The sequence below is a fragment of the Enterobacter sp. Ap-1006 genome (genome assembly GCF_011752835.1).
Classification (GTDB): domain Bacteria; phylum Pseudomonadota; class Gammaproteobacteria; order Enterobacterales; family Enterobacteriaceae; genus Cedecea.
On sequence record NZ_VWWU01000003.1, the window covers coordinates 793,151 to 908,493 of the forward strand.

At 55.7% G+C, this 115,343-nt stretch carries 100 protein-coding genes and 1 pseudogene (1 of these 101 cut by a window edge); 31 read left to right on the forward strand and 70 right to left on the reverse strand.

Features of this window, described 5'->3' with window-relative positions; all coding sequences use genetic code 11:
• Nucleotides 1-26 precede the first annotated feature (26 nt).
• From thiL to nrdR, 5 genes are all read right to left on the reverse strand, one after another.
• The gene (gene thiL, locus F3J28_RS11980; RefSeq protein ID WP_166876125.1) at nt 27-1,001 is read right to left on the reverse strand and encodes a thiamine-phosphate kinase; all 975 of its coding nucleotides are present in this window, start codon (nt 999-1,001) and stop codon (nt 27-29) included.
• Between the two features lie 63 nt (nt 1,002-1,064).
• Nucleotides 1,065-1,484: a transcription antitermination factor NusB gene (nusB, locus tag F3J28_RS11985; protein ID WP_008454563.1), complete on the reverse strand. Its 420-nt coding sequence runs from the start codon at nt 1,482-1,484 to the stop codon at nt 1,065-1,067.
• 19 nt (nt 1,485-1,503) lie between these two features.
• Nucleotides 1,504-1,974, reverse strand: coding sequence for a 6,7-dimethyl-8-ribityllumazine synthase (ribH, locus tag F3J28_RS11990; RefSeq protein ID WP_008454557.1), 471 nt, complete (start codon nt 1,972-1,974; stop codon nt 1,504-1,506).
• Nucleotides 1,975-2,050: 76 nt separating this feature from the next.
• Entirely contained in the window at nt 2,051-3,169 is a 1,119-nt protein-coding gene (gene ribD, locus F3J28_RS11995; protein WP_166876127.1) for a bifunctional diaminohydroxyphosphoribosylaminopyrimidine deaminase/5-amino-6-(5-phosphoribosylamino)uracil reductase RibD, read from the reverse strand.
• 5 nt (nt 3,170-3,174) lie between these two features.
• The gene (nrdR, locus tag F3J28_RS12000; RefSeq protein WP_008454553.1) at nt 3,175-3,624 is read right to left on the reverse strand and encodes a transcriptional regulator NrdR; all 450 of its coding nucleotides are present in this window, start codon (nt 3,622-3,624) and stop codon (nt 3,175-3,177) included.
• A 153-nt stretch (nt 3,625-3,777) separates the two neighbouring features.
• Between nrdR and F3J28_RS12005 the strand changes: the two genes are divergently transcribed.
• The gene (locus F3J28_RS12005; protein WP_166876130.1) at nt 3,778-4,338 is read left to right on the forward strand and encodes a SadB/YajI family lipoprotein; all 561 of its coding nucleotides are present in this window, start codon (nt 3,778-3,780) and stop codon (nt 4,336-4,338) included.
• Between the two features lie 544 nt (nt 4,339-4,882).
• The gene (locus F3J28_RS12010) at nt 4,883-5,761 is read left to right on the forward strand and encodes a nucleoside-specific channel-forming protein Tsx (protein WP_166876134.1); all 879 of its coding nucleotides are present in this window, start codon (nt 4,883-4,885) and stop codon (nt 5,759-5,761) included.
• A 42-nt stretch (nt 5,762-5,803) separates the two neighbouring features.
• Here F3J28_RS12010 and F3J28_RS12015 read toward each other — a convergent pair.
• The 7 genes and pseudogenes from F3J28_RS12015 to queA all read right to left on the reverse strand — a co-directional run bounded on the left by F3J28_RS12015 (nt 5,804) and on the right by queA (nt 12,693).
• Nucleotides 5,804-6,506 (reverse strand): annotated as a pseudogene (locus tag F3J28_RS12015) (helix-turn-helix transcriptional regulator).
• Nucleotides 6,507-6,566: 60 nt separating this feature from the next.
• Nucleotides 6,567-6,932, reverse strand: coding sequence for a VOC family protein (locus tag F3J28_RS12020; RefSeq protein WP_166876136.1), 366 nt, complete (start codon nt 6,930-6,932; stop codon nt 6,567-6,569).
• Between the two features lie 132 nt (nt 6,933-7,064).
• Complete coding sequence (gene secF / locus F3J28_RS12025) at nt 7,065-8,036, reverse strand: protein translocase subunit SecF (protein WP_008454542.1); 972 nt, start codon at nt 8,034-8,036, stop codon at nt 7,065-7,067.
• Between the two features lie 10 nt (nt 8,037-8,046).
• Nucleotides 8,047-9,894 (reverse strand): protein translocase subunit SecD, encoded by a 1,848-nt coding sequence (gene secD, locus F3J28_RS12030; RefSeq protein ID WP_166876139.1) that lies wholly within the window; start codon nt 9,892-9,894, stop codon nt 8,047-8,049.
• A gap of 27 nt (nt 9,895-9,921) precedes the next feature.
• Nucleotides 9,922-10,254 (reverse strand): preprotein translocase subunit YajC, encoded by a 333-nt coding sequence (yajC, locus tag F3J28_RS12035; protein ID WP_008454538.1) that lies wholly within the window; start codon nt 10,252-10,254, stop codon nt 9,922-9,924.
• A 21-nt stretch (nt 10,255-10,275) separates the two neighbouring features.
• Nucleotides 10,276-11,403: a tRNA guanosine(34) transglycosylase Tgt gene (gene tgt / locus F3J28_RS12040; protein WP_166876141.1), complete on the reverse strand. Its 1,128-nt coding sequence runs from the start codon at nt 11,401-11,403 to the stop codon at nt 10,276-10,278.
• 219 nt (nt 11,404-11,622) lie between these two features.
• The gene (queA, locus tag F3J28_RS12045) at nt 11,623-12,693 is read right to left on the reverse strand and encodes a tRNA preQ1(34) S-adenosylmethionine ribosyltransferase-isomerase QueA (RefSeq protein ID WP_166876144.1); all 1,071 of its coding nucleotides are present in this window, start codon (nt 12,691-12,693) and stop codon (nt 11,623-11,625) included.
• A 114-nt stretch (nt 12,694-12,807) separates the two neighbouring features.
• Here queA and acpH point away from each other — a divergent pair, with 114 nt between their 5' ends.
• On the forward strand, nt 12,808-13,389 hold the full coding sequence (gene acpH / locus F3J28_RS12050; protein ID WP_166876146.1) for an ACP phosphodiesterase: 582 nt from the start codon (nt 12,808-12,810) through the stop codon (nt 13,387-13,389).
• 200 nt (nt 13,390-13,589) lie between these two features.
• Nucleotides 13,590-14,192 (forward strand): peroxiredoxin C, encoded by a 603-nt coding sequence (locus F3J28_RS12055; protein ID WP_008454530.1) that lies wholly within the window; start codon nt 13,590-13,592, stop codon nt 14,190-14,192.
• A gap of 52 nt (nt 14,193-14,244) precedes the next feature.
• Here F3J28_RS12055 and F3J28_RS12060 read toward each other — a convergent pair whose 3' ends face one another.
• The 3 genes from F3J28_RS12060 to F3J28_RS12070 form a co-directional block, all read right to left on the reverse strand.
• On the reverse strand, nt 14,245-16,113 hold the full coding sequence (locus F3J28_RS12060) for an amidohydrolase (protein WP_166876149.1): 1,869 nt from the start codon (nt 16,111-16,113) through the stop codon (nt 14,245-14,247).
• Between the two features lie 20 nt (nt 16,114-16,133).
• Nucleotides 16,134-16,679 carry an antibiotic biosynthesis monooxygenase gene (locus tag F3J28_RS12065; RefSeq protein ID WP_166876151.1) on the reverse strand — a complete coding sequence of 182 codons (546 nt, stop codon included), beginning with the start codon at nt 16,677-16,679 and terminating at the stop codon, nt 16,134-16,136.
• 66 nt (nt 16,680-16,745) lie between these two features.
• Nucleotides 16,746-17,387: a hydrolase gene (locus tag F3J28_RS12070; protein ID WP_166876154.1), complete on the reverse strand. Its 642-nt coding sequence runs from the start codon at nt 17,385-17,387 to the stop codon at nt 16,746-16,748.
• Between the two features lie 163 nt (nt 17,388-17,550).
• Between F3J28_RS12070 and F3J28_RS12075 the strand changes: the two genes are divergently transcribed.
• Nucleotides 17,551-18,468: a LysR family transcriptional regulator gene (locus F3J28_RS12075; RefSeq protein WP_166876156.1), complete on the forward strand. Its 918-nt coding sequence runs from the start codon at nt 17,551-17,553 to the stop codon at nt 18,466-18,468.
• A gap of 24 nt (nt 18,469-18,492) precedes the next feature.
• Here the strand turns inward: F3J28_RS12075 and malZ are convergent, their stop codons facing one another.
• From malZ to phoB, 5 genes are all read right to left on the reverse strand, one after another.
• Entirely contained in the window at nt 18,493-20,310 is a 1,818-nt protein-coding gene (gene malZ / locus F3J28_RS12080; RefSeq protein ID WP_166876159.1) for a maltodextrin glucosidase, read from the reverse strand.
• 547 nt (nt 20,311-20,857) lie between these two features.
• Nucleotides 20,858-22,237 (reverse strand): proline-specific permease ProY, encoded by a 1,380-nt coding sequence (gene proY, locus F3J28_RS12085; protein ID WP_166876161.1) that lies wholly within the window; start codon nt 22,235-22,237, stop codon nt 20,858-20,860.
• A 72-nt stretch (nt 22,238-22,309) separates the two neighbouring features.
• Nucleotides 22,310-23,629, reverse strand: a complete 1,320-nt coding sequence (brnQ, locus tag F3J28_RS12090; RefSeq protein ID WP_039290720.1) for a branched-chain amino acid transporter carrier protein BrnQ — start codon at nt 23,627-23,629, stop codon at nt 22,310-22,312.
• 425 nt (nt 23,630-24,054) lie between these two features.
• Nucleotides 24,055-25,362, reverse strand: a complete 1,308-nt coding sequence (phoR, locus tag F3J28_RS12095; protein ID WP_166876164.1) for a phosphate regulon sensor histidine kinase PhoR — start codon at nt 25,360-25,362, stop codon at nt 24,055-24,057.
• A 22-nt stretch (nt 25,363-25,384) separates the two neighbouring features.
• A complete protein-coding gene (gene phoB, locus F3J28_RS12100; protein WP_008454506.1) occupies nt 25,385-26,074 on the reverse strand; it encodes a phosphate response regulator transcription factor PhoB in 690 nt (229 codons plus the stop codon).
• A gap of 199 nt (nt 26,075-26,273) precedes the next feature.
• Here phoB and sbcD point away from each other — a divergent pair, with 199 nt between their 5' ends.
• Together sbcD and sbcC are read left to right on the forward strand one after the other, a co-directional pair.
• Nucleotides 26,274-27,491, forward strand: a complete 1,218-nt coding sequence (gene sbcD / locus F3J28_RS12105) for an exonuclease subunit SbcD (RefSeq protein ID WP_166876167.1) — start codon at nt 26,274-26,276, stop codon at nt 27,489-27,491.
• Nucleotides 27,488-30,643, forward strand: coding sequence for an exonuclease subunit SbcC (gene sbcC / locus F3J28_RS12110; protein ID WP_166876169.1), 3,156 nt, complete (start codon nt 27,488-27,490; stop codon nt 30,641-30,643). The genes sbcD and sbcC overlap by 4 nt, the downstream gene beginning before the upstream one ends.
• A gap of 216 nt (nt 30,644-30,859) precedes the next feature.
• Here sbcC and mak read toward each other — a convergent pair whose 3' ends face one another.
• Nucleotides 30,860-31,771 carry a fructokinase gene (gene mak / locus F3J28_RS12115; RefSeq protein ID WP_166876172.1) on the reverse strand — a complete coding sequence of 304 codons (912 nt, stop codon included), beginning with the start codon at nt 31,769-31,771 and terminating at the stop codon, nt 30,860-30,862.
• Between the two features lie 125 nt (nt 31,772-31,896).
• Here mak and rdgC point away from each other — a divergent pair, with 125 nt between their 5' ends.
• The gene (gene rdgC / locus F3J28_RS12120; protein ID WP_008454497.1) at nt 31,897-32,808 is read left to right on the forward strand and encodes a recombination-associated protein RdgC; all 912 of its coding nucleotides are present in this window, start codon (nt 31,897-31,899) and stop codon (nt 32,806-32,808) included.
• Between the two features lie 60 nt (nt 32,809-32,868).
• Here the strand turns inward: rdgC and ppnP are convergent, their stop codons facing one another.
• The 3 genes from ppnP to aroL all read right to left on the reverse strand — a co-directional run bounded on the left by ppnP (nt 32,869) and on the right by aroL (nt 34,776).
• Nucleotides 32,869-33,162 (reverse strand): pyrimidine/purine nucleoside phosphorylase, encoded by a 294-nt coding sequence (gene ppnP / locus F3J28_RS12125; RefSeq protein WP_008454495.1) that lies wholly within the window; start codon nt 33,160-33,162, stop codon nt 32,869-32,871.
• An 82-nt stretch (nt 33,163-33,244) separates the two neighbouring features.
• Nucleotides 33,245-33,922 (reverse strand): AroM family protein, encoded by a 678-nt coding sequence (locus F3J28_RS12130; protein WP_008454484.1) that lies wholly within the window; start codon nt 33,920-33,922, stop codon nt 33,245-33,247.
• A 329-nt stretch (nt 33,923-34,251) separates the two neighbouring features.
• Nucleotides 34,252-34,776 (reverse strand): shikimate kinase AroL, encoded by a 525-nt coding sequence (gene aroL / locus F3J28_RS12135; RefSeq protein ID WP_166876175.1) that lies wholly within the window; start codon nt 34,774-34,776, stop codon nt 34,252-34,254.
• A gap of 351 nt (nt 34,777-35,127) precedes the next feature.
• Here aroL and F3J28_RS12140 point away from each other — a divergent pair, with 351 nt between their 5' ends.
• Nucleotides 35,128-35,889, forward strand: coding sequence for a DUF2076 domain-containing protein (locus F3J28_RS12140; RefSeq protein ID WP_166876178.1), 762 nt, complete (start codon nt 35,128-35,130; stop codon nt 35,887-35,889).
• Here the strand turns inward: F3J28_RS12140 and F3J28_RS12145 are convergent.
• Nucleotides 35,886-36,347 carry a YaiI/YqxD family protein gene (locus F3J28_RS12145; protein WP_008454481.1) on the reverse strand — a complete coding sequence of 154 codons (462 nt, stop codon included), beginning with the start codon at nt 36,345-36,347 and terminating at the stop codon, nt 35,886-35,888. The genes F3J28_RS12140 and F3J28_RS12145 overlap by 4 nt on opposite strands.
• A gap of 324 nt (nt 36,348-36,671) precedes the next feature.
• On the opposite strand from F3J28_RS12145, the gene proC reads away from it, so the two are divergent.
• Nucleotides 36,672-37,481: a pyrroline-5-carboxylate reductase gene (proC, locus tag F3J28_RS12150; RefSeq protein WP_166876180.1), complete on the forward strand. Its 810-nt coding sequence runs from the start codon at nt 36,672-36,674 to the stop codon at nt 37,479-37,481.
• A gap of 126 nt (nt 37,482-37,607) precedes the next feature.
• Here proC and F3J28_RS12155 read toward each other — a convergent pair whose 3' ends face one another.
• From F3J28_RS12155 to F3J28_RS12170, 4 genes are all read right to left on the reverse strand, one after another.
• Complete coding sequence (locus tag F3J28_RS12155; protein ID WP_008454479.1) at nt 37,608-37,919, reverse strand: PsiF family protein; 312 nt, start codon at nt 37,917-37,919, stop codon at nt 37,608-37,610.
• Nucleotides 37,920-38,021: 102 nt separating this feature from the next.
• Nucleotides 38,022-39,440 (reverse strand): alkaline phosphatase, encoded by a 1,419-nt coding sequence (gene phoA, locus F3J28_RS12160; RefSeq protein WP_039290692.1) that lies wholly within the window; start codon nt 39,438-39,440, stop codon nt 38,022-38,024.
• A gap of 93 nt (nt 39,441-39,533) precedes the next feature.
• Nucleotides 39,534-39,794, reverse strand: a complete 261-nt coding sequence (iraP, locus tag F3J28_RS12165; protein ID WP_166876183.1) for an anti-adapter protein IraP — start codon at nt 39,792-39,794, stop codon at nt 39,534-39,536.
• A 283-nt stretch (nt 39,795-40,077) separates the two neighbouring features.
• A complete protein-coding gene (locus F3J28_RS12170; protein ID WP_166876186.1) occupies nt 40,078-41,286 on the reverse strand; it encodes a multidrug efflux MFS transporter in 1,209 nt (402 codons plus the stop codon).
• Nucleotides 41,287-41,518: 232 nt separating this feature from the next.
• Between F3J28_RS12170 and ddlA the strand changes: the two genes are divergently transcribed.
• A complete protein-coding gene (gene ddlA / locus F3J28_RS12175) occupies nt 41,519-42,619 on the forward strand; it encodes a D-alanine--D-alanine ligase (protein ID WP_166866425.1) in 1,101 nt (366 codons plus the stop codon).
• Nucleotides 42,620-42,622: 3 nt separating this feature from the next.
• Here ddlA and F3J28_RS12180 read toward each other — a convergent pair whose 3' ends face one another.
• Entirely contained in the window at nt 42,623-42,835 is a 213-nt protein-coding gene (locus F3J28_RS12180) for a DUF2754 family protein (protein ID WP_166876189.1), read from the reverse strand.
• Between the two features lie 272 nt (nt 42,836-43,107).
• Between F3J28_RS12180 and F3J28_RS12185 the strand changes: the two genes are divergently transcribed.
• On the forward strand, nt 43,108-43,446 hold the full coding sequence (locus tag F3J28_RS12185; RefSeq protein ID WP_166876192.1) for a DUF2755 family protein: 339 nt from the start codon (nt 43,108-43,110) through the stop codon (nt 43,444-43,446).
• A gap of 39 nt (nt 43,447-43,485) precedes the next feature.
• Here F3J28_RS12185 and F3J28_RS12190 read toward each other — a convergent pair whose 3' ends face one another.
• Nucleotides 43,486-44,598 (reverse strand): DUF1615 domain-containing protein, encoded by a 1,113-nt coding sequence (locus F3J28_RS12190; protein ID WP_166876634.1) that lies wholly within the window; start codon nt 44,596-44,598, stop codon nt 43,486-43,488.
• A gap of 135 nt (nt 44,599-44,733) precedes the next feature.
• Here F3J28_RS12190 and F3J28_RS12195 point away from each other — a divergent pair, with 135 nt between their 5' ends.
• From F3J28_RS12195 to F3J28_RS12205, 3 genes are read left to right on the forward strand one after another with little or no spacing between them, the layout of a single operon-like run.
• The gene (locus F3J28_RS12195) at nt 44,734-45,189 is read left to right on the forward strand and encodes a transcriptional regulator, SarA/Rot family (RefSeq protein ID WP_166876195.1); all 456 of its coding nucleotides are present in this window, start codon (nt 44,734-44,736) and stop codon (nt 45,187-45,189) included.
• Nucleotides 45,190-45,214: 25 nt separating this feature from the next.
• On the forward strand, nt 45,215-46,393 hold the full coding sequence (locus F3J28_RS12200) for an HlyD family secretion protein (RefSeq protein WP_166876198.1): 1,179 nt from the start codon (nt 45,215-45,217) through the stop codon (nt 46,391-46,393).
• 10 nt (nt 46,394-46,403) lie between these two features.
• Nucleotides 46,404-47,939, forward strand: a complete 1,536-nt coding sequence (locus F3J28_RS12205; protein WP_166876201.1) for a DHA2 family efflux MFS transporter permease subunit — start codon at nt 46,404-46,406, stop codon at nt 47,937-47,939.
• 220 nt (nt 47,940-48,159) lie between these two features.
• Here the strand turns inward: F3J28_RS12205 and sbmA are convergent, their stop codons facing one another.
• On the reverse strand, nt 48,160-49,377 hold the full coding sequence (gene sbmA, locus F3J28_RS12210) for a peptide antibiotic transporter SbmA (RefSeq protein ID WP_166876204.1): 1,218 nt from the start codon (nt 49,375-49,377) through the stop codon (nt 48,160-48,162).
• 247 nt (nt 49,378-49,624) lie between these two features.
• Nucleotides 49,625-50,551: a kdo(2)-lipid IV(A) palmitoleoyltransferase gene (gene lpxP, locus F3J28_RS12215; RefSeq protein ID WP_166876206.1), complete on the reverse strand. Its 927-nt coding sequence runs from the start codon at nt 50,549-50,551 to the stop codon at nt 49,625-49,627.
• Between the two features lie 412 nt (nt 50,552-50,963).
• On the opposite strand from lpxP, the gene ampH reads away from it, so the two are divergent.
• Entirely contained in the window at nt 50,964-52,121 is a 1,158-nt protein-coding gene (gene ampH / locus F3J28_RS12220) for a D-alanyl-D-alanine-carboxypeptidase/endopeptidase AmpH (RefSeq protein WP_166876210.1), read from the forward strand.
• A 16-nt stretch (nt 52,122-52,137) separates the two neighbouring features.
• Here ampH and F3J28_RS12225 read toward each other — a convergent pair whose 3' ends face one another.
• The 7 genes from F3J28_RS12225 to pheP all read right to left on the reverse strand — a co-directional run bounded on the left by F3J28_RS12225 (nt 52,138) and on the right by pheP (nt 58,275).
• A complete protein-coding gene (locus F3J28_RS12225; protein WP_166876637.1) occupies nt 52,138-53,160 on the reverse strand; it encodes a sensor domain-containing diguanylate cyclase in 1,023 nt (340 codons plus the stop codon).
• A gap of 133 nt (nt 53,161-53,293) precedes the next feature.
• On the reverse strand, nt 53,294-54,196 hold the full coding sequence (locus tag F3J28_RS12230; RefSeq protein WP_166876213.1) for an EamA family transporter: 903 nt from the start codon (nt 54,194-54,196) through the stop codon (nt 53,294-53,296).
• A 114-nt stretch (nt 54,197-54,310) separates the two neighbouring features.
• On the reverse strand, nt 54,311-54,733 hold the full coding sequence (locus tag F3J28_RS12235) for a hypothetical protein (protein WP_166876216.1): 423 nt from the start codon (nt 54,731-54,733) through the stop codon (nt 54,311-54,313).
• 176 nt (nt 54,734-54,909) lie between these two features.
• Nucleotides 54,910-55,332, reverse strand: coding sequence for a hypothetical protein (locus tag F3J28_RS12240; RefSeq protein ID WP_166876219.1), 423 nt, complete (start codon nt 55,330-55,332; stop codon nt 54,910-54,912).
• A gap of 173 nt (nt 55,333-55,505) precedes the next feature.
• A complete protein-coding gene (locus F3J28_RS12245) occupies nt 55,506-55,931 on the reverse strand; it encodes a hypothetical protein (RefSeq protein ID WP_166876222.1) in 426 nt (141 codons plus the stop codon).
• On the reverse strand, nt 55,924-56,628 hold the full coding sequence (locus F3J28_RS12250; protein ID WP_166876224.1) for a hypothetical protein: 705 nt from the start codon (nt 56,626-56,628) through the stop codon (nt 55,924-55,926). Before F3J28_RS12250 ends, F3J28_RS12245 begins: the two co-directional genes overlap by 8 nt.
• Before the next feature lie 252 nt (nt 56,629-56,880).
• A complete protein-coding gene (gene pheP / locus F3J28_RS12255) occupies nt 56,881-58,275 on the reverse strand; it encodes a phenylalanine transporter (protein WP_166876228.1) in 1,395 nt (464 codons plus the stop codon).
• Nucleotides 58,276-58,416: 141 nt separating this feature from the next.
• Between pheP and F3J28_RS12260 the strand changes: the two genes are divergently transcribed.
• The 6 genes from F3J28_RS12260 (at nt 58,417) to F3J28_RS12285 (ending at nt 64,546) form a co-directional block, all read left to right on the forward strand.
• Entirely contained in the window at nt 58,417-58,812 is a 396-nt protein-coding gene (locus F3J28_RS12260; RefSeq protein WP_008454438.1) for a VOC family protein, read from the forward strand.
• 125 nt (nt 58,813-58,937) lie between these two features.
• Nucleotides 58,938-60,647, forward strand: a complete 1,710-nt coding sequence (locus tag F3J28_RS12265) for an ABC transporter substrate-binding protein (protein WP_502706903.1) — start codon at nt 58,938-58,940, stop codon at nt 60,645-60,647.
• A gap of 53 nt (nt 60,648-60,700) precedes the next feature.
• Entirely contained in the window at nt 60,701-61,660 is a 960-nt protein-coding gene (locus F3J28_RS12270) for an ABC transporter permease (protein WP_166876233.1), read from the forward strand.
• A complete protein-coding gene (gene opp4C, locus F3J28_RS12275; RefSeq protein WP_166876640.1) occupies nt 61,660-62,607 on the forward strand; it encodes an oligopeptide ABC transporter permease in 948 nt (315 codons plus the stop codon). The genes F3J28_RS12270 and opp4C overlap by 1 nt, the downstream gene beginning before the upstream one ends.
• Entirely contained in the window at nt 62,604-63,584 is a 981-nt protein-coding gene (locus F3J28_RS12280; RefSeq protein ID WP_166876236.1) for an ABC transporter ATP-binding protein, read from the forward strand. Before opp4C ends, F3J28_RS12280 begins: the two co-directional genes overlap by 4 nt.
• Entirely contained in the window at nt 63,581-64,546 is a 966-nt protein-coding gene (locus F3J28_RS12285; RefSeq protein WP_166876239.1) for an ABC transporter ATP-binding protein, read from the forward strand. Before F3J28_RS12280 ends, F3J28_RS12285 begins: the two co-directional genes overlap by 4 nt.
• Nucleotides 64,547-64,555: 9 nt before the next feature.
• On the opposite strand, the gene F3J28_RS12290 is transcribed toward F3J28_RS12285, so the two are convergent.
• From F3J28_RS12290 to F3J28_RS12305, 4 genes are read right to left on the reverse strand one after another with little or no spacing between them, the layout of a single operon-like run.
• Nucleotides 64,556-66,175, reverse strand: a complete 1,620-nt coding sequence (locus F3J28_RS12290) for a cyclic peptide export ABC transporter (RefSeq protein WP_166876242.1) — start codon at nt 66,173-66,175, stop codon at nt 64,556-64,558.
• A gap of 33 nt (nt 66,176-66,208) precedes the next feature.
• Nucleotides 66,209-68,206 (reverse strand): Fe(3+)-hydroxamate ABC transporter permease FhuB, encoded by a 1,998-nt coding sequence (gene fhuB / locus F3J28_RS12295; protein ID WP_166876244.1) that lies wholly within the window; start codon nt 68,204-68,206, stop codon nt 66,209-66,211.
• Complete coding sequence (locus tag F3J28_RS12300; protein WP_166876247.1) at nt 68,199-69,059, reverse strand: iron-siderophore ABC transporter substrate-binding protein; 861 nt, start codon at nt 69,057-69,059, stop codon at nt 68,199-68,201. The genes fhuB and F3J28_RS12300 overlap by 8 nt, the downstream gene beginning before the upstream one ends.
• A gap of 4 nt (nt 69,060-69,063) precedes the next feature.
• Nucleotides 69,064-71,196 (reverse strand): TonB-dependent siderophore receptor, encoded by a 2,133-nt coding sequence (locus F3J28_RS12305; RefSeq protein ID WP_166876250.1) that lies wholly within the window; start codon nt 71,194-71,196, stop codon nt 69,064-69,066.
• A gap of 180 nt (nt 71,197-71,376) precedes the next feature.
• On the opposite strand from F3J28_RS12305, the gene F3J28_RS12310 reads away from it, so the two are divergent.
• The 3 genes from F3J28_RS12310 (at nt 71,377) to dcuR (ending at nt 74,544) form a co-directional block, all read left to right on the forward strand.
• The gene (locus tag F3J28_RS12310) at nt 71,377-72,141 is read left to right on the forward strand and encodes an AraC family transcriptional regulator (protein WP_166876253.1); all 765 of its coding nucleotides are present in this window, start codon (nt 71,377-71,379) and stop codon (nt 72,139-72,141) included.
• A gap of 64 nt (nt 72,142-72,205) precedes the next feature.
• The gene (locus F3J28_RS12315) at nt 72,206-73,828 is read left to right on the forward strand and encodes a sensor histidine kinase (protein WP_166876256.1); all 1,623 of its coding nucleotides are present in this window, start codon (nt 72,206-72,208) and stop codon (nt 73,826-73,828) included.
• A complete protein-coding gene (dcuR, locus tag F3J28_RS12320; protein WP_008454417.1) occupies nt 73,825-74,544 on the forward strand; it encodes a two-component system response regulator DcuR in 720 nt (239 codons plus the stop codon). Before F3J28_RS12315 ends, dcuR begins: the two co-directional genes overlap by 4 nt.
• Here the strand turns inward: dcuR and F3J28_RS12325 are convergent.
• Both F3J28_RS12325 and F3J28_RS12330 read right to left on the reverse strand, forming a co-directional pair.
• Complete coding sequence (locus F3J28_RS12325) at nt 74,525-75,493, reverse strand: FAD:protein FMN transferase (RefSeq protein ID WP_166876258.1); 969 nt, start codon at nt 75,491-75,493, stop codon at nt 74,525-74,527. The genes dcuR and F3J28_RS12325 overlap by 20 nt on opposite strands.
• A 58-nt stretch (nt 75,494-75,551) precedes the next feature.
• Nucleotides 75,552-78,332, reverse strand: coding sequence for a flavocytochrome c (locus F3J28_RS12330; RefSeq protein ID WP_166876261.1), 2,781 nt, complete (start codon nt 78,330-78,332; stop codon nt 75,552-75,554).
• A 619-nt stretch (nt 78,333-78,951) separates the two neighbouring features.
• Between F3J28_RS12330 and F3J28_RS12335 the strand changes: the two genes are divergently transcribed.
• The 6 genes from F3J28_RS12335 to F3J28_RS12360 all read left to right on the forward strand — a co-directional run bounded on the left by F3J28_RS12335 (nt 78,952) and on the right by F3J28_RS12360 (nt 85,496).
• Nucleotides 78,952-80,463: an anion permease gene (locus tag F3J28_RS12335; RefSeq protein ID WP_008454410.1), complete on the forward strand. Its 1,512-nt coding sequence runs from the start codon at nt 78,952-78,954 to the stop codon at nt 80,461-80,463.
• Nucleotides 80,464-80,518: 55 nt separating this feature from the next.
• The gene (gene fumA, locus F3J28_RS12340; protein WP_008454408.1) at nt 80,519-82,168 is read left to right on the forward strand and encodes a class I fumarate hydratase FumA; all 1,650 of its coding nucleotides are present in this window, start codon (nt 80,519-80,521) and stop codon (nt 82,166-82,168) included.
• A gap of 111 nt (nt 82,169-82,279) precedes the next feature.
• Nucleotides 82,280-83,587, forward strand: a complete 1,308-nt coding sequence (locus F3J28_RS12345; RefSeq protein WP_166876265.1) for a sensor histidine kinase — start codon at nt 82,280-82,282, stop codon at nt 83,585-83,587.
• A complete protein-coding gene (locus F3J28_RS12350) occupies nt 83,587-84,204 on the forward strand; it encodes a response regulator transcription factor (protein WP_166876268.1) in 618 nt (205 codons plus the stop codon). Before F3J28_RS12345 ends, F3J28_RS12350 begins: the two co-directional genes overlap by 1 nt.
• A 92-nt stretch (nt 84,205-84,296) precedes the next feature.
• Nucleotides 84,297-84,794, forward strand: a complete 498-nt coding sequence (locus tag F3J28_RS12355) for a GlcG/HbpS family heme-binding protein (protein ID WP_008454402.1) — start codon at nt 84,297-84,299, stop codon at nt 84,792-84,794.
• Nucleotides 84,795-84,812: 18 nt separating this feature from the next.
• A complete protein-coding gene (locus tag F3J28_RS12360) occupies nt 84,813-85,496 on the forward strand; it encodes an outer membrane protein (RefSeq protein WP_166876271.1) in 684 nt (227 codons plus the stop codon).
• A gap of 35 nt (nt 85,497-85,531) precedes the next feature.
• Here F3J28_RS12360 and zinT read toward each other — a convergent pair whose 3' ends face one another.
• The 24 genes from zinT to tssH form a co-directional block, all read right to left on the reverse strand.
• The gene (zinT, locus tag F3J28_RS12365; RefSeq protein WP_166866481.1) at nt 85,532-86,176 is read right to left on the reverse strand and encodes a metal-binding protein ZinT; all 645 of its coding nucleotides are present in this window, start codon (nt 86,174-86,176) and stop codon (nt 85,532-85,534) included.
• A gap of 62 nt (nt 86,177-86,238) precedes the next feature.
• A complete protein-coding gene (locus F3J28_RS12370; RefSeq protein WP_166876274.1) occupies nt 86,239-86,433 on the reverse strand; it encodes a hypothetical protein in 195 nt (64 codons plus the stop codon).
• A gap of 253 nt (nt 86,434-86,686) precedes the next feature.
• Nucleotides 86,687-87,193, reverse strand: coding sequence for a GNAT family N-acetyltransferase (locus F3J28_RS12375; protein ID WP_286178150.1), 507 nt, complete (start codon nt 87,191-87,193; stop codon nt 86,687-86,689).
• A 50-nt stretch (nt 87,194-87,243) separates the two neighbouring features.
• Nucleotides 87,244-87,804: a helix-turn-helix domain-containing protein gene (locus tag F3J28_RS12380; RefSeq protein WP_166876280.1), complete on the reverse strand. Its 561-nt coding sequence runs from the start codon at nt 87,802-87,804 to the stop codon at nt 87,244-87,246.
• 65 nt (nt 87,805-87,869) lie between these two features.
• Nucleotides 87,870-90,749, reverse strand: coding sequence for an autotransporter outer membrane beta-barrel domain-containing protein (locus tag F3J28_RS12385; protein ID WP_166876283.1), 2,880 nt, complete (start codon nt 90,747-90,749; stop codon nt 87,870-87,872).
• Between the two features lie 29 nt (nt 90,750-90,778).
• Nucleotides 90,779-91,387 carry a helix-turn-helix transcriptional regulator gene (locus F3J28_RS12390; RefSeq protein ID WP_166866544.1) on the reverse strand — a complete coding sequence of 203 codons (609 nt, stop codon included), beginning with the start codon at nt 91,385-91,387 and terminating at the stop codon, nt 90,779-90,781.
• A gap of 627 nt (nt 91,388-92,014) precedes the next feature.
• Complete coding sequence (locus F3J28_RS12395; RefSeq protein WP_008454385.1) at nt 92,015-92,518, reverse strand: type VI secretion system baseplate subunit TssE; 504 nt, start codon at nt 92,516-92,518, stop codon at nt 92,015-92,017.
• Nucleotides 92,505-93,305 carry a type VI secretion system accessory protein TagJ gene (locus F3J28_RS12400; RefSeq protein ID WP_166876286.1) on the reverse strand — a complete coding sequence of 267 codons (801 nt, stop codon included), beginning with the start codon at nt 93,303-93,305 and terminating at the stop codon, nt 92,505-92,507. Before F3J28_RS12400 ends, F3J28_RS12395 begins: the two co-directional genes overlap by 14 nt.
• A 14-nt stretch (nt 93,306-93,319) precedes the next feature.
• Nucleotides 93,320-94,162 (reverse strand): TagK domain-containing protein, encoded by an 843-nt coding sequence (locus tag F3J28_RS12405; protein WP_166876289.1) that lies wholly within the window; start codon nt 94,160-94,162, stop codon nt 93,320-93,322.
• Between the two features lie 3 nt (nt 94,163-94,165).
• Nucleotides 94,166-94,429 carry a PAAR domain-containing protein gene (locus F3J28_RS12410; RefSeq protein ID WP_008454379.1) on the reverse strand — a complete coding sequence of 88 codons (264 nt, stop codon included), beginning with the start codon at nt 94,427-94,429 and terminating at the stop codon, nt 94,166-94,168.
• 67 nt (nt 94,430-94,496) lie between these two features.
• Entirely contained in the window at nt 94,497-97,097 is a 2,601-nt protein-coding gene (locus F3J28_RS12415) for a type VI secretion system Vgr family protein (protein ID WP_166876292.1), read from the reverse strand.
• 27 nt (nt 97,098-97,124) lie between these two features.
• On the reverse strand, nt 97,125-97,817 hold the full coding sequence (locus tag F3J28_RS12420) for a hypothetical protein (RefSeq protein ID WP_008454376.1): 693 nt from the start codon (nt 97,815-97,817) through the stop codon (nt 97,125-97,127).
• A gap of 28 nt (nt 97,818-97,845) precedes the next feature.
• Entirely contained in the window at nt 97,846-101,679 is a 3,834-nt protein-coding gene (gene tssM, locus F3J28_RS12425; RefSeq protein WP_166876296.1) for a type VI secretion system membrane subunit TssM, read from the reverse strand.
• 11 nt (nt 101,680-101,690) lie between these two features.
• On the reverse strand, nt 101,691-103,058 hold the full coding sequence (tssL, locus tag F3J28_RS12430; RefSeq protein WP_166876300.1) for a type VI secretion system protein TssL, long form: 1,368 nt from the start codon (nt 103,056-103,058) through the stop codon (nt 101,691-101,693).
• Entirely contained in the window at nt 103,058-104,404 is a 1,347-nt protein-coding gene (tssK, locus tag F3J28_RS12435; protein ID WP_166866556.1) for a type VI secretion system baseplate subunit TssK, read from the reverse strand. Before tssK ends, tssL begins: the two co-directional genes overlap by 1 nt.
• Before the next feature lie 3 nt (nt 104,405-104,407).
• Entirely contained in the window at nt 104,408-104,944 is a 537-nt protein-coding gene (gene tssJ / locus F3J28_RS12440; RefSeq protein ID WP_166876303.1) for a type VI secretion system lipoprotein TssJ, read from the reverse strand.
• Nucleotides 104,945-105,084: 140 nt separating this feature from the next.
• Complete coding sequence (locus F3J28_RS12445) at nt 105,085-105,570, reverse strand: Hcp family type VI secretion system effector (RefSeq protein WP_008454370.1); 486 nt, start codon at nt 105,568-105,570, stop codon at nt 105,085-105,087.
• Between the two features lie 209 nt (nt 105,571-105,779).
• The gene (tssC, locus tag F3J28_RS12450; protein WP_008454369.1) at nt 105,780-107,279 is read right to left on the reverse strand and encodes a type VI secretion system contractile sheath large subunit; all 1,500 of its coding nucleotides are present in this window, start codon (nt 107,277-107,279) and stop codon (nt 105,780-105,782) included.
• 15 nt (nt 107,280-107,294) lie between these two features.
• The gene (gene tssB, locus F3J28_RS12455; protein ID WP_008454368.1) at nt 107,295-107,819 is read right to left on the reverse strand and encodes a type VI secretion system contractile sheath small subunit; all 525 of its coding nucleotides are present in this window, start codon (nt 107,817-107,819) and stop codon (nt 107,295-107,297) included.
• 86 nt (nt 107,820-107,905) lie between these two features.
• Entirely contained in the window at nt 107,906-108,493 is a 588-nt protein-coding gene (locus F3J28_RS12460) for a fimbrial protein (RefSeq protein ID WP_166876306.1), read from the reverse strand.
• Nucleotides 108,484-111,120, reverse strand: coding sequence for a fimbria/pilus outer membrane usher protein (locus F3J28_RS12465; protein ID WP_166876309.1), 2,637 nt, complete (start codon nt 111,118-111,120; stop codon nt 108,484-108,486). The genes F3J28_RS12460 and F3J28_RS12465 overlap by 10 nt, the downstream gene beginning before the upstream one ends.
• Nucleotides 111,121-111,203: 83 nt before the next feature.
• Nucleotides 111,204-111,959: a fimbria/pilus periplasmic chaperone gene (locus F3J28_RS12470; RefSeq protein WP_502706906.1), complete on the reverse strand. Its 756-nt coding sequence runs from the start codon at nt 111,957-111,959 to the stop codon at nt 111,204-111,206.
• A 115-nt stretch (nt 111,960-112,074) separates the two neighbouring features.
• Nucleotides 112,075-112,608: a fimbrial protein gene (locus F3J28_RS12475; RefSeq protein WP_166866564.1), complete on the reverse strand. Its 534-nt coding sequence runs from the start codon at nt 112,606-112,608 to the stop codon at nt 112,075-112,077.
• A gap of 77 nt (nt 112,609-112,685) precedes the next feature.
• Nucleotides 112,686-115,343 carry the 3' portion of a type VI secretion system ATPase TssH gene (tssH, locus tag F3J28_RS12480; protein ID WP_166876316.1) on the reverse strand. The gene runs 39 nt beyond the window's last position, so 2,658 of the gene's 2,697 nt are visible here — the last part of the coding sequence; the start codon falls outside the window, past its right edge; it ends in the stop codon at nt 112,686-112,688.

The window sequence follows — 115,343 nt, forward strand, 5'->3', positions numbered from 1 at the left end:
AGGGCTGGGGTGAGGGTTGCGGTCGGCTACCAGGAAAAGTGATCGTAACCCTTCATCTCCAACGTCACCGGCTTCCCTTCACGGGTAAACTGGAGCCCTTCAGAGGCAGAAACAATCTGCCCGATACAGGTATAAGGCACGCCCAGATTGCCGATAGCCACTTCCAGCGCCCCGCGATTTAGCTCCGGCACGGTGAAGCACAGCTCATAATCTTCCCCGCCGGACATCGCCCATTTCAGCGCCTGCTCTGGTTCAACATGCTCGCGCAACGCTTCGGAATACGGCAGCAAATCGAGATCGATACGTGCCCCGCAGTCGCTGGCCTTCAGGATATGACCGAGATCGGAAATCAACCCGTCTGAAAGATCGATGGCACTGTTGGCCAGATCGCGCAGCGCCTGCCCGTGTAAAACACGTGGCGTTGGGCGCAGGTGCCGCTTAAGCAGATAATCCGCATGCTGTGTATTCCCAACATGCAGACGCTTCTGCAGAATTGCCAGACCAGCCGCGCTGTCGCCCGGCGTGCCGGTGACATAGATCCAGTCCCCTGCTTTTGCACCGCTGCGCTTCAGCGCCCGGCCAGCCGGGATCATGCCGTGAATACCCAGCGTCAAAGAGAGCGGGCCACGGGTTGTGTCGCCGCCAATCAACTGCATATCGTAATAATCCAGCTGTTCAAACAGGCTGTCGCTGAATGCCTCCAGCCAGGCTTCATCCACTTCCGGGAGCGTGATCGCCAGCGTCAGCCAGGCCGGATCTGCGCCCATTGCGGCCAGATCGCTTAAATTCACCGCCAGCGCTTTGTAGCCCAAATCGCGCGGGTCGATATCCGGCAGGAAGTGATTACCGCTCACCAGCGTATCGGTGCTGATCGCCAGCAGTTGTTTTTCGGGTACCGACAGCAACGCACAGTCGTCGCCAATACCGGCTTCCACATCACGACGAGAACTTGTAACGCGATCGAAGTAACGGGCAATCAGGGAAAACTCACCGCATGCCATGCGTGATACCTCAGGAATGTCAGTTGCAGGAAAAAAGAAGGCCGGGAAAACCCGGCCAGGAGATTACTTCTTGTGGGGACGAATAGCGGGAGCAGCTTTGTCGAGAACGCCGTTAACGAACTTATGGCTGTCTTCGGCGCCGAAGGTTTTCGCCAGCTCAATCGCTTCGTTGATGGCCACTTTGTATGGCACATCATCACGTTTGGACAGTTCAAACAGCGCAATGCGCAGTACCGCTTTTTCCACCTGGCCCAGCTCTTCAAGCAGACGGGACAGGTAAGGCTTCATCAGCCCATCCAGATACGCGCTGTTGGTAGCCACGCCGCTCAGCAGCTCACGGAAGTAGACAACGTCAACGTCTTTGACGTCCTGTTCCGCCAGGAACTGGTATTCAACATCAGCGATGTCGTTTTTAGACAACTGCCAGGAGTAGAGCGCCTGGACGGCACACTCACGGGCGCGGCGACGAGCAGCAGGTTTCACGGATTTCCCCTTACAAAAATCAGGCCTTGATGGCTTTCAATACATTAATCATTTCAAGCGCGGTCAGTGCAGCTTCTGCACCTTTGTTACCGGCTTTGGTGCCAGCGCGTTCGATGGCTTGTTCAATGCTTTCAGTGGTCAGCACGCCGAAGGCAACGGGAATACCGCTGTCCTGGCCTACGCTTAACAGACCGTTGCTGGCACCGCCGGCAACGTATTCGAAGTGTGCAGTGCCTCCGCGAATCACGGTACCCAGCGCGATAACAGCATCGTATTTACCGGTTTTAGCCAGTGCATCAGCGGCCAGCGGCAGCTCGTAAGCGCCCGGCACCCAAACTACGGTGATGTTTTTGTCTTTCACCTGACCAATGCGTTTCAGGGCGTCGATAGCACCTTCCAGCAGGCTGTCATTGATGAAGTTGTTAAAACGCGCGATGGTGATGGCGACGCGAGCGTCAGGAGTAGCAACAGCAGCTTCAATAATGTTCATAATCTTCCTTTACGGGTTCTGTTTAGCCCCGCAGGGGGGCGGATTTTATCATAATCTTTTCGTGACTGCTTACGTTTTACTGGCGTCCGTAAATGGGCGTCAAATGCAGGCACAAATCGGGGCCAACCTGGCGGACTTCGCTAAAGCTGAACTCCGGCGCATCAGCAAGTTTTTCAAGGCCAGGAAGCTCGCACAAACCGCGGGCATCATTGCCTAATAATTTTGGCGCAACATAGACAATCAGCTCATCCACCAGGCCTGCCTGTAACAGCGCCCCGGCAAGCGTTGCCCCGGCCTCAACCCAGACCGAATTCACCTGGCGTTTGCCAAGCTGCATCATTAACACGACCAAATCAAGATGCCCATTATGTTCAGGCACCAGCAGTTGCTCGACGTCCTCCGGCCAGGATTGTTCATCCGCCTGGCTGCGGGCAAGCCAGGTTTGCCCCGGATTGGCAATAATTTGGTGCTGCGGCGTTACCCGGTTTTGACGATCCAGCACAATGCGAATCGGCTGACGTAAATCCTGTAGGGAATAAATAGCCTGGCTGGCGCTATCCAGCTCATCCCAGCGCACCGTTAATGACGGGTTATCTGCCAATACGGTCGCGTCGCTGGAAAGAATCGCGGCACTTTGCGCGCGCTGGCGCTGCACATCGCGACGCGCCTGGGGAGAGGTAATCCATTTGCTCTCTCCGCTTGCTATCGCGGTACGGCCGTCCAGCGAAGCACCAAGCTTAAGCTGGATAAATGGAAAACCCGTGCGCATACGCTTGAGGAACCCGCGGTTCATCGCTTCAGCTTCGTTCATCATCAGGCCGTGGCTGACTTCAATGCCCGCCTGCTGCAAGCGGTAGAGGCCCCGGCCGGCAACCTGCGGGTTAGGATCCTGCATGGCGGCTACCACGCGAGAAACGCCCGCGGCAATCAAGGCATCACAGCACGGTGGCGTGCGGCCATGGTGGCTGCAAGGTTCGAGAGTAACATAGGCCGTTGCGCCCCGGGCCTGCTCGCCTGCCATGCGCAAAGCGTGAACTTCCGCATGAGGTTCCCCGGCGCGAAAGTGGAACCCTTCCCCCACAATCTTGCCGTCTTTCACTATCACGCAGCCGACATTCGGGTTCGGTGCAGTGGTAAAACGCCCGCGCTTAGCCAGCTCAAGCGCTCGAGCCATAAACTGTTCATCAAGGGACATCGGCATTAATCCTGTAAACGGGCGATTTCTTCACCAAATTCTTTGATATCTTCAAAGCTACGGTAGACCGAAGCAAAGCGAATATAGGCGACTTTATCCAGCTTTTTGAGCTGCTCCATCACCAGGTTACCGATGAGTTTACTCGGGATTTCGCGTTCGCCGGTTGCTCGAAGGTGCGACTTAATATGGCTGATGGCCATTTCCACGTCGTCAGAATTGACCGGACGTTTTTCCAGCGCTTTCAGGATGCCGCTGCGCAGTTTGTCTTCGTTAAACGGCTCGCGCACCTCATTACTCTTCACCACTCTCGGCATCACCAGCTCCGCAACCTCGAAAGTCGTGAAGCGTTCGTGACAGACCAGACACTGGCGCCGACGGCGTACGGAGGAACCTTCACCCACCAGGCGAGAGTCGATAACTTTGGTGTCCACGGCGAAACAGAATGGGCAATGCATAGCGTTTCCTGCTGGGATTATAAAGATGAACAATAGTTTACCGCGAAGTTGCGGGAGTACAAAGACAGCGCCGCCCCTGCAACATCAAATATGACTTTTCAAGCGCGAAGAACTACGCTTAAATCAGCGAACCTTAGCAAGGAAAAACTAACCATGACAAAGACTTACTTAAGAATTATCCTGGTTTCAAGCCTGATAAGCCTGACCGCTTGTGCCCAGCAAACTGAAGTGCGTCAGATGCGCAGTCAAATTGGTTCGTTAAATCAGGAAATGACCAAACTTAGCCAGCAAACGGTGAAGCTGACCCAGCAGAATGCCCTGAACGCGAAGTCGACCAGCGGCGTTTATCTGCTACCGGGTTCAAACACGGCAGCGCGCCTCAACAGCCAGATTGGTAACCTGAAAATGTCGCTGACAAACGTTGCGGCTGAAGCCAACTGCACCCGCGCCACGCTGCTGATTCAGGGAGAATCCAACGATCCGCTGCCGGCTTTCAGCGGCAAAGTGGAATGGGGGCAGATCCAGGGCACCACCGACAGTTTCCAGGAAGTTAACGTTCAAACGCAGTCCATAGACGCCCCGGCCAGCATTCTCGCCCCAAGCGACGTGTCGATTCCGCTTCGCCTGTCCGGCATCACACCCGATCAATTAGGGTTTGTGCGCGTTCATGATATCCAGCCAGTTTCTTCCGCGCAGCCAGCACCCGCGCAATAATTCTTTCACTCCCTTGTCCGGCGCTCGCTTCAACCACAGCTTCGCTTCTTACCCTCCCCCTGGCCCTCTCCCTAAAAGGGAGAGGGTATAAATCATCGGCGGTTTTCCCCCCTCTCTCTGGGAGAGGGCCGGGCTGAGGGTTGAAGTCACCCCACTCTTGCGCAAATGTGAAAGCAAAAGATGACTAAGAGACATTTTCCGGCGAGGCGCGCCTGTCACACTCTTTCACACCCCCCGCACAATATGTGAAGCAAACCTCCTGTTATCATCTCGCCTTTATAGTGATCCATATCACACTTATATGTAACAACCGGGCATACGTTTGCGTAATTTGTCGAAGCAGGTACAATCACGCCGTTTTTAATGTGCGCAAACGTGAACGCAATCGATTACGCATATGAGAAGAATGTGAAATAGAACATATTTTTGTGAGCAGGGATTTCTATAATAGTCGCGCTGCAAAGGTCCTTCCCTGAGACCGGCGGCCAGGGATGACATCTCACATCCGCATCGCACCAAAATTACGTAAACAGTGGCTAAAAATATGAAAAAAATTATTCTGGCAGCCGGCACCGTTCTGGCGCTTTCCAGCTCTTTCTCTGCCAGCGCAGAAGAAGCAAAAAACAGCGAATACCTCTCCGACTGGTGGCACCAGAGCGTTAACGTTGTCGGCAGCTATCACACCCGTTTCGGGCCGCAGCTGCGTAACGATACCTACCTGGAATATGAAGCGTTCGCCAAAAAAGACTGGTTCGATTTCTACGGCTATATGGATGCGCCAGTCTTCTTCGGCGGCAACACCCAGGCGAAAGGGATCTGGAACCACGGCTCCCCACTGTTTATGGAAATCGAACCTCGCTTCTCCATCGACAAGCTGACCGGGACCGATCTGAGCTTTGGTCCGTTCAAAGAGTGGTACTTCGCGAACAACTATATCTACGATATGGGCCGTAACGCGACGGGTCGCCAAAGTACCTGGTACATGGGTCTGGGTACCGACATCGATACCGGCCTGCCGATGAGCCTGTCGATGAACGTGTATGCCAAATACCAGTGGCAGAACTATAAAGCGAGCAACGAAAACGAGTGGGATGGCTACCGCTTCAAGGTGAAATACTTCGTGCCGATTACTTCCCTGTGGGGCGGTAACCTGAGCTACATTGGTTTCACCAACTTTGACTGGGGTTCAGATCTCGGCAAAGACAGCGACTACGGTACTAACGGTCTGAAGCAGCGTACCAGCAACTCCATCGCTTCCAGCCACATCCTGTCGCTGAACTACGATCACCTGCACTACTCCATCGTAGCCCGTTACTTCCATAACGGCGGCCAATGGAACGACGGCACCCAATTGAACTGGATGACTGAAACCGTCCGCGCAACCGGCTGGGGTGGTTACTTCGTGGTAGGTTACAACTTCTAATCGCCACACCGTGTAAAAAAACCGGCCCGCTGGCCGGTTTTTTTATTTCTCAGGCAGGTAACCTTTGGCCTTCTGAAGGGCAATAAAAGCCTGCAGAGAACGATCGTGTCGCTCCTGAAACACATTTCCTGTTAAATGAATATCCCGGCAGCGATCCAGCCTGAAGCTACGATAATCATTCCGAGCTTCGCACCAGGCCACCAGCAGCCAGACCTCTCCCTCAAAATGACAGCCCCAGAGGGTGAATATCCCGCTCCGTCAATTCCCCTTTTTCATCCTCATACAGCAAATGAACAACCTGGCATTTGTCGATGGCGGAATGAAACAGATCGAACCGGGATTTAACCTGCGGAAACTTGTTAAAATTAGGCGAAATTATACGGCTACGTTCGGCAACCCGGCGCTTTTCCGGGGTGAGCACTGCGAGGAGTTTTTCATGCACGGACTCGGCAGATTTCGCCAGCGTTTCTCCGCTCCAGGTTTGCACCATTCTTAACGCCGCAATCACCGCCTCCACCTCTCCGGTCGTCAGCATCAGCGGAGGAAGATCGTACCCGGCCAGCAGGCGATAGCCGCAGCCCGCCTCCCCTTCTATCGGCACGCCGGATAAGGAGAGATCCTGAATGTCGCGGTAGATAGTTCGCTCTGAGACTTCCAGCCGTTCGGCAAGCTGTGCAGCCGTCGTCAGGCGCCTGCCGCGCAGGATTTGCACTATCTGAAATAATCGATCGGCTCTTCGGCTCATGGATGTTCCGGGGGAAATAAGGCCTGCCCGAGCGGCAGGCTTTAGCGTCAGTATTGAGGCTTAAGCAGGCTGATGCAACCCAACGAGATTGCCTTCGCTGTCGATCATTAACGCAATCGTGCCGATATCATAGGGCAGCACCTGAGGACCAAAGTCCAGCCGGCCTCCCGCCATCTCTACCTGCTGTAATGCTTTAACAATATCGGGCGTATAAAGATAAATCACCGCGCCTGTCTCAGAAGGAACATGCCGTTCTCCCTTCACTAAAGAGCCGCCGGTGGCCGGTTGGTTATACGAAAATACAGCATTCTCCACGCCGGCTATCGTTTCGCGACGAAATTCAGCGTTCAGTACTCGTTGGTAAAAAGCGACCGCTCGCGCCATATCGGTAACGGGGATCTCAAACCAGTTGATGAGTGTGCTCATTGTTTTTCTCCTGTGTTGTCAGTAACCACGAGTCTACTGGCCCCCTCCTGACAGCATACTGTCAGGAGAAAAACACCGGACGAAAAAAAACCGCAGCTTGAAGGCTGCGGTTTTATCAAACGCTTAACGCTATTACGGCAGAATGGACGGCTGATCCGCCCCTTCTTTCTCTACCTTTTGCTGCAGCATGTGCTCGCGCTTCATGCCCAGTTTCAACGCCAGCGCAGAGGCGACGTAGATAGAAGACACGGTACCGATGGTGACACCGATAAGCATCGTCAGGGAGAAGCCTTTCAGCAGCGCCCCACCGAACAGATACAGCATCAGGATAACCACTAAGGTGGTACCGGAAGTGATCAAGGTCCTTTGCAGCGTCTGGGTCAGGGAGACGTTAAAGATCTCGTAAGGCGTCCCGCGGCGGATCTTGCGGAAGTTTTCACGAATACGGTCCGAAACCACGATGCTGTCGTTCAGCGAGTAGCCGATAACAGACATCAACGACGCGACGATGGTCAGGTCAATCTCAATGTGGAACAGCGACAGCACGCCCATGGTAATTACCACGTCGTGCGCCAGCTTGATAACCACACCGGCAGCCAGACGCCACTCGAAGCGGAACCCAACGTACACCAGAATCGACAACAGCGCGACGAGCAGCGCCATCGCACCATTTTGAGCCAGATCCGCACCCACGCTTGGGCCGACAAACTCAATACGCTTCACTGCCGCATTCTGACTGGTCGCTTCGTTAATCACGCTCACAACCTTGCTGCCGAGCACCTGGCCGCCGGTTTCGCCTTTAGCAGGCGGCATGCGCACCATGATGTCACGGCTGCTGCCGAAGTTCTGCACCAGCGGCTCTTCAAAGCCTGCCTTCTGCAGCGCAGCGCGCATGGTGTCCAGCTCGGCTGGTTTTTCCAACCCGATTTCGATAACCGTACCGCCGGTAAAGTCCAGGCCCCAGTTGAAGCCTTTCACGCCGATAATCGCGACGGAAAGGATCAGCAGGATGCCGGAGATGCCGAAGGCCCAGTTGTCCCAGCGCATAAAGTCATAGACTTTACGGCCGTGGTTCAATTGTTCAACAGTATATTCCTGTGCCACAACGCACTCCTTAGATAGACAGCTTGTTGATGCGTTTGCCGCCGTACAACAGGTTCACGATGGCACGGGTGCCGACGATTGCGGTAAACATCGAGGTCGCAACGCCAATACCGGTGGTAATAGCAAACCCTTTGATCGCCCCGGTGCCCACGGCATACAGGATGATAACTTTGATAAGCGTGGTGATGTTGGCATCGAAAATGGAGCTGAACGCGCCTTTGTAGCCTTCATCAATTGCCTGCTGTACCGAACGTCCGTTTCGCAGTTCTTCTTTGATACGTTCGTTAATCAGTACGTTGGCGTCCACCGCTACCGCAAGGGTTAGGACGACACCCGCAATACCCGGCATGGTCAGCGTCGCCCCCGGCAGCAGGGACATGATCCCCACAATCAGCACCAGGTTAGCCAGCAGCGCAGAGGTCGCAATCAGGCCAAACTTCCTATAGAAGAAGACCATGAAGATGATGGAGACCACCAGACCCGCCAGACACGCTTCCAGGCCCTGCTTGATGTTTTCCAGACCCAGGGTTGGACCGATGGTACGTTCTTCAACAATCTGAATCGGCGCAATCAGCGCACCCGCGCGCAGCAGCAGAGAGAGCTGGCGAGCTTCGTTCGGATTGCTGATCCCGGTGATACGGAAGCTGTTACCCAGGCGAGACTGAATGTTCGCCACGTTGATAACTTCTTCTTCTTTCATCAGGACGGAACGGCCATTCGCGTCTTTCTTACCGCTGTCCTTGTACTCCACAAAGAGGGTTGCCATCGGCTTGCCGATGTTGTCTTTGGTGAAGTTAGACATGATGGTACCGCCAGCGCTGTCCAGGGAGATATTTACCTGAGGCTGGTTGTATTCATCCATACTGGACGTGGAGTCAGTGATGTGGTCCCCGGTCAGAATCACGCGCTTGTACAGCACAACCGGCTGACCTTCGCGAGTCTGCTTCACTTCGGAGTCACCCGGCACGCGGCCAGAGGCTGCTGCAGAGGCATCCACGTTGGTGTTCACCAGGCGGAATTCCAGCGTAGCGGTTGCACCCAGGATTTCTTTCGCACGTGCGGTGTCCTGAATACCCGGCAGCTCAACCACGATACGGTCAGCCCCCTGACGCTGCACCAGCGGTTCGGCGACGCCAAGCTGGTTGACACGGTTACGCAGGATGTTGATGTTCTGCTGGACCGCGTACTCACGCGCTTCGCTCAGGCGAGCATCGCTCATCACGGCACGCAGCGTATTGCTACCCTGGTTGGAGAACACCAGATCGCGATGGCGGGAGGAGAGGTAATCTCTTGCTGAGTCGCGCGCGCTTGAATCACGGAAGACGATGTCTACGCCGTAATTGTCGGCTTTACGCACGTTGGTGTAAGCAATGCCCTTGTCACGCAGGTCGCTGCGCAGGCCATCGATATTTTGTTCCTGGAGCTTGCCCAGCGCTGTGTCCATATCGACTTCCATCAGGAAGTGGACGCCGCCGCGCAGGTCAAGGCCGAGCTTCATCGGGTTCGCACCGATAGTCGACATCCAGCGAGGGGTAGCAGGAGCAAGGTTAAGCGCCACGACATAGTTGTCACCCATCACGCTCATCAGCGCTTCACGCGCACGAAGCTGGGTATCGGTAGAGTCGAAGCGAGCGAGAATAGCGCCCTCTTCCAGCGCCACAGACTTAGCGGTGATATTTTCTTGTTTTAAGGTGTTTTCGACCTGGATCAGCGTTTGTTCACTGGCGGCGGCACCGCGCACGCCAGTTAACTGAACTGCCGGATCCTCACCATACAGGTTGGGAAGCGCATACAGCAGGCCAATCGCCAGCACGGCGATCAGCATGATGTACTTCCACAAAGGATAACGGTTTAACACGTGTAGTTCCCTTAGGGAAAACGAAAATTACAGCGCCTTCATGGTGCCTTTCGGCAGAACGGCAGCTACGAAATCACGTTTGATAACCACTTCGGTGGTATCGTTCAGCGCGATAGCAATGTAGCCAGTTTCAGCTACTTTGGTTACGCGGCCAACCAGGCCACCGTTGGTCAGCACTTCATCACCCTTGGAGATGGAGTCCATCAGTTTTTTATGCTCTTTGGTACGCTTTTGCTGCGGACGCAGGATCATAAAATAGAAAATCAGGCCAAACACCACCAACATTGGAATCAAAGTCCATTGACTCTGTCCTGGAGCAGCACCCGCAGAAGCGACAGCATCAGAAATGAAAAAGCTCATTAAAATTCCCTCATTATTAAATTAATCAACGTTCAAAGGTGGAACCGGCTTACCTGTCCGCTCGTAAAAATCCGTCACGAAGTGCTCTAATTTACCCTCTTCAATGGCCTGGCGTAAACCAGCCATTAAACGCTGGTAATAGCGCAGGTTATGAATGGTATTGAGACGCGCGCCCAGTATTTCGTTGCAACGGTCAAGATGATGCAAGTAGGCACGTGAATAATTGCGACACGTATAGCAATCACACTCGGCATCGAGCGGGGCGGTGTCATCTTTATGCTTAGCATTGCGGATTTTCACTACGCCGTCCGTCACGAACAGGTGACCGTTACGCGCATTTCGAGTTGGCATGACGCAGTCGAACATGTCGATACCGCGACGAACCCCTTCAACCAGGTCTTCCGGCTTACCTACGCCCATCAGGTAACGTGGTTTATCGGCAGGAATCTGCGGGCAAACGTGCTCCAGAATACGGTGCATGTCTTCCTTAGGCTCACCTACCGCCAGGCCGCCGACAGCGTAGCCATCAAAGCCAATCTCTACCAGACCTTTTACCGAGATATCTCGTAAATCTTCGTAAACGCTGCCCTGAATAATGCCGAACAGCGCATTTTTATTCCCAAGGGAATCAAAGCGATCGCGGCTACGCTGCGCCCAACGCAGGGACATTTCCATGGAGCGTTTCGCGTAATCCCAGTCCGCCGGGTACGGCGTACATTCGTCGAAGATCATGACAATATCGGAACCCAGATCGTACTGAATTTCCATGGATTTTTCAGGATCGAGGAAAATAGGATCGCCGTTGATCGGGTTGCGGAAATGTACGCCCGCTTCGGTGATCTTACGGATATCGCCCAGGCTGAATACCTGGAAACCACCGGAGTCCGTCAGGATTGGGCCTTTCCACTGCATAAAATCATGCAGGTCGCCGTGCAGTTTCATGATTTCCTGGCCAGGACGCAGCCATAAATGGAAGGTATTGCCCAGGATAATCTGCGCGCCCGTGGCTTCAACTTCTTCCGGCGTCATCCCTTTTACGGTGCCGTAAGTACCCACCGGCATAAAGGCCGGGGTTTCGACGGTGCCACGTTCAAAGACCAGGCGACCGCGTCGTGCGCGTCCGTCGGTGGTATCTAATTCAAATTTCACATTTCCTCCAGCACCAGAGAAACAGTCTGGTGAGTCAATTAACGCCGTGGGCGGTGCTCACGGCGGAATAAGCGGGGGTGGGTTACCCTCACCCCGGCCCTCTCTCTGGAAGGGAGAGGGAGAATACTTTCTCTGTTACCCAATACTCTCACGGGGGAGAGAGGATACATCCCTTATTATCCCCTCTCTCCGCGGGGAGAGGGCCAGGGTGAGGGGCAATCACGCCCCCGGGCGTTCGTTTATCGCCTGCGGATTACAGGTAATGAACATCGCATCGCCGTAGCTAAAGAAGCGGTATTCCGCTTTCACCGCCTCGTGGTAAGCGTGCATTGTGTTTTTATAACCGGCAAACGCGGAGACCAGCATAATCAGCGTTGACTCCGGCAGGTGGAAGTTCGTCACCAGCGCGTCGATCACTTTGTACTGATAGCCCGGATAGATAAAGATTTGGGTATCGCCGAAGAACGGCTCGATCAGGTCGTTCTGCGCAGCCTGAGCGGCGCTTTCCAGGGATCGTACCGACGTAGTTCCGACTGCAATAACGCGATTGCCACGCGCTTTACAGGCCAGCACTGCGTCCACAACGTCCTGAGGCACTTCGGCATACTCAGAGTGCATGATGTGATCTTCGATGCTGTCCACGCGCACCGGCTGGAACGTCCCCGCCCCGACGTGCAGCGTGACGAACGCCATATCGACACCTTTATTGCGCAGTTTTTCCAGCAGCGGCTCGTCAAAGTGCAGACCAGCTGTCGGCGCAGCAACCGCCCCCGGCTTCTGGCTATAAACCGTTTGATAAAGCTCGCGGTCGGCTTCTTCATCCGGGCGGTCGATGTACGGTGGCAGCGGCATATGGCCGATATTATTTAAGATATCCAGTACGGCGCGTGCGTCGTTAAACTCGACCTCAAACAGCGCATCGTGGCGCGCAACCATGGTGGCGTGTACGCTTTCATCATCGCCCAACAGCAGCTCGGCCCCAGGTTTTGGCGCTTTAGAGGCGCGAATGTGTGCCAGAATGCGTTTATCATCCAGCATACGCTCGACCAGTACTTCAATTTTCCCGCCGCTGGCTTTACGGCCAAACAGGCGAGCCGGAATTACGCGGGTGTTATTGAACACCAGCAGGTCGCCGGGGTTGAGCTTGTCGAGCAAATCGGTGAAAGTGCCATGCGCCAATGCGCCCGTCGGCCCGTCAAGTGACAGCAAGCGGCAGCTGCTGCGCTCGGCTTGCGGATAATGAGCAATCAGGGATTCAGGCAGTTCAAAGGAAAAATCAGCAACGCGCATGGTATAGCACTCAGACTTAAAAACAGGCGGCTTAGTCTAGTGGCAGGGGGCTTTCCCTGCAACACGTTTACCCTGCTCAGGCCGTTTTAACGCCATAAATGGAATAACTATTCGATGAATTTTCTCGCCCACCTGCATTTGGCACATCTGGCCCAAAGTTCACTGCTGGGAAATTTGCTGGCGGATTTCGTGCGCGGTAGCCCGGACGACAGCTTTTCGCCCGAGGTCGTGGCCGGCATTTATATGCACCGCAGAGTCGATGTCCTGACGGACGGACTGCCGGAAGTGGCTCTAGCTCGCGGCTGGTTCAGCCCAAAGACGCGGCGAGTGTCGCCGATTTCTCTGGATGTCATGTGGGACCACTTCCTGTCGCGCCACTGGCATAAAGTCTGCCCGGATATCGGGCTTGAGGATTTTGTCGCCTATGCTCGCGGGAAAATTGAGCCCAAGCTTAACGACACGCCCCCGCGTTTCATTAATCTTAATCACTATTTATGGCGCGAACGCTGGCTGGAGCGTTATCAGGATATGGACTTTATTGCTGACGTTCTCAATGGGATAGCGAGCCGTAGACCAAAACTTGATACCCTGCGAGATTCCTGGCACGATCTCGACGCCCACTATGACCAGCTGGAGGAATTGTTCTGGCAGTTCTATCCACGCATGATGGCGATGGCGAAACAAAAAAGTTTGTGATCGTTCCGGGTTCACGTTAGAACAACTTGCCCTTTTCGAAAAAAGGGCTATCTTGGTTATCGGCATCAACATAAGCGCCTTTTTGATAGCCAAAACCTATCTGATTGATTGGCAAGATGCCATTGAGCTACATGGAATGGAGCCCCTATACTCCCCCCGTTGCGTTAACCTTCACTTTAACAAAATTAACAGGAGTACATATGGTCCTGGTTACTCGTCCAGCCCCTGACTTTACCGCTGCTGCCGTTCTGGGCAATGGCGAAATCGTTGAAAACTTCAACTTCAAAAAACACACCAACGGTAAAGCCACCGTTGTGTTCTTCTGGCCGATGGACTTCACCTTCGTTTGCCCGTCTGAACTGATCGCGTTCGACAAGCGTTACGAAGAATTCCAGAAACGTGGCGTAGAAGTCGTTGGTGTATCTTTTGACTCCGAGTTCGTTCACAACGCATGGCGTAAAACCCCGGTTGATAAAGGCGGCATCGGCGAAGTGAAATACGCGATGGTTGCTGATATCAAACGTGAAATCCAGCAAGCCTACGGCATCGAACACCCGGAAGCGGGCGTTGCGCTGCGCGGTTCCTTCCTGATCGACAAAGCCGGTATCGTTCGCCACCAGGTTGTGAACGATCTGCCGCTGGGTCGTAACATCGACGAAATGCTGCGTATGGTTGACGCGCTGCAGTTCCACGAAGAGCACGGCGAAGTGTGCCCGGCTCAGTGGGAAAAAGGGAAAGAAGGCATGAACGCGTCTCCGGACGGCGTTGCTAAGTACCTGAGCGAGAACGTTGCTAAGCTGTAATCGCTAAGCAAGTTCGAAGAAAAGGCCGCGATTGCGGCCTTTTTTATTTTTGTCAGAAGGCGAAGCAGGAACAGCCCATCACGCCCCAGAACGCCGTCTCATCGCCGACGGGAATCGAGGAATTACGCGCCACATCATGCTGATGCCCGTGGACGTTACAGCTCCCGCAGCACTGATGCACCGATGCCATCATCCCCACTTTTGCCGCCGCTGGTGGCGCGGAGCGGTAATGCCCCGACACGTTCACCACAGGCGACCAGTCAGGCACAACAGGAATAGCTGGTGGTGCCAGAGGCGTAAAGGCTCCGGTGGCATAAACCACTTTTCCATCCACCACGGTCATCACCGATTCAATACCCTTGATAGCCTCTTCCGGCACGCTGAAGTAGTCCTGAGACAGCACAACCAGGTCAGCCAGTTGCCCCGCCTGAATCCGCCCTTTCTTGCCCTGCTCGTTTGAGAACCAGGCGCTGCCTGCAGTCCATAGCTCAAGGGCGACATCGCGGGACATACGGTTATTCTCGTCGTACATCTGCATACCGCCCACTGTGCGCCCGGACACCAGCCAGTAAAGCGCCGTCCACGGGTTGTAGCTGGCCACGCGCGTGGCGTCGGTGCCTAACCCCACGGGCACACCTGCGGCTAGCATTTTCGCCACCGGCGGCGTTTGTTTCACCGCCTCAATCCCGTAGCGCTCCGCATAGTATTCGCCCTGGAAAGCCATGCGGTGCTGAACCGCAATCCCACCGCCCAGCGCCTTAACCCGGTCGATGTTGCGTTCGGTAATCGTTTCTGCGTGGTCAAACAGCCAGTGCAGACCGTTGAACGGAATATCGCGATTGACCTTTTCGAACACGTCCAGCATGCGGCTAATGGACTCGTTGTAGGTGGCATGCAGCCGGAACGGCCAGCGGTGTTCAACCAGATGGCGCACCACACGCTCCAGCTCCTGTTCCATGCCGTCCGGCAAATCCGGGCGTGGCTGCAGGAAGTCTTCAAAGTCTGCCGCCGAGAACACCAGCATTTCACCGGCCCCGTTGGCGCGGTAGAAGTCGGTGCCCTGCCCCGGCGTCAGCATGTCGGTCCATTTTTCAAAATCTTCCAGCTCATGCTGAGGGCGCTGGGTAAACAGGTTATAGGCAATGCGCACCGTCATCTGCTTTTTACTGTGCAGCTCGTCGATAACCTGGTAATCCTCAGGGTAGTTCTGGAAACCACCGCCCGCGTCAATAGCGCTGGTCACGCCCAGGCGGTTCAGCTCCCGCATAAACTGCCGCGTTGAGTTCACCTGCATCTCCAGCGGCAGTTTCGGCCCTTTTGCCAGCGTGGAATAAAGGATCATCGCGTTAGGCTTCGCCACCAGCATTCCGGTCGGATTCCCGTTGCCGTCACGGACAATCTCGCCACCCGGCGGGTTTGGCGTCTCTTTGGTATAGCCCACCGCTTTCAGCGCGGCGCGGTTGAGCAAAGCTCTGTCGTACAGGTGCAGAACGAATACCGGCGTATCGGGCGCGGCCTCGTTAAGTTCTTCGATGGTAGGCATGCGGCGTTCGGCAAACTGGAACTCTGTCCAGCCCCCCACCACGCGTACCCACTGCGGAGACGGCGTGCGCAGCGCCTGTTCTTTTAGCATGCGCAGGGCATCGGCCAGCGAAGGTACGCCTTCCCAGCGCAGCTCAAGGTTGTAGTTCAGCCCGCCGCGAATCAGGTGCAGGTGCGAATCGTTCAGGCCGGGGATCACCGTGTGGCCTTTCAAATCGACGACCTGGCTACCTTCTCCGGCAAAGCTCATCGCATAGGCGGTGCTGCCCGCCGCCAGAATTTTACCGTCTTTAATCGCTACCGCTTCAGCAAGCGGATTCTCTTTATCCAGCGTGTGAAACTGGCCATGAGTTAAAATCAGTGAGGCATGTTGAGACATAATCAGGGACTCCTGAGAAATCATGCTTTTTTTAGCCAACCGGCAAATAGCTTCGTCACTATCGGCATCCAGAGCCAGACCACCAGCGCTACCACGCAGGCATCGTTAAGCAAGTGCCCGGGAAGCGTGCCGCGTAAACCTGGGAACAACATACCCGTCACCCACGGCACAAGGTTGGTACTGGGGAAGATAACCAGCTGCGTGATCAGGAACTGCTTCCACTGCGGCGGGCGTTTCACCGTCGCGCTTTCCGGGGTAAACCAGAAGGCCGTTTCGGTGTGCACCTGCACTTTGTCGTCATCGGCAAGGGAGGATTTGATCTCTGCCACAAGGCGATGGCGTTCAGGGGAGTCAGTCCAGGCATTGAGATGCTCGAGCGTGTCGAAGCGAATCACCACGTTATAGGTGTCGTTCCCGGCCGTGGGGCGAATCACATGCACCCCAAGGTGACCGGGGAAACGAGCGGCGGTCGGCATGATCTTTTCCAGCCATTGTTCGTAGCGAGCGGCCTCGCCTGGCCGGATTGCGTGGGTGATCACCAGCGTAACGGTATTGTTGTCGGCCATGCCGCAATTCCTGAGTCAGAATGGGGAGGAAAAACGGAGCGGCGAACCCGCCCCGAGTGTGATCCATCAGGCTTTACGTTCCGGGGCGCCGTGAACCATCGTATAAGCGTAGTCGACGCCCATGCCATAAGCCCCGCTGTGCTCACGAACCAGGTTCATCACCGCGTCATAAGTTTCTTTGCGTGACCAGTCGCGCTGGTACTCCAGCAGAACCTGCTGCCAGGTAACCGGCACGGCACCGGCCTGCACCATCCGATCAATGGCGCGTTCGTGGGCATCCACAGAAGTCCCGCCGGAAGTGTCGGTCACCACATACACTTCAAAGCCTTCTTCCAGCGCCATCAGCGCCGGGAAGGTCAGGCACACTTCGGTCCACAGCGCTGAAATAATCAGTTTTTTACGGCCCGTCGCCTTCACCGCCTCAACAAAGGCTTTATCTTCCCAGGAGTTCATGGAAGTACGCTCAATGGGCTTAATTTCAGGATGAACGGCTAATAATTCAGGCCAGATATAGCCGCTGAAGCTTTTGGTTTCGACGGAGGTATAAATCGTCGGCACCTTAAATATCTTGCCCGCCTTTGCCAGCGCCACGGTGTTATTTTTCAGGGTCTGGCGATCGATATTCGCCACGCCGAAAGCCATTTGCGGCTGGTGATCGATAAAAATAAGGGCGGAGTTAGTTGGGTCAATCAGTTCACGAATAGACATTTTATTCCCTCAGCTATCAATGAGTTATTAAGGCATCCATCTCTGGACGACGCCTTTATTTTCTGCATACAGCCGCAGGGTTGATAGCCGGAATTTTCTAACGTCTTATTTAATTTTTTGGTGATAGACTTTTGCAAGGCCAAAGCCCGAACGGATTATCACTATGCGTGTAAATTTAGATGTGCTGCTCATTCTTGATGCCTTAGATAAGCACGGCAGTTTTGCCGCCGCCGCTGAAACGCTGTTTAAAACGCCTGCGGCGCTGAGTTATATGGTGCAGAAGCTAGAAAACGATCTGAATATTAAACTGCTGGATCGCTCAGGCCATCGGGCAAAATTTACCGACACCGGCAGGATTGTGCTGGAAAAAGGGCGGGTGGTGCTCAGCGCCGCGAAGGATCTGGAAAGCCAGGCTTTGCGCTCCACCTCCGGCTGGGAAAAAACGCTGACTATTGCGCTGGACGGTTCATTTCCCTTCCACCTGCTGCTGCCGCTGATGGAGGAGTTCTACGCCCTCGACCAGCAAACCACGCTTAATTTTACCCACCATACGCTGGCAGGAGCCTGGGAAGAGCTGACCCACAACGGCGCGAACATTATTCTCGGCGCCATTAACGAGCCGCCGACGTCATCCGAGTACGCCTACAAGATGCTGGGCACGCTGGACAACGTGTTTGTCGTCTCACCCAGGCACGCGCTGGCAAAAGCGGAACATGTGCTTTCCAGTGACGAAGTTTGCCGCCATCGTGCGGCCATTATCGGCGATACGGCACGTTACTGCCTGCCAATCAACACCAATTACATTGAAGAGCAAGAACGCGTGGTGGTGTACGACTTCCCGAGCAAGGTCGCTATTTTAGTCTCGGGCCTGGCCTGCGGATTTTTACCCCGCCACATCGCCCAGCCGCTCCTGAGCAGCGGCAAATTAATTGAAAAACCGGTTGTATCGTTCCGCCAGACCGACGTGACCTACATCGGCTGGCATAACCGGGGTGAAGGCCTGGCCGCACGCTGGTGGCGAGAAAAGATCATTGAAGGGGATTTGGTCAACGCCCTTTATCAGCCCCCGACGGAGAGCTAAACCTCTCCCCGCCGGGTTGCAGACCTAAAGACTGCGCCAGACCGCAGCGCTGACGGCAGGCAAGCTCAGCTCGCGGTTATTGAGCGCCGCCTCACCTTCGGTCTGCGCCCAGGCCCTGCCGCTCAGCAGGGCATCCCACGGGAGGATGACCTGAACTGCATTGCCGCGGTTGATGGCCACCAGAACACGTTCGTTTTGATAAGCACGCACGAACACTACGACGTCCTGCTCAGCGTAGATGACCCGGCAACCACCGTGACGGAGCGCCCGGCTTTGCTTGCGCAGCTTGCCGAGCCGCTGATAAAGCGCCAGCAGATCTAAATCCTGATCCTGTTTCCGCCACGGGAAAGGCTTGCGGCAGAAAGGATCGTTGTTGCCATCCAGCCCCACCTCATCGCCGTAATAAATACAGGGTACGCCGGGCCAGGCATACAGCCAGATGACGGCCAGCGGCAAGCGGGCAACATCTTTACCAAGAATCGACTTAAAACGGGCGGTATCGTGACTGTCGAGCTGGTTAAACATGCGCAGCTGCTGCTGATGGGAAAGTGCCGAGCGGTACTCTTCCATCCATGCTATACAGGTTTGGGCGTCAATATCCTGCGGCTCGTAAGAGATATCGGTGTTTGCCAAAAATCCCCACAGCGGGAAAGTAAAACCGCGATAGTTCATGGCGGCATCTTCGGCATCGGCCTGCAGCCACTGCCGGGCATCGCCAAAGTGCTCGCCGAGGACGTAAGCATCCTGTTTGGTTTCTTTTGCCGCCTGGGTAATGCCGCTGACGTGCAGAAGATTATTTTTCGCCCCGCCTTCCTCTCCCAGCATATGCACTACGTCCAGCCGCCAGCCGTCAATGCCCCAGGGCTCCCGCAGCCAGTGCCGCACAATGCTTTGCTCGCCGCGATAGATCTCATCCACCAGCGTGGCCGAGCGATAATCCAGCTTAGGCAGGCTGGAATAGCCCAACCAGTCCAGCGCCAACCCTTCGTCAGAAAAGCTGTACCAGTCGCGCCACGGAGACTGTGGGTGATGGCAGGCGCCATTCTCACCCTTCTTATGCCTGTCAAACCAGCCGTGCGTATCGCCGCTGTGGTTGAAAACGCCGTCCAGCATCAGCTTCATCCCCTGCCGGCGCGTATTTTCCCTCAGCCGCAGGAAAGCGGCATTACCGCCAAACTGCTCGTCTACCTGCCGGTAATCCTGAGTGTCGTACTTATGCACGCTGGGTGCGGTAAAAATAGGGTTCAGATAAAGTGCCGTCACGCCGAGTTTTTTCAGGTACGGCAGCTTTTCACTGATCCCGTCCAGATCGCCGCCGTAAAACGTCGATCCTCCGGCTTCCCCGGTTAAAGGCTCATGCCACTCCCGGCGGACGATATCCCGCCCGGCTGCATGATGAAAATAAACGTTATCCTGCTCCGGCTGACGATTCGATCCTCGAGCAAAACGATCCGGGAAGATCTGATAGAACACCTGATCCTGCACCCAATCCGGGCCGTCATCCGGCGTATCAAAAGCGAACTGTTCCAGCCGGGCCGGCGGCGTTTTCTGGAAGCCCTGAGGCATGTACCAGCGCTGCCTGTCCTGCCAGAGTAGCTTAAAGCTGTAGCGACGGCGCGGCTGCCCTTCGGCGGTATCGAGGGTGACTTTCCAGGCGACAACGCCCTCAAGGGGAGCCTGTTTCTGGCGTACCATGACCAGAGAAATCTCTTCGTTATCCTTTTCGCCGCGCAGAATCACTTTTTTCGGCAGATCGTCCCCCTCCAGCCACAGGGTAATGACAAGGCTGCGTTCCCGCTTCTGGATAAACGGCGCCACCGGCAGGTGCCAGGCATTCAACATAGTAACTTTCCCATCGCTTAAAAATGACGCCACCTTGCCACAGCATAAGGCTTTATCACTCATCATTCCGGGTTAATTTGGGGGAGGACAGGAGGGGTGGAGGCGGGAGAAATTATTCCCCTCACCCCGGCCCTCTCCCCAAAGGGGCGAGGGGGAAAAGCGAATGAGGAGAACGCTATTTATCCCCTCTTCCGGCCAGAGAGAGGGCAAAAAAACAGAAGCGACGCAGTGGCTGGGTGAAACGTTGGGCGAATAGCGAGGCACGGTTCCGGCTTAAATCGCCTCCGTTTTCTCTCCGACTGGCCAGGGTCCGGCCGTCGGGAACGGCCGGAGGCTGAGAGTGTCGGGAATACATCTCAGCCGACCCAGGACTGGGAGATAAAACGGAGGTCTGCCGCTTTAGCGGTCGATTTATTTCGCCGGGAGTCCGGGGCCTCGGGGGAATGACGGTGATTCCCCCGAGACGTTCACCAGTGCGATGGCTGCATGTAAAGTAAGGCTGGAAGTGAACGGAATATCAGCCGTCCCACATGAAAGTTATTTGAGGCTAAGGAACGATGCTCTCCGATGCCTGCGCCTTAACCCGGCGCTTAACAACCCAGCCAATAAGCAGCAGCGCAATCCAGCCGCAGCCCACGTACAGCGAAATACGGGTATCCGGGTGGTAACCAATCAGCCCGATAATAAACACCAGGAACACCAGGCCCACTACGGTCGTCGCTACGCCACCGGGGATCGGGAATTTCAGCGCTTTCGCTTCTTCCGGCGACAGGCGGCGGCGGAAGGCAATCTGCGACAGCAGGATCATAATCCAGACCCAAACGGTGGCGAACGTTGCCAGCGACGCAATCACCAGGAAGACGTTTTCCGGCATGATGTAGTTCAGGTAAACCGCCAGCAGCAGCGCGCAGGCCATCACCACAACGGTGACCCACGGAATACCGTTGCGGGAAGTCCTGGCGAAGATTTTAGGCGCGCTACCCTGCTCGGCCATGCCGTGCAGCATGCGGCCCACGCCAAACACATCGCTGTTAATCGCCGAGAGCGAAGCCGTGATAACCACAAAGTTCAGAATGCCGGCTGCAGCGGTAATGCCCATATGCTGGAAGGTCATCACAAACGGACTGCCCTCGGTGCCCACCTGGTTCCAGGGATAAATGGACATGATGACGAACAGCGTCCCCACGTAGAACACCAGAATACGCAGCGGCACGGAGTTTATCGCGCGTGGAATGGATTTTTGCGGATCTTTCGCTTCGCCTGCGGTGATGCCGATAATCTCAATCCCGCCGTAGGCAAACATCACCATCTGCAGAGACATGATCATGCCCAGCCAGCCGTTGCTGAAGAAGCCACCGTTGCTCCACAGGTTGTGGATACCGGTCGCCTGGCCGCCGTTGCCAATCCCCCACACGATAATGCCGATCCCGGCAATAATCATGATGATGATGGTGGCGACTTTAAAGAATGAGAACCAGAACTCCAGCTCGCCGAACACCTTCACGCTCATCAGGTTGATGGCGCAGATAATCAGCACCACGCTCAGCACCCAGACCCAGTGCGGCACCGCCGGGAACCAGATACCCATGTAGATCCCGAACGCGGTCACGTCGGCGATGGCAACAATCAAAATCTCAAAGCAGTAGGTCCAGCCGGTAATATAGCCAGCCAGCGGCCCAAGGTTGTCCTGAGCATAGCGAGAAAACGAGCTGGCAGCGGGATTGTGCACCGACATTTCGCCCAGCGCGCGCATAATAATATAGGCCGCCACGCCGCCGATGATATACGCCAGAAGAACGCTCGGCCCCGCCATTTTGATGGCGTCCGCCGAACCGTAAAACAGCCCTGTGCCAATCGCCGACCCCAGCGCCATAAATCGAATGTGCCGGGTGCTCAAACCGCGCTTGAGCTTGTTGGTGTTTTCCATGAATCCAGGTTCCACGCTTTACAATAAAAAAACCACGGAGGACGACTCCGTGGTTACTTAGCAATCAAAAACTTAATGGGCGGCGGAGGTGACCTGGCGCCCCGCAGCTTTGTCCCAGATAGCGGTGATCACCACCATCGCAACGGTCGGCAGCAGCCAGGCAAGTCCCTGATCCGCCAGCGGCAGTTTCGCCGCCCAGCCAGGCAGCATGTCGCTGATGGCCGATGCCTTAATACCGTCAATAATACCAAACAGCAGGCTTATCAGCATCGCCGGGGCAATAACGCGGGTGGAGTTGTTCCACCACGGACGGGTGAAGCTCAGCACCACCAGGGCAATACAAGGTGGATAGATTGCCGTCAGTACCGGGATCGAAATCTGAATCAGGTGGCTCAGGCCCAGGTTAGATACCACCATCGAGAACAGGCCGAGGATAAACACCAGCGAGCGGTAAGAGAGCGGCAGATACTGGCTAAAGAACTCCGCACAGGCACAGGTCAGGCCTACGGCGGTAACCAGACAAGCCAGGAAGATCAGCGCCGCCAGGAAGAAGCTACCGGCCCCGCCAAAGGTATGTGCCACATAAGCGTGCAGAATAGCCGCACCGTTGGCTTTCTGATCGACCAGGTTCGCACTGTCGGAACCGAGGTGGAACAACGCCAGGTAGATAACCGTCAGGCCGATACCGGCAATCAGGCCAGCCCAAATCGTGTAGCGGGTCAGCAGGCGAGATTCGGTCACACCGCGAGAGCGCGCGGCATTCACGATAACAATCCCGAACACCAGCGAAGCCAGCGTGTCCATCGTAAGGTAGCCGTTCACGAAGCCGTTAGAAAACGCCGCATTCTGGTAGGCTTCAGTCGCCGTGCTCAGGCCACCTGCTGGCCACAGCACCGCCCCGGCCGCCAGGATCAGCAGCGCAATGATTTTCACCGGCGCCAGCACGTGGCCCACGGTATCCAGCAGCTTACCCGGATAAAGAGAAATCCCGATCACCAGCGCAAAGTACACCAGGCTGTAAATAAACAACGGCATATCGCCCATGCCGGTCAGCGGAGCAATCCCCACTTCAAAGGAAACGGTGGTAGTACGAGGCGTGGCAAACAGCGGCCCGACGGCGAGATAACAGACCGTCGCCAGCAAAATACCGGCGCGGCGGCCAATCGGCGAACTAAGGCTATCAATACCGCCGCCCACGCGGGCAATCGCCACGATAGTCAGAACGGGTAAACCTACCGCCGTGACCAGGAAGCCAAGCGCCGCCGTCCAGACGTGCTCGCCAGCCTGTAAGCCAACCATAGGAGGGAAAATGATGTTGCCCGCGCCCACAAACAGCGCAAAGGTCATAAAGCCCAGAGCGATGATGTCACGAGATTTCAAATGATAGGTCATAAAATAAAGCAGCCTGTGGATGTGTTGTGTTGAAAATGCTCAAATTTTTAAACCGACGTTCAGCCCAAATAACGTTCGGTAAAAACGCGGTTATTACCGGTAACGACAGCGGAATATGCTTCTCCGGATCGGTGGCGAAGAATAGTTAGTCGAATTACCACGCAATTTCAGTCGGTCTGGTAATAACAGGGGGGCAATTAAAACGCTTATAGCGTTTGAAGACAAGAAGGGATCGGGAAACCAGAAATATATCCTTTAAAAATACGCATAACCAGTGAATAAAGTTGATTATACGCTTTTGTTATGGCTTATCATGCGGACAAAAAAGCATCAATTCGATCTTCATCGCTTAACGAGTGGTGAAAATACAAACAAAAAGGCCAGAAAACTGGCCTGTGGAAAGTGTACTTGACGGTTGCGGTGAATTAATGTGCAGCCACCGCTGACTCAGGGGCGATTAAGCGCTCGGGCAGGATGAACGAAAACGTCGAGCCCTGCCCCGGTACGCTTTCGATATCCAGCCGCGCATCATGGTGGCTAAGGGCATGCTTCACGATGGCCAGCCCAAGCCCGCTGCCTCCGGTCTGCCGGGAACGCGCTTTATCTACTCGGTAGAAACGCTCCGTCAGGCGCGGAATGTGCTCGGCGGAGATCCCCGGCCCGGTATCCTTCACGCTGAACGCTACGCCGTGAGGCAGCCTGCGCCAGGTGACGGTGATGTGCGTCCCGGCAGGCGTGTGATTCACCGCGTTATACACCAGGTTAGAGATCGCGCTGCGCAGCTGCTCTTCGTTACCGTAAACCTGCAGCCCTGGCTCAACGTTAAAAGTGAGCGTTTGCTTCTGCTGGCTCAACGTCTGCGCCTCTCGTTCCACCACGCGCAGCATCAGCGGCACGTCGATTTTCTCATTCATCGACAGCGTGGGCGCGGCTTCGATGCGCGACAGCGTTAACAATTGCCTCACCAGCCCTTCCATGCGTGAAGTTTGCTCGCGCATGGTATGCAGCGCTTTATCCCGCAACGGCCCTTCCAGAGCCTGATCCTGCATCATCTCCAGGTAACCCTGTAACACGGTCAGCGGCGTGCGCAGCTCATGGCTAACGTTGGCAAAGAAATTGCGGCGAGCGCCTTCAAGCTGGTGCATCTGCGTGACGTCTCGCGCCACCATCAGCCACTGCCCGTCGGCGTAGGGCATCACGCGGAACTCAAGATGACGGCCATTGTTGAGTATCAGCGTCAGCGGGCGACCAAACTGCTGCTTCGCCACGTATTGCGAGAATTCAGGGTAACGCAGCAGGTTGAGGATATTTTGGCCGCTGTCGTCAGGCCAGCGCAGGCCAAGCAGCTGTTGCGCCAGGCCATTACACCAAAAAATGGTGCCTTCTTCGGTGGTCAGCACCACCGCATCGGGCAGCGATTCGGCTCCGCTTCGGAAGCGTTTGATCAGGTTGCCTAACTCTTTGCGGCGCTTTTTATTACGCAGCTGCATCTGGTGCAGCCCGTACAGCAGAGGTTCCCAGCTTCCCCGCCCGGGCGGCGGGGTCATGCTGCGGTCAACCCACAGCCACCAGGAAAGACGAAGTAAATTCCAGAAATGCCAGCTTAACAGGACGGTCACCGCCGCCAGTAAAAACCACGGCAGGTGGCCAAAAATCAATCCGAGAATTGCCGCTGGCATACAACAGAGCACCAGCTCCAGTACCAGCCTTTTCCATGACAGCCGTTCCAGCACGCGTCACGCTCCTGTCAGCATATTAAAAACGGGTTGAAAAACGATAACCCGTGCCGCGAACTGTTTGCACCATTTTGTCATGACCACTTGTTTCCAACGCTTTACGCAGGCGACGAATATGCACGTCTACGGTACGGTCTTCAACGTAAACGTTCGTTCCCCACACGTTATTGAGCAGCTGTTCACGGCTGTAAACGCGCTCCGGGTGGGTCATAAAGAAGTGTAACAGCTTAAATTCAGTTGGCCCCATGTCGAGCGGATCTTCGCCGGTCATCACGCGGTGTGAGGACGGGTCAAGACTCAGCCCCTGCATCTCAATCACTTCTTCCACCGCCATCGGGGAAATACGGCGCATCACTGCCTTAATACGCGCCACCAGCTCTTTAGGCGAGAACGGCTTAGTGATGTAATCATCGGCACCGACTTCAAGGCCACGCACGCGATCTTCTTCTTCGCCACGTGCGGTCAGCATCATCACCGGGATTTCGCGGGTCAGCGCTTCACGCTTCAGGTGCTTGATAAACTGGATCCCGGAACCGCCTGGCAGCATCCAGTCCAGCAGGATCAGGTCGGGGAAAGGTTCAATCAGCAGGTTAACCGCGCTGTCATAATCTTCCGCCTCTACCGACTGGAAGCCATTTTGCTCGAGCACAAAGCTCACCATTTCACGAATCGGAGCTTCATCTTCTACGACTAAAATGCGTCTCGCCATGATTTACCCTGTTGAAAAGAGACCATCTCTTATTAATTGTGCGCCAGTATGCGTCAGATTTGTGACAGATTTATGAAAAAGATGACGGCCAGATATTTCACCTTTCTGAATTATGACAGCCACTGATTTTTACTGACGGTTACGCTGCCAGCTCAATAGCTTATAATCGGTAATTCGCCTCTTTGCCATGGGACAGGTTATGCGCATTCTCCACACATCAGACTGGCACCTCGGCCAAAACTTCTATACCAAAAGCCGGGCTTCTGAACATCAGGCCTTTCTCGACTGGCTGTTAAACGCCGCGGTCGAGCATCAGGTGGATGCGATCCTCGTCGCGGGAGATATCTTTGATACCGGCTCGCCGCCGAGCTACGCCCGTGAAATGTATAACCGTTTTGTCGTGCAGCTGCAGAGCACCGGCTGCCAGCTCGTGGTGCTGGCGGGGAATCACGATTCCGTAGCTACCCTGAATGAATCCCGCGAGCTGCTGGCCTGCCTGAACACCCGCGTCATTGCCAGCGCCCGCCATAACAAAGACGAACAGGCGCTGCTGCTCAATCAAAAAGACGGCACGCCGGGGGCGATTCTCTGCCCTATTCCTTTCCTGCGTCCTCGCGACATTCAAAGCAGCCAGGCGGGGCTGTCCGGCCATGAAAAACAGCGATCTTTAATGGAAGCCATCAGCGAACATTACCAGCAATGCTATGCCGCCGCCGTGGCGCTTCGCGGTGACCAGCCGCTGCCGATAATTGCCACCGGGCACCTGACCACTGTAGGCGTCACGAAATCCGATGCGGTGCGTGACATTTATATTGGCACGCTGGATGCCTTCCCGGCGCAGCACTTCCCGCCCGCCGACTACATTGCGCTCGGGCACATCCATCGCGCGCAAAAAATTGGCGGCACGGAGCATATTCGCTATAGCGGCTCGCCGATTCCGCTGAGCTTCGACGAAACCGGCAAAGCAAAAACCGTTTTTCTGGTGACATTCAGCGGCGGAGCGCTAACCAGCGTCGAGCCTCTGGAAGTCCCCATCAGCCAGCCGCTGGCCATCGTGAAAGGGTCGATGAGTGAAATCGAGCGGCAGCTAGAGCAGTGGCGAAACGCACCTGCTGAACCCAAAGTCTGGCTGGATATCGAAATCGCCACCGACGAATATCTGCACGACATGCAGCGCCAGGTGCAGGCGCTCACAGACGATTTGCCGGTCGAAGTTGTCCTGCTGCGTCGCAGCCGTGAACAACGCGAGCGGGTGATTGCCAGCCAGCATAAAGAGACGCTGAGCGAGTTAAGCGTTGAAGAAGTTTTTGAGCGGCGGCTGAGTCAGGAAGAAACCAGCGAGGAGCGCGCCGCCAGGCTAAGAACGCTGTTTGCCCAAACCCTTTCAGATTTGCACCAGCAGGAGGAACAGGCATGAAGATCCTCAGCCTGCGGTTAAAAAACATTAACTCCCTGAAAGGCGAGTGGAAAATTGATTTTACCCGGGAGCCTTTCGCCAGCAACGGGCTGTTTGCCATCACCGGCCCCACGGGCGCGGGCAAAACCACCCTGCTGGATGCGATTTGCCTGGCGCTGTACCACAAGACACCGCGCCTCAGCACCGTGTCGCAGTCGCAAAATGACTTAATGACCCGCGACACCGCAGAATGCCTGGCCGAAGTCGAGTTTGAGGTAAAGGGTACGGGCTACCGCGCCTTCTGGAGCCAGAACCGCGCCCGCAACGCGGCAAACGGCAATCTTCAGGCGCCGCGCGTGGAGCTGGCTCAAATCAGCGACGGCAAAATCCTGGCGGATAAAATCAAAGACAAGCTGGAGATTATCGCCGCGCTCACCGGGCTGGACTACGACCGTTTCACCCGCTCAATGATGCTCTCCCAGGGGCAGTTCGCCGCCTTTTTAAACGCCGATGCCAACGACCGCGCCTCGCTGCTTGAAGAGCTGACCGGCACGGAGATTTACGGCACAGTTTCCGCCGCGGTGTTTGAAAATCATAAGCAAATCAAAAGCCGCCTTGAAAACCTGCTGGCCCAGGCTTCCGGCGTCGCGCTACTAACCGCTGAGCAGCAACAGCAGCTTACAGAGAGTTTGCAGGCGCTCACTCTGGAAGAGAAAAAGCTTTCCGTTGAACACCAACAGCAGCAGCAACACCAGCAGTGGCTCACTCAGCTAGCCCGGCTTTCTGCCGACAAAGCCCAAAAGCAGCAGGCGCTGGGCACAGCCAGTCAGGCGGTCAAAGACGCAGAGCCCATGCTGGCGAAACTGACCCGAGCTTTGCCCGCCGAAAAACTTCGCCCTGACTGGCAGCGGCTGCAGGAAAAGCAGCAGTCGCTGAAGCACAACAGCGAGGCGGCGGAGAAAGTGAATACCCGCTTACAGCAGCTTTCCATCCGCCGGCAGCAAACCCGAATGCTGGCCGCCGAACAGGCTCAGCGGCTGAAGAGAGAAGCTCAGCAGGTCGAAGACTGGCTCGCGGCGAATGACCGTTATCGACTTTGGTCTGCCGAACTGACGGGCTGGCGCATGGCATTCACGCAGCAGCAGCGCGACGAAAAACAGCTTACTGAGCTAAAGCAGGCGCTCGAGGCCAGTCGGCAAAAGCTGCAGGCGCTGCCGGAGCCAAAGCTTAGCCTTTCTCCAGATGAAGTGAGCGCTCATTTACAGCGGATGCTGGTAACCCGGCCTGCCCGCCAGCTGTTGGCTACTTTGCAGCCGCAGTTTGCCACGCTGGAGAAACGCAAAACCGAGCAACAGCGCGAGCTTGCCGAGCTGGATAAACAGATTGCCGAGCGAGACCTTGACCTGGGGCAAAAGCGCCAGCAGTACAAAGACAAACGCCAGCACGAAGCGGATCTGGAAAAAGTCGTCGAACAGGAAAAGCGCATCCAAAGCCTTGAAGCCGAGCGCGCACGCCTGCAGCCTGACTCGCCGTGTCCGCTTTGCGGCTCAACCCAACACCCGGCCGTAGAGGCGTATAAGGCTCTCGAACCTGGGGAGAACCAACAGCGCCTGACCGCCCTTAAGCAAGAAGTGGCTAAACTCGCAGAGCTTGGCTTTGCCCTTAAAGGTCAGCTTGATACCCAGCGCCAGCAGCGCGAAAAACTGACGCAGGCCAGCGCCGCCATTGAGGCAGAAAAAACAGCACTGTCAGCCCGCTGGCAGCAGCAGTGTGCGGAACTCGCTATCGCTTTAACGCCTCAGGACGATCTCAGCGCCTGGCTTGACGAGCAGGAACAGCGCGAGCTGCAGCTGCGCCAGCTTGGAGAGCGGCAGGCGCTGGAGGCACAATATCAGCGCGACAGCCAGCAGCATGAAAAACTAAACGCAGACTTTGTGGCACAGCGCGCGTCGCTACAAGCGGGGCTGGAGCAGGCCGGCCTCCAGCATCCTGAGTCTGGCGAAGAGCAAACCTGGCTGGAGGCTCGCCACAAGGAATCTCAGCAATGGCAGCAGCAGCAGGACAAGCTGCCGCAGCTTCGCCAGCAGCTCTCCGCTCTCGACATGTTGCTCTCAACCCTTGCGGACGATGGCTCCGCCCCGCTGCCGCTGGATGAACACGAGCATCAGGCGGCGCTGCAAAACTGGCAAGCGCTGCATAACGATTGCAACCTGCTGGAAGGGCAGCGCCAGTCTCTGCAGGAGCAACTGAAGCAAAGCGAAGAAGAAAGCACGGCGGCGCAAACGCAGTTCAGGAATGCGCTTTTGGCCAGCCAGTTCAGCGACGAAGCCGATTTCCGCAGCGCTCTGCTGGAAGAGGCCGAGCGCCTTGAGCTGGAACAGCGTAAACTGCTGCTGGAACGCCAGCATCAACAGCAGGTCACTCTACTGGAACAGGCGGAAAGTGCGTTGACTCAACACTTATCGGCGCGGCCAGAAAATCTGCATGAAGAAACAGATCCTGGCGCACTGGAGGCGAAAATCTCGGCGCTTGCCCTCCTGCTGCGTGAGAATGCTTCACAACAGGGTCAAATTACCCAGCAGCTGCGGCACGACGAGGAAAACCGCGTTCGCCAGCAAACGCTGATGCAGGAGATAAAAGCCTGTGAAGCACAGGCGGAAGACTGGGGCTACCTCAACGCGCTTATCGGTTCCAAAGAAGGGGATAAATTCCGCAAATTTGCGCAAGGCCTGACGCTGGATAACCTCGTCTGGCTGGCAAACAATCAGCTCAATCGCCTGCACGGGCGCTACTTGTTACAGCGTAAAGACAGCGAAGCACTTGAATTACAGGTGGTCGATACCTGGCAGGCCGATGCGGTACGTGACACCCGCACGCTTTCTGGCGGCGAAAGCTTCCTGGTGAGCCTGGCGCTGGCGCTGGCGTTATCCGACCTGGTCAGCCATAAAACCCGTATTGATTCCCTGTTCCTGGATGAAGGTTTTGGCACCCTGGACGCGCAGACGCTGGATACCGCACTCGACGCGCTGGATACGCTGAACGCCAGCGGCAAAACCATCGGCGTGATCAGCCACGTTGAGGCGATGAAGGAGCGGATCCCGGTGCAGATTAAGGTGAAGAAGATTAACGGGTTAGGTGTCAGCCGGCTGGATAAGGCTTTCGCGGTGGAGTGATCCTTGTCCCGGATCGCTTTATCTCCGGCACTAACTTAAACCGCAGTATCGCTTCTGGTTTTTTACCCTCTCCCTAAAAGGGAGAGGGGATGAATAGTTTCCCACAGCTTCTTTATCCCCTTCTTGCCCATGGGGAGAGGGAATAGATTGCCTGCCGTTCTGACCGGTTGTTTTCTCCCTCTCCCCCATGGGGAGAGGGCCGGGGTGAGGGGCGATTTACTTCTCTATCGGCCACAGCCACGCCGCACCGCGAACGCCGCTGGAATCCCCGTGCACCGCTTTGCGAACGGGCGTTTCACACTCGCCGCCAAACACCCACGGTTTGATCAGCTGCGGCACCGTCCGGTATAAACGCTCCACGTTGCTCATCCCGCCGCCCAGCACGATCACATCCGGATCGAGAATGTTGACGATATGCGCCAGCGCCTTCGCCAGACGCGTCTCATAGCGGCTGATAGCCAGCTCTGCCAGCGGATCCTGCTGCTCTGCCAGGCTGATGATTTCGTGCCCTTTCAGCGTTTTTCCGCTCAGGCGCTGGTAGTCCGTGCCAAATCCGGTGCCGGAAATAAAGGTCTCAATGCACCCCTGCTTACCGCAGTAGCAAGGCACTTCTTCCCGAAAACGCAGTTCGTCTTCATCCATCCACGGCAGCGGGTTATGCCCCCACTCGCCCGCGGTGCCGTTGCCGCCGATCAGGCTCCGGCCATTGATCGCCACGCCCGCGCCGCAGCCGGTGCCGATGATCACCGCGAAGACAATCGGCGCCCCTGCGGCAGCGCCGTCAATCGCTTCCGACACCGCCAGGCAGTTAGCATCGTTCGCCAGCCTGACTTCGCGCTTGAGCGCCACGCTAAGATCCTTGTCAAACGGCTGCCCGTTCAGCCAGGTTGAGTTCGCATTTTTCACCACTCGGGTATAAGGGGAGATCGATCCCGGGATCCCAAGCCCTACCGTACCGGTCTCGCCCGTGGCTTCTTCCGCCAGCCGCACCAGCTCAACAATGTTTTTGATGGTGGCGTGGTAGTCGTTTTTTGGCGTGGGCAAACGGTGGCGATAAAGTTGTTTACCGTCGTCTGCCAGCGCGATCACTTCTGTTTTAGTCCCACCGAGATCGATACCTATACGCACAAGAACTTCCTCATTTGGTGATAATTATCAACTACCTAAAATGCAGGCCAAGCAAAGACAATGAAACGAGGCCGTCAATTCGTTATCATGCCCGCTGCGTTTAACTGACAACCTGGGACAGAATCATGCTGTGGTTTAAAAATTTAATGGTTTACCGTTTAAGCCGTGACATCACGCTGACGGCGGATGCAATGGAAAAACAGTTAGCCGCCTTCACCTTCACCCCTTGCGGCAGCCAGGACATGGCCAAAACCGGCTGGGTGTCGCCGATGGGCTCGCACAGCGATGCATTAACCCATGTTGCCAACGGCCAGATTGTGATTTGCGCCCGCAAAGAAGAAAAAATTCTGCCCGCTCCGGTCATCAAACAGGCTCTTGAAGCCAAAATCAATAAGCTCGAAGCGGAACAGGCCCGCAAGCTGAAGAAGACCGAGAAAGATTCCCTCAAAGACGAAGTGCTGCACTCCCTGCTGCCGCGCGCTTTCAGCCGCTTTAGCCAGACTATGATGTGGATAGACACCGTCAACGGCCTGATCATGGTTGACTGCGCCAGCGCCAAAAAAGCGGAAGATACGCTGGCCCTGCTGCGTAAAAGCCTGGGTTCTCTGCCGGTGGTCCCGCTGGCGCTGGAAAACCCTATCGAACTGACGCTGACCGAGTGGGTCCGCTCAGGGGATGTTCCGGCAGGTTTTGCGCTGATGGACGAAGCTGAGCTCAAGGCTATCCTTGAAGGCGGCGGCGTGATCCGCTGCAAGCAGCAAGAGCTGGTGTGCGATGAAATCGCCGCGCACATTGAAACCGGCAAAGTGGTCACCAAGCTGGCGCTGGACTGGCAGGAGCGTATTCAGTTCGTGCTGGCGGACGATGGCTCAGTCAAACGCCTGAAGTTTGCCGATATCCTGCGCGAACAGAACGACGATATCGACCGGGAAGATTTTGGCGGGCGTTTCGACGCCGATTTTATTCTGATGACCGGCGAGCTGTCGGCGCTGATTACCAACCTGGTGGAAGCCCTCGGCGGAGAAGCACAGCGTTAATTGCCGTGGCTAACGCATAAAAAAAGCCCCTCGCGGTGAAACGAGGGGCCTGAAAGTCAGTTATTTATCGGCCAGGTAGCGGCAAAGGTAGGACGTTGGCTCAGCAACCTGCAGATGAAACTCGCTGTGGCCTGGAACGTTAAAGACTTCGCCCGCAGCATAGGTTTTCCACTCTGTTTCCCCCGGCAGCAAAACGTGCAAAGCACCGCTCACTACGGTCATCTCTTCCGGCTGGGCGGTCCCGAAGGTGTATTCCCCCTCCGCCATCACCCCAACGCTCGCACGGCCAGTGCTGCTGCTGGTAAAACCGATGGATTTTACTTTCCCGGAGAAGTACTCGTTACTCTGAAGCATGGACAGGCCCTTTATCGACATTAGTGAAAAAACCACTATAGAGGCGAACTCTCCGGCCTGTCACGCAAATTGTTAATTCCGTTCAGATAAGCAATTCTGCGGCTAATCTGGCCACCAGTACGTTGGATAACAGCACCGGCACATCCAGCTGCTTTTGCAGTAAATCCCGGTGTTTTTGATGGTAGCCAAGGCAGTCGAGGACCAGAACATCCGCCCCTTCAGCCATCAGTTTTTTTCCGGCCTCCAGCAGCTCGGCTTCGCTACCGTGGATCGGGTTCGCAAGCGAGTAAAGCGGTGGATGGGTCAGCTTGCGCCACTTCAGCTCCTGAAACTTAATCATTTCTGCAACCGGCAGAATGATCCCTACCTGATGACCATCCACAATCGACGCCACCAGCGGAGGAATGATGCGCTCAGGCTCCAGCAGGATAGCATTGCGGGCGCTTAACCCCGTCAGCGGCATCGTGCTCATCAGCAGGATAACTTCGTAGCCCTGATTATCCAGCTGTTCGATGATGCCCTGCATCGCAATGGAGATTTTATCCCGCCCGACTGACGTAATGGTGTTATCCGCCAATAGCGTGAGCAGCGTTTCTTCACCGGGGGACGGGGAAAACTGACGGCGAACCTCATCGGGGGAGAGATTGCCCAACAGGCTGACCTGGGAGATTTGTTGTTCAGAGATATGTTCAGTTAAAAAAGGTAAAACCTCACTGACTGACACTTTGCCGACGGTGAGAATGGCTACAGTTGGTTTCATGCTTCGCTCCGCTATTACTCAGTTACCGCCCTCTTCGCTGCATTGCTCCACGTCCGCTATGAAATAACTCCGCCGGGGCGATCGTTTTTCGATCGCCACAATCCGAAGCATACAACCAGAGCGACATCGAAATCCTTAACGAAACATCAACTACTGAGCAACATCTCTAAGGAATATATTTTAGCTAAATGAATGAGATAAAAGTTTCTCTTATGCAGGAGGTCGCACGCGCGGCGTACGCCTGAAGATGCAGGTCAGGCACCCGAAGGAAAGCAGTTGAATGGCCATCACTCGTCCTCAATTTCTTATGGATGAGCGTTAAGTATAGGCTAACTGGCGCGGGCCATTTGTAACGCGCTGAGGATTGCTTCCACTACCGCATCAGGAGAGCGAGTGGCGTCCACAATGTGGCGGGCAACCTGCCGGTAGAGCCCTTCGCGAGCCGCGAGCACGTCAACGATTTCATCGGTAACGCCTTTCCCTGTGAGCGTTGGGCGCTGCCCTTCTTCCGGAGAGACGGTCAGGCGTGAAGCCAGGACCTGCGCCGGGGCATGTAACCAAACGGGGATGCCGTTTTCCTGCATAAACTGCCGGTTGCCCTCTGCCAGCACCATACCGCCACCGGTCGCCACCACGGTCGCCGGGGCCGTCACACGCTGCAGCGCATCAGATTCACGAGCCCGAAACCCTTCCCAGCCCTCTTCGGCCACAATCTCCGCCACGCTCTTGCCGGTGTGGTTCAGCAGAAAACTATCGGTATCGACAAAGGCGTAACCCAGCGTTCTCGCCAATGCCTGACCGACGGTCGTCTTACCACAGCCGCGAGCGCCGACTAAGAATAGGGGTTGAGTCATCAAAGATAATCCTCGGAAATGCGGGCCTGAGGCCACAAGGGGTAAAAGCAGGCAAACAGAATGCGATAATACCACTAAACTAGTACGCGACAAGTGTAAACTTATAGTTACAAAAAATGAAACCTGTCGCTTAAAATCCAGCTATAACGGCATTAACTGATACGTAACAAGTGTAAACTAAATCCACCACCTGCTAACTGCGCCACAATACTTTAAACGCCAGGCCAATGACAACCCTTAATCTGAGATTCGGTAACACATTTATGGTTAGCTTTACGATTAAGGCGTTTCACCTACGCTGAATGTGATCCAGACTCGTTTTAAGATTTCATCATGACAGAGGTATGAACCATGCAAGCTGAAGAGCAGCGTCTTATTGACGGGCTTTTTGACCGTCTGAAACAGGCCGAAAGCCAAAGTGCCACCCGCGATGCGGCCGCCGAACAGCGGATTGCGCAACACCTCAGCCAGCAGCCGGGTGCCGCCTACTACATGACGCAGACGATCCTTATCCAGGAAGCGGCCATGAAGCAGCTGAATGGCAAAATTCAGGCCCTGGAAGCGCAGGTGAGCGAGCTGGAGCAGAAATCTCGCCAGCAGCAAAGCAGCGGCGGTTTCCTTGCCGGGTTGTTCGGCGGCGGCAGCAGCAACAGTAATAATACTGCTCGTGGCTCCGATCCGATTCCGGGTAGCCAGAACTATGGCACCTCTTCTGCGCCAGGCTACGGCGCGCCACAACAGGGCGGATATGGTGCCCCTGCCGGATATGGTGCACCACAGCAACAGGCTGCCCCAGCCAGCGCTCCACGTGCTGGAGGCGGGTTCTTATCTGGTGCGCTGCAAACCGCAGCGGGCGTAGCCGGTGGTGTCGTGGTGGCAGAAATGCTGACCAGCATGTTCCACCGCAGCCAGCCGGAAGAGATCGTCAATATTATCAATGAACCGGCGCCGACCTTCGACAACAGCTCATTCGACTCGGTCAACGACTACAGCCAGGTCGACGACCGTCAGTTCCTGAACCAGGGCGGCTGGCAGTCGCAGGACAATACCGATTACGGTAACGATGATTTTGGCGGCGACGATTACGGCGACGACGACGACAGCTTTATCTAAGACTTTTGCGCCCGCGCGACCTTCAGCAGCCACTTTTCCAGCTCATTGGCAAACTGCTGGCGGTCGCGCTGGCTCAGGCTGTCCGGCCCGCCGGTTTGCACGCCGCTGGCGCGCAGAGTATCCATAAAGTCACGCATCGTCAGGCGTTCACGAATGGTTGCAGGGGTATAAAGCTCGCCCCGGGGATTCAGCGCCACCGCCCCTTTCTCCAGCACATCTGCCGCCAGCGGAATATCGGCAGTGATAACCAAATCGTCTTTCTCGCAGCGACGCACTATTTCGTTATCCGCCACGTCAAATCCAGAGGCAACCTGCAGGCTGCGAATAAACCGCGAAGGCGGCGTTTTCATCCCCTGATTAGCCACCAGCGTGACCATAACCTGAGCGCGATCTGCCGCGCGAAACAGCACCTCTTTGATGACTTTTGGACACGCATCGGCATCCACCCAAATTTGCATTATGGCTCCTGACTTTCGGTGGGAATGGGGGCGATTTTGCCGTGCTTTTATCGAATGACAAAATTTATCTGTTTCCACCCCGGCCGTTCGCCGTTGCGTGCAAACATAGCCTAAGCGGTAAAAAGCGCGTTAAGAGATTGCTGACAAAGAGGGAAAAAGCGTGGTTTTTCCCTCTTTGTGGTGAGCAGCCGAAAATCAATGAATTGATTTTCCAGTTTATTTTTATGGCGACACATTGCAGAATTTTATCCCCATTAGATTTGTCAGAAGTCTGGTTAAGCTATTACCATCAAATAACAAAACACATCACCATGGAGTCATGCTATGGACAAGAAAATAGGGTTTATTGGCTGCGGTAACATGGGCAAAGCCATCCTCGGCGGCCTGATTTCCAGCGGCCTTGTGCCTGCCGGCAATATCTGGATTTACACCCCGTCGCCGGACAAAGTTCAGGCCCTGTGCGAAGAATATGGTATTAACCCGGCGCAAAGTGCGCAGGAAGTTGCGCAGATAGCCGACATCGTCTTTGGTGCCGTGAAGCCAAACATCATGCTTAAGGTGCTGAACGAAGTTAACTCCGACCTGAACAAAGACACCGTGATTATCTCCATTGCCGCGGGTATCACTCTGGAAACCCTGGCCAAAGTGCTGGGCCATGACCGGAAAATTATCCGGGCAATGCCGAATACCCCTGCACTGGTGAACGCGGGCATGACGTCGGTCACGCCAAACGCGCTAGTCACGCCGGAAGACATTGCCGATGCGGTGAGCATTTTCCGCAGCTTTGGCCAGGCCGAAGTCGTAAGCGAAGCGATGATCCACCCGGTCGTGGGCGTCAGCGGCTCTGCCCCGGCTTACGTATTTATGTTTATCGAAGCCATGGCCGATGCCGCCGTGCTGGGCGGTATGCCGCGCAAACAGGCCTATCAGTTTGCCGCTCAGGCGGTGATGGGCTCGGCGAAGATGGTGCTGGAAACCGGTACCCATCCGGGTGAGCTGAAAGACATGGTTTGTTCCCCTGGCGGCACCACCATTGAAGCGGTCAAAGTGCTGGAAGAGAAAGGTTTCCGCGCCGCCGTGATGGAAGCGATGGTGAAGTGTATGGCGAAGTCAGAGCTGCTCGGGAAGTCCTGATTTTGATATAGCCCCTCACCCTAACCCTCTCCCCGCGGGGGAGAGGGGATTAGATCGAGCATAAATCAACCGTTTCCCCCTCTCCCTCTCAGGAAGAGGGCCGGGGTGAGGGTGATTCAAAACAACTTATTTTTTCTTCAGGCAATTACTCATAAAGGTTTTTCTGGCGTCGCCCTTCAGCGATTGCTTCGCCGCGTCCGCATTACAGTCCTTCATTTTTTGTTGCTGAGGCGTCAGGGTTTTCCCCGCCGCGGCAGGCGCTTCCCCTTTGAGACAGCTGCTCATGTAGCTCTTACGCTGGTCCCCTTTCAGAGACTGCGAAGCCGCCTGCTGATTACAGGTCGTCATACGCTGCTGCTGCGGCGTCATCGTTTTATCCGCCGCCGTTGCTGACCCAACCAGCCCTACCAGTAACACCGCTAATAATGAAAATTTCATACCTTATTCCTTTTTTATTGTGACGTTTAAAGTCTGGCCTAAGGCAAAAAAAATGCGACGTTTCCGCCGCATTTTTTTCTTACCTGTTACGCAAGCTCACCTTTACTCCAGCGCCATCGCTGATTTCATGGTGTAGAACAGGTCGGTCTGATCGGTCAGCCCCACCACATTGGCTGCATGTGGGCCATAGGCCGCCACGCGTAGCTGGGTGCCGGTGTGCTCCTGAGATTCACCCTCGGAATTGCCGTAGCTGATGACCATCACCGCGCCATCTTTGGTGTTCAGCGCCTGAGTCAGGCCAGGCGCTTTGGTGTCCGGCGCCACAATCTGGCTGGAATGGGCGTGATCGGCGGTGACAATAACGAGGGTATTGCCGTCTTTACGGGCAAACTCCAGCGCTTTTTGCACGGCTTCATCGAGATCGACCGTCTCGCCAATCTGCCCGCATGGGTTAGCGGCGTGATCCTGTTTATCAATAGAAGCGCCTTCGACCTGAAGGAAGAAGCCTTTCTCGTTTCCTTTCAGCAGGTCGATAGCTTTTTCGGTCATCTGCGCCAGGGTCGGCACGCTGCTGTCGCGCTTCGGATTAGGCGTACAGGTCACGGCTGGCTGATCGATATTCCCGTGGTAAGTGGCCTTCGGTCCTTCCCAACGCACAGGCATATTACCGTCGGCGAACATACCGATCAGCGGTTTCTGCTGGTTAGCTTCAGTTACCGCCGCAAGGCCGGCGGCGTTGTCCACCCACTGATAGCCACGGGCATCGGCCTGCTCGCGCAGCGTTTTCCCGTTCCATTCACCGGCTTTTGCCGTTTCACTAAAGGTTTTTGCCCCACCACCAAGCGTCACGTCGGCGCGGGTATTCAGCAGTTGCTCAGTAATGGAGCCTTTGCCCCCGTTTTCCAGCGCGTTAGTGGCACATTTTTCGCTGGTCGCGCTTGGGCCATAGCATTTACGCCCCGTCACGTGGGAAACCAGCGCCGCTGGCGTGGCATCCTGAATTTCCGCCGTGGATACGTTGCCCGTCGCCTTACCGGCCGCCTTCGCCAGTTCGAGGATGGTGACGTGATCTTTCCCGTCAACGTCCACGCCCAGCGCACCGTTATAGGTTTTCACGCCGGTACTCCACGCCGTGGCGGAAGCAGCAGAATCGGTGACGTAATCCGGCTTTTTCGTTTTCTTGTCTAAAGAATAATGGGTGTATTGCCCGGTCAGCGGTAAGGCATCAATTCCTTTAAAGAAACCACCAGCCCCTTCGGCATAGTTTCTGGCGGCGGTAATTTCCGAATCGCCCATTCCGTCGCCAATCAGCAGAATAATGTTCTTCGCTGTTTTATTGTTGAGCGAGGCACGGATCGCTTCAGTTTGATCGCCTGTAATACGGCGAGCACCACCCGGCTGAGTTAAATCTCCCTGAGCGGCGCGATTTTCCAGAGGGGAAGAGGATGTTTCTTGTGATTTTGATGGGGCGCTGACAAGCAGCAAAGGCAGCAGGCTGGCGATAATTACGCTCTGTTTCACTTTATTTTCTCCATGTAGTAACTACTGAATATAAATAAAAACAGAGCGAGTATAAAAATGACTTATGACACTAATATGACAGTGAAATTTGATTCAACTACGGGGATGGATAAGGAGCTTTTTTAAATATTGTCGGAGTAATTCGGTATCCTGGTCCGGCACTGCCGTCTTTGGGGAGGCATCATCTAACGCCCCTTCAATGCTGGCAACCAGCGCCGAACGTTCTCCCTGTTCAAGGCGTCTCAATAAGGCTGTGACCACTATTTCCAGCGCTTCAACCTGAGCAACCAGCTCTTTCGATTCTTCTTCCTTTTCGGCGAGCTTAACCAATAACTCAGCAATAAGATTTTTCATTTTCTCAGTCCCTGCGGGGTTAAGGCATGACGTTAACACTCAGATCCACCTGAGAGCAATATCCCAGGTTAAATATGTGCATCAAATCAAATAGCGGCAATATTAAAATGATTCTCTCTGATAATAATCCCGGCAACGAATCTTTTGCACCACAAAAAAAGAATAATGGAATATTATTCTCTAAATCTACAGCGGCGGACTAAATGAATAATAAGTCGAAATCAATCTTCATATTTCGCTCATTAATATCCCAGGCAGAGAAGCCGACCGGTGGTTAAGTGCTTTACACGTCCTGCACCTGACGGGCATTCTTGCGCTTAAAAGCCACCGCCAGCTGCCAGACATTGAGCAGCACAACCACGGCGGTTGCCGCAAAAACGTAACGAAAACCGGCCATTGCGGAAACCCCCGCCCCCATTAAAGGCCCGGCGACATTCCCCAAATACATAAACGACTGGTTATAACCGAAGATACGCCCGGTGACCTGGTCGCTGCAGTATTTGAGCAACAGCGTTTGCACCGCCGGTAACATTGCCCCGTCGGCAAAGCCCAGCAAAAAGCGCAAGATGCCAAGCTGCATCGGCGAGGTGACAAAGGACATGGCAAGGAATAACGCTACGGCGCAGCACAGCGTTGCCATCAAAATACGTTCAGTGCCAATCCGGTCACCCAGTTTGCCCAATTTAGGTGCGGCAAAGAGCGCGGATATGCCCGGCAAGGCGGCGATAAATCCGCTCATAAACGCAATATTGTTGCTGTCCGGGGCCAGCTGTTTGATAAACAGCGCCAGAATCGGGCCAATTGAGCCGTTACAGAGCTGGATCACCAGCGTAGTGATAAACAAACTGAGGATCAGCCAGGGGTAAGGCAGCGTGGCGAAAACTTCTTTCCCGGTCAGGCGCTCATCTTTGCTGATTTTCGGGCGAGCGCCCTCTTTAATCAGCAGCAGCGTCACCAGGAAACTGACCATCAGCAGCCCCGCGGTGGCAAAGAATACCGGCCTTAGCCCAAGATGATCCGCCATAAAACCGCCGAGCAGCGGGCCCACAATCACGCCGCTGATTTGCCCGGTTGAGAGCGTACTGATAGCCCAGCCGCTGCGCTCGCGTGGCACCTGAGAGGCAACCAGCGCCATCGCATTAGGAATATAACCCGACGTTAACCCCATTACCGCGCGCAACAGGAACAGCTGCCAAACGTTGGTGGCAAAGGCCTGGAGAAGAATCGCCACAGCCATACCAAACGAGGCACGAAGCAGCATCAGCTTGCGCCCTTTGCGATCGGCCAGGCTGCCCCACATCGGCGAAACGATAGCCGAAACCAAAAACGTGACGCTGAACGTCAGGCCGGACCAGAGGGAAAGGGCTTCGTGGGAAGTGACGCCAAGCTGCTCAACGTAGAGCGGAAGAAAAGGCAAAATTTGGCTGATCGCAAGGCCGGTAAAAAAACAGCCGAACCAGACCGAAATGAGATTGACCTTCCAGGACTCCATAGCGCGCTTTTTCAAATGGGATGCAACCAGAATAGAACGATTTCTGGAAAGCTTATCACACTAATGAATATTGCCGTCAGCGCCCCGGCGCTGTCATTACGATCCAGACATGATTGCTTACTAAAGCACATATCCTGCCCGACCGGACAGGTTGTTGCAGGAACCACATGAATCCCCGGAATGAGCGTGCTATGTTGTCCTCTTTCGTAAAGTTTATGGGTGGATTAAAGGCATGGCAAAACTGCGGGTTGGTATCGTGTTTGGTGGAAAATCGGCAGAACACGAGGTGTCGCTGCAGTCGGCAAAAAATATCGTCGACGCCATTGATAAGTCGAAGTTTGATGTTGTGCTGCTGGGGATTGATAAACAGGGCCAGTGGCATATCAACGATGCGTCCAGCTACCTGCTGAACGCCAACAATCCGGCGCTTATCGCCCTGAACCGGTCAGAGAAAAACGTGGCGCTGGTCCCCGGCCAGACCGAACACCAGCTGATTGAAACCAGCACCGCAGAACAGCTTTCCCAAATTGACGTGATTTTCCCGATTGTGCACGGCACGCTGGGCGAAGACGGTTCCCTGCAGGGCATGCTCCGCGTCGCCAATCTGCCGTTCGTCGGCTCCGGCGTGCTGGGCTCAGCGGTCAGCATGGATAAAGACGTCGCCAAACGCCTGCTGCGCGATGCGGGCCTGAACGTGGCTCCGTTCATCACGCTAACCCGCGCTAACCGCGCCAAAATCAGCTTCGCCGAGGTTGAAAAACAGCTGGGTCTGCCGCTGTTTGTCAAGCCAGCCAACCAGGGTTCCTCCGTCGGCGTCAGCAAAGCCAGCACCGAAGAGCAATATCACGCGGCGGTGGCGTTAGCCTTTGAGTTTGACCATAAAGTGGTGGTTGAAACCGGCATTAAAGGCCGTGAAATCGAGTGCGCCGTGCTGGGGAATGATTACCCGCAGGCCAGCACCTGCGGCGAGATCGTGGTGAACAGCGAGTTCTATTCTTACGACACCAAGTACATTGATGAGCAGGCGGCACAGGTTGTCGTTCCGGCAGCGCTCGACGCCGACGTTAACGACAAAATCCGTAAAATTGCGGTTCGTGCCTATCAGGCGCTGGAATGTAGCGGCATGGCCCGTGTCGACGTGTTCCTGACGGAAAATAACGACGTAATCATCAATGAGATCAACACGCTGCCGGGCTTTACCAACATCAGCATGTATCCCAAGCTGTGGCAGGCCAGCGGTATCAGCTACCAGGAGTTGATAACCCGCCTGATTGAGCTTGCCCTTGAGCGCCACCAGCAGGATTGCGCGCTGAAAAGCTCGATCACTTCGTAATCCTTAAGGCTCCGCCGTGTCCGACTCTTCCCGGGGACGGCGGATAATAAAGCCCGCAATCCAGAAACCGATCGCCCAGCTCACCAGTCCCACCGCATAGCTCTGCCAGCCCTTTGTTTCCAGGCCCAGCAGGCCGACCACGCCATTCAGAATAAAAATCAGCCCAATCGCCACCGCATAGTAGTGCCAGTCCCGACGCATTTTCAGGGTTAACATAGCCGCCTCACGCATTCAAAAATAAGCCTGCTGGCATTGTCGCACATCGGCGGCAGAGAAACGCGCGGTTGCCACGCACTCCGCTAGCATAATGTTAACGAGATTTGCCTTAGGTTACAAAAATGTGAACTTGAGCAAAAAATGCAAATCCAGGAGGATTCTGGCCTCCAAATTACCAGCAATCTGATATTGACAACGCTTATCACCTGCCAAAATTCACGCCATGAGATGTCCCACATTCGGTTCAGATCGCATTTTTACGGGAGGTCGTGATGCCTGATATTTCATTGTCGAAAGCCGTTATTCCGGCTACTCGGGTCATAATGACAGCAAAATCAGAAAGATCGGTGCCGGGCAATATTGCCTATGCGCTGTTCGTTCTCTTTTGCTTCTGGGTGGCCACCCAAATGCTGAATCTTATTGTGCAGGCGCCCGGCCTGCTGGAATACCTGGCGCAAGGCAACGATGCCAGCCGCCCGCGCATTGAGATGGGCCTGGCGGTCAGCACCCTGTTCGGGCTGATTCCCTTCCTGCTTGGCGCTGTCGCCATCGGCATTGTCGCCCTGACAATACGCCTGAGAAAGCGCCGCCACTCCGCCTGGTATTACTAATCAAAAAGGCGGAAGCTTTGCCGCTTCCGCCCGCCATCGTCACCTCTGCATACAGCTTGCCCGCCTGTCGTCCACGCGTTTTGCAAACCAGGCCGTGGTCAAATTACGGGTGATTTTAGGGCTTTCAAGCACGATCCCCGGCAGCACTTCTCTGGCCAGCGGCTGCCCCGCCTTTTTCTCCGCTATCGCGAAGACCTGCCTGTAAAGACTGGTTTTTTCAAACCCAATGCTGTCGCCTTTTTGTAGCGCCCGGCGGATTTCGCTGTCGCTCATATCCAGCTGTTTCGACAGCTTACGTACCGCCATTTCGGTGCTGCTCGGTTTATCGCTGGTGTAAAGGATCAGATCCCCGTCCAGCGCCAGCTTCACGCCCGTCGCCTTACTCACTGCGCTCTGGAAAGCCGCATTGCGGCTGGCGTACCAGCCCGCGTTGTAGTCGGCGAAGCGATAAAGCGGTTTCGTATAGTTAGCCGGGTAATTAAGCAAGTGGTAAGTCCCGAACCAAAGCCCACCGCGGCGGGTGAAAACTTCCTGCCGCACCGTCCCCTCTATTTTCCACGGGTAGCCATCGGTATGTTTCTCGGCAAACGCCACGCTGACCTGCATCGTGCCGCCGGTGCGTACCGGGTTAAAGCTGCCGAACAGCTTCTGCCCCATCGGCACCATCGTCAGGAAATCATCAAAAATAGCGCTGAGCTGCCCTTCGGTTTTGACGTTATCCAGCCGCTCGCTATAGCTTTTGCCGTTGGGGGAGTTAATGCGCAGCGCGGTGTGCACCAGCAGCGGCGGGATGTGCATTTTTTCCGCGCGACGATCGATCTCTTTCCAGGCAATTTTATTCAACCCCGGCACCGCCGGATCGGCCTGCAAATTAGACTCCTGCAGCGCCACCGCCAGCACCGAACAGATATTCTCTTCGCTCTGCTCGAGGTTCTGGCTTTTCAGGGTCGTCAGCAGATCTTTTGCCAGCCCCGCGCGGTCCTTCACCCCGTCAGGGATTTTACGCTGGGCCAGGGTTTCGATATCTACCGGTTTTGCCGCCGTTGTCGTGGTACCCGGCGTTGTGGTTTTAGTTGTACAACCGGCCAGCACAAGCAGTGACAGCAGCCCCGGCACGGCAAGCCGCCGGGCCGGAAAGAAAGAACCCACCATGTTAATTTCACTCCCTTTCATCATCAACCGCACCACCCTGCCTGTTTTTCAGTTTGTGCGCTACTGGAAATCACCGATTGACAACTAGATGCCTGGTCAGTAATTTCATTTGCAACTACTGACCAGGCAAATACCATGAGTAATACTACGGATAATCCCTATTCCAAACTGCACCTTGGCCTGCTGATTCACCTGTCGAACCAGTTCAAAGACCAGCTCATCACCCAGTACTTTTCGCCGATGGGCATCACCGGTGCGCAATTTAAAGTCTTGATAAGCATCTTTAAGGGCTTTAACAGCCCGGTTGAAGTCAGCAAAAACCTGGTGATGGATACCGGCGCCATGAGCCGCATGCTTGAACGAATGGTGAAGCGAGATCTGATCGTGCGAAACGTGAATCCCGAAGATAAACGCCAGGTCATTCTGGCGCTGACCGAGAAAGGGCAAGAGCTGTGCGAAGCTTTCCAGAACGATGCGCTGGCGTCGATCATCGGCACCCTTACCGAGCGCCTGACGCCTGAAGAAGCAAAGCAGCTCAATGAGCTGCTGATCAAAATGCTCCCGGATGAGATCACCGAGCGCCACCTCTAAGCTTTCTGATTAAGGCCACATAAAAATGCAAACCTCTACCGAGCAGGTTGAACGCGCGCCGAGCAAGCGCAAGCGTAACTTCGCCATTTTTCTCATTATCCTGCTGCTGATCGGCGCCGGCTGCGTGGCGTGGTACATGCTTTACGCGCGCTACTACGAAACCACCGACGACGCCTACGTCAACGGCAACCAGGTCACGCTGACGCCACAAATCGGCGGCACGGTGACTCAGGTCAGCGTCGATGAAGGTGACTACGTCGAAAAAGGGCAGCCGCTGGTGCAGCTCGACCCAAGCGACACCGAAATCGCGCTCCAGCAGGCAGAAGCCAACCTGGCAAATACCGTGCGTCAGGTACGTGGGCTTTACAGCACCGCGGATAACTACCGGGCCCAGGTCGCCGCGAAGCAAGTTGCGCTGCAAACCGCACAGAGCGACTACGCTCGTCGCCAGAAGATTTTTGCCACCGGCGCTATCGCCGCTGAAGATTTGGCCCACTATCGCGATGCCGTCACCAGCGCACAAAGCGATCTCACCGCCGCCCAGCAGGCATTACGCACTAATTTAGCGATGGTGGATGACACGGTTATCGACAGCCATCCGGAAATTAAAAGCGCCGTAGCCACGCTGCGCCAGCGCTTCCTCGATAACGCACGCAGTACCATCGTTGCGCCGGTTAGCGGCTTTGTGGCTAAACGCGCCGTTCAGCTGGGAATGCGGGTTGATTCCGGCACCACCCTGCTGGCGATTGTGCCGCTGGACCAGGTCTGGGTTGACGCTAACTTCAAAGAGAGCCAGATGCAGGACATGCGCCTGGGGCAGAAGGTAACGCTCACCGCCGATCTCTACGGGGACGACGTGGAGTATCACGGCACCATTGAAAGCCTTGGCATCGGCACCGGCAGCGCCTTCTCGCTGTTACCGGCCCAGAACGCCAGCGGGAACTGGATCAAAATCGTTCAGCGTCTGCCGGTGCGCATCACGCTTGATCCGCACGACATGCAGAAACACCCGCTGCGGGTAGGCCTGTCGATGTTCGCTCGCGTTGATATTCGCAATGCAGACGGCCACCTGCTGCCGCAAAAAACCGTCGCCGCGCCGCGCTTTACCACCGACGTTTACCAGAACGCGCTGGACGAAGCCGACCAACTGGTCACCAAAATCCTTCATGACAACAGCCAGCCGGTAGCGTCAGCCAACCGCTAAGAGAGACGTTATGCAAGATAAGGCGGCGTTTACGCCTCCCAGCCTGCTGCTGGCGACGATCGCACTGTCGCTGGCGACGTTTATGCAGGTACTGGACTCCACCATCGCTAACGTGGCGCTGCCGACGATCGCCGGTAACCTCGGCGTCAGCGCCGACCAGGGTACATGGGTTATCACCTCGTTCGCGGTGTGTAACGCCATTGCCCTGCCGCTGACCGGCTGGTTTACCCGCCGGTTCGGGCAGCTCAAACTGTTCGTCGGCTCCGTGGCGCTGTTCACCCTCACCTCGTTCCTGTGCGGCTTTGCCCACAGCATGACCGAGCTGATTATCTTCCGCGCGCTGCAGGGCTTTTTCGCCGGGCCAATGTTCCCGATGTGCCAGACGCTGTTGCTGATTATCTTCCCGTCCAGCAAGCGAAGTATGGCGCTGGCGCTGCTGTCGATGGTGACGGTTGTCGCGCCGATTGTCGGGCCAATCACCGGCGGCTGGATCACCGATAACTATTCCTGGCCGTGGATCTTCTACATCAACGTGCCGATCGGGATCTTTGCCGCCATCGTGGTCTGGACGCAGCTGCGCGAGCGTGAAGAAACGACCACTATAGCCCCTATCGACTACATCGGGATTGCGCTGCTGGTGCTGGGCGTGGGGCTGCTGCAGGTGGTGCTGGATAAGGGGAATGATCTCGACTGGTTCGCCTCGCCGGAGATCATCACCATGTCGGTTATCTCCGCGGTTTCGCTGGTGTCGTTTGTCATTTGGGAACTGGGCGAGCGCCACCCGATAGTCAACCTGCGGTTGTTTGCCGACCGCAACTTCGCCATCGGGACGCTGTCGCTGACGCTGGGTTACGCGGCGTTCTTCGCCATCAACATTATTCTGCCGCAGTGGCTGCAAACCCAGATGGGCTACACCGCCATCTGGGCCGGGCTGGCCGCCGCGCCGATGGGTGTGTTGCCGCTGTTGCTGACGCCGATTGTCGGGCGCTACGCCAACAAGGTTGATATGCGCCTGCTGGCCACGCTGTCGTTCCTGACCATGGGCGCTTCGTGCCTGCTGCGCGCGCAGTTTAATACCAACGTGGATTTCCGCACCATCGCCGAAGTGCAGCTGTTTATGGGGATTGGCGTGGCGTTCTTCTTCATGCCGATCACCACCATTGTGCTGTCGAACCTGCACGGCGTTGAGGTCGCGGAAGGCTCCGGGCTGGCAACCTTCTTCCGCGTGCTTGGCGGGTCGTTTGCTTCGTCCCTGACCACCTGGATTTGGTCGCGCCGCGAGGTTTATCACCATGCCAACCTGACAGAGAGCGTCTCAACCTACAATCCGTCGGCGGTGGATTACCTGCACAAGATGGGCGGCGCCACGCAGCAGCACCTGGCCGTGGTGGATAAAACCATTGAGCAGCAGGCCTATATGATGTCGACCATCGACTACTTCTGGCTGCTGGGCTGGGGCTTTATGGCGCTGATTGTCGTGATTTGGTTTGCCCGTCCGCCGTTTATACGGGCTGGAGCGCCGGGCGCTCCTTCCGCAGGGCATTGATCAGAAAGAACCAGTAAAAAGGGATGGCATTGTGCCATCCCTTTACGATTGCTGACGAAGAGGGGAAAAAGCGTGGTTTTTCCCTCTTCGTGGTTATCAGCCGAAAATCAATAAATTGATTTTCCTGATTTTTTAACAAGCTGTCCGGTATTTCTTCTGTCCACAGTGTTTACCACCAGTCTGAAAGGGATGGCATTGCGCCATCCCTTTTCTTTTAGCCTCAGACGGCTTCTTCGGTGCCCGGCACCGGCACATCCTGCAGCGTTCGCTCGAAGCTGCGCAGACGTTTGTAGATAGACATCAATTCAACCAGCGTGCTCCACGAACCAATAAGATACTGGAAAGCCCCGCGAACCTGACCGAATACGTTTGTTATCTGGGTCATCAAACCCAGCGTGATCGCGGCGGAAGCAATCGATGGAAACAGCAGGAACAGGCCAAAAACGTTATCAACCTGTAAGTAGAGAACGCGGGCAATATTGAAATAGGTGTAGTGGAAATAGAGACGGAAGTAATTATAGCGAATATGGCTAAACAGATCTTTTACCGTCGGCGGAGTGGCTCTTGAGGCATCATCTTCGCCATACACCAACTCTTTACGATATGCAGCCTCGACTTTCTGGTTATTAAACTGTAGCCCCGGCAGTTTTATCCCTACCACGGCAAGCAATCCGGTCCCCATTAATGACCAGATAACGGCCGCAATCACCAGACCATAAGGCACCGCGCCAAGAATCGGCAATTCCTTAACGTGCGGAGAAAGCGACACCAGGATGGGCAGGAAGGCAATCAGCGTCATCACCGACTGCAGCAGACTCACCCCCAGACCTTCGAGCGTATCGGCAAAACGCATAGTATCTTCCTGCACACGCTGGGCCGCCCCTTCGATGTGGCGCAGCTTCTGCCAGTGTTCCATATAGTAGTCGTTCATTGCGGTGCGCCAGCGGAAGACATAGTGGCTGACAAAAAAGAGATTCAGCACGGAAACCAACACCGCAATCAGAGCAATGCCAAGAAACACGCCCGTTTCACTATAGAACTGGCTGATGGATACCTTATTCGGTGCGCTAAGCGCCGTCTGGATCAGGTTATAGAATGGGTTATACCAGGCGTTTATCGCCACCCCAACTTCGACTAAAAACCAGGTCACAAATATAATGAGCGAGGAGCCAAGGACTGACCAGCGCTGCCATGGATGCGGGCTTATCAGCGCCCATGCCCCGGCAAAAAGCCCCACACATACGGCATAAAAAGCATAGAAAACAAAGGATTTTAGCGTCCAGAAGCGGGCTGCACTGAGGGGAACCTGCTGACTCGCGCCCGCAAGGTTTTCCAACCACAGGCCGCCGCCGGCCTGCCAAAATATGACTGCGAGTAGTCCCCATATTGCCGCCGAAAGAAAAAACAGCTTCGGCGACGGGAAGAAAGATTTGAACATGACAACACTCCTGGTACGACTTTTTGTTGTTATATCTGCCGGTTATAGCGAACGTTCTACGATAATGCTTGCAGAATGTTGTATCAAGGAGTGAGAGAGGCTTACATAAGCTGGCGCCAGCCTTTGAGAATGGCCTCGGCCGTTTTTATGCGGGGGCCAGGAGACCGTTGTGCCTCTTCCCCGCTACCACAAGGCCGGGTTCAGGCCTGCCAACGCACTTCAAAAACGTGGCACGCCTGCCTGAAGATTAAATCGTGTAAAGCCTGGCGTGGCCAAAAGGTCGGGTTTTAAAACGGCGGTGCAGCCACAGATATTGCTCCGGCGCGCGCATAATTTCGTGCTCAATTTTACGATTCATATAGGCTGCGGCGGCCTGCTCATCTTCGCCGGGATAATCACAGAGCTCCGGCTCGATGACCAGCTGGTAGCCCGTCCCACAAGGCTTGCGGATCAAAACCGTGGTCAGAATGGCGGGTTTTGCCAGGCGGGCAATAGTAAAGGTACCGTTGGTTGTCGCAGCCTGTTGAACCGCGAAGAAAGGCGCAAAAGAACTGCCTTTCGGACCATAGTCCTGATCCGGGGCGAACCACACCGCCTCGCCGGATTTCAGCGCTTTCACCATTCCCTTCAGGTTACGCCTGTCGAGCATCGCTTTGTTGGAGCGCGAGCGCCCACGGGTTTGCACATATTCCATGACTTTGTTGTTGTGCGGCCGGTACATCGCCATCATCGGGCGACACAGCCCCATGACGCGCCCGCCCAGCTCCAGCGACATAAAATGCACGCCGATAACCATCACGCCTTTGCCTTTGTCGCAGGCGGCATTGATGTGCTCCAGGCCACGAACATCAAACCATTTTTGCACTCTCTCATCCGGCCAGAACCAGGCCATACCGGTTTCAATCAGTCCCATGCCGAGGGAGGCAAAGTTTTGCTGCACGGTGGCCTCAACCTGCGCTTCGCTGTAGTGCGGGAAGCAAAGGTGAAGATTCTGGCGGGCAATGGTGACCCGGCGCTTGAGAAAATGCATTGAGAAACGGCCAATCAGGTCGCCCATTTTCATCAATACCGGGTACGGAAGCTGAACCCACAGCCAAAGCACACCCAGCCCAAACCAGGTCAGCCAATAGCGAGGATGCAGGAGGCACTTATAAAACAGCGGGTTAGTAGACATATTCACTTCTTTAATGCGAGGGGATGATGTATCGCATAAAGAATTGAATCAATCGCGGTACGCCTTAAGCCGTTACTAAGATTCCGGGGTTCAGAAATAGTTGCACTCAGACCGTTAATAACGAGCAGGATAATACGCACTTTTTGCTAAAGCAGCGTAGCGAAATCATCGGTCTTTAATCTTATTTAAGATCTTTCTTTATGGTCGCCGGGCAACAGCGCCAGCCGGAGTGTAAAAACAGGCAAAAAATGCTTTATTAAACCGCAACTGACAAACTTTTGTGCGCCATCTGGTGATGTAACGCACGGTTACGCTTTTCAGGCCGTAAAGGCTGAATTGACGCTTTGCATAAGGGCGCGGAGTAGTATAAATACCTGCTATACCGCCTTATTTTTTAAACTGGATTTTTGCGTTGAAAACTCGTCTTCCTCGTCTTCTTTTGCTGGCCGCTGCGCTGCTGCCGGCGCTCAGTTTTGCGCAACCGTCTCCGGCACCTGAATTTGCCGCCGACGTTGTCGATCGCTATGCCAACCATATTTATTACGGCAGCGGAGCCACCGGCATGGCTATCGTGGTGATTGACGGTAACCAGCGGGTGTTTCGCAGCTTCGGCGATACCCGGCCAGGCAATAACGTTCGCCCGCAGCTGGATTCGGTGATCCGCATTGCCTCACTGACAAAGCTGATGACCAGCGAAATGCTGGTAAAAATGCTCGATCAGGGGAAGGTTCAGCTCAACGATCCGCTCAGCAAATATGCGCCTCCCGGCGCCCGGGTGCCGACCTTTAACGGCCAGCCGATTACGCTGATTAACCTGGCCACGCATACCAGCGCCCTGCCGCGCGAACAGCCCGGCGGCGCAGTGCACCGCACGGTGTTCACCTGGCCAACGCGGGATCAGCGCTGGAACTGGCTCTCGCAGGCCACGCTGAAAGCCGCCCCGGGCACCGTGGCCGCCTATTCAAACCTGGCGTTTGACCTGCTGGCTGATGCCCTGTCCCGCGCAACCGGCAGGCCATATGCCGACCTGTTCGATGAGCAAATCGCTCGCCCGCTGGGGATGAAAGACACCACCTTTACCCCGTCACCAGACCAGTGCAAGCGCCTGATGATTGCCGAGAAAGGCGCCAGCCCTTGCGATAACACGCTGGCGGCGGTGGGCAGCGGCGGCGTCTATTCTACCCCCGGCGATATGATGCGCTGGATGCAGCAATTCCTCTCTTCCGACTTCCATCATCGCGGCAGCCAGGCAGACAGAATGCAAACCCTGATTTATCAGCGCAGCCAGCTGCATAAGGTCATTGGCATGGATGTGCCGGGGAAAGCTGACGCGCTGGGCATGGGCTGGGTCTGGATGTCACCGAAAGAGGGCCGCCCGGGCATTATTCAGAAAACCGGCGGCGGCGGCGGCTTCATTACCTATATGGCGATGGTGCCGCAGAATAACGTGGGCGTTTTTGTGGTGGTCACGCGCTCGCCGCTGACTCGCTTCGTTAACATGAGCGACGGTGTGAACGATCTGGTGACTGAACTTAGCGGTAATAAGGCTGTAGTAGCACCAGCATCCTGAGGATTGCGCGCGGCGTTTAGCTTACCGCCGCGCCATTTTTACGGCGCTTCTTATCCACATACATAAGCGTGTCCGCCTCGCGTATCGCATCGTCCGGCGTGATAGTAGCCGGATTCACGGCGATAGCCCCGATGCTGGGCCCCGCATAATCAATCACGCAGGATTTTAGCTGATACTCGCCGCTCAGCAGCTCTGCCAGTCTGGCACGAAAAGCCATGGTCGCTCGCAGAGCTTCGCTGTATTCCGTAGGCCCCGCACCGGCAACGATAAACTCATCGCCGCCCAGGCGACCTAATATTTCGTCCCCCCTCACGCCCTCTTTCAGCCGCTGGCCGATGGCGCAAAGGAAATCGTCCCCGGTTTCATGCCCGTGCAGATCGTTTATCTGTTTAAATCCATCCAGATCGGCAAAGGCCACCAGCACGTAGCGGGCGTCATCTTTGGCGCGCGAGAACAAACGAGGCAGCTGATCGAAGACCGCGCGGCGGTTAGGCAACCCGGTTAATTCATCGGTGTAGCTGGCGGTCGTCAGCGCGACGTTGGCCTGCTGAAGCTTTTTCAATAGCTGCTCATTCTGAATCTGCTGTGCAATCAGCTGAGAAAACAGCTGCAAGACCTGTTCGCTATGATCGGTCAGCTCGCGCTGTTCAGAACTGGCGGCGCAGAGCGTGCCGTAGAGCGAACCATCGGCAAGGGTCACGGGCGTGCTGACGTAGGTCACAATCCCCAGCGCCTTTGCCGCTTCAGAGTCACCCCATACGCTTGCGACATCGCAGGTATAGCGGCGGCCTTCGTCTAAAGCGCGTTTACATAGCGTGTCTTCCCAGGGCACGGAAAGCCCTTCGGGAATATTCATCGCCCTGGTATTGCGGGAGAAAACAATTTGCTGCTGGCTACCCTCCGCATCAATGCGGGTCAGGTAGGTGGATTCCATGTTAGTCACCAGCTCCAGCATTTCCAGCAGCTGTCTGACCAAACCTTCCAGGGTGTATTCGGCGTCTAAAGCGGAAGAGATTCGCTCAATCAGATTATCAATCATCACACTGAAATACCTTTATCGGAGGTGCAGACTTGCGCCGGGAAGCGCACTTTTTACCGTATCACAACGGCAACTTCTACCCCTCAAAATATGATATTTCTGCCGGTAATTAAACCTTGCAAAATGTAGCGACTTAGTGTGAATGCAGCTTGCCCCGGGAATCCAGAGAGATAAGCACCACCGAAGAGATAATCAGCAGCGACCCCAGCCAGTCCGGCAGCGTAAAGCTAATGCCCAGCAGCAGCACCGAGAGCAATGCGCTGCTCAGCGGCTCCGCGCAGCTAAGAATGCTGGCCTTTGGCCCGCCAATCATTTGCGCCCCTGTCAGGTAGAGGCTGAAAGTGATCGCCGTGCCGACTATCACCAGGTAGAAGAAGGCCAGCAGCGTGCCGCCGGTGGCGGTGAAACTGCCGATCTGGCTGGCGTAAAACGGCAGCAGCGCCGCGCCGCCCAGCAGCATACTCCAGCCCACGACGGGCAGTGTACCGTAGCGAGCAATCAGCTTCGAGGGATAAGTCGTGTAAAACGCTGCGGCAAACGCGGAGGCGATACCCCAGAACAACGCGCTGCCGGAAATGGTAATCGACGCTGGGTTGCCGTGAGTCACCAGCACAAACGTCCCGATTAACGAGGTGCCAATCGCGGCATAAACCAGTTTGCCGGAACGCTTTTTCCGCACAAAGGCAAACCAGGCCACGATAATGGTCGGCGAAAGGAATTGCAGCACCGTCGCTGTCGCGGCGTTGGACTGTTCGATGGTCAAAAGGAAGGTCAGCTGCACCGTCAACGCGCCGCAGAGGGTAAAAATCAGCAGGGAAATCAGGTCGTTTCGTTGCTTAAACACGGCGAAGATTTTGTCCCCGTGCATAAACGACAGCATCAGCAGAATCAGGCCGGAGAACAGCAGTCGGAGCATGGTCAGCGACGCCGAGGAAATATGGCTTTGCTCCATGATGTACTGCGCACAAACCCCGGAGCTTCCCCACAGCACCGCCGCAAACAACACATACAGCATCCCTTTCCGACTAACGCTCATTCCCCTGCCCTTTTAACACCCGTTTCTTTAGGGCAGCATGATAGCGTAAATCAGGGAGGATTAGTTGCCGGACGTTGCTATCGGCAACGTCCGGCACAGCAAAAGCAGAGGCTATCAGTAGTTATAAATAACGGCGACCTGGATAATCTTTTCTTCTTTCAGATTGCTTACCGTAATCGTCTCCTCGGGATCGCTCCCCCGCCAACATATCGCTTTAATATGACACTCCTTTTGTTTTATATATCCCTTTCCTTCCAGATAGGCATCAACCCGACCGGAGTCATCAATATCATAGAAACTGATTGCGTGGATAAATGCGGCAGGCCCGGTAATATTCGCATAGTCAAAGTCGTACCGGGGGGAAATACGCGGCATTTCTCGCAGGATATCGGGGGTATAATATTCATATTCCCGCTTGTCCTGCTCGGTGTAATGGGCACTGCCTGCAAAATCCATCTTTATATAGGGCCAGACCCATATCAATCCAGCGGTAATAATCCCCACAGCTACGATAAGCACTTTTAAAGCGTTACGCATAAGGCAACGTCCCTCCCTTGGCTTTATCGATACATAAGCCATCGGCGCTGACAACCCTGACAATGCCTGAGCGGAAATCGCTCCACGGCCTGACGGTTTGCATAAAGTTATCCTAAATACCGAAAGGAGCCGAACGTTGCTATCGGCAACGTCCGCCGCAGCAAAAGCAGCGGCAATCAGAAATTATAAATAACGGCGACCTGGATAATCTTTTCTTCTTTCAGATTGCTTACCGTAATCGTCTCCTCGGGATCGCTCCCCCGCCAACATATCGCTTTAATATGACACTCCTTTTGTTTTATATATCCCTTTCCTTCCAGATAGGCATCAACCCGACCGGAGTCATCAATATCATAGAAACTGATTGCGTGGATAAATGCGGCAGGCCCGGTAATATTCACATAATTAAAGTCGTAGCGGGGGGAAATACGCGGCATTTCTCGCAGGATATCGGGGGTGTAAAATTTATATTCCCGCTTGTCCTGTTCGGTGTAATGGGCGCTACCCTCAAAGCTCATCTCTATATAGGGCCAGGCCCAGACCAGCCCGGCGGTAATCACCACAGCGACCGCGATAAGCACTTTTAAAGCGTTACGCATAAGGTAGTACCCCGTTTCTTCCATTATCGATATATGAGCCCTCGGCGCTGACAACCCTGACAATGCCTGAGCGGAAATCGCTCCACGGCCTGACGGTTTGCATAAAATTATCCTAAATCCGGGAAGGAGACGGACGTTGCGATAGGCAATGTCTGGCACAGCATAATCAGCGGCTATCGTAGATTGTAAATGACACTTACCTGAATGAATTTTTTTTTCTCGTGGTGTGCAACCGTAATCGTCTCCTCGGGATCGCTTCCTTTCCAGCACGTTCCATCGATAAAACAATCATCCTGTTTTGTATATCCCTTTCCCTCCAGATAAAGATCAACTTTGCTGGAGTCATCAATATCATAAAAGCTGACTACATGGATAAATGCGGCAGGCCCGGTAATATTCACATAGTTAAAGTCGTAGCGGGGGGAAATACGCGGCATTTCTCGCAGGATATCGGGGGTGTAAAATTTATATTCCCGCTTGTCCTGTTCGGTGTAATGGGCGCTACCCTCAAAGCTCATCTCTATATAGGGCCAGGCCCAAACCAGCCCGGCGGTAATCACCACAGCGACCGCGATAAGCACTTTTAAAGCGTTACGCATAAGGTAACGTCCCTCCCTTTGCTTTATCGATATATGAGCCATCGGCGCTGGCAATCCTGACAATGCCTGAGCGGAAATCGCTCCACGGCCTGACGGTTTGCATAAAATTTGGCAAGTTGCCTTTATAGGGCCTTCCGTTGGGGAAGATATCGGGGTCGGGAAACAGCAGCGGCCGGAATGACTCGTTTTTCCAGCCGCCTATTTTGCCGTAATGATCCCAGCGTTTAAGCGCCTTTTCTCGGCTGACTACACCTAACATGCCAAAAGGTTTTGGGATAGAAACAACCCGATAGAACCCCAGCAAATTTGACACCAGATCCTCGCCGCTGAATCCACTGTCCGTCACCAGGCTAACGGGAAATGACGCCTGCAGCCCTTCGAACTTGCGCGTCAATGACACCATCATTGCCAGCGCAATACTTCTGCGCTCAAGCAGGGTACGGCCACGTTTAATCCGCCATTTAATAAACTTGCCCGTTTTTATGTTACTTACCCATTCAGACATAGACTGTGAGTAGCTCACATCGTAATATTCTTTCCCCTGCCTTTCCCCTGAGTCAATGTCCCGCAACAAATTTCGTATATCGGTCCCTTGAGCATGACCTAAATCGATCCATCCCAGCACTTCGGTATAAATCAGTCCATAGGTAGCTATATGTGCTGAATCACTGCCCTTTATATCACTCCGCTTGCTCATCGCTTTACACTCCTTGTTTGATGGATGAGATTTAACTTATGCAGCCACCTATTTTATTCATCAGGATTATATTACCCAGACATCACATCATTAAATATAATAACTCATAAAACAAACCCCTCTCGATTATATATAATCTCTCAAATCAGGAGGTAAATTGCCACTGGAGAATATAAAATAAAAACTTAATTAATATTTAATTATAAATAACGCCAACCCGATTAAAAGCAGCTGGCGTTATTTGGGGGGACTTTAGTGGGTTTTACGGCGCAGCAGCTTAAAGGCAATAAAGAGGAACACTATCCAGGCCGGCAGCAGCATGGCAGACACGCGCATCCCGTCAATGGTACACATCAGCCCCAGCACCATCATCATAAAGGCGATGCACAGGTAGTTACCGAACGGGTAAAGCAGCGCCTTGAAGCGGGTTTCATGCCCCTGACGGCGCATCGCGCGACGGAACTTGATGTGCGCCAGCGAAATCATGATCCAGTTCAGCAGCAGCGTCGCCACCACCAGCGCCATCAGCAGGCCAAAGGCGTCATGCGGCAGCACATAGTTGAGGACGACAACCAGCGAAGTGATCGCGCCAGACAGCAGCAGTGAATTCACCGGCACGCCACCGCGGCTGACTTTCGCCAGGAATTTTGGCGCATTGCGCTGCACGGAGAGGCCGAACAGCATGCGGCTGTTGGAATACACGCCGCTGTTATAAACCGACAGCGAAGCCACCAGAATCACGAAGTTGAGCGCCGAGGCAACCACATTACTGTTCAGCTCGTGGAAAATCATCACAAACGGACTGCTGTTGGACTTGATCTCCAGCCACGGGTAGAGCGAAAGCAGCACCACCAGCGAGCCGATATAAAACAGCAGAATGCGATACACCACCTGGTTTACCGCCTTCGGAATAGTAGTTTGTGGCGAACGCGCCTCGGCCGCCGTAATACCGATAAGCTCCAGCCCGCCGAACGAGAACATAATCACCGCGAGGGACAAAATCAGCCCGTGCCAGCCCGTAGCGAGGAAGCCGCCGTGCTGCCAGAGGTTGCTCACGCCCGCGCGCTCGCCGCCGTGGCCGGAAGCCAGCAGCCAGATGCCGAAGCCAATCATGCCGACAATCGCCAGCACCTTAATCAGCGCAAACCAGAACTCCATCTCGCCATAAAGGCGCACGTTCACGAGGTTCGCGGCGTTAATCACCACGAAGAACAGCGCCACCCAGGTCCAGGTCGGCACGTCCGGGAACCAGTACTGCATATAAATGCCGCCGGCGGTCAGCTCTGCCATGCCGACCAGCACGAACATCACCCAGTAGTTCCAGCCGGACAGGAAGCCGGCAAACGGCCCCCAATATTTATAGGCAAAATGCGAAAACGAACCAGAAACCGGCTCTTCAACCACCATCTCACCGAGCTGGCGCATGATCAGAAATGCAATGATCCCCGCCACGCCGTAGCCCAGCAGGACGGCAGGCCCCGCCATTTGGATCGCCGGGCCAATGCCGAGAAAGAGTCCGGTGCCGATCGCGCCGCCCAGCGCAATCAGCTGAATATGGCGATTCTGCAAGCCGCGCTGTAATTGATGGCCATCCTCCGGCCCCGCACCCTGGCCCTGTGGCTCAGAGGCGACTGACGTGTTTTTCACGCCCTGCTCCTTTGTGATTTGTCAAAGGGGCACCTTTTAACACCTGAAGCTAAGAGTGGCAAGGAATGGTTACACTTCGGAAATAATCCTTGGTGAATGTTATGCTCGCCCCCATTTATCACCAGAGGAAAGGAGCAGGCATTGAAAACGCAAAAACGGGCGCTGGGCTGCGTGGCTATCGTTGTGGATGATTACGACAAAGCGATTGAATACTACACACAAAAACTGGGCTTCACGCTTGTGGAGGACACGCCTCAGGAAGGGAAACGTTGGGTCGTCGTCACGCCAAACCCGGAAAGTGATTGTCACCTGCTGCTGGCCAAAGCCACCAACGAACGCCAGCAGGCTTCTATTGGCGATCAGTGCGGCGGCAGGGTTTTCCTTTTCCTTCACACCGATGATTTTTGGCGCGATCACGCCATGATGACGGCCAACGGCGTGCATTTCTGCGAAGTTCCACGAGAAGAAGAATACGGCACGGTTGCCGTCTTTGAAGATCTCTACGGCAACCGCTGGGATTTGCTCCAGCACAACTAATACGCTTTGTGGGAGCAAAGGAACAAATCGCTATAAGGCATAGCGTTTCGTTGTTAGACAGGCAAGATCTGGGCTTTTATCTTTCGTCATGATTTGTAAATTTTACAGCAAAAAATCTTGAGGGAATGCTATTGGCCAGGTTACTTGACGCATTACAAACAAAACCCACGCGCTTTCGCCTGGCCTTACAGGCAGCCCTGATTAGCAGCGTGGTGGTTTTCTCCGGCGCGGCGGCGGCCGATGACATCTTAAAAGAGGGCACCACGCCCGCCACCGACGCCAGCCAAATCCCGGCCACGGCTAAACTACGCAAAGACACCGTGGTCGCCGGGATTTCCGAACCTCAGGGCATCTTCAACCCTTACTTCTTCGTTAACGGCTGGGATGAAAACGTCACCAACGTCATTTTCTCGCGCCTGATTGACTGGGACAGCCACGGAAATCTGGTCCCTGGCCTTGCCGAAAGCTGGACGGTCAGCCCGGATGGCAAAGTCTATACCATCAAGTTACGCCCTGGCCTGACCTTTAGCGACGGCTCCCCGCTGACCGCCGAAGACGTCGCGTTCACGCTCACCGTGCTGTATGACCCGAAATATGACGGCGATACCGACATCACGCTTGCCAACATCGCGGGCGGGGCCGAATACAAAGCCGGGAAAGCCGACAGCGTCAGCGGCCTGAAGGTGATTGATCCGCTCACGCTGCAGGTCACCACCACCCAACCTGGGGCGACCACGCTGGGCAAAATTGGCGGCCCGGTGCTGTCGAAGGCCTACTATGGCAAAGGCTACCAGCGCGGCAATCTGGATTACCTGCGTACCCTGCACGGCAAACCGCTGGGCAACGGCCCGTATGTGTATGAGAAATACATCCCAGGGCAGGAAATTCGCTTCCACGCCAACACCCATTTCTATCGAGGTACGCCGCCAACGCCACGCTTTATTTACCGCGTGACTAACCCGTCCACCAACTTCCAGCTGTTCCAGACCGGCGAGACGGATTACGACGCCTTTACTTCCCGCCCGGACGATGTTGAGCAGCTGAAACTGTTGGGCTTCGCCAATATCAACCTTTACGGCTCCAGCGACTACAGCAAGGTCGAATTCAACGTTCGCCGCCCGGCGCTGCAGGACGTAAAAGTTCGCCAGGCGCTGATCTACGGTCTGGATCGCCAGAAATTGATCGACGTGGTCTACCAGGGCTACGGCACGGTCGCCAACGAGCCGATCTCGCCGATCTCCTGGGCTTATAACCCGGAGGGCGTGAACCCGTATAAATTCGATCAGGCGCAGGCGAAAAAACTGCTGGATGAAGCAGGCTGGAAGCCTGGCCCGGACGGCATCCGCGTGAAGGACGGCAAGCGCCTGGAGCTGACGCTACTGGCCAGCAAAAAAGTGCTGAACGACGCGCTGATCCCTATCGCCAAAGAGAACTGGCAGCAGATCGGCGTGCTGCTGAAACCGCAGGTTGTCGACTTCAATGCCCTGATGGCGCAGCGTAAAGCGGGCAACTACGATCTGGCCTCCTTTAGCACCAGCACGCTGAACGATCCGCACGACGGCGTGTGGGATTACTACAGCACCGAAGCCAAAGAGTCCGGCTATAACAACCCGCAGGTGGACAAGCTGATTAACGAAGGCAACGCCACGCTCGACGAGGAAAAGCGTAAAGCTATCTACCACGAGCTGTACAAAGTGCTGGCGGCAGATCCCCCGGTGATTCTGCTTGGCAACCGCAAAATCCTGTCCGCCAGCAGCGCCCGCGTCACCGGCTTTAAGCCAGATATCTACAACGGCCTGACCGGCAGCCTGCCTGATGTGAAAATCGTTAAGTAACGCAGTAACCCTTGCCGCCGCCCTTTCACCGGGGCGGCGGCAGTGAGAACGTGATGAAAAATTTTATTCTGCGCCGCCTGCTGCAAACCCTGCCGATGCTGCTGCTCGCCTCGTTTATCATCTTTATGCTGTTCGCGAAAACGCCAGGTGATTTTATCGACGGCAATATTACGCTGACCGCCGCCCGCGCTGCCGAGCTCAAAGCAATTTACGGCCTCGACCAGCCGCTGTTCACCCGCTACCTTCACTGGCTTGGGCAACTGCTGACGGGAGACCTGGGCTTCTCTCTGCAATATCAAATCCCCGTTAGCCAATTGCTGAACCAGTACATCTGGAACTCTTTCCTGCTGGCCTCCATTGCGCTGGTGTTTTACTGGGGGATTGGTCTGGCGGTGGGGATTGTTTCGGCCATGAGACCCAATTCGCTGTTTGATCATCTGGTCAGCGTGCTGGTGTTCGCCGCCATGTCTTTCCCGACCTTTTTCCTCTGCCTGCTGCTGATCAAGTGGTTCGCGGTAGATCTGCACTGGCTGCCAGTCGGCGGCATGACCAACACCGGCAGCGACGCCACCGGCTGGGCCTGGGTCGTGCAGGTTGCCGCCCACCTTGTGCTGCCCGTACTCGCGCTGGTGATGCTGCAGGCGGGCAGCCTGACGCGCTACTTCCGCGCCAGTATGCTGGACGTAGTGAAGATGGATTTTATTCGCACCGCTCGCGCCAAAGGGCTGCGCGAACGCACCGTTATTCTTAAACATGCCCTGCGCAATGCGCTGCTGCCGATCATCACCCTGCTGGGCTTTGAGCTGCCGGGGCTGTTCTCCGGGGCAATCATTACCGAAAAGGTCTTTAACTGGCCGGGCGCCGGCCACATTCATATTGATTCCCTCGCCGCCCGTGACTACCCGGTTCTGATGGGCTTCACGCTGTTTCTGGCGGTACTAACCATCCTCGGCAACCTGATTGCCGACGTGCTTTACGCGTGGGCCGACCCGCGCATTCGGGTGAGGTCGTGATGCTCAGTTCTCTGTTTTCTACCAACCGCCGCCTGCGCAAAGCCGAAATTCCGGCGCTGGCACAGGTGACGCCTTCCCCGTGGCATCAGGCCTGGCAGGCGCTGAGGCGCAACCGCCTGGCGATGTTCTGCCTGATTCTTCTGATAGTGATGGCAATCTGGTGCGCCCTGGGGCCGCTCTGGTCGCCGTGGAAGGACGACGCCACCGACGCCCTGATGATCAACAAGCCGCCGGGCGAAATCCACTGGCTGGGCACCGACTTCCTCGGGCGCGATGTCTACACCCGCCTGCTGCTGGCCGGGCGCATTTCATTAATTATCGGCCTGCTGACCATGCTGCTCTCGGTCACCCTCGGCTACCTGCTCGGCGCGGTTTCCGGCTATCTCGGCGGCTGGACCGACAAACTGATTATGCGCCTGGCGGATCTGGTGATGACCATTCCCAGCCTGCCGCTGCTGATCGTCGCGGGCGCGATGCTGTCGGAGCTCGACTTCTCGCCGGAATCGCGCATTTACATGGTGGTTATCATGCTGAGCCTGCTGGAGTGGCCAAAGCTTGCGCGCCTGGTCCGCGGGCAAATCCTCTCCCTGCGCGAACGCGACTTTATGCTGGCGACCCGCGTATTAGGCCTTTCCGCCCGCCGCCGCCTGTTCGGGCACTTGCTGCCGAACACCATTCCAATTCTGGTGGTGATGGCGACGATGGCGGTGGCCAACGCCATTCTGATGGAGTCCGCGCTGAGCTACCTCGGCCTCGGCGTCGTGCCGCCCACGCCTTCGTGGGGCAACATGATGGACAGCGCCAACAGCCTGATCGACTTCCAGCGCCGCCCGTGGCTGTGGATGCCGCCGGGTATCGCCATTTTTATCACCGTGATCGCCATTAACGTGCTGGGCGACGGCCTGCGCGATGCGTTGGATCCGAAAATGAAGCGAGGCGCGAAATGAACGAAGCGCTGATTGAGTTTAATAACCTTTCCCTCTCCTTCGCCGGAGAGCAGGGGCGCGTGCGTGCCGTGCAGGACGTGTCGTTTTCCGTTCGCGCCGGGCAAACCGTCGGCGTCGTCGGCGAGTCAGGCTGCGGCAAAAGCGTGACCGCCATGTCGCTGATGGGGCTGCTGCCTCCGCAGGCGGCGCGTATCGACGGCGGCGAAATCCTGTTTCAGAGGAAAAATCTGCTGGGCCTGAAGCCCGCGCAGATGGCAGATTTGCGCGGCAACGAACTGGCGATGATTTTCCAGGAGCCGATGACCGCCCTGAACCCGGTGCTGACTATCGGCGACCAGCTTTGCGAGCCGCTGATCCGCCACCGGGGCGAAACGCCCAAGGCCGCCTGGCAGCTGGCGACACAAATGCTGGCCGACGTCGGGCTGGCGCGAGCGGAAAGCCTGATGGCCAGCTACCCGCACCAGCTTTCCGGCGGGATGTTACAGCGCGTGATGATCGCCATGGCGCTGAGCTGCAGGCCAAAGCTGCTGATCGCCGATGAGCCGACGACGGCGCTGGACGTCACCGTTCAGGCGCAGATCCTGCGTCTGCTGCGGGATCAGGCGCGCCAGCACCGTATGGCGCTGATGCTGATCACCCACGATCTCGGCGTTATCGCCCAGATGGCCGAACACGTCGTGGTGATGTATGCCGGGCGCATCGTTGAGCAGGGGCCAACGGCGGAGGTGCTCCGCAATCCGCTGCACCCTTATACCAAAGGGCTGATCTCTTCCCGGCCAATCCCGGGCGAGCGCCGCCGCAGGCTCTATTCGATCCCCGGCCAGGTGCCCGATTTAGCCGCCCTGCCGCCCTACTGCGCCTTTACCGATCGCTGTGAACGTGCCACCGAGCGCTGCCGCCAGGGCATTCCAGCGCTGCTCGGCCAGCAGCGCCAGGCCGCCTGTTTTTACAGTGAGTTAGCGGAGTCCGCATCGTGAACACTCAGTACGTGATTGAAGTCGAAGGACTCAAAAAACATTTCCCTCTGCGCGACGGGCTTTTTGGCCAACAAACTGGCGAGCTGCGCGCGGTCGACGGCGTCAGCTTCAACATTCGCCAGGGCACCATTTTCGGCCTCGTGGGCGAGTCCGGCAGCGGAAAAACCACCGTTGGCCGCACCCTGCTTGGCCTGTATGACAAAACCGCCGGTAGCGTGAAGTATCGCGGCAAAGAATTGAGTGAGTTGAGCGCCAAAGAATCGCGGGCGCTGCGCCCCAAAATCCAGCTGGTATTTCAGGATCCTTACAGCTCTTTAAACCCGCGCATCCGCGTGGGCGATGCCATCGGGGAAGCGATGCTGGAGCACAAGCTTTGCACCCGCGCCGAACTGCGGGACAAGGTGCTGGAAGTGATGAAGATTTGCGGGCTGGCACCGCAGCATTACTCCCGTTTCCCGCATGAGTTTTCCGGCGGCCAGCGCCAGCGCATTGGTATTGCTCGCGCGCTGATCCTTAACCCCGATTTTATTATTGCGGACGAACCGATCTCAGCGCTGGACGTTTCCATTCAGGCGCAGATCATCAACCTGTTTTCCGATCTGCGCGACGAACGCGGCGTGACGTTTCTGTTTATCTCGCACGATCTCGGCGTGGTGGAGCACCTCTGCGACGACGTCGCGGTGATGTATCTCGGCCAACTGGTGGAAACCGCCAGCCGCGACACGCTGTTCAGCCGACCACTGCACCCGTATACGCAGGCGCTGTTAGCCGCGGTTCCGACGCTGGATCCGGACAGCGAGCCGGTGGCCGCCATTCAGGGCGAAATCCCCGATCCTTCTCGCCCGCCTTCCGGCTGCCGCTTCTCCTCGCGCTGCCCGCTGGTCACCGACCGATGCCGCCAGGAAGTCCCGGCGCTGCGGGAAGTGGGCGATGCTCATCGCGTCGCGTGTCATTTGGTTTAGCTCTGTGATTCAGGCAGACAGCGGCCTGAGTACGCTGTCTGCCACCACCTGCCCTGACTCCAGCTTGATCAATCTGTCCGCCAGCGGGAAATAGCGGTCATCGTGGGTAATGGCGAGCACCGTTTTGCCTTCCGCTTTCAGCATCGGCAGCAGCACTTTGTAGAACACCTCTTTGAAACCGGGATCCTGATCTGCCGCCCATTCGTCAAACAGATAAAAAGGCCGGTTCTCCAGCCATACCTGCAGCAACGCGAGACGTTTACGCTGCCCCTGAGAAAGCGCGGTGGTCGAGAAACGCCCGTCCCGGAAGGCCACTTTGTGGTCGAGCTTCAGCAGGTGCAGCAGCTTGTTCACCTGGTCCGCCGTGCGCTCGTGGACGTTATCCACGTCATCGAACAGGAAGAAATCATTGAATACCACGGCAAAATGCTGGCGGTAGATCTCACGCTGCTCGGGCGTTATCAGCCTGCCGTTTAGTCGGAGGTCGCCGCTGTCCGGCGGGTAAAGGCCCACCAGCAGATTGGCCAGCGTGGTTTTCCCGCTGCCGTTGCCGCCCACCAGAAAGACCAGCTCGCCCTGAGTGAAACGAAGATTAAGCGGCCCGAGAGTAAAACGTTCCCCCTCTTCGCCCTGATATTCGTAACGAATATCGGCCAGCTCAAGGCCGTCAAAACGCGGCGGGCTTTTCAGCGGCAGCAGCTTTTCCTGCGGCAGATCGGTTTTAAGCTGGGCGATTCGCTGGAGCGCGATGCGGGCGCTGGTCACCGTCGGCAGCGCCGACAAAACGCCTTCCACCGGCACAATCATGTACAGAAAAATCATCGTGTAGCCGGTCATCACCGCCGAACTCAGCGCCAGCGACTCCCGCAGCCAGTAAAGCACCACGCCGATAAACGCGAAGAACAGCACGCTACCCCAGCTCTTCGCCAGGCCGTAAAACACATACCCGCGGGTGCGTTCGATGCGCACCGCCTCGATATTCTCGCTCAGCGGTCCGTCGACAAAATGCCGCCTGCGCGACGGGTTCAGGCGAAACTCGCGCCCGCCATCGAACAGTTTTTTACACTGGGCAATCAGCGTATCTTCCCGCTGCCGCGAGCTACGCAACAGCCCCAACGCTTTACCGTGGGCGGCGCGGTAGCCCATCGCCCCCAGGCCAAGCACCAGCAGCGCCAGCAGCAAGACCTGCCACGACAGCGTGCCGAGGTAAATCAGGCAGCCGACAATCGCCGCCCCGTAGATAAGCAGCCCCGGCAGGCTGACGAAAAAGACCACCAGCGTGTCGAGATCCTGGGTCAGAATGGACACCGCCTTTGCCATACCGGTTTTCTCCAGCTGCGCCCAGGCGGTTTCGCTGACGTGATCCACCACGTCTTTGCGCAGCGTGGCCTTCACTTTTTGCCCGAGCCACATAAACAGCGTTTCGGCCAGCACGCGGGTGCCCAGCATTAACGCGGCCAGCAGCACAAACTTCAGCGCCACGTCGGCCAGCCCGCCGGGCGGCAGCGTCAGGCTATGGTTGATCACCGCCAGCAGCGAGGCGTTGCTTAGCCCGCTGACCACGCTGGCAAACGCCGCCAGCACCAGCCAGCCGCCCACCAGGCGGAACAGCATCATTAACAGAGACATTGTTACTTCCTTTTCGACATTACTCTGCCGGCGCTATTGTTGATGTATATGCGCCCGGCTACGGATCAGCGGCCATACCAGCAGCGGTACGCCGACCAGCGACGCCACCAGCCCCACGGGCAGCTGACGCGGATAGAGAAAATTGCGGCCCATCCAGTCCGCCAGCACCATAATCAGCGCGGACAGCAGCGCGGCGGTGAACAGCTGCGCCATCGGGCGTTTCGCGCCGGCTTTTCTCGCCAGATGCGGCCCCAGCAGCCCGACAAACGACACCGGCCCGACGATCAGCGTGGCCAGCCCGGTCATCAGTGCGGCCAGCGCCAGCACGCTAATCCTCGCCCTGGCGACATTCACGCCCAGCGAGCCGCTCACCTGCCCGAGCGGCAGCAGCAGTAGCCAGCGTTTGCACAGCGGAGAAACCGCCAACAGCAGCAACATGGCGAAGAACACGCCGATGGCGATGCCGTTATTGACGTAGTAGGTGCTGCCGGTCATCAGCTGCAGCAGCATCGAACTGGCCTGGCGGTTATTCAGCATCACAATGCTGGCGATGGCCTGGAACAGCGCGTTCAGCGCCAGACCGTTCAGCAGCACCCGCTGCGGGTTAAAGGCGCTCTGGCGGCTGCTCCACAGCGTTACCAGCAGGCTGGTCAGCGCCCCGGCGGCGCTGCTGAGGATCATCAGCCCCGTCCCACCCGTCGGAAATAGCAACAGAAATGCCGTCACGCCCATCGCCGCTCCCCCGCCGATGCCGAGGATCTCCGGGCTTGCCAGCGGATTACCGCTCACGCGCTGCATCAATACGCCCGCCGCCGCCAGCAAAGCTCCGGCGCTCAATGCCGCCAGCAGGCGCGGCAGGCGCATCGGCAACAAAGCGGGCTGTTCCGCAAGGGTCGTCCAGTGCCAACCGTGCAGCCCCTGGCCGACAAACAGCGACAGCACAACAGCCACCAGCAGCAGCGCAGAAGCCATGCCCGCCGGGAAGCGCACGCCGCCGGCTTCGCCTTCATAAGCCGAAGGCGTGGTATCCAGTACCTGGTGCCGGGCCTTGCCCGCCAGCAGGATCAGCAGCGGCCCGCCGGTCAGGGCAGTTAACATCCCCACCGGCAGCAGCTGCCCGTCCAGCAGCGTGATACGGCTGACGCACAGGTCGGTGAACCACAGCAAACCGGCCCCGATAAGCAGCGAGTGGCTGAGCATTTGCCGGGTGGTACGCGCCCCACCCAAGCGCGCCAGATGCGGGGCGGCCAGGCCGATAAAACCAATCACCCCGACGCTGTTAATGATTAAGGCGCTCATCACCAGCGCCAGCGCCATCGCCGCCGAACGGATCAGCAGCGGAGATGCGCCCAGGCTGCTCACCATCGCCTCCGGCAGCCTGAGCAGCGCCAGCGGACGCAGCAACAACAGCAAAGCCAGGCCGCACAGCCCGAGCCAGGGCAGAATCGCCGTCACGCCGCTCCAGTCCTGCTGCGCCAGCGAACCGCCGCCCCACATCAGCACCGACAGCAGAAAACGGTCGTTGATCACCGCCATGATCATCGTCAGCGAGCCGCACCACAGGTTGACCAACATCCCCGCCTGAATCATCACCAGCGGCGACAGACGCTGCCGCCAGGAAAGCAGCAACACCAGCAGCAAAGCGACAACTTCCCCGGTAATCACTATGCCGGTTCGTGCAGAGAGCAGCGTCGCCGGGAACCACATCGACGCCACGCCCAAAGCCAGCGTTGCGCCGGAAGTCATGCCGAGGGTAATCGGTTCCGCCAGCGGATTGCGCAGCGCCCGCTGCATCAGCCAGCCGCAAAGGGCCAGTACGGCGCCGCCGAGTAAAGCCATCACCTGGCGTGGGAACCACATGGAGTGCAGGATCACCGCCTGCGCGTCGGCCATTTTCGAGCTAAACAGCACGTTCAGGCCGTGAAGAAGCCCGCCGTGCTTCGCGACGTTTTGCAGCGCCATGACGATGCTCGCCAGCCAAAGCCCGGCGATCAGCAGCCAGGAAGCCGTCGTTTTTCCCGTCTCAGCCATGCTGCCACCCCGCCACGATTTGCCCCAATGCTGCGGCAATGCGCGTGGCCGTCACCAGCGCACCACCGGAATTGAATTTTTGCGCCGGGAAAGCCAGCTGAGTCTGAGAAGTGAGCGGCAGACGCTGCCAGAGCAGTGAACTCTGCCAGCCTTGGATCTGCGGCCATTGCCCGTCCTCCGGCAATAGAATCAGCCCGGCATTGTCTGCCCCAATGCGCGTCAGCTCGACCATAGCCTCGCCCTGCGCGTTAACGCCGCCGCGCCAGGCATTGCTGAAACCGCAGCGCGACAGTACATCTCCGGCAAGGCTGCCCGCGCCGTAAAGCCGCATATGCAGCGCGTCTACCGGCGTGGCGATAAACAGCGGACGTTGATAAGCAGAAGCGGATTCTCTGGCACGAATCGCAGCCTGCTCAAAAGCCGCCGTGACCGCACGAGCCTGCGCCTGGCGCTGGAGTACAACAGCCAGCTTATCGAGGGAAATTTGCCATTCGGCGAGACTGCCGGTTGGCAGCGTCAGCGTGGGTGCAATACGATCCAGCTGAGGCTTAAGAAGCGCGTGACCCGGCGTGATAACGATCAGATCGGGCTTTAGCGCATACAGGGTTTCGAGGTTGGGCTGAAACAGCAGGCCGATATCCACCACGCTGGCGGGCAGTTCCGGCGTGCCTATCAGCTTGCGATACCAGTCGGGGGCAGATACCGACTGTGGCGTCACGCCAAGCGCCAGAATCAGCTCAGTCAGCCCCCAGTCCAGCACCGCCAAGCGCTGCGGAGGCCCGGAAACGGCACCAGCCGCCCCGATAAACGGGGCGGCCAGCGCAAAGGTCAGTAAACGTCTGCGGGAGAGCATTCGCTTACCACTGGTAGCTTAACGTTGCCACGTACTGACGCTTAACCGCGTACTCACAGCCGTTGTTTTGGCAGGCTGCAAGGTAGGTTTTGTTCGTCAGGTTAGCGGCGTTAAGGGCAACCTGCCACTGGCGGTACTGCCAGCCGATGCGGGCGTCATACACCGTGGCGCCCGGCACCTGCAGCGAGTTATCCGTTGTCGCATAGCTTGGGCCGACATAGCGCACGCCGCCGCCGAGGGAGAAACCATCCAGCGGGCCGCTGAACGCGTACTGGCTCCAGAGCTTAGCCAGGTTGCGGGAAATGCCCATCGGGTGTTTGCCTTCGCTGCCGTCGTTCGCCTGCAGCACTTTCGGGTCGGTCAGCGAGTAAGAGGCGAGGATCTGCCAGGCTGGCGTGACGTTCACTTTGCCTTCCAGTTCGATCCCACGGGAGCGGATCTCCCCGGTCTGCACGCTGTAGTTCACATGATCGGGATCCGGCGTGGCGACGTTGGTTTGACGCAAATCGAACAACGCCAGGGTAAACAGCGCGTCCATACCGACCGGATCGTACTTCAGCCCAACTTCGGTCTGCTTGCCTTTGGTTGGCTTAAACGCATTGCCGTTAAACCCGGTACCCGCGCTTGGCACAAACGAGGTGGAATAGCTGATGTACGGCGCAATGCCGTTATCAAAGTGGTACAACAGCCCCGCGCGGCCGGTGGTGGCGTAGTCATTGCGCGTCTGGTGAGAACCGTCCAGCAGGTTGGTCGCTTTGGTCTGCGCGCTGTCATACCGCCCGGCGAGGCTCATCACCCAGTTGTCCAGCGTCAGCTGATCCTGCAGGTAAAGCCCCGTTTGATCCATCGTCGAATGGCTGTTGCTGGTAAACGCCGGGATCTCGACCGGCGTGCTGTAGTCCGGGTTGAGGTAATTCAGCGGCGCAGCGTCGCCGTAGCCCGCCTGGCTGCGCACCGAGGAGTGCATCACATCCACGCCGAGCAGCGCGGTGTGCGACACTGGGCCGGTATCAAAGCGGAACTCGCCCTGGTTATCCGCCGCAAAGTTGCTCATCGTTTCGGTAAGGTTCATGGAGTAGCGGTCAACCAGCGGCTGGGTTGGGTACGTCCCGAACGGGTACACCATGCGGTAATCGGCGCTGCTGCTGATGTAACGCACGTTCTGGCGCAGCGTAATGTTGTCGTTCAATTCGGTACGGAATTGATAGCCGATGCTGCCCTGCCTGCGGGTGTAGGTATCAAAGCCCGGCTGGCCGCCGTAGAAATGGGTGCCAATATTACCGTTCGGGTTGTTCACCAGCGTGCCTTTGACCGGCAGCATGTTGTAGAAACCGGTGTCAGGATCCTGGCGCAGCTGGGCCAGCAGCGTCAGGCTGGTGCGATCGTTTGGCTGCCAGGTCACGGACGGCGCAATGTCGTAGTGCTGGTACCGGGTGTGATCGACCTGCGTTTTGGTGTCGAAGAAGGTGCCCGCCACGCGGCCAAGCCACTCTTTGCTGTCGGTAAGCGGGCCGGTGACGTCAAAGCCTGTGCCAAACTGGCTGTTATTCCCGGCGCTGACGTAAACCTGGCCGCCCGGCTGGGCCTGCGGCGTTTTGCTGACAAGATTCACTACGCCGCCGGGGTTGGCCTGGCCGTAGAGCACCGAAGCCGGACCTTTGACCACTTCAATGCGGGAGAGCAGGAACGGATCCCACGCCGGGCGGCTCCACCAGGCTTCGCGCGGCAGGCGCAGGCCGTCCAGATATTCGTCGGCTTCAAAGCCACGCACCATGATGGTGTCAAAGCGGGTATCCGGGCCGGCATCTTCCGAGGAGACGCCCGCGACGTAGCGCAGCGTCTGGGGAATATTTTTTGCCGCCATGGCCGCGATTTGCGCCTGTGTCACCACCGAAATACTCTGCGGCGTGCGGCTAATCAGCGAGCTGGATTTGGTGCCAGCCACCGCCTCATGTGTCACCACATTGGTTTCATCTTCCTGCCCGGAAGAAGAAGGTGCCGTGGCCGTCACAACCATCGTGCTGTCCTGTGCCGCCGGTTTGTCCGCTGCATGGGCAAAGCCCGCGCACGCCGCAAAGACCGCACAACTTAACGCCTTTAAAGGCATGTTCCCGTTTACCCATCCGCCCTGTTTCATATCGACCGTATCATGTTATAAGAAGAGGATCGAAATGATAATTATTCACCTTTAAAAGAGAAGAGCACCCGTGGCAGAATAGCGCGATTGGTTGACGGGATATCGCAAAGCGGACAGAGATTGTCTTAACGCGCTACTGCATCATGAAATGGCGAGAATCGGACGAACGGCAGACAACAAATGATAAAGCAATTCACACAGCAGAGTCCGCAGGAAGCGTTTCTGGAAGTACGAGAACTCCATTATAGCGCAGGAAGCCAGGAGCCGTTTCACGCCCACGAGCAGGGCCAGCTGATTTACCCGGTCAGCGGCGTGGCGAAGATCCGCAGCGAGCAAAACGTCTGGGTCGTCGCCCCTGGCCACGCGCTTTGGCTGCCGGGGCGCCTGCCTCACGGCCTGGAAGCTATCGGCAACGTGGTCACCCACAATCTCTACATGACGCCAGCGGCTTCTGCCGCGTTCAGCCGCCACAGCCGCAGCTTGGCGGTCACGCCGCTGTTTCAGTCCCTGACCGTCGCTGGCCTGGAAAAACCCGCCGACCCGCAGCGAAGTCAGCTATTGCACGACCTGCTGCACAACGAGCTGCTGCGCCTGCAGGATATTGCCCTGTGCCATATCACCCTCCCCCACGACAGGCGTATTCGCCAGCTTTGCGATGCGCTGTGCAGCGACCTTTCCCAGCGGGAAACCCTGGCCTGGTGGGGAAAACGGGTCGGCGCAAGCGAAAGAACCCTGGCGAGGTTGTTCCGGGAAGAGACTCAGCTCAGCTTTACCGAATGGCGGCAGCAAATGCACCTGGTGGAAGCCGTCTGCCACCTTGCGCGCGGCACCACCATCAGCAATCTTTCCAGCACGCTCGGCTACGCCAGCAGCAGCGCGTTTATCGCTATGTTCAGGAAAAAGCTGGGCGTTTCCCCGCAGAGGTATATTGGCCGCTATCTCTGACACGGCTTTTACAATCCGGTTCCATCGGCGATAATCACCGTTTGCGCCCCGGACCGGAACAACCATGAGCGACACGAAGCCCCCGCAAACGACGGCCAAGCGCCCGATGAAACTCAGCACCTCGGTGACGCTGATGCTGTGCGCCGTTATCGGCTCGGTGCTGCTTGTGGTTTACGCCCTGTACTTTATCCAGATCAGCAACGCCACCCGCAGCGGCCTGAAAGATACCGCGCTGGCGGTGGCAAGAACCCTGGCCGACGATCCGACGATCAAATACGGCCTGACGCAGCCCCACAGCAAAGACATTATTCCGCCGGTAGCTACCCGCGTGCAGGAGCGTAACGACCTGCTGTTCGTGGTGGTGACCGACATGAACGGCATTCGCTATTCGCACCCCCAACCCGGCAATATTGGCTCGCATTTTATTGGCGACGACATTTTCCCGGCGCTGGAGGGCAAAGAGAATGTGTCGATCAACCACGGGGTGCTGGCGGAAGCCCTGCGCGTCTTTACGCCGGTCTATAACGAACAGCATAAGCAGATAGGCGTGGTCGCCATCGGCATTTCGCTGAGCAAAGTTGACGAGCAGATCAGCAAGAGCCGCTGGAGCGTGCTCTGGACTGTGTTGTTCAGCGCCCTATTCGGCTCGCTCGGCACCTGGGTGCTGGTGCGGGTACTGAAACGCATTCTGTTCGGCTTCGAGCCGTATGAAATCTCCGCGCTGTTCGAGCAGCGCCAGGCGATGCTGCAGTCCGTTAAAGAGGGCATTATCGCCGTTGACCGCGAAGGCCACGTGACGCTTATCAACCACGCGGCGCGCAAAATGCTGCTCTCCCCGGACGATTTCCGCCTCGGTAAAACCGTGCCGCCGGGGCCGCTGGTGGCCACGCTGTGCGAAGTGCTGCACACCGGCACGCCGATTCAGGACAGGCAAATCATCAGCTACGGCCGCCTGGTCTTGTGTAATGCGGTGCCAATTCGTATAAATAATCAGGTGATCGGCGCCATCAGCACCTTCCGCGACAAGACTGAAATTAATTTGTTGACCCAGCGTGTAGACGGCATGGTGAATTATGTCGACGCGCTGCGCGAACGCTCGCACGAATTTATGAATAAGCTGCACGTCATTCTTGGCCTGCTGCAGCTTAAACATTACGACAAGCTTGAAGAGTACATTCTGCAAACCGCCAGCAATTACCAGACGGAAATTGGCACGCTGCAGAGCAAAATTAAGTCGCCGGTGATTGCCGGGTTCCTGATTGGTAAGATTAACCGCGCGCGGGAAGCGGGCCACCATCTGGCGCTTGCCGACGAATGCCAGCTGCCGGACAACCCGAACGAACTTCAGGTGATGGCGCTGATTACCGCGCTGGGCAACCTGATAGAAAACGCGCTGGACGCGATGGGCGACCAGCCTGATGGGGAAGTGGGCGTGCTGCTGCACTACCAGAACGGCGTGCTAAGCGTGGAAGTCAGCGACGACGGACCGGGTATCGATCCGGACCATATTCAGTCTATTTTTGACAAAGGATACTCCACCAAAGGCGAGCAGCGTGGCGTGGGGCTGTTCCTTGCCAGGCAGCAGCTTGAGCGCCTTGGCGGCAATATTCAGGTGGAGTCAGAACCCGGCGTCTTCACCCAATTCTTTGTGCAGTTACCCTGGGATAGTGAAAGGAACAATGCGTGATTAATGTCTTAATTGTTGATGATGATGCGATGGTCGCGGAGCTTAACCGCGCCTACGTCAGCCAAATCCCGGGCTTTAGCTGCTGCGGTTCTGCCTCCACGCTGAAACAGGCGCGGGAGATGGTCAGCAACCCGGAGCTAAAAATAGATCTGATCCTGCTGGATGTGTATATGCAGCAGGACAACGGCCTGGATCTGCTGCCAACGCTGCGCGAAGCGGGAAAAACCATCGATGTGATCGTTATCTCCTCGGCGGCGGACGCGGCGACTATCCAGAAGTCGATGCACTACGGCGTGGTGGATTACCTGATCAAACCGTTCCAGTTCCCGCGCTTTGAAGAAGCGTTAACCAACTGGCGTGAAAAGAAAAACCTGATGGGCACCCACAAATACTACGAGCAGGCGGATGTTGACAGACTGCTGCACGGTGGCTCCCCGGTGGTGGCGGACGCCAAGCGCCTGCCGAAGGGGCTGACGCCGCAAACGCTGCGCACCATTTGCCAGTGGATCGACACCCATCCGACGGAAGAGTTCTCCACCGACGAGCTGGCGGCGGCGGTGAATATCTCTCGCGTGTCATGCCGTAAGTATCTGATCTGGCTGGCGCAGATCAATATCCTGTTCACCAGCATTCATTACGGCATGACCGGCCGCCCGGTGTACCGCTATCGCCTGCAGGCCGAACAGCTTGGCCTGCTCAAGCAGTACTGCCAGTAATCAGCCGGTAGCTGTCATCCAGTAACGTAAAGCGGAACTGGCTGGCGGAAGAGAGAATAATCTCTCGCTGTTTGGTGACAAAAATCGCCTCGATATCGGGGCGATTCGCCAGCACGGCGCAGCCCTTTTCTAAACCCATCCCGTAAATCAACGTCGTCCAGATGTCCCCATCCAGCGAGTCAGTCGAGACGATCGTCACGCTATCCAGGTCGTTATCCAGCGGGTAGCCCGTGCGCGGGTCGAGAATATGGTGATAGCGTTTGCCGTCCAGCTCGAAATAGCGCTCGTAAACGCCGGATGTCACCACCGATTTGTTCGCCACCTCAATCACGCCCAGCATCTCTTCCGGGTCGCTAAACGGCTTTTTCAGCCCGATGGACCAACCGCCTTCCGGCGAGCCCAGCGTCTGCACGTTGCCGCCGAGGTTAATCAGCCCCTGCGCCACGCCCTGCCGCTGCAAGAAGTCGCGTACCCGGTCGGCAATATAGCCCTTGGCTATCGCGCCCAGGTCTATTTCCATGCCGCGATGTGCCAGATAAACGCTGCCTTCGGCTTCGTCCAGCACCACCTGATGCGGCTGCGTGCGCGGCAGCAGCGCGACGATGTCTTCTGCCGGTGGAACGCTATCGCCCTTGAAACCAATCTTCCAGCGCTTCACCAGCGGGCCAATGGCGAGATTAAAAATACTGTCGGGGAACTGGCTGGCGGCTTTGGCGCATTTGATTAGCTCGAACACCGGACGGCTGACGGCAACCGGATGTTTGCCCGCCGCGTGATTAATGCTCATCACCTGGGATTCGGCCCGGTTCACGGTGAGCAGATCTTCGTATTGTTTGATCAGGCGGAACACCTGAGAGGCGAGAGTTTCGTTGGGTTCGAACAGCTTGAGGAGAATGGGCGAGCCCATTAAAACGGCGGAGTAGCCATAAACACCTTCGGGTTGCGACATAGCGGGCTCCTTTTGCTGAAAAGGTTGCGCCCCGGCGAGAGCCGGAGCGCAGTTGGGCTTAGCGTTTTGCCCAGCTTGCCGCCTGATGGCCCGCCAGGGTACCAAAGACAATAATATCCGCCACCGCGTTACCGCCGATGCGGTTGCCGCCGTGAATACCACCGGCCACTTCACCCGCCGCGAACGCGCCAGGGATAACCTGATGCTGTTTATCCAGCACTTCGGTTTCGGCGTTGATGGTCACGCCGCCCATGGTGTGGTGCACCCCAGGGGCGATGCGGATGGCGTGGAACGGGCCATCTTTAATCGGGTTGCGCAGCGCGGTTTTACGGCCAAAATCTTCGTCGTACTGATTTTCCACGAAGCCGTTGTAACGCTCAAGCGTGGCGAGGAAGGCGTGGTAATCCATTCCCAGTTTCTCCGCCAGTTCGCGAGGCCCTTGGGCGCTGACCACAAAGCCTTTGGCGATGTACTCATCTGCCGCTTTGTTTTTAGTGCGAACGTTCTCGTCGAACACGATGTAAGCGTATTTCTCCGGCAGCGCGATAATCTGCGCCGACACTTTATCTCGGGTTTCCATTTCGTTGAAGAAGCGGCTGCCTTTTTGGTTCACAAGGATGGCACCGCCGCCGCGAATGGACTCGGAAATCAGGTACGAGGTGGTTTGCTCCACGGTTGGGTGAATCTGTATTTCGCCCATATCCACGGTGCCTGCGCCCAGTTTTTCCAGCAGCGCGATACCGCCGCCCGTGGCGCCTTTGTGGTTAGTGGTGACAAAGCCTTCCAGATCCGGGCGGTATTTCACCACCATCGAGCTGTTGGCGCTGAAGCCGCCGGTCGCCACGATCACGCTTTTCGCGTGGATGGTTAGCGCTTCGTTTTCGTCCGTCAGCAGCGCCACGCCGCTGACTGCGCCCTGGTCAAACAGGATTTCCGTTACCGCCGTTTCCATCAGCACGTCGATGCTGCGTTTGTTGATGTTACGCAGCAGGCCGCTGATCAGGTAGCCGCCGACCGCCGATCCGTCACGTGGGCGGTGGGTGCGATCAATGCTCATCCCGCCGGTGGTGGTGATGTCGTTCAGCATGATGCCGCGATCCGCCAGCCACTCAATGGCCTGCGGGGCGTTTTCCACAAAGCGGTGCAGCAGCTCTGGGTTATTTTTGTTGTAGCCGCCTTTCAGGGTTTCGGCATAGAACAGCTCTTTGCTGTCGAAGATACCTTTGACGCGCTGGAAGCGGGTTTCCGCCGCGTTCATCCCGGCAGATGCCTTAACGGTGTTCCCGCCGATGGACGGCATCTTCTCAACGATCAGCACGCTGGCACCTTCGTCGTGGGCCTGAATCGCCGCCGCCAGACCGGCACCGCCGCTGCCGACCACAACCACGTCGTAGCTCTGCGGGGCGCTAACGCCGCCGCTTTCTTCAAACGCCTGCTGCTTGCTGGATTTCACCATCGCTTTAGAAACGGCTTTTTTCACCGCTTCGCTCTGGGAAGTCGCGCCGGAAATGGCATCCACAAACGGCGAGTTGGCGGTCAGGATACGGGTACGAATTTCTTCGAAGTTAGTGGTGAACTCCACGTCGTCCTGCGGGCCAGCAGCCAGCGCGATATCGGCGATGCGATCGCTGTCGAGGCTGACGTTAATCACCAGTTGGTTGACGTCATCGCTGACGGTTTCTTCGAAGATCCCCGGTTTAAATTTAGAGGCACCGCCCATGCTCATGTCACGGATCATTGCCTCGACCAGCGAGAAGCGCCACAGCGGCTCAGGGATGGTCAATTCTTCGCGTTTGGTGCTGTCGATAAACAGATCCAGCACTTCGCCGTTGGCAATGCGGGCAGTCCAGTCCGGGTAGGCAATGCAGGCGCGGCCTATGGCCACCAGGTCATACCCGTGCTCCAGCGCGGTTTCCACGTCGGAAGCATTCACGATGCCGCCCACGCCCATCACCGGGATCTGCGCCAGCGCGTCGGAGCGCATTGCACAGTATTTGTTGATCAGCGGCGTCGGGTCGGTGGTGTCGTTAATGGACGGACGCAGCGAGTAACCCAGAGAGAAGTGCAGGTAGTCCAGGCCTCGCGCGGCCAATTTCTCCAGCAGGTACATGGTGTCGTCGAAACGAATCCCAGGCACCTCAAGCTCTTCCGGGGAGAAACGGTAGCCGATGATGAATGCATCGTCAGCAAACTGACGCACCATCTGATGGGTGATATCCAGCACGGCAAGCGGGAACTTAGCGCGGTTGTCGCGGCTGCCGCCCCATTCGTCATCACGCTGGTTTGAGTTCGGGGAGTAGAACTGTTGAATCAGATAGGTGTTCGCGCCGTGGATTTCCACACCGTCGAAACCAGCCTGAATGGCGCGGCGAACGGCCTCACCAAATTTAGTCACCATGCCCGCCACTTCTTCTGTGGTCAGGGCACGCGGCGTTGCAGCGCCGTCACGTGGTGCGGCCAGCGCGCTTGGGCCAACCGGCGTGCGGCCACCGATGAGTTTAGGGTCGACCATGCGGCCGCCGTGGTAAATCTGCAGCAGGGCTCTGGAGCCTTCAGCTTTAATCGCGGCGGCGATTTTCGCCAGGCCAGCAATTTTTTCGTCGGTGTCTATCCCGATAGCGCCAGGGAAGGCCAGGCCTAAATCGTCAATAAAGCAGCATTCCACCACGATGGTACCGATGCTCCCGGCGCGGACGCGGTAGTACTCCACCAGCTCTTCGGTCACGGTGCCATCAAAATACCCGGTACAGGTAGTCATCGGTGCCATTAGCAGACGATTTTTTAACGCCGTACCGTTAGGTAAAGTAAATGGGCTTAACATGTTTTTGTCGGTGCTCATAATGTCGACTCCAAACTTTAAAATTTAAAACTGAGAATTCGGTTGCTGGCACTATTTTCGTTCTGGTTATTGGCCATTTCGCATATCAACAATATAAGACTATTTTTAGTTACCAAACTATTTACGTTAGTTTAAAAACTATTGAAGAACCGTAATAACACAATTACCCACAACGTGTTATTAATTAAAATATAAAAGATAACAGCTTATTAAATTAATATAACATTTTAGTTACCTACCAGATGCACACCGTGAACACACGCCAGACCATGCGGCAAGCGGAATCGAGTCAGCAAAAAACATCAAAAATGACCTGAGCGCCGCTTTTTTAATGATCAAACTGATAACTTTTCGCCGTAAATAACCCTGCTAAAACACGAACTATTATTTTTTACGAAAAGAATAACCAGAATCTGTTTTTTTGATCTCGATCAATTGTCATATACCCCGAAAGCGCAATATATAACTATCCATAAAATTTAATTCACCGCCGATAAAAAGCGATGAATACCTATTTCCGTAACCGCTAACCAAGAACATTTAATTAATAAAGTAAGTTTAAAAACTAAAGTAAGCGGAAATATAAAACGAATCCTTAACTCCTTATAACGGTGTCATTATGAGTGTAATAACCACCAATCTACCGCCGCTCAAAGAGAGCAATAAAAAAGCAGGCAACAACAAACGTTGGCTGATGATGGCCCTGCCCATCATTGTGGCGCTGTTGCTGATGCTGGTTCCGGTCCCGGACGGCCTGCCGCCGTACGCCTGGCACTTCTTCGCTGTCTTCGTCGGCGTTATCGTCGGGCTTATCTTCGAGCCGCTGCCGGGCGCCGTTATCGGCCTGACCGGGATCGTCGTCATTTCGCTCGGCAGTCAGTGGCTGCTGTTCAGCCCGGAGCAAATGGCCGACCCGAAATTCAAGCTGGCGGGTGCCTCCTTTAAATGGGCGGTCAGCGGCTTCGGGAACTCCACCGTCTGGCTTATCTTCGGCGCATTTATGTTTGCTGCCGGTTACGATAAGACCCAGTTTGGCCGCCGACTGGCGCTGATTCTGGTGAAATACCTTGGCCGCCGCAGCCTGACGCTGGGCTACGCCATTGCTTTCGCCGACCTGCTGCTGGCACCGTTTACCCCGTCCAACACCGCACGCAGCGGCGGAACCATCTACCCGATTATCGCTAACCTGCCGCCGCTGTATGGCTCAAAACCTAATGACCCAAGCGCGCGTAAAATCGGTTCTTACCTGATGTGGGTGGCTATCACCGCAGCCTGTATCACCAGCTCAATGTTCCTCTCTGCGCTGGCCCCTAACCTGCTGGCGCTGGCTTTGGTGAAAAGCATCGTTGGCATCAACATCTCCTGGGGCATGTGGTTCCTTGCCTTCCTGCCGCTGGGCCTGCTGTTACTGCTGACTATGCCGCTGCTGGCTTACTGGCTCTACCCGCCTGAAGTGAAAGTGAACGACGAAGTGCCAAAATGGGCGAGCCGTGAACTGGAAAAACTGGGCAAGCTGTCACGCAACGAAATCCTGCTGCTGGTGTTCGTCTGCTCCGCGCTGGTGATGTGGATCTTCGCGGCAAGCTGGATTGAACCTGCGCTTGCGGCCCTGCTGGTTATCGTGCTGATGCTGTGGACCGGCGTTCTGAACTGGAACGACATCACCAATAACAAAGCGGCGTGGAACACCTTCGTCTGGTTCGCCACCCTGGTTGCCCTGGCCGATGGCCTGTCTTCTACCGGCTTTATCTCCTGGCTGGGTAAAGAAGGCGGCGCGCTAATGACCGGTATCGCCCCAGGCACCGCGACCATTGTCCTGCTGCTGGCGTTCTACCTGCTGCACTACCTGTTTGCGAGCACCACCGCGCACACCACCGCGCTGCTGCCGGCGATGCTGACCATCGCCTCCACCATTCCGGGCATGAATATGGAAGTGTTCTGTCTGCTGATGGTGACCTCGCTGGGTATCATGGGCATCATCACCCCATACGGCACCGGCCCAAGCCCTATCTACTACGGTAGCGGCTACCTGCCAACCAAAGATTACTGGCGCCTGGGCACCATCTTCGGTGGCCTGTTCCTGGCCGCGCTGCTGGTGATTGGTTATCCGTGGATGTCCCTGATGTTCTGATTTAAAGCCGCTGGAGGGCAACCTCCGGCGGTTTATTTTTATGGAGTAACGAGCTATGTCGAACAAACCTTTTGTTTACCAAAATCCCTTCCCGCTGGCGCATGACGACACCGAATATTACCTGTTAACCCGCGACCACGTTTCCGTCAGCGAATTTGAAGGCCAGTCCATCCTTAAAGTTGAGCCACAGGCGCTGACCCTGCTCGCTCAGCAGGCGTTTCACGATGCGGCGTTTATGCTGCGTCCGGCGCACCAGCAGCAGGTGGCGGATATCCTGAGCGACCCGGAAGCCAGCGAAAACGATAAGTACGTCGCACTGCAGTTCCTGCGTAACTCAGACATCTCGGCCAAGGGCATTCTGCCGACCTGCCAGGATACGGGCACCGCTATCATCATGGGCAAAAAAGGCCAGCGCGTCTGGACCGGCGGTGGCGATGAAGCGGCGCTGTCTCAGGGCGTGTACAACACCTACATAGAAGATAACCTGCGCTACTCCCAGAACGCCGCGCTGGATATGTACAAAGAGGTGAACACCGGCACCAACCTGCCTGCACAAATTGATCTCTACAGCGTGGACGGCGATGAATACAAATTCCTGTGCGTCGCCAAAGGCGGCGGTTCCGCCAACAAAACCTATCTGTATCAGGAAACTAAAGCACTGATCACCCCGGCGAAGCTGAAAAATTACCTGGTGGAGAAAATGCGCACGCTGGGCACCGCAGCCTGCCCGCCGTATCACGTCGCGTTTGTGATTGGCGGTACCTCCGCAGAATCCACGCTGAAAACCGTGAAGCTGGCGTCGACCCATTACTACGACGGCCTGCCAACCGAAGGTAACGAGCACGGCCAGGCGTTCCGCGACGTGCAGCTTGAGCAAGAGCTGCTGAAAGAAGCGCAGGAGCTTGGCCTGGGCGCGCAGTTCGGCGGCAAATACTTCGCCCACGATATCCGCGTCGTTCGTCTGCCGCGCCACGGCGCATCCTGCCCAATCGGCATGGGCGTCTCCTGCTCCGCCGACCGCAATATCAAGGCGAAAATCAACAAAGACGGCATCTGGATTGAGAAGCTGGAAAGCAATCCGGGCAAATACATCCCGGAAGAGCTGCGCCAGGCCGGAGAAGGCGAAGCGGTGAAAGTGAACCTGAACCGCCCGATGAAAGAGATCCTCGCGCAGCTGTCCGACTTCCCGGTGTCCACTCGCCTGTCGCTTAGCGGTACCATCATCGTGGCACGCGACATCGCCCACGCGAAGCTGAAAGAACGCCTCGATAACGGCGAAGCGCTGCCGCAGTACGTGAAAGATCACCCGATCTACTACGCTGGCCCGGCTAAAACGCCGGAAGGTTACGCTTCCGGTTCCCTGGGCCCAACCACTGCAGGCCGCATGGACTCCTACGTAGACCAGCTGCAGGCCAACGGCGGCAGCATGATCATGCTGGCCAAAGGCAACCGCAGCAAGCCAGTGACCGACGCCTGCCACAAACACGGCGGCTTCTACCTCGGCAGCATCGGCGGCCCGGCAGCGGTGCTGGCGCAAAACAGCATCAAGAGCCTTGAACTGGTGGAATACCCTGAGCTGGGTATGGAAGCTATCTGGAAAATCGAAGTGGAAGACTTCCCGGCGTTTATCCTGGTGGATGACAAAGGCAACGACTTCTTCCAGCAGATTCAGAACAAACAGTGCGCGGGCTGTAACAAGCACTGATTTCAGTGAATACTGATAATAAGGCGGGCGCTACGGTGCCCGCTTTTTTTTGCCCCAAAGTTACCCCATACTGAGGCCATATTTCAGCCAACGCCAACGCAAGGACTTCACATGTTAAGGATAATCAGCTGGCTACTGCTCACGCTGCTTAGCTGTGCGGGACTTGGCGCCTGGTTTTTACAGCAGCAGTACGAAGATAAATCCGCCGACTTCCGCATTCTTTACCGCGAAATCACGGTTAAGCTGTCCCAGCACGATGCCATCATTCCTCTGCTGCCCGTCAGCCAAAACGCCGTTGAGGTGCAGCACATTCTGCCGCAGATCGTCGAGTGGCGGCGGCATGACAACCCGGAGCCTCGCCTGGCGATTGTGCCAGAAGCCAATGGCCGCTACTGGCTGAACCGCCCTAACCTCTCGCTGCTGATCGATCTCCCGACGCTGCTCGACACCCTGGGCGAGAAAAAGACGTTTCAACACCTCAGCATCAGCTGGAATAACACTCTTCTTTGCGAACAGGGCACCGCCAACAAGGGTTACTGGCAGTGGGATAAAACCGTGGCCAGCCAGACGCAGCCGTTTTTAGTTTCGGCCAGCGACAGCCCGGCATGGGCGAAACTGCCCTGGTGGCTGATAGCATCCCCGGCGCTGTTTTGGGCGCTGGCGATCTACCTGCTGACGCAATATCAGGCTAACAAACGCCGCCGGGACATTGCCGACCTGCGCGCCCGCTACGCCGAACTGACGCGCCTCAATACCATGGGAGAATTGGCGGCCGGCATGGTGCACGAGCTGAACCAGCCGCTGAGCGCCATCATGAGCTATAACCAGGCAGCAGTACGGCTGATTAAACAGGATAATCCGGCTCAGGTACCAGAACTGCTGGACGCCGCCGTGCTGCAGATAAAGCGCATCGACGGCCTGCTTAGCCAATTTCGCCAGAAGCTAACCAGCGAACGCGCCGAGCACCAGCGGGTCGATCTCCCGTCGCTCTGGCAGCGCGTATGCACACTGTTGGATAACGAACTGAGCCACAGCAAAATCCGCGTCACCAGCCATTTTGCCAATGACCTGCCGCCGCTCATCGCCCCGCCGCTGTGGGTTGAGCAAATCCTGCATAACATCGCCAGCAACGCGATTCAGGCACAAACCAACGGCGCAGGCTGGGTACACCTGGAGGCAAGCTCGGATAATAACGGCATCGCGCTGACGGTAACCGACGGCGGGCCGGGGCTTTCTCCTGAGGCGCTGGAACAGGTCTTTATTCCGTTCTTCACCACCCGAGCGCAGGGCGTCGGGCTGGGGATGGCGCTCGCCGACACGCTGGTACAGCGCCTGAACGGCACCATTGAGGCCGGCAACACATCAGCAGGCGGAGCCTGCTTCCGCCTGTGGTTCCCGCTTAAGGATGAGGAGAAATAATGGCACCATGTATCTGGCTGATTGACGATGACGCCGCCATTCGTGACTCGCTGAGTCTGCTGCTTGCCACCGTCGGTTGGCAAACCCAGGCTTTTGACAGCGCCCAGGCGTTTCAGCAAAACGCCGGTGACTTAAGCCAGCTCGACGGCTGTATGCTGCTCGATATCCGCATGCCAGGGAAAACCGGGCTGACGCTGCTGGAGGAGTGGACGCAGCAAGGCCTGGCGCTGCCGGTGATTATCATGACCGGACACGGCAACATCGATTTATGCCGCCGCGCCTTTAAGAACGGTGCCTTTGAATTCCTGACCAAGCCGGTTGATGCCGATCTGCTGTTCGAGGTCGTGGGTGCCGCAATGGAACAACAGAAAGCGAAAGTTGAAGCCCGGCAGCAATGGCAGCCGCTACAGGAAAAGCTGGCCACGCTTACCGCGCGGGAAAAAGAGATGCTGGGGCAGCTTATTCAGGGCTATTCCAGTAAGGAGATCGCGCAGCTGTGTTCGCTGTCGCCGCGCACCGTGGAAGCGCACCGCGCCAATATTTTCTCCAAACTGGAAGTCAACTCGCTGCCCAAACTGCTGAAAACCTACGGCGACATCGCCAAAGAGACTAAGTAAAACTACCTGGAAAGTTAGGTGTTCGCGCCAATTTCCCGCTATCTCCGCGTTGCATAGTATTGCCCCATAGCCAACAACTCTGGAGCAACATCATGAAACGTCTTCTGTTAAGCGCCCTGCTGCTGGGCGGTCTTGTCTCCACGGCCAGCGCCGCCACCGGCGTGCTCAGCCAGAAAAACATCTCCCTCGACCTCGCCGATAAGCTGGCGCAAAACGTCCTTCAGGCCTGTGCCAAAGACAACTACAACGTGGCGGTCACCGTGGTCGATCGTTCAGGCACGCCGCTGGTGATGAAGCGCATGGACAACGCCGGGCCGCATACCGTGGAAGCCAGCCGCATGAAGGCCTTCACCTCGCTGACCACCAAAAACCCAACCGACAACGTGATGAAGGGTTCCCAGTCCAATGCAGGCGCGGCCAACCTGCGTGATATTCCAGGCTTCCTGCTGCTGGCGGGCGGCGTGCCGGTGAAGTCGGGTGAACAGGTGATTGGCGCGGTCGGCGTCGGCGGCGCACCGGGCGGCCATCTGGATCAGGCCTGTGCCCTGGCAGGCTTAAACAATATTGAGAAAGAACTGAACGCGGGATAACACCACAAGGAGCAGGACATGCATGACAAGAAAAACTTACTGACGCTGGCGCTTCTGCTGAGCGCAGGCCATGCCGCCGCAGCCACCAGCGATGAAGGCTACTACGCTTCGGCGAAATATGTACACAGCGAGCAGCGCGCCAGTGACCAGGACACCAGCAGCCGTCCCGGCGTTGGCCAGTTTGTTGGCGGTAAAGAGAAAGACAGGCTCGGCGGTGCGTCACTGGCGGCTGGCTACCAGTACGGCAACGGCTGGCGCACCGAAGGAGAATACACTTTCCGCCAGAAAACTGAATTTACCAGCGGCTCAACCGCCTTCCCGACCAGCCTGAACCACCTGAAGCTGAACACCGAGCGGCTGATGCTGAACGTCTATCGCGATTATGACATTGGCTATGGCGTGTCGCTGTTTGGCACCGCTGGCTTAGGTATTGCGAAAGTGAAGGCCGGCGGCTGGCAGGGCAACGCCGCCCGTGAGTACGCCGACAGCACGCAAAACAATCTCGCTTATTCGCTGGGCGCGGGCATCAGCTACTCACCGGTCGCTCGCCTGAGTTTCGACGTGGGCTATCGCTACGTGGATATGGGGAAAGTGGAAAGCGGCTATAACACCTTCGGGAACGTGCGTGGCCTGAAGGATGAGCAGATGAAAGCTCGCCTGGCCTCCAGCGAGTTCACTCTGGGTGCTCGCTACCTGTTCTAACAATAAGGCGGCCACCGGGCCGCCCTTTTACATTGTTAGTGATGCAGCATCTCGTCCACAACCTGCGCTTTGGTCATGTTGTACGGGTAATAGGTCGGCCAGTTATCCATCTCTTTCAGCAAAGCATCTTGTGATTCGCTCCCCATAAAGATATGGAAATGCTGCGACTGGCGCGGGGCGATAATATGGTCGCTAAACTGCACGAACTTTGGCGCTTTGGACTGCGCATCTTTACACTCAAACAGGTAGCGAACGCCCTTCTTTCCCGAGGCATAGGTCAGGATTTTATGCCCTGCGTAATCATAGCGGCAGCTTTGCACCGCTTTGCCGACGTGAAACTCGATGACATTATTTTCAATCCCTATCATCTCCACGTCAGTCGCATAGCCCTTTTGATAATACGCCCGATACTCCGCCACGCTTTTGCCGCTCTTTTTGGCTTTTTTCTCCAGCACCGGGTCGAGGTCGCCGCTCAGCAGCAGGGGATTGACCGACTGCCAGATCCCGTCCCAGTCGGACAGCGCGCGATCTTTCACGTTAACGTCGTCAAAGATCCCTTCGCTCGCCTTTTGTTCCACTTCCGTGAGCGGTTTGCCGTGATGGTGGCCGTGCGCCAGCGCCTGATGGCTCGCCAGTAACACGCCCATGCCCAGAATAAACGCCGATTTTTTCATGATCATACTGTTCCCCTGTGTATTCCTTACACGAAAAAGAAAACGTTATAACATAACAAATCACGAAATCAACTCCGGGCTGCGGTGAACGTGCCCGGCTCCTGCCGAAGACGCACTCTTTCGCTGTAAAGCGCCAGCAGCATACCGGCCAGGCAAAGCGCGCCCATCAGCAAAAATATCCCTCTCTCCAGCCCGGCCATCAGCCCTAAAGAGAACACCATTGGCCCCAGGCTACTGAGCGAGTGGGCTACACGGCAAACCATCGCCTGCACGGCACGGGTCTGGCAGGCTATGGCTGGGTAGACCTTGCTCGTATCTGGATTAAAAATAATGAACTGAATGTGTCCTGATGTGATACGCGTGGGACAGAAATAAAAATAACGATCCCCCGAACTTTATATAGGCTCACGTACAGGCTTATAGGAATGAAGGGCAAAAATAGAAGACAGCAGGTTGGAACTCAGCCTCTATCATCCAGATAGTTGGGCTATAGATTTAAAACCTGATTCCCCCAGGCTAAATACTTCTGCCGAGAATGTATAAAGTGCTGGCTTGCGTGGCGCTGGAAAACGTTTCGTTTGTTAGGTGGCGCATGCCCTGGGCCTCATAAAAGCGCCGGGCGCCTTCGTTCCCTTCCAGAACCTGTAGCCAGAGATAATGCTGTTCTCGCCGCCGCGCCAGCCGAAGCATTTCTTCGAAAATCAGCTTGCCGTAGTTTTTCCCCGTCTCACCTGGGGCGAGGTAGAGCTTATTAAGCAGGGCGCCGGAAAACGAATGCTCCGGCACCGGCAGGTTCCAGCTGATTTTGGCAAATCCCACCGGCTTTTCTACCTCAGCAATAAACCAGCTGACCTCAGGGCAGGCCAGGCTCTCGGCCAGCGTCTGCGGAGCGTATTCCTCTTCAATAAAAGCCTGAAGCTCCTCAGCAGAAACCCAGTGTCGCTCAAAGTGATGGCGATAACTTTCGCTCCCCAACTTCGCTAAGAGCGGCACATCTTCCAGCCTTGCTTTACGTATTTTCATACTCATGCCTTTCCCCCAACAAAGAAGATTTTTGCCATCAAAATTTGAATTTAAGCGATAGCGTCTAATAACTTAACCTTAAAGTAGAGCTCCGCGAAACTTTTCACCTGGAGCTTACTCATTGCTGAACGCTTATGGAGGCTGATCTGCCGAATCGTTATGCTGAGAGAGTCTGCAATCATGGCGGGCTTATAGCCTTTTAACAAAAAGCGAATAACATTTATTTCATCGCAGTCTAAACGGCAGTACGGGCAGGAAGGCACGATACGCTGCCTTTTAGGGTACAGTATTTTCGCAATGGCTGAGTTGATTTTTCCGCCGATCGTATAACAATCATCGCTCAACGAAATAAAATAGATTTCTTCCCTGTACCAAATATCCTGAAGGAAAGTCTTCGCCCGGTCGGAACAAAATATGATCGACGGCGAAGGTATTCTGTGTCGAAACACGCTGTTATAAAGCGCGTAGGCGTTATTTTCTGTAAAAATAAAAAACGGGATAAAACGCTGTCCGGTGATCCAGATACCCCATTCGGTGTAGTCGAGATGCATTCTTTCTAACAGCGTTAACAATCCGTCCAGATAAAAACATTCCTTTGCAACGATTCTCATATCCGTCATCACCTCAACCCATAAAAAGCATTCGGGCAGGCGCTAGCCTGCCCGAATTTAAGGGCTTAGAAATTGTATTTCATACCAAACATCGCCGCAGCGTCGCTGTAGCCCGCATCCCCTATCTGCACGCCGACATTGCCCCACAGATTCACCCGGGCGCTGATCTGCCCCTCGAGCCCAACTTTGGCTTCTGCAATATTGGTCGCGCCATTCTGGCCGATGCGAACCTCATCAAGGGTTGTCGCAAAACTGCGCGTGTTGTGCAGCCAGTTCAGCTCAACAAAGGGCTGGAACTCACGCTGCTTATGGCCATCGCGTGCGTGGTGGCTTTTGAGCCAGGTTTTAACCCCTAAGCGGGTCAGCACATTGCCGTCCCCCTCCTGGCGGACGCGGGTGCCGTTCTCCTCCTGATGCTTGTCTGCGCGAACGCCCATCCAGACCGCCTGGGCGTGCGGCTGCACAAACCATTCGTTGACGGTACCCTGGCTGCCCCAAAACTGGCCCAGTTTCCAGGCATAACCTGCTTCCAGCGAGGCGGTTATCCCATGCGACTTATAGGTTTCCGTCGCAAGGCTATCGCCCTTCACTTCGTTATTAAACCAGCCGTACTGAAGCCAGCTGTCCAGCCATGCGCCGGTGCGATCCTCTTCGTTAGCGTACCAGGTGCCGTAGCCGCCAATACTGTAGCCGTCCACCGTGCCTTTTGAACGATAGCCGCTGGATCCATTCTCCGTCGTGCTGCTGTTTTTCCCGTAACCCGCCATAACCCCGACATGCCAGCGGTCGGTGCCGTCCGTGCTCCAGCGGGCCACGTCGCCGCCCATCTGCGTCAGGTAACGGTTACTTTGTGTTTTTAGCTGCCCGCTGCCATCGCGCCAGACATTGTGGCCGCCAACCTGGCGTAGCCAAAGACTGGTCACCTCCCGCTGGCCGGTTAACGCATCAATAAATTGCGTCTCTCCGAGTCGGTCATGCAGGGTCATGATAAACAGGTTATTCGCTGCCGCGAGGTTAGCCGTATAGCTCCCGCCCTCAGGTCGAACGATCGGATCGACTTTCGGTTCAGGTGCCGGCTCGGGGGTAGGTTCGGGATCCACCGGGGTAAGCTGGCTGGTGAGATACCAGCTGTCGTTTTTCCGAACCAGATCGTAGTCGTAGGCTCCCGCAACAATACGACCCGCCTTAACGAAGCTGCCCTGGGACGTTCCCTGCACATCAACCAGTTCGATGCCTTCCACGGTACTGGCCCCGTGTCCCCCCAAATTATTCACGCTAACGTGCGTTGTGCCGGGCAGAACGTCGCCCTGAACTATCAGCTTATTCGCCGGAGAATTATCGTCGCCAAGCACGCTGTTCATCACCATCTGCCCGCCATCACCGGCGTAATCGCCTGCTACGGTAAGCGAGTCAAAATTGTTCTCGTCGGTAAAAACGAGCGTGCCATTATTGGTCAGTTGCCCAACGACAGAGCGGTTATTGATATTCCAACGGCTGCTCTCGTCGAGCATCAGCGAGGATGCATGGGTCACGGCTCCCGTCAGCACGGAGCCGGATGTCAGATTTACCGCCACGCTATTGGCCGGATCGTCCACCACAATGTCACCTTTCAGCGCACTGCTGGCGGCATTAAATGTCACCATGCTGTAGACGTTGTTGACGCCGCTGGCCCCGTCATCATAGTGCTCAACCGTCATCAGCTGGCCGTTGCCACCGCTGATGTCGGAATCCTTGACGTTCAGCAGCAGCTCGGTCGCCGTAACGTCAATGGCCCGAGCCTGGGCGGTATTCAGCCCCACATTTTCCAGCGTCACGGTGTTACTGATTGCCGTTGACGATGAACTGCCATTCACATAGAGGCCGCTCGCGTCCTCTCCTGTGGTAGAAATCGTGCTGTGCCTGACGTCAAGCTCTCCCCCCTGGCTCCAGAGGCCAAAACTTGTTTTGCCCGTGGTTTCGATCTGCACATGGTCCGCTTTGATTTGCGCATTGGGGTAGGCCAGCAGGCCCGGGGCAAGCTCGCCCGACGTCGAGATATGGCTATTTGTTAAGCTGCCTTGCCCACCGCGGGCGGTAAACATGCCCACGCTGCCTTTGCCCGAAGTGGTGACAGACAGGTTATCGCCGGTAATCAGGTATTCGCTGTACAGACCGTGGGCATTATCCCCCAACGTTTCAATGGTACTGCGGGTCATCCGGGCCTCACCCCGCTGGGCATTAACGGCAATTGCGTTATCCCCTTTTGTGGCGATTTTCGCGTTGTTCACTGCGACGGAGGAGTCCCTGGATGCCACCCAGAAGGCATCGCTGTATGCGCCTTCGGTACTGAAAGTACCGCCTTCAATCGCAATTTTTGCGGCTAAATTCGCGTTAACCGCGTAGCTGTGATCGCCCTCAGTACTGGCAGAGACGTTATTCAGCGTCAGCTCCCCGGCCATCACCCTGATAGCATCGCCGCCCTGTGTGGCGATCGCCCCATTGGATGCCTGCACCACCGACGTTCCCTGGTTTGCCGTCCAGTAACCGTCCAGCACCAGACCCAGCGCGTTGTCCTGCCCGGTAATGTTAAATTTATCTAATGTTCCAAGGCTGTCATTGGCAAAGTAAACCCCGCTGCCGCCCTTGCCGGTCACGTTGACCTGCAAGTCCTGCACGTTGAATTCGCTATTATCTATCCACGCGCCTCCCCCATTCTTTCCGGAACTATTAAGAACCAATTGAGAGGCAGAGACGGTCGCATTATTTCGCGCCTGGACAATAAAATTGCCTGTAACCTCATTATTCAACGTCGTGTTGCTTAGGGTGCTATTACCGCCGTTGATAATAATCGTGTCATTATTGGCCGCCCACGCGGGCGAACAGCTGGCCGCAAGTACGCTTAAAATACACAGCCGTTGGGGCAGTAAGGGGTTTAATCTCCATTTGATGTATATTTTATACTTCATTTTCAATTCCTTTTAAGTTGATCATTGCCTCACAGGCAAAGGGTGTTTCTTTCATCGCGTCCGCAGCGGGCAATAAATGATGCAAACCGATAAAATTCGGCTCTATTTGCCGCCCCCATTTTTCGGCTGGCGTTACGATAATGCGTGCTAATGGTTTTTCTTGAGCGATTAAGGATCCTTGAAATATCGGTGCTGTTGTACCCCCGACCAATCAGAATCATTACATTATTTTCAGTATCAGAGAGCTGTGCATATTTCTTTAGCCCCAGGCTCCAGTAGGCCTCTTCCTTGTTGATGAGCAGGTTATAATCCGAACGCGCAATCGCAAGTATCTTGCCGATCTTCATGGATATGTCGTTAAGCGTTTGGTTTCTGGTTAAAAATGGAACATGGACAATTATTTTTTCATTCTCCTTGTATCCGCCATCAAACGAAACTTCATTATTCCGTTGGTTATTAATTTGAATCGTTACTCTGTCATCCTGAAAGATAATGTTAGCGATGTCATAACTCATTTCTTCGGACGGTAATAAAAAACAGACCTCACCGAGGCTTTCCTCAGCAAGTTGGTTAGTAATTAAGAGGCTCAGTCCCGATGTCTGGTAATAGTTAGAATCCAATAATAATATGTTCAACATACTTCACACCCATGTGTTGCGATTCCCATCCAAGTTGCAGCTACTCCAGGGCATACGAAATGCTTGTCAGAAAAGACAAAGTGAGCGAATAGAAACAACTTATGGTAAGTTAAGCCATTCAGACATAACCTATCCGGCCCCTGACGTAATGCCTTCCTTAAATATTTTCCTCCATACGAAGATGAGAAAGATTAAGCTAACATACTGTTAAAGCTAGAAAAACAGCCTATATGATTAAACCAACCAGAGATAGAGACTAATTTTAATGAGACACAAAAAATTGGTGCAGGAGGATAAACGCCCCTCCTATTCTTAGATTAAGACTTTGTTGGAAGTCGGACTTAAGTTTACCCCCAACCCATAAAACGATCAAATATATCATTAACATGCGTTTTTTCAAAATTATCGTCTAGGTAATAGGCTTAAATATAGTTTTTTAAACTACAAACAATAAAAACAGCCGCGCACATTAATATAATGCGCAGCAATTTATTACACAGGAAGCATGGGGATTTATCTTATGAGGATATTTTGAGATAAGTAGCCAGGAAAAAAGCCCGACCACATTTCTTAAAGATAAGAATACCCAGAAATGGGCATACCCCAAAGAGTAAATCTGTGATGCACTTATAGCAACTTCAAATCGACTTTTTCAGACTCAAAGTCATAGCGACCGCTCATGCATAAATCAACCGGCCTGGGCTGCCAGTATATGAGCCCGCGGATCTCGAACGGTATAACGGCATGCCGGGCTACACCCTCCTTATCCTGCAGTGAGCGGACGATAAGCGTCTCAGGAATAATTCTTGGCTCAAAGCGTAAAATAGTGTTACGAATCGTTTTTTCTATAACACTCCAATTCTTGTGATTTTCCTGGGTGCCTATCAAGGCCGGCACCCCATAATTGAGAACAGAAGCCATAATTAGCTTATGTTGCTGCTCATTTAGTCTATCTTCTATATTGGTATGATTAATAAGATCAACAATCTCCTTTTGAACCAGACTCCGCATCCCCTTTATGTCAATTAATCTCGCGCGATCGTGAGGACTTTTGGGTTCATCGTCCTGCAGGCGCTGTAGCAGCGTGGGAAGATATTGCTGCTTTCGTTCTGAGGGATTATTCGAAAACAATGTCGCCAACTTCCATTATTGAACGATCGCTAATATCGGTCACCAGCACTTTACGCCCGGTCCCCGCCGAAAGATCTTCAGACAGCGTTATCCACTCTGTTTTCAGTCCCAGTTTATTTTGCTGATCGTCCTGAGGTTCTACGGGGTAACGGGCAGGGATATACCCGTGGTATACCTCATCGGCAACCTTGATGGTTGCAGGCAGCCAAATCAGATCAAGCAAATCGCCAGGGGTGGAAACGCTGAGCGTTTGTATTGAGGCAAACGGCAGCCAACGATAGCCCCCTGCACAAATAAATTCGCAGACCGGCCCCAGGCGGCCATCGCTGTCGGCTATCCACTTGAACGCCGCCAGCGTGTCGCTTTGCCCTGCGCTTTCAGGCGCAAGCTCAAAAGCCTCACCGCGAGAAAGCGCCGCGAGTCGGGTCTGCCCCTGATAATGCTCGACGTTCGCCTGATGCAGCTTTTCCATCCATAACGGCATTTCTCCCTGCAGCGTCGCAGCCTGCCGTTCACCGGTTAAAACCTGCAAACGCTGCATTTCGCTGAAGACCAGATTTTTATACAGCTCTGTCTGCTTGTGCAGGGCATCGTCCAGCAGCGCCAGGGTTTGCAGCTGCAACAGCGCCTTGTCCCAGCTCCCCTCGACGCAGTAGAGCTTAAACAGCACTTCACGAGCTTTAAGATCCTGTGGATTCGTTTTAACCTGCGCCAGCACCTGCTCCAGCAGCGCATTCAATGACGCGTTTTTAAGCGCCTGGGTAAGTGAAGTAAAATCCTGCATCATGACAATTCCTTTTATTAGTAATAAGAGTCCAGACCCACTTTGTTGAAGTCCTGAAATACCAGCTCAGGCACCGTATTTTTTCCTTTGGCCGCAATGTGCTCGGGCGACAGGGCAAGCAGCAAGTCGGTTTTTTCCTCCTCGCTAAAAATGTCATCCGCCGCTTCGCCGCGTTCCAGCTCAGGCCACACCTTCTCCATGAGAAAATCTTTAGCAACAATACATTCGGTCAGCGTCTTGCCTTTGATTTGCGCGTTGACATCATCAAATCGAAGATCCGTTTTGATGATGTAATCGGCGTGCTGAGCCATTCCACCTGAATAGCCGCCATCCTGCTCGCGCCAGATGAGAAAACGCTTGTATTCAACCTCAAGCGTTTTCAGCACATCATTGCCCCTGGCCTGCGCGAGGATAACGTCATTGAAATAGCGTAAGTCGTTGATGTAATGCCCGCCGTTGGGCAGGATATCTTCAACCTCAGGCACCTTATTCGCAGACTGCCATGCCCCGCCGGGGTAAATCAGCCGATAGAAAGTTTGCTCATCGACGTCAGTGCTGTCCTGGCTGACAAAGCCCAGTTTGAAGTGGCCTAGCTGCAGCTGGCTTTTATCGTTCAGCGGCTGGCTGCACCCATAGGCCACTTCGCAGCCATCAAGCAGGCACACATGGTGCAAGCAAAGGCTTAACATCACCGGTCTTGCCAGATGCCAGTAGAAGATGACGGCATCCTGCCCGGAATGGGCGTTATGGATGCCGAAACAGCCACTGGCTACATCAAACACGGCAGCCGTCTCGGCCGTCAGGTTTCTGGGCAGCGCGACAGGCGGGCGTGAAGCAGGCCATTCAAAGTGAATATTCACGGCTTAGCCTATGTAGACATCGCCGGAACCGGTGGCGACAACCGCGCCGCAGCCGGTCACGTCCCCCAGGCGCGCTGCCGGTAAACCGTTGATAAAGACCGACCCGGAGCCTGTCGCTACGGGGGCCGCCCCGTGCCCCAAAGCACAAGGCGCGACGCTCATACCAGCCATTGCCGCCGGCAATCCGTTGATATAGACGTCACCCGATCCACTGCATAATGCTCCGCCATGCGCGGTCGCATCGCCTACTCGTCCTGCGTTTTGCATCGTTCGCTCTCCTTAATAAAACAGTCAGGGCGGAGGCAAACGGACCACCGCCGTAATCATTTGAATGTTAAGGCTCTATTGTTTCACTTCCCGTCGGCGTTTCCGTCGGTGTCTCTGTTGGCGTTTCCGTCGGCGTCTCCGTTGGCGTCTCCGTTGGCGTCTCCGTTGGCGTCTCCGTTGGCGTCTCCGTTGGCGTTTCCGTCGGCGTTTCCGTCGGCGTTTCCGTCGGTGTCTCCGTCGGCGTTTCCGTCGGCGTTTCCGTTGGCGTTTCCGTCGGTGTCTCCGTTGGCGTTTCCGTCGGCGTCTCCGTTGGGGTTTCCGTCGGTGTCTCCGTTGGGGTTTCCGTCGGTGTCTCCGTTGGTGTTTCCGTTGGCGTCTCCGTTGGTGTTTCCGTCGGCGTTTCCGTTGGCGTTTCCGTCGGCGTTTCCGTTGGGGTTTCCGTCGGTGTCTCCGTTGGCGTTTCCGTCGGCGTCTCCGTTGGGGTTTCCGTCGGCGGTTGAGTTGGCGTTATCGTTGGCGGCGGCGGCTCTGGCGTTGGCAGCGGTGGTAAAGGAATAACCACGCCAAACAGAGCCGTAATAGCCGGCAGCCCCGGCAAACCAATCATGCCGCCGCCCCCACCACCGCCTCCGCCGCCTCCGCAGTTGTCACCGCAGTCGCCAGGGTTAATATCCACTTCGCCGCCCTGGATAATCACCTGGTCTGAGCCGACGATTTTGATTTTCTTCGCGGAAATAACCAGCTCGCCCCCCGCGGAAAGCGTCATCGCCCCGCCGGCCACCATGGTGCTCGCGCCCCCAACGGCCAGGGAATGGTAACCGCCTACGTTGACCTGATGTGCGCCCCCAACGGAAAGCGAATGGTAGCCCCCAACGGCAGTCATAAATGCGCCGCCGACGTTGATGCCTTTTGCCCCTAAAACATTGTCGCTTTGGCTGCCGCCCACCTGGATTGCCAGCGCCGCACCGATAATGGCGCTGCTGTTCCCGATAACGTCAGACATGTAGTTGGCCCCGACAAAGAGGTTGCGCGACAGGCCAACATTCACGTTAGAGTTCATGCCTATGGTCTGGTCTTCGTTCTGTTTCGTCAGGCGGCTCATGTTGCGTTCAGCCTGCTCCCAGTACTGCTCCAGCCCCGGCTTATCCTCAAAACGGATCCCGTTAAAATTGCTGCGACCGCCGCCTACGGTCCGGCTAACCAGCCCGCTCTGGGTGGCGTTAACCGGGAGATCCCAGGGCGGCATGGTGACGTTGTTGTAGAGGCTGCCGGTGATAAGCGGCCTGTCAGGATCGCCATTGATAAAATCAACAATCACTTCGTGACCAATGCGGGGAATGTAAATCCCACCGAAATTGTTGCCGGCCCAGGCCTGGCTCACTCGCAGCCAGCAGGAGTCCGACTCACGGTTTTTGCCGTAGCGATCCCAAAGAAAACGGACTTTTACCCGGCCATATTCATCGGTCCAGATCTCTTCCCCCGGAGGGCCAACGACGATAGCCGTTTGTGGACCGCTGGTTTTTGGCCTCGCCACCGTCATCGGGTGACGATAAATCTTGGTCGTCGGCTGAACGGTAAAGTTACAGCTATAGAGGAATTCATCGTGCGACGAGAGCTGATCGATTTCCTCAACCAGTAAATGGCTACGCAGCACCATGTACTCACGGTTGGCCTTTTCAACGGGATAGTTAACAAGCTCAAAGTCGCAGCCGCAGACAATCCCACGAAGTTCACCGGAACCTTCACAGCGGGAGCCTAAGGCGCCACGCTCTTCCATGCGGACGCGCGCAAGCTGCTCCCCGATGCTCGGCTGTTCGTAATCTCCCGGCCAGTGGAAGATCTCCATCTGGTTGAAGCTGGTCTTCCGCGGTTTGCTGTCCAGCGCCATGATATCGGCACGTGATTTGGTGAAGTCGTAGTCATTCGTTACCCATTTCCCGGAAGTAATGGTCTCCTGGAAATGGAACTGGCTGACGTATTCCTGATCCATTTTTGGACGGTCTGAAGCGTACTGAATAACGTGATAAGCCTCGCTGGAGAATCGCTTATGCGCGCCCACGTTATCCACGAGGATCAGCTTATGGCTGCCCTCGCTATGCTCGAAGAACCAATAGATTCCCCACTCTTCCATCAGGCGTTCAATAAAATTGAAATCCGTTTCGCCATACTGAACCTGGAAATCGAGAAGCGGATAATTCCCTGCAAGGCGCTTCTCAAACGGGAAGTTATAGTCGCCCAGCACCTCATCGATAATGGTCACCACCGATTTCTGCTGGAAAATTTTAAAGTCAGCCGTCAGCTCAGCGAGGTGCAGCCAGGGGCGAATAATAACTTCATACAACGCCTGATAGCCGTCGCGGCCAACATAGCGGGCACGCTGAACCATGCCGGAAATTTCACGAATCTCCTGACCGACACCGTGAACGTCTCCCAACCCATTCCCGTCGAGTTCAATATGAACCGTCATCTCTTTACCAATCAGCGACTTCAGGTCGACATTAGAAGCTGACTGCCAGGGTATTTGGGGATTGGCTGGCGTTTTAGCGGTAATCGCGTAGCTGTAGAGGGAGGAAAGTGACTCTTCCCCTTCCAGCTTCGAGATAACCAGCGCGGGTTCCCCAAGCAGCACAGGCATCGCCGGGCTGCTTAATCTAATAGTGCGTGACATGTAATCACCCGATGCGTTGTCAATAACTTAGAAGGATGCGTCGGGCGGTTTAGCCTCAGCGCGTCGTAAAGGGATCCTCTGAGAATCCACTATTTTTCTGTGCCGGCTTTGCCGCCAAATCCAGATACCCGCCTCCTGCTCAATACAGTCGGGCCAGTTCTTCCACGGCATAGCCTCAACACCATCACGGTTATGAATGCGATAATCTTCCTGTGACCCCTCCCTGAGTAACACCTGAGAATGATTTTTGAACTGCCAGGCTGGCGTCAGCACCAGCTTCTCCCAGAGCGGCGAATACGCTCGCCTCAGCGCTTTAACCCACTGCCACAGCGGGCGCCAGTTTTGCCCGGCCACGTCGCTATCGGGCACATTGTTTAAAATCCTTGATGCCCAAAAGGGCAGTGGACATTCATCCTGCAAATTTTTCTTCAGCCACGGCCAGGGCGCTTCGCCATAAATAATGACCAGCGAGGGAACGCCTCCTTTTCCAGGCCGCAGCATAAAAGCACCGCAATAAGCGTCGTGCCCTCGCGACGAAGGTGACGAAATAACAAACGACCACGGATAGTGCTCAGGTAAATAGTCGTCCGGTAATGAGGAGCCAATGCCCGGCAGAATCTGTTGGGTAATAATGGAGCGCACCTCTCGCTGCTTTTTCCCTCTTCTGCGAAACAGGCCAGCCCGCGACTCATCGACAAGTAAATACAGGCGTAGCAACATATTTTCCTCTGGCGAATGGTGGAGACGGCTATGCGTCTCCGGGGCAGCGAAACGCTTTTAAGAGATCCCGGACGGGGATGTCTTTATAGGTCAGGCCTGAAACCTGAATATTTGCCCGTCGCGAATCCAGCTTATAAACCAGCACCGTGTCATCACCTTCGCTGGCTACCATATCGTCGGCGCTGTCCATCCAGCGGAATAACGCCCACGGCCCGCTGAAGCTCAGGGACGAGGTTCCCGCCGTCACGCGTGGAGTCGCATTGATGCTGACCCTTGACGTCATGCGCGAGGCAGGCCAGGCGAGAGATACAGGGGCAACCGGCCAGTGGGCATAGCTCACCTGTTTGCCGTCAAAATTCATGTTCAGCTGCGTAATGGCCGGATCCAAATAAGGCACAGCAATGTCGAAGGTGAGGGAAAGTTTGCGCCCGCCTTCAGACTGGAAGAACGCGTCGCGAATCTCAGCGGCCTGCTCAAACACCTCCAGAGTGTCTTCGTTGCCCTCGACGTCACCCTTAAAGCGCCACGGATGAGAAGAGGTATCCACCTTGTCCGCCAGGTTCTTTTTGAAGTACTCATCCACCAGGCCACCAGCGGCAAAGAAGCGTTCGAAATCAGACGGTTTTACGTCACGCTGGCTCCAGGCAAACGGGTAACGCCCCTGCAAAGTTGCGCGGCAAACGCGCCCCAGATTTTCATCTATCCCTTCGCTGCTTTTGGCGATGGCTTCCTGGTTGGCCCGCGTCCATGCCCCGTCCAGCAGAGGGGCAATCACATTGGGTAACGGATCGGGCCAGGTTTGCGACTCTGCGCCGATTTTTCTGGCCGTGCCGGATAACGCCACGGCATTACCGTTCTTCAGCGCATCATCGTAAATAACGAACAGCGTGTACTGCTCGCTTAACGCGCCAAGCAGCTTGCTCAGCTCCGCCCCCGGCCCCGCGTCACGCTCTCCTTCAGCCGGTTCACGGCTGCCGGTCACAAACTCGCGTAGTGGAGAAAAGTGGTCATCCACCCGCTCCCGCAGCAGCTTTTTTTCCATCGCGGCATAGGCCAGGCTGACCTTAGCGGCGGCATTCAGGATCCGTCCTTTATTCGGGACGTTATCGAGCAGCGATTTATCCTCTTTCCCGACCAGCGTCGTTTCCCGCACCGCCAGGGTCACCAGGCTTGCCAGCGGAGAATCAGAGGCGCTCAGCGCCCGCAGCATATAAATATCTGCCGCCACTCCCGCGCTACCGTAGCCCAGCGGCAGTACGTCCGTTTTGATACGAATATTGCTGAGAAAATCCTGCCAGTGCCGCGTGTACTCATCGAGATAGAGCGCCAGAACCTGCTGCTGTATGGGATTAACCAGCACGCCGTTGCCGGCCATTTTTACCTGCGGCTTTGCCTCCTGGCTGCCCTGCTCTTCCCCATTCCCGGACACCCAGGCATCCTCACGCTCCAGCCACATCAGGCCTGGATCCATTTTTTTTTTAAACACGTCGTAGTAACCCGAACGGGTAAATAAACCGGGAATGGCGATTTCAGCGTGTTCATCAATAACGGAGAAAAGCTCACCGCTGCGCGACTTCGCCATGTCACTGAGCGTTAAATCAGCAGGCGCATCCTGAGCGGCGGCGTCTTTGAGACGCTCATACAGCCGGCTGGCCAGGTCCTGACGCTGCAGTATGGCGCGCGCATATTTCACCAGCCCGTCGTCAGCGGGCTGGCCATAGCGGCGCCAATCCGGAGAAGAAAGCAGATTTCTCAGATGGGAAACAAAGATCTGGCGCTCTTCGTAAGGCTGAAGCTTACCGCGAGCCTCCCACAGGTTAGTGATGCTCTCCGTCAGAGACTGACGATCGAATTTGCCCTGTCCAAAAACCTGCAGATACAGCTTCAGCTGGTCATAGATACGTTCAGGTTTTCCGCCATCAACCGCTTCCTGTAACGCCAGCGTGGCCTGCTGTTCAATCTGCGGCAGCAGCAGACGCTGCAGGAAATACTGGTACAGCGAACCCGAGGCCTCAACCACATCCGTGCCGGTGTACAAGCCATAGCGCCAGTCGAGGGTCGGGTTAAAGACGTCGAGAGAGCCATACTCCGGCAGAGACTGCGCCAGCATTAAGGTACGCGGCAGCAAATTATCGTTTGCCGAGCTGACGAATCGATTGACCTCACCGCCCAAAACGGCAACCCGGCTCTTTACCTCGGCGAGGTATTCGCTGTTGTTCCCGTAGCTGTTGTAGAAGCCATTCAGCAGAATAAAGGCGATAACAACGCTAAGCGTGTGGCCCAGCAAACGCTGTAAACGGAACTTCGATTCATTCGCCAGGTTATGGCGCGCCAGGTCTTTGTCTTTGACGATCACGTCACTGAACAACTGCTTAAGGAAGTACTGACGCCCGTATGAAACGTCGCTTATCAGGAAGTCCCTGTCTTTTGGCTGCGCAATCAGGGTGGCCATCACCGGCGGCGTTTTATGCTCCACGTAGTTGAACCACTTGCGCATGATGCTTTGGTTATTCACCAGGCTAAAGTCGACCGGCTGATGGCTGCTACAGAAATAGATCCCGCGCAGCAGGGTATAGCTCTGCGACTCGTTGTAGCGGGAGGCAAAGAAGATGTTATGCACCACATCCGCCACCAGGCCGGAGAGCAAATGGAAGTCCTGCGGCAGGGCATACATTTTTTTGCGATCGCGGTTATCGTACTCTTCCTGTTGACGAACGATCATGTCACGCTCGATCCTCTCTTCCAGCAGGGCCAGCTCGTCTCTGATTTGCCCGCTCAGCTCGGATACAGGCTCGGTGCGCGCCTCGCCGTAAGGGAAAGTCACGCCCCAGACCTGCTCACGTTCCTGCTCGGTCAGGATCCTGAAATACTCGGCAAAACCGGGAAGCTGATCGAGTTTGGTGACGAGGACATAAACCGGGAAACGCACGCCCAGCGTCTGGCGCAGATCCTCAATTCGGGCACGCAGGCTCGCCGCCAGCTCAAAAAGTTCGGCGGTGCTTCGCCCCAGGAGATCGGCGGCGGAAAAAGTGACGACGGCGCCATTCAGCGCTTTGACCGGCCTGTGTTTTTTTAACGCTTTGAGTATGGCCCGCCACTCACCAAGGCTTTGCTCAGGGTCACTAACGTACTTGCCTGCGGTATCCACATAGATGGCGTCATTGGCGAACCAGCATTTGCAGTTACGCGTCTGCACGGCGGATTTGCCCACTTGATTAAGCTGCTCCGGTACCGGGAAGTTCTGTCCGGAAGCCAGAATCGCCGAGGTTTTCCCGGCATCATCAGTGCCGAGCACCATGTACCACGGCAGCAGATCGAGCGGCTTACGCGCTAAAATCACACGCTGGAAAAAAGAGAGCGTACTGCGATTTTTGTTCACATAGTCGACGGCGTTGCCAATGGCGGCAGCCGCTTCTGACGTATCATTTTCGACCGTAGACGTCTTGCCGCGGGTGAGTTTATCCAGCAGTTTTGGGTTGTCTTTCAGCGCCAGCAGCAGCAACCACAGACCGTAAAGCAGCGCCAAAAACAGCATAACTGCAATGACCATCAGCCTGATGCTCACCGGCTCCAGCGGATGTTTTTCGCCCACCAGGAGGAACGGCCCCAGCACCCAGACCACCACGCAAAGTGCCGCAATCACCATGATGAAGACCGGCCAGCGTAGCCAGATCCCGGCGAGACAAAATGCCGCCAGCAGGATAAAAATAATGCGTGACTCAACGCTAAGCAGCGGGCGCGACTCGCCAAACCCAAAGAATGGCCCCAGGAACCAGATAGCGGCAACCAATAGCCCGATACAGCACATAATCAGCAGCGTCTTCAAAAACCGCGCCGCGAAGACTCTATTCAAATAAGACATTGTCGCTCTCGTTAGTACGTGACAAAAAACTCTACGCGGCGATTCTTCGCCCGTCCCTGAGCGGTAGCATCAGAGGCCACCGGCTGGCTGCTGCCCACCCCTTCGACTTTCACTTTGCTCTCCGGCACGCCCGCCTCAATAAAGTAGCGGGCCACTTCGGCGGCTCGTTTTTCTGAAAGCACTACGTTGTTGGGTAAGCCCGGCCGGCTGATCGGCGTGGCGTCGGTGTGGCCGACAATCACCAGCTCGCCGTTAACGCGACGGACTTCACGGGCCACGCGTTCAATCACGTTGATCATCTCAGGCTGGACTTTGGTTGAGCCGGATAAGAACAGGGAATCGCCCTTCAACACGACTTTGCTTTGCTTTTGCGTTTCATCGACGCTGAGCAGCTGCCGTTGAATTTCGTTGCGGAGCAAAACGCTCAGCCTGAGCCGCATTTTCACCGGCGGCGCGCTGACCTTAATGTTCTTCATCGCATTGATATCGCTGATGATTCTCGTGCTATTCACCAGCAACGAGTACTTACACCAGATAAAGGCCGAGGCCACCAGAATGCCCGCGCAAAGCGCGGTCAGCCGGACAGGCACAATCAGCCTTTCCCGCCGGGCCGGGCCATGAGGCTGAAGCCCGTGCGGCGACAATGCAGGCGGCGTGGTGTTGCGCGTGCTTTGTACCAGGGTCAACAGGCGCTGGCGGATCTTGGTGAGCTGGCGATCCCCGTCCTCAATGATGCTGTATCGGCCCTCGAAGCCGAGGCCAAGGATGCGCAGCAGCACCTCAAGGACGTCAGCAAACTCGGTCGGGTTCATCGACAGGCGACCGATGAGCAGGAAGAACTTGTTCCCGCCATCGTTATCCCCTTCAAAGTGGTTGAGCAGGTTGCTCTGAGACCAGCCCGCCTCGAGCCCCCACGGCGCGGTGTGTGCCGCTTCATCCAGCGCGGTGCACAGGCAATAGCGAACTATCGCCATTTTTTTCCACGGGATGTTCACTTCATCGCAGACGATGCCGAAGAGATTAATCTGGCTCTTAAGCGTATTTTTCAGGATCTCAACGTGCGTTAAATCGCCAATCTGCTCCGGCATATCGCTCAGCGCACGCAGCAGCGGCTGAGCGGCTTCAAGCAGCGGATTCTCAGCGGCGCTGACCTTAATCATGCGCTGCTGAACGCTTTCGCTTCTTAACGCCCGGTCATCGCCTGTCCTGGTCTCGCTATTTTCCCCGGCACGGCCCTGAGCCGTCGGCGTGGCTTCCGGCTCCTGGATCCAGTCCCCCTGCTCATCAAGAAGAAAACGGCCCAGCGCCTGAGGAGAGGTATCGTCATCCTGCATGCCCCCCGGCGTTGGCGTAGCGTGCTGATTAATCTCGTCTTTCATCAGGTCCGGATTCCCCAAAGTTCCATTTTCAGGCCAGGGAACTCACCGGCAACGTGCAGCGCCAGCGCGCCGGTTGCCGAGATTTTTTCCCAGAAAGGTCCGTTTTTAAGCAACTCGAAATACACGTACCCGGTGCTGTAGGGAATCTGCCGCGGCGGTACCGGCAGCCCCTGCAGGACCAGCCCCGGCAGGTGGGAACGCACCAGCTCGTGCAGCTGCTGTGGCGCGCTGATTTTGGCCTGGGCCTGGAACTGCTGATGCAGCACATCCATCGGCAGCTGCGCGTGAACGGCCAGCACCAGGTTAGAGAAGGAACGCAGCTCGTTCGGCAGCACGGAAGCCGCCCAAACGCCGTTGCCTTTCGCCTGCAGGTCAATGAGCTGGCCCGCACGAACCAGAATCTGGTTCAGCAAATCGTGTACATCATCGACCAGAGGGCGGATCGAGGGATAAAGCCGCGCATGATCGTATCCCGGCGCCGGTTTTGGCCGACGCGTTTTGGTTCGAACAAAGGTCGAAAGCTCCCCTGCCAGCTTGGCCAGCTCTTCATAAAGCACAATGGGCGGTAGCTCGGGTATGTGGCGTAAATGGTCAAGAATCGGCTCGTACTTGTTGAAGATCTGCAGCAGCAGGTAATCAACAATTTCGGCGCTGGCGCTGGCTTTGCCGTCAGAGGAGGAGAGGCGATTAGCCAGCATGCCGGCACGCATTTTTACCAGACCATTAAGGTGCGTCAGCCACTCACCCAGCAAAGGATTCGCCGCATAGCCGGTCACCGGCGGGATGTAGTCATCCGTGTGAAGCAGCACGCTCCCGTCTGGCTGAATCGCTTTCACCCGCGTCAGCGGAAGACCAATCCACGATTCGGTCATTTCAGTTTCAGAGACCAGCTTGAGCCTCAGTTGGGCAATCTGTACGGGTTTTGGCCCCTGACGAATGGCGTTGGTATCGCAGAGCTCGGCTTCCTGAGCGCGGAAACGCGCCAGCGAGCTGGCGTCATGCTGGCTGAAGATCGTTTCATCGCTGTTATCCAGACGCAGCGGCACCGCCAGATAGATCATTTTGCCCAGATGTTCAGGCAGGATCGTCAGCGGCTCAGGCAAATCGGCATGATCGGGGACATCGAACGGCGTGCCGTCGGGCAGGACGCCGCGCGCGGCGCGCAGCACCAGTTTGCCGTATGACAAAGCCTCACGATCGATTTCGTACTGCGAGAACCCCCAAAAGAAAGGGCTGAGCGTCGACGCTCTTTTGTGGGCAAAATATTCAAAGTAGCGTTCTTGCTGTTGAAAAAGCTGCGGGCGCAAAAACAGCCCTTCACTCCAGACGACTTTATTTGTTCTCATGGTTTAATCCATTTTTTTAATTGTAATTGCTGTTTTTTGGAAATGTGCCTGCAGGGTCAGCGAGTCGTCGCTGAACATGTTCCGCCACCACGATGTTTCCTTTTCCGGTCGCGTCCATGTCGCCAGCCAGATAGCATTATTTAGGTCACGATAAGCACCAATAAACCCCAGGGTTCTGCCGTCACCATCAGGCTTAATTGTGACGCTACGCGACTCACCCGGCTGAAGGATGGCCTCGTACTCTTTTGATATAGCGGTTTGCAGGGTTTTATTATTTCCTTCTACAATTTCAAAAAAATCGGCATTGGTGAAAACATCCCGCTCTTTGACGTTATAAATAAATATGTTGAGCGGTGCCGGATGGCCGCCATCGTTAGGATTAATATCTTTGTCTGCAACCAGATTAATTTTTATTTCACTGCCAGAAGGCTGTTTATCGTTACTGCTGCTGCAGGAAAATAACAAAGTCCCCAGCCCAATAATCAGCAAACACTTCACAAGCGCTACCCGGCAATTCTTTATTTCTGTTTTGCAAAACATATCCCTATCCACGCACTTTATTTCCTGAACGATGTGTGTCGAATTAACGCGCGACCCGCGCAGGGAGGGAAATATCCCGCTCCCCCGCCTGGAGAAAGTTTTGCCGCCGAAGCGGCAAAACCCTTGATAACCCGGCAGTATTAGCTGCGCAGGTTAGCTTTAACGTCGTAGCTGGTAGAGATAACGCCGGATTTAGCGCCCTCTGCATTCTGCATCACGTAGTCCTGAGTGAGTTTGGTGAAGGCGAAGGTCACCTTCTCACGTGGACGCGTTTCGTCTTCGCTGGAGCCCGCAGTTTCAACGTGAGTAATAATCACATCGGTGAATTTCAGCGTCAGGTATTCCAGCGGATCGCCACCGGCTTTACGAATAACAAACTGAATATCTTTGATGTGCTTACCGGACAGACAGTAGCTCAGCAGGTTGGTGCTGGCCTTGTCGACATAGTGCTCGAAGCAGAAATCGTCCACCGTAGCTTTACCGGAACCGCCGCCGGAGCCGCTGTGCATATTTGAGTGCTGTGAGCTGGCCCAACGCCATGCGAGCACTTCAATTTCATTTTTATGGGTAGCATCCAGAGACTCGCCTTCGATGCCATCAATTTTAATAAACATATCCTGAGCCATAATATTTCCTTTTCAGCTCTCATTTAAGAGTGTCACACAGTGTGCAACGTTAAAATTAAGTCGTAGAAGCAATTTCATTATGATGAAAATTCTCTACAACATTTTCGGCGCGCAAGAATCCCCGGCGCGGCCGCACCTTTAAAGAATAATGAAGTGATTATTCTTTATTTAAATTGCCTGAATCAGACAACCATTTTTAAATTGCCTTATCAGGCAACGTCTTTCAGCGAAGGTAATTTGGCTACCATACGCAGTGACACCGTCAAACCTTCCAGCTGGAAGTGTGGACGGAGGAAGAACTTCGCCTGGTAATAACCCGGGTTGCCTTCAACATCCTCAACCACCACTTCGGCCGCGGCCAGAGGGCGGCGAGCTTTCGTTTCCTGAGAAGAGTTTGCCGGGTCACCGTCCACATAGTTCATGACCCAGTTGTTCAACCAGCGCTGCATATCTTCACGCTCTTTGAAGGAGCCGATCTTGTCGCGCACGATACACTTCAGGTAATGCGCAAAACGCGAGCAGGCGAACAGGTAAGGCAGACGTGCGGACAAATTGGCGTTCGCCGTTGCGTCCGGATCGTAATATTCGGAAGGTTTCTGCAGCGACTGGGCGCCAATAAAGGCCGCATAGTCAGTGTTTTTGCGATGCACCAGCGGAATAAAGCCGTTTTTAGCCAGCTCGGCCTCACGACGGTCAGAGATAGCAATTTCGGTTGGGCACTTCATGTCCACGCCGCCATCATCAGTCGGGAAGGTGTGGCACGGAAGATCCTCCACCACGCCGCCGCTTTCTACGCCGCGGATCATGGTGCACCAGCCGTAATGTTTGAATGAACGGTTGATGTTCACCGCCATCGCATAAGCGGCGTTAGACCACACATATTTGCCGTGATCGGCCCCGTCGGTGGTTTCTTCGAAGTTAAAATCATCCACCGGATTGGTATTGATGCCGTAAGGCAAACGCGCCAGGAAGCGCGGCATCGCCAGGCCGATGTAACGAGAATCTTCTGACTGGCGCAGCGAGTTCCACGCCGCATATTCCAGGTTTTGGGTGAAGATTTTCGTCAGATCGCGCGGGTTAGCCAGTTCCTGCCAGGAATCCATCTGCATAACGGACGGCGCCGCGCCGGTAATAAATGGCATATGGGCAGAAGCCGCCACTTTACCGATGGACGAGAGCAGATCTACGTCCGGCGCGCTGTGGTCGAAATGGTAATCCGCCACCAGGCAGCCGTAGGGCTCGCCGCCAAGCTGGCCATACTCTTCTTCGTAGATTTGCTTGAACAGCGGGCTCTGATCCCAGGCAATCCCTTTGTAACGCTTCATGTTGCGGCGCAGATCGTTTTTAGAGATGTCCATAAAGCGCAGCTTCAGCTTTTCATCCGTCTCCGTGTTGTAGACGAGATAATGCAAACCGCGCCATGCGCTTTCGAGGCGCTGAAACTCTTCGTGATGCAGGATCAGGTTGATCTGCTCGGAGAGTTTCATGTCGATCTCGGCGATGATCGCGGCAATGTTTTTATAGGCGTCATCGGCCATGGTGATCGAGGTGCTTAGCGCCTGCTCTGCCAGGGTTTTTACGGCAATTTCGACCGCGGTTTTCGCCTGATCGGACTTTGGCTTAAATTCACGGGTCAGCAAAGCGTTAAAGTCGCTTTGGGTGGCGGCCTGCGGGGCTGCCTGTTTATTTGTTTCTGCTTGAGTAGCCATTATTATCTCTCTTCATCACTTTTGGGACGCGGCTTCATCAGCCTGTTTTGGCTTTGGCGACGAAGCCAGCGTGTTCAGCAGCGACTTATCGTTCAACACTTTCATGACCAGGCTTTCCGCCCCGGCTTTACCGTCCATATAGGTTTGCAGGTTGGCAAGCTGGGTTCTGGCTTCAAGCAGCTGGGATAACGAATCGACTTTGCGGGCAATGGCGTCGGGGGCAAAATCGTCCATGCTGTCAAAGGTCATATCAACCATCAGCTGTCCTTCGCCCGTCAGGGTATTCGGGACTGCAAACGCCACGCGCGGGCGCATAGCCTTCATACGCTCGTCAAAGTTATCGATGTCGATGCTGAGGAACTTTCTGTCGGCGACCGGGGGAAGCGGCTCAAGTGGCTTGCCGGACAAGTCCGCCAGAACGCCCATAACAAACGGCAGTTCAATCTTCTTTTCACTGCCATAAATTTCCACGTCATACTCAATCTGTACGCGCGGAGCACGGTTTCGTGCGATGAATTTTTGCGAGTTGCTTTTGCTCATAGTAGTCAATACTCTTTAATAACCGTTTATGGATAAACCGTCGCTTGTCGGATGGTTAACGTTCAAATAATCAGCAAGCCTCCCTGTTATTTATAAACAAGCTCGACCCCCGCCACGGCGTGAACCTGGCCCGCAGTGACGGTCGAGTTCCCTTTTGCGTAATAGCTCGCTGTAAATCTGTGGCTCAATGGTTCGGCCGTGGCGGAAATAACGTAATCCTGCCCTGAATCAGCACTATCAATAATGACCTGCGAACTATTTTCTTTACGCAATCTAATTTGAACGCCGCGGCTTAAGTCCGTTCCGCTGCTATTCACTAAGTTTCCCGTTTCGGTATCAGCTGCAGAAATGGTGCTATTAAAAAATACCGTTATCGTTCTGCTGGCCGGGCAATCCTTGAGCGTAATATCGAACGGAACGCTGCCGGCCTCATTGCCGTCGCGGCTAAGCGAGGCCACGGCGACACGCGGGAGCGTCACAATTTCATTGCTGCTGGCGTTATTGATCGCCACATTGCAGGTTTCATCGGTGTAATTACCGGTAAAGAAAACATCTATCGAACAATTCGTTGAGCAGGCGTTCGCCGCTGCGAAAAACTGAGCGCCCACCAGGGCCGCATAGCACAGGCCACGGAAAGTGCCTCGCCCGCCGGCAAGAGTATTCATCAATGACATAAGACCTCTACCTGAGTAATAGAGCCACGCGCGCCCTTCATTTTATTGGCAATATTGCTATCGGAATAAATAGTGCAAAGTCGCTGACCGGAAGCACTTTTTAAATACAGATTATTTTTCTCAGCCTGCCAGCCACGAATAAAGGCCATGCCTCCCTGGCCAATAATGCCGAGGCTGGCGTCACGCTCATCGTAAACATCCATCCCGATTGGCAGCGGCTCACCCTTGCTATCTTTCACAACCAATACGACCGGCTCACCGACGAGCGTTTTCACATTCACTTTTACCGCCGCACCCATGCGCGGGATGACCGTGCTCTCGCTTTCCAGGACGTCTACCGTGTCCGGCAGGCCGCGGGTATTCACCGCCACAATATTTTCCCGGTAAGGCGTCAGCGAAGGCACAATGGCAAACCCATTGCCATCAATTTGCGACCCATAGCCATTCAGCATTCTCGCGCCTTTGGCGCCGTCCGCCTCAACGAGGGCAAACGGATAGTCGCCCAGGCGAGGTCCGGCAGTGATCCCGCCCTGGTGCGCCACCAGACTGCCGTTGGCCGAGAGCGAGAGCTGGTTCGATTTATTCCCGACGGAGGCCGTTGATCCGAACTGGCCAAACGGCGAGTTGTAGTTCACGTTGCCGTTGAACGCGCTGCGCGTCCCAGCGTTTCTCGCTTTGTTAACGGAAGTCCCGACGCCGTAGCTCAGTTCGTTTTGCTCGCCCTGGCTGCCAATGGCGTTCATCTGTACCGCACTGCCGCCCTGGTTATCGTGGCTGACCGAGGAATAAAGCGAGTTAAACAGCGGTTTGCTGGTCATGCTCGCTCGGCCCAGCGGCACGCTGACGGACAGCATCACGCTATCGATATTCTCCCCGTCGCTGTTATAGGCCCGGGACGCGGACACCGCCCAGGAGAAATAGCGCTCGGATTTGTTGTACGACAGCATGTACTGGCTGGTGGAAGACCTGTCGTCCCAGTAGCTATAGAAATTGCCGGACAAATTTAGCCTGGCGCCATTCCACAGCGGCTGCCCGACGCTCACGGTAAAGCGCTCTTTGGTCCGGTAATCGACGATAAAATTATCGCTTTTAGCCCCATAGCGATCTAACGCCGCGTCCCTCAGGCTATAGAACCCTTTCGAAGAGTAGCGATAAGCCGCAAGCGTAACGTCGGTAGACGTCGTATCCAGATATTTACTGAAGCCAACGTTATAGCTATTCCCGGTGGAGACTCTGCCATTACCAAGCTCACTGCGTGCGCGGGTAATATCCATCGAAACCCCGCCCAGCGGCGTGTTGAAGGCATGACCAATCCCCAGCGCGCTGTAGTTATCGGCCAGCTGCCCGCCGCCGTATAGCGTGTACATGTTGCCGATGCCGTACTGGTAAAATCCCTGCGCCAGCCCCGGCTCTTCTTTCAGCGAGTCATCCTTCAATTTGCCCACGGCGACGCCGAAGCGTGATACGCCATCGTGAAGCAGCATCGGCGGTGAGGAAAACGGTACGATCTGGGTTCTCTGGCGCCCGTCAGCCTCGGTCACGGTAACCTGCAGATCGCCGCCATAGCCCATTGCCCCGATATCGCTCAGTTCAAACGCGCCAGGTGGCACGGTCGTTTCATACAGGACCTGCCCTCGCTGCCTGACCTGAACTTTGGCGTTGGTCTCCGCAAAGCCACGCACCAGCGGGGTGTAATAGCGAAGCCCATCCGGCAGCATACGATCGTCGGACTGGAGCTGGACGCCTCTCACCGTCATGCTGTCAAACAGATCGCCGCTGGTTGTGCTGTCGCCCAGCGTGAGCTGGCTTTTTAACACCGGGATATCGCGCTGAAGATACGTAAACAGGGACTGGCTGTGGGACGACTGATCGTTGCTCCAGCTGGTATTGAACCGTTTACGCAGCCGCCAGTCGAAAAAGTTAAGTCCCGCCAGCATGCCAAGATTTCCGCTTACGGAATGCCCGTCTTTGCTGTCAAACCGGTTGTTAGTCTGCTGCACATAGACGTTGGAGTTGTAATCCAACAATCCAATGGGTACGCCAGAATCCCACGTATTGGGGTCGGTATAGCCCCTTGGGTACTGAACCGTGGAGGCCTGGGGAACCGTCAAATCGAGATAGAAGTCGCCGGGCTGATAGCTGGCGCTGGCTCCGTCAACCCAGCGGTCAAGCGTGGCACACTGTTTGTCTCCGCCGTCTCCCGCGGTATACGCCGCGCCGTCGAGCGGGTTATGTGACACTTTAATGCCCATTCGACCCAGCTGCTCCTGGCTAAAACAGGGCACAGCCCCGACGCTGCCGTTTACGTCCTTGAACAGAACCTTGTACTGGCCCCGCCCTTCTCCATTGACCGCAACCTGTACGCTGTATTCTCCGGCTGGTGCAGGGTTTCCTTCAAAATACCGAGAGACATCAACGCTCTGCCCATGGATAAAGGCGCTGTTAAATTTCACGCTTTCCGGGCGAGAACTCTGTTCATTTCTGGTCGGCAGGCTGGCGGTATTTCCCTGAGCCAGTACGGAAAAGCTAGCTCCTAAAGAAGCCATAAGGATATGGCGAACAGCAAACGCGACTTTCGATTCGCGCGTGACTCGTCGTGCATATTTCTTGCTTTCTTTTAGTCTCACGTCCCTGACTCCCTGACCACAAAGCGTGGCTATCCGGTCTTAAATAAAAAGCATTTCTGGCTCAGTTGAAAAACCGATGAAATTTATTGCAACTTTCTTTCTATTGTTAAGGTATTTCCCGAGGCGGGAATTAAGCGATATTCAATTACGCTGCCATAATCATTAATGACACGAACGACTGCACCGCTAATAGCACCCGATACAGAACCTTTATTTTCTGGTAAAAATACTTTGCTGCTAAAGGGCGCGATCATATCCACTGCCAATGGCTGCTTTACCGTCCCGGACATCAGCGATGCGCTATCAAAAGAGAAATGGTAAGGCGTAGGATTGTTCACTTTTATGCCTTTTCCTGCCCCCAGGTTTTCCCAGGTCAATTTACCAATCTCCTGAGAGCTGCTGCTCTTCAAGACCGACGGACGGTAAAATATTTTAATTCGGGTACGGAAGGCCAGCTCCAGATGGTCCGTTTCTTTGGCCCCCTCTTTCATCGGTGGAATCTCTAACATATTGAACCAAAATACAGATTCACGATCCTGAGGCAGATTCATGCCATTGTAAATCAGACGGATACTTTGCCCTTTTCCCGGATCAACGCGATACACGGGCGGCGTAGTGGTAAAAGGAACTTTTATCTTATTAATGTCGTCATTTTTACCACCATCATCGACCCAAACCTGTACCAGCAAAGGCGACGGGCCTTTATTTGTCGTACGCACCGTCTGCTCTCTTTCACCGCCGGGAAATATAATCCGGGTACCGGATATCGTCATCCCGGAAAACGCCGACTGGGAGACGGCCAGCAGCAGGATAAATAAAGCTGCCAGTTTTGAGAATATTGCATATTGATATTTCATAGCACGGCCCTGCGCGTATAACATCTACCTGATAATGAAAGCAGGTTTTAAGAATGGGGCGATTGCTCGCCCCGCACTTCATTTAGAAGCAAACCTGTTATGGGTATGCCAGGGTGTAGCTAGCTTTCGCCTGAACCAAACCTGCGGTAGTGGCATCGGTCGCATAGTAACCACCGTAGTAACGCATAGTCGCTTTACCGCCAGTTACAGGGGCCGGAGCACCGGTTTCGCCCAGCTTCAGCTGCTGCTCGTCGGAGTTGTACAGACGAACTTCAACTTTGGTTGCGGCACCGGTGGTCGCGCTGTTGGTCAGGTTACCGGTCTGGCTGTTTACGCCGCTGCTGCCGACGGCTTCGAAGTGCGCCGCCACCTGAGTGATGCCGGTAGGGCAGTTTTCAACGTTCAGATCAAAACCTTTAGAACCCGCGGTTGTGCCGGAGGCATTCAGGGTCTGGATAGACACCTTTGGCAGCTGAACCTGGCGATCGACAGAATCGCTGGCGATGGTGCAAGTTTCGGCAATCAGTTCACCGTTGAAGGTGACGGTGCCCTGCGTTTCATCCGCCGCCAGAGCAGAAGTTGATACCGCAGCCAAAGCCATGGCGCACAGCGTCATTTTAAAATTGCGCATGATATAATTCCCTATATTTCAGTAATTAAAAACTTTATAAACAGTAGATACATAATTCCTGGTGCAACTTTCTTAAATTACGTCGTCGGCAATTCCTCCGTTTGATGGATAAGTTCAATGCCTTTCTCATGTGAATAAGCCACACGCATGGCCACATTTTTATTTTGTGTAGCAGCTGCGCCAGTCGAATTTAAGATAGCTACGCCAATTTTCGGCAAAATGTTTTTCTCAATAAAGCGGATTAGCATCCTTGCCCCGGTTTCCGCCACCGGGCACTGCTCCACAACGTGCTGCACCAGTTCTTCGCTGAAGCTTAATTCAAGGTCATAATTCGCCTTAGCACGTTCGGCAATACGATTAAGATGAATATTAACAATGCGCTGGAGTGAAGGCGTTGCCAGCGGTAAATAAGGTATTACGGTAACTCGACCTAAAAATGCTGCCGGGAAGACTTTCAGCAAAGCAGGCTGAATAACCTTCAGCAAACTTTCTTCGCCCGGCATGGTTTCAGGATCCGCACAAGCGCTGCTAATAATGTCGCTCCCCGTATTACTTGTTAGCAATATAATGGTATTACGGAAGTCGATTTGCCGGCCTTCACCGTCTTCCATCGATCCTTTATCAAAGACCTGGAAAAACAATTCGTGCACGTCTGAGTGCGCCTTTTCCACTTCATCCAGCAGAATGACGCTGTAGGGCTTACGCCTGACGGCCTCGGTTAATACGCCCCCCTCGCCGTAGCCCACGTAGCCCGGAGGTGAGCCCTTCAGGGAAGAGACGGTGTGGGCTTCCTGGTATTCGCTCATGTTAATGGTGATAAGGTTTTGCTCACCGCCATACAGCTGGCTGGCAATGGCCAAAGCCGTTTCAGTTTTCCCCACCCCGGAAGGCCCCACCAGCATAAAGACGCCAAACGGTTTTTTCGGATCCGCCAGCCCTGCGCGAGCGGTCTGAATGTTCTGGCTCAGGCAGTCCAGCGCGTACTGCTGCCCGATAACGCGCTCGGCCAAACGCTGCGGCAGCTCCATCACCGCGCTGACGTCATCTTTAAGCACCTGCCCGACCGGGATCCCCGTCCAGTTCGCCACAATCGAAGCCACCACGTCGGCATTCACTTCGGCCTGCACCAGCGGCTGCTCGCCGCGAATTTCGCTCAGCGTGGTTTCAAGCTCTCCTAAACGCTGCTGCAGATAGGCCACCTTTTCCGTTTCTGATACTTCGGTATCTTCAACCGTGGCCGCAAGAAGCTGCTGACGCGTGTCGATAATGCTGGAGACTAACTCGCATTCCTGACTCCAGCGGCTGTCCAGAACCTTAGCGTTTTCGGCATGTTCAGAAATCGCGTTCTGGATAGGCTCTCTGCGCTTATCGTCCTCTTTGCCAAAGCCGATGGCTTTTTCCAGCAGCGACAGCTCGGCCTGGGCCGACTCGCTGTGGAACTTCAGCATCTGCAGCTCGGCCGGCGGCGCGTGCTGGGCCACGGCAACCCTGGCACAGGCGGTATCCAGCAGGCTAATCGCTTTATCTGGCAGCTGGCGGGCCGGAATATACCGGTGTGAGAGCCTGACGGCGGCGCGAATAGCTTCATCCATGATCCACACGCCGTGATGCTTCTCCAGCACCGGCAGCAGGCCTCGCACCATCGCAATCGCCAGCGCTTCTGACGGTTCTTCAACCTGCAGAACCTGGAAGCGGCGCGTCAGCGCAGGATCTTTCTCAATATGACGCTTAAATTCGCTCCAGGTCGTCGCGCCAATAGTACGCAGCTGACCACGGGCCAGCATCGGCTTCATCAGGTTCGCGGCGTCGCCGGTTCCGGCGTTACCGCCAGCCCCCACCAGCGTATGAACTTCGTCAATAAACAGAATAACGGGCTCAGCCGAATTGACCGCTTCTTCCAGCACCGCTTTCAGGCGAGCTTCAAACTCACCTTTCATGCTGGCGCCTGCAGAAAGGGCAACCACATCCAGCGTAAGCAGGCGAACCTTTTGCAGGGAAGGCGGCACATCCCCGGCCGCAATCGCCAGAGCAAGCCCCTCCACAACCGCAGTTTTACCTACCCCGGCCTCACCGGTGAGCAGCGGGTTATTCTGGCGACGGCGCAGCAGGATATCGACCATGGTGTTGATCTCTTTATCGCGCCCCAGCACAGGATCAATTTTTCCTTCCCGCGCCAGCGCCGTCAGATCGGTAGAATACTGCGCCAGCCCACCGCCCTGAGCGCTGCCCATTGCGTGGCTGGCTTCGCCAGGCACCCCGGCCTCGTCGGACACCGCTGCGCCACCGGCTAAATCATTTTGTTCCGCCGACTCACGGGTGATGTACCCGAGATCCTTACTTAAATATTCGAGAGGGATTTTTTCAAACGCCGGAGAGATGGCGAACAGCGCACGGCGCAGCTCCATCGTCGTCAGCAGGGCAATCAGCAAATGGCCGCTGCGGATGCAATTGTTATGGCATTCCAGGCTGGCAAATACCCACGAGCGCTCAATGGCCAGCTCAATGTGATAGGAGAAATCAGAGATAGCGCTGGCCCCGGCAGGCAGGCGAGTCAGCGCCTGAGAAAAATCACGCTCCAGCATTTCCGCATCAAGCTCGAAGTGCCGAATGATGTGCCGAATATCGCTATCCTGCTGCTGATATATCTGATTTAACCAGTGCACCAGTTCAACATAAGGGTTACCGCGTAATTTACACAGCGTTGTGGCGCTCTCTACGCCTTTAAACAAGATGGT

Bases quoted from the DNA above. Each gene is read 5' to 3' on its own strand.
- thiL (WP_166876125.1), bottom strand. From the start codon at position 1,001: ATGGCATGCGGTGAGTTTTCCCTGATTGCCCGTTACTTCGATCGCGTT.
- ribH (WP_008454557.1), bottom strand. From the start codon at position 1,974: ATGAACATTATTGAAGCTGCTGTTGCTACTCCTGACGCTCGCGTCGCC.
- ribD (WP_166876127.1), bottom strand. From the start codon at position 3,169: ATGTCCCTTGATGAACAGTTTATGGCTCGAGCGCTTGAGCTGGCTAAG.
- nrdR (WP_008454553.1), bottom strand. From the start codon at position 3,624: ATGCATTGCCCATTCTGTTTCGCCGTGGACACCAAAGTTATCGACTCT.
- F3J28_RS12005 (WP_166876130.1), top strand. From the start codon at position 3,778: ATGACAAAGACTTACTTAAGAATTATCCTGGTTTCAAGCCTGATAAGC.
- F3J28_RS12010 (WP_166876134.1), top strand. From the start codon at position 4,883: ATGAAAAAAATTATTCTGGCAGCCGGCACCGTTCTGGCGCTTTCCAGC.
- F3J28_RS12020 (WP_166876136.1), bottom strand. From the start codon at position 6,932: ATGAGCACACTCATCAACTGGTTTGAGATCCCCGTTACCGATATGGCG.
- yajC (WP_008454538.1), bottom strand. From the start codon at position 10,254: ATGAGCTTTTTCATTTCTGATGCTGTCGCTTCTGCGGGTGCTGCTCCA.
- queA (WP_166876144.1), bottom strand. From the start codon at position 12,693: ATGCGCGTTGCTGATTTTTCCTTTGAACTGCCTGAATCCCTGATTGCT.
- acpH (WP_166876146.1), top strand. From the start codon at position 12,808: ATGAATTTTCTCGCCCACCTGCATTTGGCACATCTGGCCCAAAGTTCA.
- F3J28_RS12055 (WP_008454530.1), top strand. From the start codon at position 13,590: ATGGTCCTGGTTACTCGTCCAGCCCCTGACTTTACCGCTGCTGCCGTT.
- F3J28_RS12060 (WP_166876149.1), bottom strand. From the start codon at position 16,113: ATGTCTCAACATGCCTCACTGATTTTAACTCATGGCCAGTTTCACACG.
- F3J28_RS12065 (WP_166876151.1), bottom strand. From the start codon at position 16,679: ATGGCCGACAACAATACCGTTACGCTGGTGATCACCCACGCAATCCGG.
- F3J28_RS12070 (WP_166876154.1), bottom strand. From the start codon at position 17,387: ATGTCTATTCGTGAACTGATTGACCCAACTAACTCCGCCCTTATTTTT.
- F3J28_RS12075 (WP_166876156.1), top strand. From the start codon at position 17,551: ATGCGTGTAAATTTAGATGTGCTGCTCATTCTTGATGCCTTAGATAAG.
- malZ (WP_166876159.1), bottom strand. From the start codon at position 20,310: ATGTTGAATGCCTGGCACCTGCCGGTGGCGCCGTTTATCCAGAAGCGG.
- proY (WP_166876161.1), bottom strand. From the start codon at position 22,237: ATGGAAAACACCAACAAGCTCAAGCGCGGTTTGAGCACCCGGCACATT.
- brnQ (WP_039290720.1), bottom strand. From the start codon at position 23,629: ATGACCTATCATTTGAAATCTCGTGACATCATCGCTCTGGGCTTTATG.
- phoB (WP_008454506.1), bottom strand. From the start codon at position 26,074: ATGGCGAGACGCATTTTAGTCGTAGAAGATGAAGCTCCGATTCGTGAA.
- sbcD (WP_166876167.1), top strand. From the start codon at position 26,274: ATGCGCATTCTCCACACATCAGACTGGCACCTCGGCCAAAACTTCTAT.
- sbcC (WP_166876169.1), top strand. From the start codon at position 27,488: ATGAAGATCCTCAGCCTGCGGTTAAAAAACATTAACTCCCTGAAAGGC.
- rdgC (WP_008454497.1), top strand. From the start codon at position 31,897: ATGCTGTGGTTTAAAAATTTAATGGTTTACCGTTTAAGCCGTGACATC.
- ppnP (WP_008454495.1), bottom strand. From the start codon at position 33,162: ATGCTTCAGAGTAACGAGTACTTCTCCGGGAAAGTAAAATCCATCGGT.
- F3J28_RS12130 (WP_008454484.1), bottom strand. From the start codon at position 33,922: ATGAAACCAACTGTAGCCATTCTCACCGTCGGCAAAGTGTCAGTCAGT.
- aroL (WP_166876175.1), bottom strand. From the start codon at position 34,776: ATGACTCAACCCCTATTCTTAGTCGGCGCTCGCGGCTGTGGTAAGACG.
- F3J28_RS12140 (WP_166876178.1), top strand. From the start codon at position 35,128: ATGCAAGCTGAAGAGCAGCGTCTTATTGACGGGCTTTTTGACCGTCTG.
- F3J28_RS12145 (WP_008454481.1), bottom strand. From the start codon at position 36,347: ATGCAAATTTGGGTGGATGCCGATGCGTGTCCAAAAGTCATCAAAGAG.
- proC (WP_166876180.1), top strand. From the start codon at position 36,672: ATGGACAAGAAAATAGGGTTTATTGGCTGCGGTAACATGGGCAAAGCC.
- F3J28_RS12155 (WP_008454479.1), bottom strand. From the start codon at position 37,919: ATGAAATTTTCATTATTAGCGGTGTTACTGGTAGGGCTGGTTGGGTCA.
- iraP (WP_166876183.1), bottom strand. From the start codon at position 39,794: ATGAAAAATCTTATTGCTGAGTTATTGGTTAAGCTCGCCGAAAAGGAA.
- F3J28_RS12170 (WP_166876186.1), bottom strand. From the start codon at position 41,286: ATGGAGTCCTGGAAGGTCAATCTCATTTCGGTCTGGTTCGGCTGTTTT.
- ddlA (WP_166866425.1), top strand. From the start codon at position 41,519: ATGGCAAAACTGCGGGTTGGTATCGTGTTTGGTGGAAAATCGGCAGAA.
- F3J28_RS12180 (WP_166876189.1), bottom strand. From the start codon at position 42,835: ATGTTAACCCTGAAAATGCGTCGGGACTGGCACTACTATGCGGTGGCG.
- F3J28_RS12185 (WP_166876192.1), top strand. From the start codon at position 43,108: ATGCCTGATATTTCATTGTCGAAAGCCGTTATTCCGGCTACTCGGGTC.
- F3J28_RS12190 (WP_166876634.1), bottom strand. From the start codon at position 44,598: ATGGTGGGTTCTTTCTTTCCGGCCCGGCGGCTTGCCGTGCCGGGGCTG.
- F3J28_RS12195 (WP_166876195.1), top strand. From the start codon at position 44,734: ATGAGTAATACTACGGATAATCCCTATTCCAAACTGCACCTTGGCCTG.
- F3J28_RS12200 (WP_166876198.1), top strand. From the start codon at position 45,215: ATGCAAACCTCTACCGAGCAGGTTGAACGCGCGCCGAGCAAGCGCAAG.
- F3J28_RS12205 (WP_166876201.1), top strand. From the start codon at position 46,404: ATGCAAGATAAGGCGGCGTTTACGCCTCCCAGCCTGCTGCTGGCGACG.
- sbmA (WP_166876204.1), bottom strand. From the start codon at position 49,377: ATGTTCAAATCTTTCTTCCCGTCGCCGAAGCTGTTTTTTCTTTCGGCG.
- lpxP (WP_166876206.1), bottom strand. From the start codon at position 50,551: ATGTCTACTAACCCGCTGTTTTATAAGTGCCTCCTGCATCCTCGCTAT.
- F3J28_RS12225 (WP_166876637.1), bottom strand. From the start codon at position 53,160: ATGATTGATAATCTGATTGAGCGAATCTCTTCCGCTTTAGACGCCGAA.
- F3J28_RS12230 (WP_166876213.1), bottom strand. From the start codon at position 54,196: ATGAGCGTTAGTCGGAAAGGGATGCTGTATGTGTTGTTTGCGGCGGTG.
- F3J28_RS12235 (WP_166876216.1), bottom strand. From the start codon at position 54,733: ATGCGTAACGCTTTAAAAGTGCTTATCGTAGCTGTGGGGATTATTACC.
- F3J28_RS12240 (WP_166876219.1), bottom strand. From the start codon at position 55,332: ATGCGTAACGCTTTAAAAGTGCTTATCGCGGTCGCTGTGGTGATTACC.
- F3J28_RS12245 (WP_166876222.1), bottom strand. From the start codon at position 55,931: ATGCGTAACGCTTTAAAAGTGCTTATCGCGGTCGCTGTGGTGATTACC.
- F3J28_RS12250 (WP_166876224.1), bottom strand. From the start codon at position 56,628: ATGAGCAAGCGGAGTGATATAAAGGGCAGTGATTCAGCACATATAGCT.
- F3J28_RS12265 (WP_502706903.1), top strand. From the start codon at position 58,938: ATGCTATTGGCCAGGTTACTTGACGCATTACAAACAAAACCCACGCGC.
- F3J28_RS12270 (WP_166876233.1), top strand. From the start codon at position 60,701: ATGAAAAATTTTATTCTGCGCCGCCTGCTGCAAACCCTGCCGATGCTG.
- opp4C (WP_166876640.1), top strand. From the start codon at position 61,660: ATGCTCAGTTCTCTGTTTTCTACCAACCGCCGCCTGCGCAAAGCCGAA.
- F3J28_RS12280 (WP_166876236.1), top strand. From the start codon at position 62,604: ATGAACGAAGCGCTGATTGAGTTTAATAACCTTTCCCTCTCCTTCGCC.
- F3J28_RS12290 (WP_166876242.1), bottom strand. From the start codon at position 66,175: ATGTCTCTGTTAATGATGCTGTTCCGCCTGGTGGGCGGCTGGCTGGTG.
- fhuB (WP_166876244.1), bottom strand. From the start codon at position 68,206: ATGGCTGAGACGGGAAAAACGACGGCTTCCTGGCTGCTGATCGCCGGG.
- F3J28_RS12300 (WP_166876247.1), bottom strand. From the start codon at position 69,059: ATGCTCTCCCGCAGACGTTTACTGACCTTTGCGCTGGCCGCCCCGTTT.
- F3J28_RS12305 (WP_166876250.1), bottom strand. From the start codon at position 71,196: ATGAAACAGGGCGGATGGGTAAACGGGAACATGCCTTTAAAGGCGTTA.
- F3J28_RS12310 (WP_166876253.1), top strand. From the start codon at position 71,377: ATGATAAAGCAATTCACACAGCAGAGTCCGCAGGAAGCGTTTCTGGAA.
- F3J28_RS12315 (WP_166876256.1), top strand. From the start codon at position 72,206: ATGAGCGACACGAAGCCCCCGCAAACGACGGCCAAGCGCCCGATGAAA.
- F3J28_RS12325 (WP_166876258.1), bottom strand. From the start codon at position 75,493: ATGTCGCAACCCGAAGGTGTTTATGGCTACTCCGCCGTTTTAATGGGC.
- F3J28_RS12330 (WP_166876261.1), bottom strand. From the start codon at position 78,332: ATGAGCACCGACAAAAACATGTTAAGCCCATTTACTTTACCTAACGGT.
- F3J28_RS12335 (WP_008454410.1), top strand. From the start codon at position 78,952: ATGAGTGTAATAACCACCAATCTACCGCCGCTCAAAGAGAGCAATAAA.
- fumA (WP_008454408.1), top strand. From the start codon at position 80,519: ATGTCGAACAAACCTTTTGTTTACCAAAATCCCTTCCCGCTGGCGCAT.
- F3J28_RS12345 (WP_166876265.1), top strand. From the start codon at position 82,280: ATGTTAAGGATAATCAGCTGGCTACTGCTCACGCTGCTTAGCTGTGCG.
- F3J28_RS12350 (WP_166876268.1), top strand. From the start codon at position 83,587: ATGGCACCATGTATCTGGCTGATTGACGATGACGCCGCCATTCGTGAC.
- F3J28_RS12355 (WP_008454402.1), top strand. From the start codon at position 84,297: ATGAAACGTCTTCTGTTAAGCGCCCTGCTGCTGGGCGGTCTTGTCTCC.
- F3J28_RS12360 (WP_166876271.1), top strand. From the start codon at position 84,813: ATGCATGACAAGAAAAACTTACTGACGCTGGCGCTTCTGCTGAGCGCA.
- zinT (WP_166866481.1), bottom strand. From the start codon at position 86,176: ATGATCATGAAAAAATCGGCGTTTATTCTGGGCATGGGCGTGTTACTG.
- F3J28_RS12370 (WP_166876274.1), bottom strand. From the start codon at position 86,433: ATGGTTTGCCGTGTAGCCCACTCGCTCAGTAGCCTGGGGCCAATGGTG.
- F3J28_RS12375 (WP_286178150.1), bottom strand. From the start codon at position 87,193: ATGAAAATACGTAAAGCAAGGCTGGAAGATGTGCCGCTCTTAGCGAAG.
- F3J28_RS12380 (WP_166876280.1), bottom strand. From the start codon at position 87,804: ATGAGAATCGTTGCAAAGGAATGTTTTTATCTGGACGGATTGTTAACG.
- F3J28_RS12385 (WP_166876283.1), bottom strand. From the start codon at position 90,749: ATGAAGTATAAAATATACATCAAATGGAGATTAAACCCCTTACTGCCC.
- F3J28_RS12390 (WP_166866544.1), bottom strand. From the start codon at position 91,387: ATGTTGAACATATTATTATTGGATTCTAACTATTACCAGACATCGGGA.
- F3J28_RS12400 (WP_166876286.1), bottom strand. From the start codon at position 93,305: ATGATGCAGGATTTTACTTCACTTACCCAGGCGCTTAAAAACGCGTCA.
- F3J28_RS12410 (WP_008454379.1), bottom strand. From the start codon at position 94,429: ATGCAAAACGCAGGACGAGTAGGCGATGCGACCGCGCATGGCGGAGCA.
- F3J28_RS12415 (WP_166876292.1), bottom strand. From the start codon at position 97,097: ATGTCACGCACTATTAGATTAAGCAGCCCGGCGATGCCTGTGCTGCTT.
- F3J28_RS12420 (WP_008454376.1), bottom strand. From the start codon at position 97,817: ATGTTGCTACGCCTGTATTTACTTGTCGATGAGTCGCGGGCTGGCCTG.
- tssM (WP_166876296.1), bottom strand. From the start codon at position 101,679: ATGTCTTATTTGAATAGAGTCTTCGCGGCGCGGTTTTTGAAGACGCTG.
- tssL (WP_166876300.1), bottom strand. From the start codon at position 103,058: ATGAAAGACGAGATTAATCAGCACGCTACGCCAACGCCGGGGGGCATG.
- tssK (WP_166866556.1), bottom strand. From the start codon at position 104,404: ATGAGAACAAATAAAGTCGTCTGGAGTGAAGGGCTGTTTTTGCGCCCG.
- tssJ (WP_166876303.1), bottom strand. From the start codon at position 104,944: ATGTTTTGCAAAACAGAAATAAAGAATTGCCGGGTAGCGCTTGTGAAG.
- F3J28_RS12445 (WP_008454370.1), bottom strand. From the start codon at position 105,570: ATGGCTCAGGATATGTTTATTAAAATTGATGGCATCGAAGGCGAGTCT.
- tssC (WP_008454369.1), bottom strand. From the start codon at position 107,279: ATGGCTACTCAAGCAGAAACAAATAAACAGGCAGCCCCGCAGGCCGCC.
- tssB (WP_008454368.1), bottom strand. From the start codon at position 107,819: ATGAGCAAAAGCAACTCGCAAAAATTCATCGCACGAAACCGTGCTCCG.
- F3J28_RS12460 (WP_166876306.1), bottom strand. From the start codon at position 108,493: ATGTCATTGATGAATACTCTTGCCGGCGGGCGAGGCACTTTCCGTGGC.
- F3J28_RS12475 (WP_166866564.1), bottom strand. From the start codon at position 112,608: ATGCGCAATTTTAAAATGACGCTGTGCGCCATGGCTTTGGCTGCGGTA.